Annotated in this window: 99 protein-coding genes (1 of these 99 cut by a window edge); 48 read left to right on the forward strand and 51 right to left on the reverse strand. The window is 72.5% G+C overall.

What is annotated here, in order from left to right; all coding sequences use genetic code 11:
• Positions 1–37 precede the first annotated feature (37 nt).
• The gene (locus tag ACZ63J_RS05135; RefSeq protein ID WP_465399660.1) at positions 38–1648 is read right to left on the reverse strand and encodes an amidohydrolase; all 1611 of its coding nucleotides are present in this window, start codon (positions 1646–1648) and stop codon (positions 38–40) included.
• A 3-nt stretch (positions 1649–1651) separates the two neighbouring features.
• Entirely contained in the window at positions 1652–2386 is a 735-nt protein-coding gene (locus tag ACZ63J_RS05140) for a MoaF C-terminal domain-containing protein (RefSeq protein WP_465399659.1), read from the reverse strand.
• 112 nt (positions 2387–2498) lie between these two features.
• Here ACZ63J_RS05140 and ACZ63J_RS05145 point away from each other — a divergent pair, with 112 nt between their 5' ends.
• Both ACZ63J_RS05145 and ACZ63J_RS05150 read left to right on the forward strand, forming a co-directional pair.
• Positions 2499–3197 carry an SDR family NAD(P)-dependent oxidoreductase gene (locus ACZ63J_RS05145; RefSeq protein WP_465399658.1) on the forward strand — a complete coding sequence of 233 codons (699 nt, stop codon included), beginning with the start codon at positions 2499–2501 and terminating at the stop codon, positions 3195–3197.
• 13 nt (positions 3198–3210) lie between these two features.
• Positions 3211–4002 carry an SDR family NAD(P)-dependent oxidoreductase gene (locus tag ACZ63J_RS05150; RefSeq protein ID WP_465399657.1) on the forward strand — a complete coding sequence of 264 codons (792 nt, stop codon included), beginning with the start codon at positions 3211–3213 and terminating at the stop codon, positions 4000–4002.
• Positions 4003–4004: 2 nt separating this feature from the next.
• Here ACZ63J_RS05150 and ACZ63J_RS05155 read toward each other — a convergent pair whose 3' ends face one another.
• Genes ACZ63J_RS05155 through ACZ63J_RS05185 form a run of 7 tightly spaced genes read right to left on the reverse strand, consistent with a single transcriptional unit; the run spans position 4005 to position 10585 of the window.
• On the reverse strand, positions 4005–4697 hold the full coding sequence (locus tag ACZ63J_RS05155; RefSeq protein ID WP_465399656.1) for an ABC transporter ATP-binding protein: 693 nt from the start codon (positions 4695–4697) through the stop codon (positions 4005–4007).
• Positions 4694–6391, reverse strand: a complete 1698-nt coding sequence (locus ACZ63J_RS05160; protein WP_465399655.1) for a branched-chain amino acid ABC transporter ATP-binding protein/permease — start codon at positions 6389–6391, stop codon at positions 4694–4696. The genes ACZ63J_RS05155 and ACZ63J_RS05160 overlap by 4 nt, the downstream gene beginning before the upstream one ends.
• Positions 6378–7238 carry a branched-chain amino acid ABC transporter permease gene (locus tag ACZ63J_RS05165; RefSeq protein ID WP_465340470.1) on the reverse strand — a complete coding sequence of 287 codons (861 nt, stop codon included), beginning with the start codon at positions 7236–7238 and terminating at the stop codon, positions 6378–6380. The genes ACZ63J_RS05160 and ACZ63J_RS05165 overlap by 14 nt, the downstream gene beginning before the upstream one ends.
• A gap of 10 nt (positions 7239–7248) precedes the next feature.
• Positions 7249–8418, reverse strand: a complete 1170-nt coding sequence (locus tag ACZ63J_RS05170) for an ABC transporter substrate-binding protein (RefSeq protein ID WP_465399654.1) — start codon at positions 8416–8418, stop codon at positions 7249–7251.
• On the reverse strand, positions 8415–8810 hold the full coding sequence (locus ACZ63J_RS05175; protein ID WP_465399653.1) for a nuclear transport factor 2 family protein: 396 nt from the start codon (positions 8808–8810) through the stop codon (positions 8415–8417). The genes ACZ63J_RS05170 and ACZ63J_RS05175 overlap by 4 nt, the downstream gene beginning before the upstream one ends.
• Positions 8811–8821: 11 nt before the next feature.
• Entirely contained in the window at positions 8822–9583 is a 762-nt protein-coding gene (locus tag ACZ63J_RS05180) for a MoaF C-terminal domain-containing protein (protein ID WP_465399652.1), read from the reverse strand.
• Positions 9584–9622: 39 nt separating this feature from the next.
• Positions 9623–10585: an AraC-like ligand-binding domain-containing protein gene (locus ACZ63J_RS05185; RefSeq protein WP_465399651.1), complete on the reverse strand. Its 963-nt coding sequence runs from the start codon at positions 10583–10585 to the stop codon at positions 9623–9625.
• 112 nt (positions 10586–10697) lie between these two features.
• Between ACZ63J_RS05185 and ACZ63J_RS05190 the strand changes: the two genes are divergently transcribed.
• On the forward strand, positions 10698–12917 hold the full coding sequence (locus ACZ63J_RS05190; protein ID WP_465399650.1) for an ATP-binding protein: 2220 nt from the start codon (positions 10698–10700) through the stop codon (positions 12915–12917).
• Between the two features lie 308 nt (positions 12918–13225).
• On the opposite strand, the gene ACZ63J_RS05195 is transcribed toward ACZ63J_RS05190, so the two are convergent.
• Genes ACZ63J_RS05195 through ACZ63J_RS05205 form a run of 3 tightly spaced genes read right to left on the reverse strand, consistent with a single transcriptional unit; the run spans position 13226 to position 16121 of the window.
• On the reverse strand, positions 13226–13936 hold the full coding sequence (locus tag ACZ63J_RS05195; protein ID WP_465399649.1) for a glycosyltransferase family 2 protein: 711 nt from the start codon (positions 13934–13936) through the stop codon (positions 13226–13228).
• Positions 13933–15180: a bifunctional PIG-L family deacetylase/class I SAM-dependent methyltransferase gene (locus ACZ63J_RS05200; RefSeq protein ID WP_465399648.1), complete on the reverse strand. Its 1248-nt coding sequence runs from the start codon at positions 15178–15180 to the stop codon at positions 13933–13935. The genes ACZ63J_RS05195 and ACZ63J_RS05200 overlap by 4 nt, the downstream gene beginning before the upstream one ends.
• A complete protein-coding gene (locus ACZ63J_RS05205; RefSeq protein WP_465399647.1) occupies positions 15177–16121 on the reverse strand; it encodes an acyl-CoA dehydrogenase family protein in 945 nt (314 codons plus the stop codon). Before ACZ63J_RS05205 ends, ACZ63J_RS05200 begins: the two co-directional genes overlap by 4 nt.
• A gap of 75 nt (positions 16122–16196) precedes the next feature.
• Here ACZ63J_RS05205 and ACZ63J_RS05210 point away from each other — a divergent pair, with 75 nt between their 5' ends.
• On the forward strand, positions 16197–17168 hold the full coding sequence (locus tag ACZ63J_RS05210; RefSeq protein ID WP_465399646.1) for a magnesium transporter CorA family protein: 972 nt from the start codon (positions 16197–16199) through the stop codon (positions 17166–17168).
• Here the strand turns inward: ACZ63J_RS05210 and ACZ63J_RS05215 are convergent.
• Complete coding sequence (locus ACZ63J_RS05215) at positions 17163–18317, reverse strand: NAD(P)/FAD-dependent oxidoreductase (RefSeq protein ID WP_465399645.1); 1155 nt, start codon at positions 18315–18317, stop codon at positions 17163–17165. The genes ACZ63J_RS05210 and ACZ63J_RS05215 overlap by 6 nt on opposite strands.
• Positions 18318–18659: 342 nt before the next feature.
• On the opposite strand from ACZ63J_RS05215, the gene ACZ63J_RS05220 reads away from it, so the two are divergent.
• Entirely contained in the window at positions 18660–23213 is a 4554-nt protein-coding gene (locus ACZ63J_RS05220; protein WP_465399986.1) for a HAMP domain-containing protein, read from the forward strand.
• A gap of 4 nt (positions 23214–23217) precedes the next feature.
• The gene (locus ACZ63J_RS05225) at positions 23218–25590 is read left to right on the forward strand and encodes a SpoIIE family protein phosphatase (protein ID WP_465399643.1); all 2373 of its coding nucleotides are present in this window, start codon (positions 23218–23220) and stop codon (positions 25588–25590) included.
• 10 nt (positions 25591–25600) lie between these two features.
• Here the strand turns inward: ACZ63J_RS05225 and ACZ63J_RS05230 are convergent, their stop codons facing one another.
• Genes ACZ63J_RS05230 through ACZ63J_RS05240 form a run of 3 tightly spaced genes read right to left on the reverse strand, consistent with a single transcriptional unit; the run spans position 25601 to position 28533 of the window.
• Entirely contained in the window at positions 25601–26485 is an 885-nt protein-coding gene (locus ACZ63J_RS05230) for a cobalamin-binding protein (protein ID WP_465399642.1), read from the reverse strand.
• Entirely contained in the window at positions 26485–27582 is a 1098-nt protein-coding gene (locus tag ACZ63J_RS05235; RefSeq protein WP_465399641.1) for a calcium:cation antiporter, read from the reverse strand. Before ACZ63J_RS05235 ends, ACZ63J_RS05230 begins: the two co-directional genes overlap by 1 nt.
• A gap of 51 nt (positions 27583–27633) precedes the next feature.
• A complete protein-coding gene (locus ACZ63J_RS05240; protein WP_465399640.1) occupies positions 27634–28533 on the reverse strand; it encodes a LysR family transcriptional regulator in 900 nt (299 codons plus the stop codon).
• Between the two features lie 70 nt (positions 28534–28603).
• Between ACZ63J_RS05240 and ACZ63J_RS05245 the strand changes: the two genes are divergently transcribed.
• Positions 28604–30337 carry a pyruvate dehydrogenase gene (locus ACZ63J_RS05245; RefSeq protein WP_465399639.1) on the forward strand — a complete coding sequence of 578 codons (1734 nt, stop codon included), beginning with the start codon at positions 28604–28606 and terminating at the stop codon, positions 30335–30337.
• Here ACZ63J_RS05245 and mftB read toward each other — a convergent pair.
• From mftB to ACZ63J_RS05260, 3 genes are all read right to left on the reverse strand, one after another.
• The gene (mftB, locus tag ACZ63J_RS05250; RefSeq protein WP_465399638.1) at positions 30334–30597 is read right to left on the reverse strand and encodes a mycofactocin biosynthesis chaperone MftB; all 264 of its coding nucleotides are present in this window, start codon (positions 30595–30597) and stop codon (positions 30334–30336) included. The two genes, ACZ63J_RS05245 and mftB, sit on opposite strands and share 4 nt — an antisense overlap.
• Positions 30598–30617: 20 nt before the next feature.
• The gene (locus ACZ63J_RS05255; RefSeq protein WP_465340489.1) at positions 30618–31730 is read right to left on the reverse strand and encodes an NDMA-dependent alcohol dehydrogenase; all 1113 of its coding nucleotides are present in this window, start codon (positions 31728–31730) and stop codon (positions 30618–30620) included.
• An 85-nt stretch (positions 31731–31815) separates the two neighbouring features.
• Complete coding sequence (locus ACZ63J_RS05260; protein ID WP_465340490.1) at positions 31816–33429, reverse strand: sigma-54-dependent Fis family transcriptional regulator; 1614 nt, start codon at positions 33427–33429, stop codon at positions 31816–31818.
• Positions 33430–33645: 216 nt separating this feature from the next.
• Here ACZ63J_RS05260 and mdo point away from each other — a divergent pair, with 216 nt between their 5' ends.
• From mdo to mftM, 4 genes are read left to right on the forward strand one after another with little or no spacing between them, the layout of a single operon-like run.
• Positions 33646–34938, forward strand: a complete 1293-nt coding sequence (mdo, locus tag ACZ63J_RS05265; RefSeq protein ID WP_465399637.1) for an NDMA-dependent methanol dehydrogenase — start codon at positions 33646–33648, stop codon at positions 34936–34938.
• Positions 34939–34994: 56 nt separating this feature from the next.
• Entirely contained in the window at positions 34995–36101 is a 1107-nt protein-coding gene (locus ACZ63J_RS05270; RefSeq protein WP_465408412.1) for an AAA family ATPase, read from the forward strand.
• Between the two features lie 11 nt (positions 36102–36112).
• Positions 36113–37582 carry a VWA domain-containing protein gene (locus tag ACZ63J_RS05275; RefSeq protein WP_465408414.1) on the forward strand — a complete coding sequence of 490 codons (1470 nt, stop codon included), beginning with the start codon at positions 36113–36115 and terminating at the stop codon, positions 37580–37582.
• Positions 37579–38451 (forward strand): mycofactocin oligosaccharide methyltransferase MftM, encoded by an 873-nt coding sequence (gene mftM, locus ACZ63J_RS05280; RefSeq protein WP_465408416.1) that lies wholly within the window; start codon positions 37579–37581, stop codon positions 38449–38451. Before ACZ63J_RS05275 ends, mftM begins: the two co-directional genes overlap by 4 nt.
• A gap of 1 nt (position 38452) precedes the next feature.
• Here the strand turns inward: mftM and ACZ63J_RS05285 are convergent, their stop codons facing one another.
• Genes ACZ63J_RS05285 through ACZ63J_RS05305 form a run of 5 tightly spaced genes read right to left on the reverse strand, consistent with a single transcriptional unit; the run spans position 38453 to position 43021 of the window.
• The gene (locus ACZ63J_RS05285) at positions 38453–38935 is read right to left on the reverse strand and encodes an NUDIX domain-containing protein (protein WP_465408418.1); all 483 of its coding nucleotides are present in this window, start codon (positions 38933–38935) and stop codon (positions 38453–38455) included.
• 13 nt (positions 38936–38948) lie between these two features.
• The gene (locus ACZ63J_RS05290) at positions 38949–39593 is read right to left on the reverse strand and encodes a MadR family response regulator transcription factor (protein ID WP_465408420.1); all 645 of its coding nucleotides are present in this window, start codon (positions 39591–39593) and stop codon (positions 38949–38951) included.
• Positions 39586–40839 carry a sensor histidine kinase gene (locus tag ACZ63J_RS05295; RefSeq protein WP_465340498.1) on the reverse strand — a complete coding sequence of 418 codons (1254 nt, stop codon included), beginning with the start codon at positions 40837–40839 and terminating at the stop codon, positions 39586–39588. The genes ACZ63J_RS05290 and ACZ63J_RS05295 overlap by 8 nt, the downstream gene beginning before the upstream one ends.
• Positions 40836–42110, reverse strand: coding sequence for an iron-containing alcohol dehydrogenase (locus tag ACZ63J_RS05300; RefSeq protein WP_465408422.1), 1275 nt, complete (start codon positions 42108–42110; stop codon positions 40836–40838). Before ACZ63J_RS05300 ends, ACZ63J_RS05295 begins: the two co-directional genes overlap by 4 nt.
• A 41-nt stretch (positions 42111–42151) precedes the next feature.
• Entirely contained in the window at positions 42152–43021 is an 870-nt protein-coding gene (locus ACZ63J_RS05305) for an urea carboxylase-associated family protein (RefSeq protein ID WP_465408424.1), read from the reverse strand.
• Between the two features lie 26 nt (positions 43022–43047).
• Between ACZ63J_RS05305 and ACZ63J_RS05310 the strand changes: the two genes are divergently transcribed.
• The 3 genes from ACZ63J_RS05310 to ACZ63J_RS05320 all read left to right on the forward strand — a co-directional run bounded on the left by ACZ63J_RS05310 (position 43048) and on the right by ACZ63J_RS05320 (position 44743).
• Positions 43048–43179 carry a hypothetical protein gene (locus ACZ63J_RS05310; protein ID WP_465439317.1) on the forward strand — a complete coding sequence of 44 codons (132 nt, stop codon included), beginning with the start codon at positions 43048–43050 and terminating at the stop codon, positions 43177–43179.
• Between the two features lie 5 nt (positions 43180–43184).
• Positions 43185–43991, forward strand: a complete 807-nt coding sequence (locus tag ACZ63J_RS05315) for a hypothetical protein (RefSeq protein WP_465408426.1) — start codon at positions 43185–43187, stop codon at positions 43989–43991.
• 89 nt (positions 43992–44080) lie between these two features.
• On the forward strand, positions 44081–44743 hold the full coding sequence (locus ACZ63J_RS05320; protein WP_465408428.1) for a GmrSD restriction endonuclease domain-containing protein: 663 nt from the start codon (positions 44081–44083) through the stop codon (positions 44741–44743).
• On the opposite strand, the gene ACZ63J_RS05325 is transcribed toward ACZ63J_RS05320, so the two are convergent.
• Complete coding sequence (locus tag ACZ63J_RS05325; protein ID WP_465408430.1) at positions 44740–45510, reverse strand: fructosamine kinase family protein; 771 nt, start codon at positions 45508–45510, stop codon at positions 44740–44742. The two genes, ACZ63J_RS05320 and ACZ63J_RS05325, sit on opposite strands and share 4 nt — an antisense overlap.
• On the opposite strand from ACZ63J_RS05325, the gene ACZ63J_RS05330 reads away from it, so the two are divergent.
• Positions 45509–45889 carry an MmcQ/YjbR family DNA-binding protein gene (locus ACZ63J_RS05330; RefSeq protein ID WP_465304591.1) on the forward strand — a complete coding sequence of 127 codons (381 nt, stop codon included), beginning with the start codon at positions 45509–45511 and terminating at the stop codon, positions 45887–45889. The genes ACZ63J_RS05325 and ACZ63J_RS05330 overlap by 2 nt on opposite strands.
• Here ACZ63J_RS05330 and ACZ63J_RS05335 read toward each other — a convergent pair.
• From ACZ63J_RS05335 to ACZ63J_RS05350, 4 genes are all read right to left on the reverse strand, one after another.
• Positions 45814–46677, reverse strand: a complete 864-nt coding sequence (locus ACZ63J_RS05335; RefSeq protein WP_465408432.1) for a GNAT family N-acetyltransferase — start codon at positions 46675–46677, stop codon at positions 45814–45816. The genes ACZ63J_RS05330 and ACZ63J_RS05335 overlap by 76 nt on opposite strands.
• A 40-nt stretch (positions 46678–46717) precedes the next feature.
• The gene (locus ACZ63J_RS05340) at positions 46718–48790 is read right to left on the reverse strand and encodes a putative Ig domain-containing protein (RefSeq protein ID WP_465408483.1); all 2073 of its coding nucleotides are present in this window, start codon (positions 48788–48790) and stop codon (positions 46718–46720) included.
• Between the two features lie 107 nt (positions 48791–48897).
• Positions 48898–49119 (reverse strand): hypothetical protein, encoded by a 222-nt coding sequence (locus ACZ63J_RS05345; protein ID WP_465408434.1) that lies wholly within the window; start codon positions 49117–49119, stop codon positions 48898–48900.
• A 201-nt stretch (positions 49120–49320) separates the two neighbouring features.
• A complete protein-coding gene (locus ACZ63J_RS05350) occupies positions 49321–50892 on the reverse strand; it encodes an acyl-CoA synthetase (protein WP_465408436.1) in 1572 nt (523 codons plus the stop codon).
• A gap of 67 nt (positions 50893–50959) precedes the next feature.
• Here ACZ63J_RS05350 and ACZ63J_RS05355 point away from each other — a divergent pair, with 67 nt between their 5' ends.
• Entirely contained in the window at positions 50960–51595 is a 636-nt protein-coding gene (locus tag ACZ63J_RS05355; protein ID WP_465408485.1) for a formylglycine-generating enzyme family protein, read from the forward strand.
• A 64-nt stretch (positions 51596–51659) separates the two neighbouring features.
• Here the strand turns inward: ACZ63J_RS05355 and ACZ63J_RS05360 are convergent, their stop codons facing one another.
• Both ACZ63J_RS05360 and ACZ63J_RS05365 read right to left on the reverse strand, forming a co-directional pair.
• Positions 51660–54617, reverse strand: coding sequence for an AfsR/SARP family transcriptional regulator (locus tag ACZ63J_RS05360; protein WP_465408438.1), 2958 nt, complete (start codon positions 54615–54617; stop codon positions 51660–51662).
• A gap of 155 nt (positions 54618–54772) precedes the next feature.
• On the reverse strand, positions 54773–55363 hold the full coding sequence (locus tag ACZ63J_RS05365) for a hypothetical protein (protein ID WP_465408440.1): 591 nt from the start codon (positions 55361–55363) through the stop codon (positions 54773–54775).
• A gap of 53 nt (positions 55364–55416) precedes the next feature.
• Here ACZ63J_RS05365 and ACZ63J_RS05370 point away from each other — a divergent pair, with 53 nt between their 5' ends.
• Complete coding sequence (locus ACZ63J_RS05370; protein ID WP_465304605.1) at positions 55417–55782, forward strand: DUF488 domain-containing protein; 366 nt, start codon at positions 55417–55419, stop codon at positions 55780–55782.
• Between the two features lie 2 nt (positions 55783–55784).
• On the opposite strand, the gene ACZ63J_RS05375 is transcribed toward ACZ63J_RS05370, so the two are convergent.
• Both ACZ63J_RS05375 and ACZ63J_RS05380 read right to left on the reverse strand, forming a co-directional pair.
• The gene (locus ACZ63J_RS05375; RefSeq protein WP_465439319.1) at positions 55785–58172 is read right to left on the reverse strand and encodes a glycoside hydrolase family 2 protein; all 2388 of its coding nucleotides are present in this window, start codon (positions 58170–58172) and stop codon (positions 55785–55787) included.
• A 90-nt stretch (positions 58173–58262) separates the two neighbouring features.
• Positions 58263–59300: a LacI family DNA-binding transcriptional regulator gene (locus tag ACZ63J_RS05380; protein WP_465408444.1), complete on the reverse strand. Its 1038-nt coding sequence runs from the start codon at positions 59298–59300 to the stop codon at positions 58263–58265.
• Positions 59301–59462: 162 nt separating this feature from the next.
• Here ACZ63J_RS05380 and ACZ63J_RS05385 point away from each other — a divergent pair, with 162 nt between their 5' ends.
• The 10 genes from ACZ63J_RS05385 to ACZ63J_RS05430 all read left to right on the forward strand — a co-directional run bounded on the left by ACZ63J_RS05385 (position 59463) and on the right by ACZ63J_RS05430 (position 71379).
• Positions 59463–60980, forward strand: coding sequence for a sugar ABC transporter ATP-binding protein (locus tag ACZ63J_RS05385; protein WP_465340516.1), 1518 nt, complete (start codon positions 59463–59465; stop codon positions 60978–60980).
• On the forward strand, positions 60977–62017 hold the full coding sequence (locus tag ACZ63J_RS05390) for an ABC transporter permease (RefSeq protein ID WP_465439321.1): 1041 nt from the start codon (positions 60977–60979) through the stop codon (positions 62015–62017). Before ACZ63J_RS05385 ends, ACZ63J_RS05390 begins: the two co-directional genes overlap by 4 nt.
• Positions 62010–63017, forward strand: coding sequence for an ABC transporter permease (locus tag ACZ63J_RS05395; RefSeq protein ID WP_465439323.1), 1008 nt, complete (start codon positions 62010–62012; stop codon positions 63015–63017). The genes ACZ63J_RS05390 and ACZ63J_RS05395 overlap by 8 nt, the downstream gene beginning before the upstream one ends.
• A gap of 5 nt (positions 63018–63022) precedes the next feature.
• Positions 63023–64084, forward strand: coding sequence for a rhamnose ABC transporter substrate-binding protein (gene rhaS / locus ACZ63J_RS05400; protein ID WP_465340519.1), 1062 nt, complete (start codon positions 63023–63025; stop codon positions 64082–64084).
• Positions 64084–64419, forward strand: coding sequence for an L-rhamnose mutarotase (locus tag ACZ63J_RS05405; protein ID WP_465439325.1), 336 nt, complete (start codon positions 64084–64086; stop codon positions 64417–64419). The genes rhaS and ACZ63J_RS05405 overlap by 1 nt, the downstream gene beginning before the upstream one ends.
• The gene (gene rhaI, locus ACZ63J_RS05410; protein WP_465304622.1) at positions 64416–65579 is read left to right on the forward strand and encodes an L-rhamnose isomerase; all 1164 of its coding nucleotides are present in this window, start codon (positions 64416–64418) and stop codon (positions 65577–65579) included. The genes ACZ63J_RS05405 and rhaI overlap by 4 nt, the downstream gene beginning before the upstream one ends.
• 2 nt (positions 65580–65581) lie before the next feature.
• Complete coding sequence (locus ACZ63J_RS05415) at positions 65582–67600, forward strand: bifunctional aldolase/short-chain dehydrogenase (protein WP_465439327.1); 2019 nt, start codon at positions 65582–65584, stop codon at positions 67598–67600.
• 10 nt (positions 67601–67610) lie between these two features.
• Entirely contained in the window at positions 67611–69032 is a 1422-nt protein-coding gene (locus tag ACZ63J_RS05420) for an arabinose isomerase (protein WP_465439329.1), read from the forward strand.
• 44 nt (positions 69033–69076) lie between these two features.
• Positions 69077–70438, forward strand: a complete 1362-nt coding sequence (locus tag ACZ63J_RS05425; protein ID WP_465439383.1) for a rhamnulokinase — start codon at positions 69077–69079, stop codon at positions 70436–70438.
• 179 nt (positions 70439–70617) lie between these two features.
• Entirely contained in the window at positions 70618–71379 is a 762-nt protein-coding gene (locus ACZ63J_RS05430) for an NPP1 family protein (protein ID WP_465408452.1), read from the forward strand.
• Here ACZ63J_RS05430 and ACZ63J_RS05435 read toward each other — a convergent pair.
• The 3 genes from ACZ63J_RS05435 to ACZ63J_RS05445 are packed head-to-tail and all read right to left on the reverse strand — an operon-like array spanning position 71376 to position 73454.
• The gene (locus tag ACZ63J_RS05435) at positions 71376–71984 is read right to left on the reverse strand and encodes a response regulator transcription factor (RefSeq protein ID WP_465304630.1); all 609 of its coding nucleotides are present in this window, start codon (positions 71982–71984) and stop codon (positions 71376–71378) included. The genes ACZ63J_RS05430 and ACZ63J_RS05435 overlap by 4 nt on opposite strands.
• A complete protein-coding gene (locus ACZ63J_RS05440) occupies positions 71981–73051 on the reverse strand; it encodes a sensor histidine kinase (protein WP_465408454.1) in 1071 nt (356 codons plus the stop codon). The genes ACZ63J_RS05435 and ACZ63J_RS05440 overlap by 4 nt, the downstream gene beginning before the upstream one ends.
• A gap of 10 nt (positions 73052–73061) precedes the next feature.
• Complete coding sequence (locus tag ACZ63J_RS05445) at positions 73062–73454, reverse strand: hypothetical protein (protein WP_465408456.1); 393 nt, start codon at positions 73452–73454, stop codon at positions 73062–73064.
• Positions 73455–73574: 120 nt separating this feature from the next.
• On the opposite strand from ACZ63J_RS05445, the gene ACZ63J_RS05450 reads away from it, so the two are divergent.
• From ACZ63J_RS05450 to ACZ63J_RS05460, 3 genes are all read left to right on the forward strand, one after another.
• Positions 73575–74618, forward strand: a complete 1044-nt coding sequence (locus ACZ63J_RS05450) for a LacI family DNA-binding transcriptional regulator (protein WP_465340527.1) — start codon at positions 73575–73577, stop codon at positions 74616–74618.
• Between the two features lie 16 nt (positions 74619–74634).
• Positions 74635–75123, forward strand: a complete 489-nt coding sequence (locus tag ACZ63J_RS05455) for a DinB family protein (protein WP_465408458.1) — start codon at positions 74635–74637, stop codon at positions 75121–75123.
• A gap of 155 nt (positions 75124–75278) precedes the next feature.
• Complete coding sequence (locus ACZ63J_RS05460; protein WP_465408460.1) at positions 75279–78458, forward strand: TIM-barrel domain-containing protein; 3180 nt, start codon at positions 75279–75281, stop codon at positions 78456–78458.
• Positions 78459–78521: 63 nt separating this feature from the next.
• On the opposite strand, the gene ACZ63J_RS05465 is transcribed toward ACZ63J_RS05460, so the two are convergent.
• Positions 78522–79067, reverse strand: a complete 546-nt coding sequence (locus tag ACZ63J_RS05465; protein ID WP_465439331.1) for a DUF305 domain-containing protein — start codon at positions 79065–79067, stop codon at positions 78522–78524.
• Positions 79064–79996: a DUF1996 domain-containing protein gene (locus tag ACZ63J_RS05470; protein WP_465408462.1), complete on the reverse strand. Its 933-nt coding sequence runs from the start codon at positions 79994–79996 to the stop codon at positions 79064–79066. The genes ACZ63J_RS05465 and ACZ63J_RS05470 overlap by 4 nt, the downstream gene beginning before the upstream one ends.
• A 217-nt stretch (positions 79997–80213) precedes the next feature.
• On the opposite strand from ACZ63J_RS05470, the gene ACZ63J_RS05475 reads away from it, so the two are divergent.
• Complete coding sequence (locus ACZ63J_RS05475) at positions 80214–82346, forward strand: discoidin domain-containing protein (RefSeq protein WP_465408464.1); 2133 nt, start codon at positions 80214–80216, stop codon at positions 82344–82346.
• A gap of 40 nt (positions 82347–82386) precedes the next feature.
• Here ACZ63J_RS05475 and ACZ63J_RS05480 read toward each other — a convergent pair whose 3' ends face one another.
• Complete coding sequence (locus ACZ63J_RS05480; protein WP_465408465.1) at positions 82387–82734, reverse strand: VOC family protein; 348 nt, start codon at positions 82732–82734, stop codon at positions 82387–82389.
• Between the two features lie 106 nt (positions 82735–82840).
• Here ACZ63J_RS05480 and ACZ63J_RS05485 point away from each other — a divergent pair, with 106 nt between their 5' ends.
• From ACZ63J_RS05485 to ACZ63J_RS05505, 5 genes are all read left to right on the forward strand, one after another.
• Positions 82841–83644, forward strand: a complete 804-nt coding sequence (locus ACZ63J_RS05485) for a helix-turn-helix domain-containing protein (protein WP_465408467.1) — start codon at positions 82841–82843, stop codon at positions 83642–83644.
• Positions 83645–83754: 110 nt separating this feature from the next.
• Positions 83755–84810: a hypothetical protein gene (locus ACZ63J_RS05490; protein WP_465408469.1), complete on the forward strand. Its 1056-nt coding sequence runs from the start codon at positions 83755–83757 to the stop codon at positions 84808–84810.
• 213 nt (positions 84811–85023) lie between these two features.
• Positions 85024–85458, forward strand: a complete 435-nt coding sequence (locus ACZ63J_RS05495) for an XRE family transcriptional regulator (RefSeq protein ID WP_465304654.1) — start codon at positions 85024–85026, stop codon at positions 85456–85458.
• Between the two features lie 31 nt (positions 85459–85489).
• Positions 85490–86065 carry a hypothetical protein gene (locus ACZ63J_RS05500; protein WP_465408471.1) on the forward strand — a complete coding sequence of 192 codons (576 nt, stop codon included), beginning with the start codon at positions 85490–85492 and terminating at the stop codon, positions 86063–86065.
• 9 nt (positions 86066–86074) lie between these two features.
• Positions 86075–87145, forward strand: a complete 1071-nt coding sequence (locus ACZ63J_RS05505; RefSeq protein WP_465408473.1) for a hypothetical protein — start codon at positions 86075–86077, stop codon at positions 87143–87145.
• A gap of 6 nt (positions 87146–87151) precedes the next feature.
• On the opposite strand, the gene ACZ63J_RS05510 is transcribed toward ACZ63J_RS05505, so the two are convergent.
• Both ACZ63J_RS05510 and ACZ63J_RS05515 read right to left on the reverse strand, forming a co-directional pair.
• Positions 87152–87658: a 2'-5' RNA ligase family protein gene (locus tag ACZ63J_RS05510; RefSeq protein WP_465408475.1), complete on the reverse strand. Its 507-nt coding sequence runs from the start codon at positions 87656–87658 to the stop codon at positions 87152–87154.
• A gap of 16 nt (positions 87659–87674) precedes the next feature.
• The gene (locus tag ACZ63J_RS05515) at positions 87675–88094 is read right to left on the reverse strand and encodes a hypothetical protein (RefSeq protein WP_465340538.1); all 420 of its coding nucleotides are present in this window, start codon (positions 88092–88094) and stop codon (positions 87675–87677) included.
• Between the two features lie 155 nt (positions 88095–88249).
• Here ACZ63J_RS05515 and dinB point away from each other — a divergent pair, with 155 nt between their 5' ends.
• On the forward strand, positions 88250–89440 hold the full coding sequence (gene dinB / locus ACZ63J_RS05520; RefSeq protein ID WP_465408477.1) for a DNA polymerase IV: 1191 nt from the start codon (positions 88250–88252) through the stop codon (positions 89438–89440).
• A gap of 12 nt (positions 89441–89452) precedes the next feature.
• Here the strand turns inward: dinB and ACZ63J_RS05525 are convergent, their stop codons facing one another.
• Entirely contained in the window at positions 89453–90346 is an 894-nt protein-coding gene (locus ACZ63J_RS05525; protein ID WP_465408479.1) for a class I SAM-dependent methyltransferase, read from the reverse strand.
• 218 nt (positions 90347–90564) lie between these two features.
• Here ACZ63J_RS05525 and ACZ63J_RS05530 point away from each other — a divergent pair, with 218 nt between their 5' ends.
• The 3 genes from ACZ63J_RS05530 (at position 90565) to fdhD (ending at position 94183) form a co-directional block, all read left to right on the forward strand.
• A complete protein-coding gene (locus tag ACZ63J_RS05530; protein WP_465408481.1) occupies positions 90565–90975 on the forward strand; it encodes a histone-like nucleoid-structuring protein Lsr2 in 411 nt (136 codons plus the stop codon).
• A gap of 1062 nt (positions 90976–92037) precedes the next feature.
• Positions 92038–93348 (forward strand): OFA family MFS transporter, encoded by a 1311-nt coding sequence (locus ACZ63J_RS05535; RefSeq protein WP_465406950.1) that lies wholly within the window; start codon positions 92038–92040, stop codon positions 93346–93348.
• A 1-nt stretch (position 93349) separates the two neighbouring features.
• Positions 93350–94183, forward strand: a complete 834-nt coding sequence (fdhD, locus tag ACZ63J_RS05540) for a formate dehydrogenase accessory sulfurtransferase FdhD (RefSeq protein WP_465406948.1) — start codon at positions 93350–93352, stop codon at positions 94181–94183.
• Here fdhD and ACZ63J_RS05545 read toward each other — a convergent pair.
• The 4 genes from ACZ63J_RS05545 to sucC are packed head-to-tail and all read right to left on the reverse strand — an operon-like array spanning position 94171 to position 97753.
• Positions 94171–95373: a LysR family transcriptional regulator gene (locus ACZ63J_RS05545; RefSeq protein ID WP_465406947.1), complete on the reverse strand. Its 1203-nt coding sequence runs from the start codon at positions 95371–95373 to the stop codon at positions 94171–94173. The genes fdhD and ACZ63J_RS05545 overlap by 13 nt on opposite strands.
• Positions 95373–95723: a beta-class carbonic anhydrase gene (locus tag ACZ63J_RS05550; RefSeq protein WP_465406945.1), complete on the reverse strand. Its 351-nt coding sequence runs from the start codon at positions 95721–95723 to the stop codon at positions 95373–95375. Before ACZ63J_RS05550 ends, ACZ63J_RS05545 begins: the two co-directional genes overlap by 1 nt.
• Positions 95723–96604 (reverse strand): succinate--CoA ligase subunit alpha, encoded by an 882-nt coding sequence (gene sucD / locus ACZ63J_RS05555; protein ID WP_465406943.1) that lies wholly within the window; start codon positions 96602–96604, stop codon positions 95723–95725. Before sucD ends, ACZ63J_RS05550 begins: the two co-directional genes overlap by 1 nt.
• A 3-nt stretch (positions 96605–96607) precedes the next feature.
• Entirely contained in the window at positions 96608–97753 is a 1146-nt protein-coding gene (gene sucC / locus ACZ63J_RS05560; RefSeq protein WP_465406941.1) for an ADP-forming succinate--CoA ligase subunit beta, read from the reverse strand.
• A 286-nt stretch (positions 97754–98039) separates the two neighbouring features.
• On the opposite strand from sucC, the gene ACZ63J_RS05565 reads away from it, so the two are divergent.
• The 4 genes from ACZ63J_RS05565 to ACZ63J_RS05580 all read left to right on the forward strand — a co-directional run bounded on the left by ACZ63J_RS05565 (position 98040) and on the right by ACZ63J_RS05580 (position 104629).
• Positions 98040–99776 (forward strand): thiamine pyrophosphate-binding protein, encoded by a 1737-nt coding sequence (locus tag ACZ63J_RS05565; protein WP_465406939.1) that lies wholly within the window; start codon positions 98040–98042, stop codon positions 99774–99776.
• A gap of 14 nt (positions 99777–99790) precedes the next feature.
• Complete coding sequence (gene frc, locus ACZ63J_RS05570; protein ID WP_465406937.1) at positions 99791–101020, forward strand: formyl-CoA transferase; 1230 nt, start codon at positions 99791–99793, stop codon at positions 101018–101020.
• The gene (locus ACZ63J_RS05575) at positions 101021–103147 is read left to right on the forward strand and encodes an acetate--CoA ligase family protein (protein WP_465406935.1); all 2127 of its coding nucleotides are present in this window, start codon (positions 101021–101023) and stop codon (positions 103145–103147) included.
• 102 nt (positions 103148–103249) lie between these two features.
• Positions 103250–104629: an OFA family MFS transporter gene (locus ACZ63J_RS05580; RefSeq protein WP_465406933.1), complete on the forward strand. Its 1380-nt coding sequence runs from the start codon at positions 103250–103252 to the stop codon at positions 104627–104629.
• A 31-nt stretch (positions 104630–104660) separates the two neighbouring features.
• Here the strand turns inward: ACZ63J_RS05580 and ACZ63J_RS05585 are convergent, their stop codons facing one another.
• Entirely contained in the window at positions 104661–105398 is a 738-nt protein-coding gene (locus ACZ63J_RS05585) for a GntR family transcriptional regulator (RefSeq protein ID WP_465304690.1), read from the reverse strand.
• A gap of 259 nt (positions 105399–105657) precedes the next feature.
• On the opposite strand from ACZ63J_RS05585, the gene ACZ63J_RS05590 reads away from it, so the two are divergent.
• The 4 genes from ACZ63J_RS05590 to ACZ63J_RS05605 are packed head-to-tail and all read left to right on the forward strand — an operon-like array spanning position 105658 to position 111188.
• Entirely contained in the window at positions 105658–106653 is a 996-nt protein-coding gene (locus ACZ63J_RS05590) for a 2-dehydropantoate 2-reductase (protein WP_465406931.1), read from the forward strand.
• 13 nt (positions 106654–106666) lie between these two features.
• On the forward strand, positions 106667–108586 hold the full coding sequence (locus ACZ63J_RS05595) for a molybdopterin oxidoreductase family protein (RefSeq protein ID WP_465406930.1): 1920 nt from the start codon (positions 106667–106669) through the stop codon (positions 108584–108586).
• A 2-nt stretch (positions 108587–108588) separates the two neighbouring features.
• On the forward strand, positions 108589–110334 hold the full coding sequence (locus ACZ63J_RS05600) for an NAD(P)H-dependent oxidoreductase subunit E (protein WP_465406928.1): 1746 nt from the start codon (positions 108589–108591) through the stop codon (positions 110332–110334).
• On the forward strand, positions 110331–111188 hold the full coding sequence (locus tag ACZ63J_RS05605) for a 2Fe-2S iron-sulfur cluster-binding protein (RefSeq protein WP_465406926.1): 858 nt from the start codon (positions 110331–110333) through the stop codon (positions 111186–111188). The genes ACZ63J_RS05600 and ACZ63J_RS05605 overlap by 4 nt, the downstream gene beginning before the upstream one ends.
• 1 nt (position 111189) lies before the next feature.
• Here ACZ63J_RS05605 and ACZ63J_RS05610 read toward each other — a convergent pair whose 3' ends face one another.
• The 4 genes in view from ACZ63J_RS05610 to ACZ63J_RS05625 are tightly spaced (at most 40 nt apart) and all read right to left on the reverse strand, a layout consistent with a single transcriptional unit that may run on beyond the window.
• Positions 111190–111858, reverse strand: coding sequence for a response regulator (locus ACZ63J_RS05610; protein ID WP_465340556.1), 669 nt, complete (start codon positions 111856–111858; stop codon positions 111190–111192).
• Positions 111855–113048, reverse strand: coding sequence for a sensor histidine kinase (locus tag ACZ63J_RS05615; RefSeq protein WP_465406924.1), 1194 nt, complete (start codon positions 113046–113048; stop codon positions 111855–111857). The genes ACZ63J_RS05610 and ACZ63J_RS05615 overlap by 4 nt, the downstream gene beginning before the upstream one ends.
• Before the next feature lie 40 nt (positions 113049–113088).
• Positions 113089–113874 (reverse strand): ABC transporter permease, encoded by a 786-nt coding sequence (locus ACZ63J_RS05620; protein WP_465406922.1) that lies wholly within the window; start codon positions 113872–113874, stop codon positions 113089–113091.
• Positions 113871–114561, reverse strand: partial view of an ABC transporter ATP-binding protein gene (locus ACZ63J_RS05625; protein WP_465406921.1) — the 3' portion only. It continues 227 nt past the right edge of the window; the window shows 691 of its 918 coding nt (coding positions 228–918); its start codon lies beyond the right edge, outside the window; its stop codon occupies positions 113871–113873. The genes ACZ63J_RS05620 and ACZ63J_RS05625 overlap by 4 nt, the downstream gene beginning before the upstream one ends.

A 114561-nucleotide genomic window follows, 5' to 3' on the forward strand; every position in this document is an offset into this window, starting at 1 on the left:
GCCCTACCCCGCCAACGAGGCTTCTTAGCAGCCGAGGTCAGCGAGCGAACACCCGCCGCCCCGCGAACCACGTCTCCACGACCTCCGTCGCTGCCACCTCCGCCGTCCGGAACGGATCACGGTCGAGCACCACAAGATCCGCCGAACGCCCCGGTGTCAACGACCCCGTCACGTCATCGAGGCCGCAGGCCCGCGCCCCGCCCAGGGTGAACACCTCGATCGCCTCCGCCAGGGTGATCGCCTGCTCCGGCCACAGCGCCCCCGGGCGGCGACCCTGCGGATCCTGCCTGGTCACCAGGCCCGCGATCCCCTCCCACACGTTCGGCGACTCGCTCACCGGCCAGTCCGACCCGCCCGCGACCAGCGCGCCGCTGTCCAGCAGGGCGCGGTTCGGCTGCATCCGCGACGCGCGCGGGCCGGGCAGCACCGACGCGATCGCCTCCGGGATCACTCCCGGCACCCACAGGAACGGCGAGATGTCCGCCGCCACCCCCAGCGACGCGAACCGCGGGAGGTCGTCCGGGTGCACGAACTGGCCGTGCGCCACCTGGAACCGCGTCTCGGTGTACCCCGCCGCCCGCACCTGCGCCACCGCGTCGAGGAACTGCCGCACCGAGGCGTCACCCGTGCAGTGCACCTTCGCCGAGAAGCCCGCCGACGCCGCTTTGAGCAGCCAGTCCGTCAGCTCCTCGGGCGGCATCGTGGTCGAGCCGTGGAAACACGCGCCGTGGTCGTCGTCGGGCAGGTACGGCTCGAGGAACGCCGCCGTGCGGGTCGGGGGTACGCCGTCGAGGAAGATCTTCACGAAGTCCGGCCGGTGGTGCTCGGTGCGGTAGCGGCCGGCGACCTCCAGCAGCGGCATGCCGACCGGGTCGAACCCGAAGACCGGGTCGTTGACCAGCACCGACGTCACCACCCACGCGGCCAGCTCCCCGGCCGAGTCCAGCGACTGGAGCGCGCCCAGGATGTCCGTGGACACCCCGGCGTCCTGGAACGCGGTGACGCCGTAGCCGTGCAGGATCTCGATCGCCCGCTGGGAGGCGCGCCGGTGCTGCTCCGCCGTCAGGCCGCCGGTGACGCGCTCGACCAGCACCCCCGCGGCCTCCAGCAGCAGCCCGGCCGGCGCGCCGTCGTCGCGGACGATCACGCCGCCGGGCGGGTCCGGGGTCGCCGCGGTGATCCCGGCGAGCTCCAGGGCTCGGCTGCTCACCCAGCGGTTGTGGCGGCTGTCGTCGGCCAGCGAGACCGGCCGGCCGCCCGCGGCGTCGTCCAGCGCGCGCCGGGCCGACGCGGACGACAGCGTCCCGACCAAAGTGGACGCCCATGCCCCGCCGGTCAGCCACTCGTCCGGTCCCAGCGACGCGGCGCGCGCCCGGACGGCGTCGAGGATCTCCTCGAGACCCGCCTCCGCGCCGAAGCTGAGTTCGAACAGCTCCGCGCGCCCGGCCATCGCGTGGTGGTTGTGCACGTCGACCAGTCCGGGCAGGACAACCGCCCCGCCGAGGTCGACGACCTCCGTGTTCGGGCCGCGGCCGACGTCTTCGAGCGCGGCGATCTTCCCGTCGGCGACGGCGAGCGACGACGCCCACGGCCGCGTGGCGTCCACTGTGTACACCACGGCGTTGGTCAGGATCAGGTCGGCGGCCACGGCTCAGGACCCCGCCGGGTCGAGCTCCGCCGGGTGCACGGTGGTGCTCAGCAGCCGGCCGTGCGCGCCGAAGGTGAAGTGAGTCGGACGCCCGTCGCCGTCGAGTCCGAAGAGGACACCGTGGGAACGCAGCGCCCGGGCGTCGCGGTGGTCGGCGATCGTCACCGACGCGCACGGGATGACCTTCTCCCGCCAGGTGAAGACGTGGATCCCGGGCCGCACCCGGTAGCCGGTGTTCTCGTCGGTGTCGGCCAGCCCACGCTCGGGCCCGGCCAGGCACTGCCAGGTGTACCAGTGCGGGCTGAGGTAGACGTGCTCGTAGGCGTGCTGCTCGCTGTAGACCCACAGCACCCGCCGCCCGACCAGCGCCGTGCTCGGCGCCATCACCTCCCCGCGGACCTCGACGCCGTCGATCGTCGCCGTCCGGAACTCCTGGGTGACCCGCGGGGTGCCCGTGTCGCCGATCCGGGTGGTGATCACGAGCGCGCGGCCGTCGCGCACGTCGAGGACCAGCGAAACGGCTTCGCGGGCGTCCGGAACGGGCTGGACGTAGTACAAGCCGTCGTCGACGAGGAACGCTTCGCCGCCGTTCCCGGTGAAGACGACGGCGCCGTCGTCGTCACGGAGAACGAACTCACGGCCGTCCAGGTCGGTGGTGACGGGCGCCTTGTTCGCGTCGAAGCCCGGCGCGAGGCCGTCGAGGGGGAGCCAGGTCGAGGTGTCGGAGAGAGTGCTCACCCCGGTCAGTCTCGCGCGTCGCCGCGCCGGGCGGAACCGCTCGTGCGGGGGCGGACAACAAGGCTGCACTCGACGCCAACCACCGGGACGTGCCCGCGGTGAGGATGGGCGCATGCGAACCGAACTGGCCGGGAAGGCGGTGCTGGTGACCGGTGGCGCGTCGGGAATCGGGCTGGCGTGCGTGCAGGCGTTCCGCGAGGAGGGCGCGCGGGTCGGGGTGGTCGACCGGATGCCGGGCGAGGGGGTGGCGGTCGCGGACGTCACCGACGAGCCCGCCCTGGTCGCGGCCGTCGACACCGTCGCGCGGCGGCTGGGCGGCCTCGACGTCGTCGTCGGGTGCGCCGGGATCTCCGGCCCGGTCGGCAAACCCCTCGCCGAGACGACCGCGGCGGAGGTCGCCGCGGTGCTCGCCGTCAACGTCACCGGGCAGTTCCTGCTGGTCAAACACGCGCTGCCACACCTGAAGGACGGCGGCGCGGTCGTGCTGCTCGGCAGCGACTCGGCGTTCACGGCCGCGCCGGGCATGGTGCCCTACTGCGCGTCGAAAGGCGCGGTCGTCGCCCTGACCCGGGCGCTCGCGGTCGAGGTGCCGGGCGTGCGGGTGAACTGCGTCTGCCCGTCGGTCGTGGACACGCCGATGGCGCGCGCGGACCTCGGTGACGTGCTCGACGACCCGGCGTTCCCGGTCCAGGCGGCCGCCGACGTCGCCCGGCAGGTGCTGTTCCTCGCGTCCCCGGCTTCCCGGCCGGTCAACGGCCAAGCCCTGCTCGCCGACTTCGGGATGTCGGCCCGCTCCGCGTTTCCCGCCTAGGAAAGGATCCACAGTGGACACAGTTGTCGCCGTCACCGGCGGAGGCACCGGCATCGGCGCCGCGGTCGCCCGCCGCTACGCGAGCGAGGGTGCGCGCGTGGTTGTGCTCGGACGCCGTCGCGAGCCGCTCGAGAAGGTCGCCGCGGAGACCGGCGCGCACGTCATCACCTGCGACGCGAGTGTGCGGGACGACGCCGAGCGCGCGGTGGCCGAGATCGTCGGCCGCTACGGACGGCTGGACGTCGTCGTGGCCAACGCGGGCGGTCACGGGTTCCACTCGGTCGCCGACACCGGCGACGACGAGTGGGAGCTCGCGCTGCGGTCGAACCTCTCGAGCGCGTTCGTGCTCTGCCGGGCCGCGCTGCCGTCGCTGGTCGAGACCGGCGGGCAGGTCGTGGTGGTGTCGTCGCTGGCCGGGCTGTTCGCCGGGCCGAACGTCGCCGGCTACACCGTCGCGAAGCACGCGCTGATCGGCCTGACCCGTTCGATCGCCCGCGACTTCGGCCCGCGCGGCGTCCGCGCGAACGCCGTCTGCCCGGGCTGGGTCCGCACGCCGATGGCCGACGCAGAGATGGCCGAGTTCGCCGCCGCGGCCGGTTTCGACGGTGGCCACGACGAGGGATATCGCCGGGTGACGGCCGAGGTCCCGCTGCGGCGCGCGGCCGAGCCGTCGGAGATCGCTTCGGTGGTGCGGTTCCTGGGCTCACCGGAGTCGTCGTACATCACGGGCGCGGTCCTGGTCGCCGACGGCGGCGCGCACGCGGTGGACCTCCCGACCCTGGCTTTCGAGCGCGCCGGGATGTGACGTCACCGGCCCAGGTAGGCGGCGTGGAGCGTGGCGGGGGCGTCCAGCAGGGTCCGGGCGTCCCCCGCGTACGTGACCCGGCCGGAGGAGACCACCAAGGCGTCCTGGGCCACCCCCAGCGCGGCCTGCGTGAACTGCTCCACCAGCAGGATCGCCGTGCCCTCGGCCGCGAAGCGCGTCACCACGGGGAGCAGGCGGGTGAAGACCACCGGCGCGAGGCCCAGCGACATCTCGTCGATGAGCAGGAACGCCGGCCGGGCCGCGAACGCCCGCGCCAGCACCACCATCTGCTGCTCGCCGCCCGACAGCAGCGCCGCGGGGGAGTCGCGGCGCTTGTCCAGCTCGGGGAACAGGTCCAGCACGGCCTCGAGCTGCACCGGCGTGCGCGCGGTCAGGCGGAGGTTCTCCAGCACCGTGAGCCCGGGGAACACCGCCCGGCCCTGCTCGATGTGCGCCAGCCCGAGCCGCGCCCGCGCCACCCGTGACTGCCGCGTGACGTCGACGCCGCCCACGTGGACGCGGCCGGCGGCGCACGGCACCACCCCCGACACCGCTTCGAGCAGGCTGGTCTTCCCGGCGCCGTTCGGCCCGACGAGCGCGGTGATGCGGCCGGGCTCGAGGGTGAACCCGACGTCGCGGATCACCGGGCCGGCGCCGCGCTTCACGGTCAGGCCCTCGACTCGCAACACGTTCACAGCAGCTCCGTTTCGCCCATGTACGCCTTCAGGACGGCCGGGTCGGCCAGCACGTCCGCCTGCGGCCCGCTCGCCAGGACCTCGCCGAAGTCGAGCACCGTCAGCCGGTCGCACACCGACCGGACGAGGTCGAGGTCGTGCTCGATGAGCAGCACCGACACGCCGAACCGCGCGGGGACCTGACGCAGCCGCCGCCCGAACGCCACGTGCTCCTCGTGCGGCAACCCGGCCGCCGGTTCGTCGAGCAGCAGCACCCGGGGCCGCGCCAGCAGGTGCCCGACGACCTCGACGAGCCGCCGCGCGCCGGCGTCCACTCGCGACAACGGCGTCCGCGGTGAAGGGCAGCCGAAGAACTCCAGCGCGTCGGCGACTTCGGTTTCCGGGAGCCGCCGGCGGGCGACGAACCGCACGTAGGCCCCGACGGTGAGGCCCGGCGGGACGCGGTCCTGCTGGAACGTCCGCCGCAGCCCGGCGCGGGCCCGCCGCGTGGGGGAGCCGGTCAGGGGACGGCCGTCGAGCGTCACGGTTCCGGTCGCCCTCGGCAGGAACCCGCTGATGACGTCGACCAAAGTGGACTTCCCGGCGCCGTTGGGCCCGATCACGCCCAGCACGCCGTGTTCCGGCACCGAGATGTCCACCTCGGACAGTGCCTTGACGTGTCCGAACGAGACGCTCAGGCCGCGCACCTCCAGCACCGGGCCGCCCAGCGGCAGCGGCTCGGCCTCGGCGACGTCGGTGAGCCCGAGGCCGGCCGGCCCGCGGGACCGGTGCCAGAGGTTCCGCCAGGCCGTGCCGAGGTTGCCGCGCCCGGCGAGCGCCTGGATCCCGAGCACACCGAAGATCACGAACCCCCAGTCCTGCGGCACACCCCAGCGCTTGAGCAGCTCTGGCACGGCGACCCAGAGCAGCGCGCCGAACACCGCCATGTCGATCAGGTGCGCGCCGGACATGATCGCCAGCACGTACAGCGCGAGCGACTGGATCGAGGTGAAGCTCGCCGGGAAGGCCAGGCCGACCTGGCCGGTGAGCAGCCCGCCGCTGATCCCGCCGAGCGCGGCGCTGACCGCGAACGCCGTCAGCTTCGACGTCCGGACGCCGGCGCCCACCGCGGCGGTGCCCCGTTCGGAGAAGGCGACCAGGTGCCAGCTGCTGCCCCAGCGGCCGCGGCGCAGGAAGTGCACCACGAGCCCGCATACGACGAGCACCAGCACCGCGAACAGGAAGTAGGACCGGTCGTCGGAGAACGCGTCCGGCCGTTCGACCGAGAGTCCCTCGGTGGCGCCCGGGAACTGGATCTGCACCAGCGTCAGGTCGGCCGCCGCGGCGAGCCCGAGCGTCACGACGGCGAGCGTGATGCCGCGCAGCCGCAGGGCGGGCAGCCCGACGAGCACCCCGGCCAGCGCGGCGGCCAGGCCGCCGAGGAGCAGCCACACGACGAACCCGCCCGGCACGCCCGCGACGTTGCACGCCGAGACGACGAACGCGCCGACCGCGGCGAAGGTCAGCTGGCACAGGGAGATCATCCCGGCGGTGCCGGTGACCACCCCGAGCCCGAGCAGGGCGATCGCGGCGACCACGGCGCTGACGCCGAGGTAGACGAAGTACCCCTCCAGCCCGACGCTCAGGGCGTAACCCACGCCGATGGCGACGGCCGCGACGAGCAGCGGCAGCCCGAACCGCTCAGCGAGCCGCATCCCACACCTCCTTGCGCTGCGTCCACAGCAGCAGCGCCACGATGACCAGGAACGGGAGGAAGTACCGCAGCACCGACAGCCGGTCGGACTGGGCCACGGCGCCCTGGGCCATGCCCAGCACCAGGCCGCCCGCCACGGCCAGGTCGAGCCGCCGGAACCCGCCGAGCAGCGCCGCCGCGGCCGCCGGCACCACCAGCATCGCCAGCGACGTCGGGTCGTTCGACTGCGACGGCGCGACGATCGACACGGCGAGCGTCGCGATCACCCCGGTCGCCGTCCACACGCCGACGGAGAGCGGCCGGGCGGGGATGCCCAGCAGCTCCGCCGTGGTCGGCCGTTCCGACAGCGCCCGCAGCCGGACGCCGAGTGTGGTGCGGGCCAGCACCGCGCGGCAGCCGAGCGCCACGAGCACCGCGAGCGCCACCGTGACCACGGTGACCTGGCTGACGACCACTCCGCCGAGGGTGAACGCCGGCCCGGCCAGCAGCGGGTGGAACGGCTGCGGCTTGTTCCCGAAGAGGATGAACGCCAGCGAGATCAGCAGCAGGAGCACGGCGACGGTCACCGCCGACCGTGTCCCGGTGTCGGCCTCGGCGAGCCAGGTCGAGACGATCCAGCCGAGCACCGCGCTCAGCAGGCCGCCCAGCACGATCCCGGCGAGCGTCGCCAGCCACTCGGGAAGTCCTAAGTGGACGGCGAGGAACACCGCGACGTAACAGCCGAACATCCCGGTGGCGGACTGCGCGAAGTTGACCACGCGCACCAGCCGCGACATGAGCGTCAGGCAGACCGCGAGCACCGCGTAGAGGCCGCCGGCGGCCAGCCCGGCCAAAGCGCCCTGGAGCATGAGTGTCCTCCTAGGACCGGGGGATCCGGAGCCAGTCCTGCGCCGCCAGCTCCCAGCGATTCGTCCCGGAAGCCAGCTTGATCGGCCAGCCCGCGGTGTTGTCGTGGTGGGTCGGCGCGGGCCCGAAGACGTACGGCGTCCCGACCATCGGGTCGCTGACCGGTTTCATCTCGCGCAGCGCCTTGGTGACCGACTCTCGGGTGATGTCACCCTTGATGCCGCGCACGACGTCGAGGAAGTACTTCGCCGCGAGGTATCCGCCCTGGCTGAACGACGTCAGCGGGATCTTGTTCTTCGTCATCAGTTCGCGCCAGTCCTTCGTCTGCGGGCTGCCGGCGTCGGTGAAGGGGTAGAACTCGGCCGGGACGTACACCCCGGCGCCGGCGTTCGAGATCGCCTTGGCGTAGTTCTCGCTGTAGACGCTGGTAAGCAGCAGCCACGTGACGTCGGTCCAGCCCTGCGCCTGCGCGGCCTTGAGCTGGCCGATCGAGTCGGGCTCGACCGGGTTGACGGTGATCGCCTTGCAGCCGGCCGACCGCGCCTTGACGACGTAGGAGGTGTAGTCCGAGCCGCCGTAGGGGACGGTCGAGTCGACGTACTTCAGCTTCTTGCCGGTGATCTTCGTCCACTCGTCGATCGCCGCCTGGTAGGCCGGGAGCGTGTTGCCCGCGATCTCCAGCAGCGCGCAGATGTCGGTCAGCTTCAGCACTTCCGAGCCGTAGAGCAGGGTGAGCGTCATGTCGTGGAACGGGCCGACGTTGACCGGCGCGATGTTCGGGCTGGCGAAGCAGGCCGGGTCGACGCCGATGCCCTGCACCGAAAGGATCTTCTGCTGCTCGTAGTACTTCGAGTTGATCTCGCACTCGATGAGGCTCGACGATCCGACGAGCGCGACGGCGTCGTCGCCGCCGACCACCTCGCGGGCGGCGGCCGCGGCCGCCGCCGGGTCACCCTTGTCGTCGATCGCCTTGTACTCGATCTTCCGGCCGTTGACCCCGCCGGCGGCGTTGGCCGCGTCGAACACGGCCTTCGCCGCCTGCGAGGCCTCGGGGAACGTGGCCGCGCCGCTCAGCGCGTTCACCGAACCGACGACGATCGGGCCGCCGCCGCCCGCGCCGGACCCGGCGCAGCCCGCGGCGAGCAGGGTGGCGGCCACCAGGACGGGAAGGATCTTTCTCATGAGTTCTCCCGGGCCGCGGCCACGACGGGCGCGGAGTCGACGATCTGCTCGAACGAGAGGACTTCGCCGCCGTCGAAACGCCACAAATGTGCGACGCGGGCGGTGAAGGACTTTCCGGTGCCGCGGTGGGTCCCGGTGTAGGTGCCGACGCCGACGACCGTCTCGCCGGCGTCGAGGAGCTCGGCGAGGGTGAAGCGGTAGCCGTCCCAGTCGCGCCCGATCGCTTCGAAGACGTGCTCACGGACTTCGTCGGGCCCGGTGTAGGTCCCCGCGTAAGGGAATCCGGCGGCCTCCGTCCACTGTGTCTTCGGGCCGAGCGGGGCGAGCATGCCCGGCAGGTCGCCGCGGTCGCTGGCGGCGTAGTGCGCGCGGATGACGTCCAGGTTGGACACTTGCGGCTCCTTCAGACGGGCTGGGCGTCGGGGTAGCTGACCGAGCCGAGCGGGTAGACGTGGCCCCCGGCGCGGGAGTGCTCGGACCGGCCGTCGCCGGTCAGGCCGAGGAAGACGCCGGTGGTGCGCAGGGCGTAACCGAGGTCGTGCAGCCACACGCTCGCCACGGCGATCCGGAACTCCCGGAAGCAGAAGAGGTAGAGGCCGCCGGCGAACTTCCACACGGTCGAGAGGTCCATGTCGCCGTGGCCGCGCTGCACACCTTCGAGGCACTGCCAGGCGTAGCGCTCCGACGAGACGTAGACGTGTTCGTAGAGGTGGTCGGGGCTGTAGCGGTAGAGGTTGCGCTTCCCGATGAGGTCGCGGGAAGGGCCCGGCACGTCCCCGGTGGGCGGCCCGCCGTCGGTGACCCCCGCGGAGAACCGTTGGGAGACCCGGGGAACCACGTCTTCGGCGCCGATCACGGACCGGACGGCAAGTGCGCGATGCGTCGCCGTCGAATACACGACGGTCAGCGCTTCGCCTTCGACGCTGGTGAGCGGCAGGTTCACGAAGAAGACGTCGTCGCGCACGGCGACCGCGTCGTACGGGTCCTCGACGCCGTTGTGGACAACGGTTTCCGCGTCCTTGAAGCTCAGCGCGAGAACTTCACCGTCGTCGAGGGTGATCGTGACTTCGCGACCGGAGAGGTCGGCGTTCGGCAGGCGGTAGGTGGCGATCCCGGCGGCGAACTCGTCGTAGGTGCGCCAGCCGTCGGTGGGGGCTTCGGGCATGGGCCCATCGTCGGGTCGGCCCGCCCGCCCGGCGAGCGGTCACGCGCCCGCGGACAACAACCCGTCGCGCACGGTCAACTCGCGCCGCAGCTCGCTCGGCGCGCGGCCGAACGCCGTCTTGAACACCCGGCTGAAGTGCGCGGCGTCGACGAACCCCCAGCGCGCCGCGATGGCCGCGACCGGGCGGCCCGCGTACACCGGGTCGAGCAGGTCGCGGCGGCAGTGCTCGAGCCGCCGGGTGCGGATCCAGCCGGACACGGTGGTGCCCTGCTCCTGGAACAGCCCGTGCAGGTGCCGGGTGGAGATGAAGTGCTCGGCCGCGATCCGCGCCGGGGTGAGGTCGGCGGAGTGCAGGTTCGTGTCGATGTGCGCGCGGATCCGGCGCATCAGCTCGTGGTGCGGGTCCGCCTGGGCGTGCGCGAGGTCGAGCTCGGTCGCGACGAGCGTGGAGAGCAGGTCGACGGCGCTGTGCGCGAGCCGCGCGCCCGCCGGGCCGGCCAGCTGCTCGAGGTTGCCGCCGAGCTGGGCGAGGAACGGCACGACGACGTTGCCGACCCCTTCCTTGCCGGACATCCGCACCGCCGTCAGCCGGCCGACGAGCTCGGCGGGCAGGTCGATCAGCCGCTGCGGGAACATCACCACGAGCGTGCGGAAGTCCTCTTCGAACACCAGCGAGTACGGCCGGTGCGTGTCGTAGAGGGCGACGTCGCCGGGGCGCAGCACGGCCTGGCGGTCGTCCTGCACCAGCAGCCCGGTGCCGGCGAGGATCAGGCTCAGCTTGTAGAACCGCCGTTCGCCGCGTGCGATCAGCTCGGGCGTGCGCTCGACGACGTGGGGCGCCGCGGTGACCTCGGAGACCTGCACCTCGTCGGCGCCGGCCGAGCGGATCCGGCCGCGGAACGTGTCGCCACCCGCGGTGACGCGCAGGGGGACGAACGACTGCGAAACCGCGGTGCGGAACTCGGTGAAGTCGCGGGCGATGAGGGTCGTGGGGGCGGACACGGGGTCACCTCGCAGCGTTGAGAGGGAGCAGTGTCGTATACGATAAGCGATACGATCTTCGCCGACAATGCTCCGGGCGCCCCGACGTAGGATCCCTCGCGGGGGGAGGGTGATGGACGCGTTCGGGACACGGTTGCGCCGGCTGCGGCGCGCGGCCGGGCTGACCCAGGAAGCGCTGGCCGAAAAGGCGGGGCTCAGCGCGCAGGCCGTCGGCGCGCTCGAACGCGGCGCCCGCCGGTTCCCGCACCGCGAAACGCTCGACCGGCTCGCCGACGCGCTCGACCTCACCGACGACGACAGGGCCGCCTTCACCGCCGCGGCCGCGCGGCCCGGAACCCCTGCGGGCACGGCCGTCGTCCCGCGGGAGCTGCCCGGCGGAGTGGCCGCGTTCACCGGCCGGGACGCCGAGCTCGAGCGGCTGCTCGGGTTCTTCGAGGCGCCCCGCCAAGGCGTGGTCGTCGCCATCGCGGGGATGGCCGGGATCGGCAAGACGGCGCTGGCGCTGGAAGCCGGGCACCGGCTCGCCCGGCGCTTCCCGGACGGATCACTGCACCTGGACCTGCGCGGGCACGCGGCCGACCCGCCGGAGCCGCTCGACCTGCTCGACCGGCTGATCCGGGAGCTCGGCGGGGAACCGCCGACACCGTTGTCGCTCGAAGCCGCGTCGGCGCGCTTCCGCACCCTGCTCGCCGGGAAGCGGGTGCTGCTGGTCCTCGACAACGCCCGCGACGCCGGGCACGTCGCACCGTTGCTGCCCGGGGCGGGCGGCTCGGCGGCGATCGTCACCAGCCGCGTCGCGCTGCCCGACCTGCCGCAGGCGCACCAGGTGCTGCTCGACGTGCTGCCCGAGCCGGACGCGCTGCGCCTGCTGGCGGCGGAGATCGGCGCGGACCGCGTCGCGGCCGAACCCACGGCGGCCCGGGCGGTGGCGCGGTTGTGCGGTCACCTCCCGCTGGCTCTGCACCTGGCCGGGGCGCGGCTGGCCACCCGGCCGCACTGGCCGGTCGCGCACCTCGCGCACCGGCTCGACGACGAACGCCGGCGGCTCGACGAAACGGGTGTCCGGGCCAGCTTCGGGCTGGCGTTCGGCGCGTTGGACCCGGTCGCCGCCCGCGCGTACCCGCTGCTGTCCCTGCTCGACGTCCCGGAGCTGTCGGTGGCGGTCGCGAGCCGGCTGCTCGACGCGCCGGAGCGGGAGACCGAGGAACTGCTGGAGCGGCTCACCGACTGCCACCTCCTGACCACACCCGCCCCCGGCTGGTACCGGCTGCACGACCTGCTGCGGCTGTACGCCCGCGAGCACGCGGCGCGGCTGCCCGGGCGCGAACGGGCCGCGGCGGTCACCCGGGTGGTGGAGCTGTGCGCGGCGATGGCGTGGCAGAGCATGGCGCTGGTCTCGGCGGCGTCGCACCGCCACGACTGGGCGGCGGGGCGGTGGACCGGCGCGGGTCCGACGTCGGCTTCGGCGGACGAGGTGTTCGGCTGGCTCGACCGGCACCAGGCGCACCTGGTCACGGTGGTGCGGCAGGCCGCGGCGACACCGGGAGTGCCGCCCGAGACGATCGCCGCCGTCGGGCTGGGCCTGTACGAGTACCACCGGGCGCGGGCACGCTGGCGTGACGCGATCCAGGTCGACGAAGTGGCGCTCCAGCTGGTCGACGGCGTCGACCCGGTGGCGGCCGCGACCCTGCGCAACGACCTCGGCGTCGCCGAAGCCGAGCTCGCCCACGGCGGTGAGGCGGCCGACTTCCGCCGGGCGTACGCCCACCTCCGGCGGAGCCTCGCGGACTGGGAGGCGATCGGCGACGAGCGCCAGCTCGCCGGCGCGCTCAACAACCTGTGTTTTGTGTTCGGCCTCGGCGACGACGTCGAGACGGCGATCGAGTTCGGCGAGCGGAGCCTGGCGCTGAACCGGTCACTGGGCCTGGCGCACGTCGAGACGTTGAACCTGGTCAACCTGGCGGTGTTGTACGGCCGTCAGGGTGACCGCGGCCGCGAGCTCGCGTACTCCGCCGAAGCCGTCTCGGTGGGCAAAGACACCGGAGACGTGCGAGGGATGGCGTACGGCTGGATGCGCATCGGCATCGTGCACCGGGAGGAAGGTCAGTACGCCTCCGCCGTTTCGGAGCTGAACCGGAGTGCCGCACTCTGGCGCGAGGCCGGCGTCCGGCTGTACGAGGCGATGACGCTCGCCGAGCTGGGCCGCGCTCACCTGGGCGCGGGCGCCCGCGACCGGGCGCGGGAGGTGCTCACGGAAGCGCTGGAGATGCTGGGGGAGTACGGCGGTGAGGCGCACGTGACAGCGGTCCGGGCCGAGCTGGAAGCGTTGTGACCACGGCCGTCAAGTAGGGCCGGGGCCGGTGGGTGGCGTGGCAGGTGATCGTTCCGGCGTGCGGCGCGCAGGTGAGGAGCACGGTGTCGCGGACCCGCTCGACGAAGACCAGGTGCGTCGACGGCTCGTCGGCCGCGGCGGGCGTGCCGGTGAGGACGGTCGCCGCGAGGAGCGCGGCCGGAAGCGTCATCCAGGCGGTGGTCACCGGTGCCTTCCTCGTCCGGGAGCTGCGGGCAGCCGATCTTCGCCCGGACGAGGTGGGGCGCGACAGCGACAACCTTTACGAAGGACCTCTACAACCGCCGCGCTCAGGCGACCGTGTCCTCGGCCAAGCTCCGCAGCAGCGCGGCGAGGCCGTCCGGTGCCCGGCCGTCCAGCCTCGCGCTCGTCACCACCGGCGCGCCCGACTCGTAACACCGGCGGAACCCCGCCTGGCCGAGGCGACGCCACAAGTCGTGGTCCTCCCCGGTCGCCCTCGGGCCGAAGCCGCCGACGACGTCGAAGGCGTCCGCCCGGACGCCGAGGTTCGCGCCGTAGACCGAGCCGTGGCCCTCCGTCGTGCGTGCGTGGTCCAGGAGGTGCTCGTACTGCGAAAGCGCCCGGGCCGACGAGCTGAACGGCGCGGACAGCTCGGCCGTTCCGGCGATCGCGTGGTATCCCTGCCGTGCCCGGGCCAGGTGGGCGCGCGCCCAGCCCGGCGTCACGCGGGTGTCGGCGTCCGTGCTCAGCAGCAGCGTCCGCGCGGCCGGGGCGCCCAGTGCCGAGCGCACCCGGGCGACGCCCAGATCGCGGACCTCGCCGATGGTCCGCGGCGCCGTGTTGACCACCACCTCGACCGGCCCGAGCGCCGTGCAGGCCACCGCCGCCGTCGGGTCGGCGCAGCGGTCGGCGACCACGCAGACCGTGCGGGCGATCCCCGCGGGCAGCCGCCGCAGCGCTTCGCCGATCGCCCGCAGGCACGTGCCGATCAGCTCTGCCTCGTCCCGCGCGGGGACGACCACGCCGACCGCCGAGATCACCGGCGCCTCAGCACGTGCAGCAGGAACTGCTCGTCGGTGTGCTCGACCAGCGGCTCGAGCGCCGGGTGGGCGAGCAGCCGGGCGTGCGCGTCGCGGCCGTCGCGCGGCGCCTCGGGCGCCCACGGCAGCCAGTGCACGGCGAGCAGGTGCCCGCCCGGCCGCAGCGCCGCCACCGACGCCTCGACGGTCTCTTCGAGCGCCCGATCGTCCAGGTAGTACAACAGTTCGCTGTACACGAGCAGGTCGACCGGGCCCGCCGGGATCGCGGCGGGCACCGCTCCGATGTGGACGTCCACATGGGACAGACCGGCGACGGCGGCGCGCGTGCGCTCGGCCGCGGCGGGCACCGGGTCGAACGCGACCAGGTGGCCCGCCCGGTCCGCCAGCTCCCGGGTCAGCGCCCCGACGCCGCAGGCCGGCTCGACGACCTCGGCGTAGTGCTCGTCGGGCAGGCACGCGAGCACCATCGCGCGCTTGCGCCGCTCGTACCATTTCGTGCCCACCGACCACGGATCCTCCGCGGCGGCGTACAGCGACGCGAACCGGCTCACCGGCGCCGACGTCCGCGGCGGTTCGCGGAAGAACACCTCGGCGCCGCCGGAGAAGTGGGCCAGCACCTCCTCCGGCAGGATCGGCTCCTCACCGCGCGGGCCGGGCTTGAGCTGCGAGGTGAACGTCCCGATGGCGGCGGCCTTCGTGTCCCGCTCGGCTTCCGTGAGCCGCAGCGACCGCGCACGGTCCCAGGGGATCGCCGGGTCGTCGAGACGCAGCCAGTGCCACAACCAGATCGGGTACGACCAGCACTGCGCGGGCACCGGCGCCGCCGCGAGGGCCGCCCGCGCGGCGGCCTGGTGGTCGGGGTGCGGGTCGCCCGGCCACGGCAGCAGGCACAGGTCGTGGCCGGCGGCGTGCTCACGCAGGACGGCCGTCAGCTCGTCCTCGTGCGCGGCCAGATCGGAGTCCGGGAGACCGGCCCAAACCGGCTCGACCTCGGAAAGCCCTTGCGCCCGAAGGGAATCCCGCAGCTCGCGCCGGCGCGTCCGGGCCAGCTCCCGCCGTTCCGCGGCGTCGGCGGCCGGGAACGCCGCTTCGCCGTCGGTCGCGACGACGAGCGTCACCGCGGTGCCCGCCGTGTGCAGGCGCTGCAGCAGGCCGCTCGCGCCGAGCGTCTCGTCGTCCGGGTGCGCGGCGACCACGAGGGCCCGCTCGAACGGCTCCGCCGGCCAGCCGGGCACCGTCCTCATGCCGCGCCCAGGACGTCCCGGCCGAGCGCGGCGAGGTCCCGCTCGGCGTGGTGCTGGCGGACGTACACCGGCAGATCGGCGACCCGCTGCGCGAAGCGCCGGTCCCGGCACGCCGGCGTCGGCCCGGTCACCTTGAGCGCGCGTTCCAGCACCTCGACGGCGGTGCGTTCCGCCGCGGCCCGGCAGGTGCCCGCGACCAGCGCGTCCACCTCGCCCCGCGAGGCCTGGGCGAGCACAGCTTCGGCTTCGCTGAGCGCGGTGTGCATGGCGCCGACGTGGGCCAGCTGGTGCTCGTCCGCCCCGCCGCGATCGCGCAGGTACGCGAGCACACCGTCGAAGACGCCCGCGGCGCCGCCCAGCCAGACGGCCGCCACACCGGCGCCGCCGAGGGCGAACCCCAGCCGAGTCACGTACCAGCCCGGTGGCCCGACGAGGGTGCCGGGCACACCGTCGAACACGACGTCACCGCTGTCGGAGGCGTCCATCCCGACGGCCTGCCAGGTGTCCGGGTGCCGCCGCACGCGCGGATCGGCCAGGTCCACCTCGACGAGCCGGTCGCCCGCCGCGACCAGGACGCGTTCGAGCAGGGACAACCCGGAGCAGAACCGGACCGTGCCGGTCAGCACGTCGTCTTCCAGCACCGCGCCGGTGCCGCCGGACTTCGCCGCCCAGACGCCGTAGAGCGCGCCGGGAACGGGGGAGCGGCCCGCTTCGGCGAGGATCGCGACGGCGTCGGCGTGCCCTTCGGCGAGGCGGGCCAGCGTCAGGTCGCGCCGGCCGAACGCCGCCAGCGCGGCCCAGCGCTCCGCCGTCCGCTCGCCGGGCAACGGCAGGTCGAGCGCGCCCGCGGCGTGCAGCGAACGCAGTTCGGCGCCGACGGACGCGGAGGTGCGCGGCGACGAGAGGGGTTTCGGCGGGGTGTCCGCCAGCAAGGTGCTCACAAGATCGGCGAGTACCCCCGTTCCCGCGGGTTACGCGGGCGTGTGAACGGTTTCCGGGCCGGGCATCCTCGGGACATGACACGAACCCGCGCCTACCGCGACGGCGCGCTGCTGAAGGAAGACTTCCCCGTCGAGGAGGTTTCCGACTTCCTGGCCGAACCGGACACCGCGGTGTGGGTGGACCTCTGCGCACCGTCCGAAGCGGACCTGGCCCAGCTCGCCGAGGAGCTGGGCCTGCACCGGCTGGCCGTCGAAGACGCGGTCCAGGAGCACCAGCGGCCGAAGCTCGACCGCTACGACGGGCACGCCTTCCTGACCGCCTACGCCGTCGACTTCCGGGCGGAGAGCGGGCGCGCGACGACCTACGAGCTCGCCGCGTTCGTCACGCCGCGGGCGCTGGTCACCGTGCGCAAGAACGACGGGTTCGACATCGAGGCGGTCGTGCGCCGCTGGGACGACGGGACCGACCTCGCGAAGGCGGGCGTGCCGTTCCTCCTGCACGGCTTGCTGGACTACGTCGTCGACGGGCACGCCGAGTCCGTCCAGGCCCTCGACGAACAGGTCGAAGCCCTGGAGGACCTCGTGTTCGACGAGCGCCCGGACCAGTCCGAGCTGCAGCGCCGCTCCTTCCGGCTGCGCAAGAGCCTGACCGCGCTGCGCCGGGTCGTGCTGCCGATGCGCGAGGTGGTCAGCTCGCTGATGCGGCCGGACCTGCGGCTGGCCGACGAGCTGACCCGCCCGTACTTCGAGGACGTCCACGACCACGCGCAGCAGGCCGCGGAGCAGACCGAGGCGCTGCGGGAGCTGATCGCGACGGTCCGCGAGACCCAGCTCAACCTGCAGGGCAACCGGCTGAACCTGATCATGAAGAAGGTCACCGGGTGGGCCGCGGTGATCGCGGTGCCCACCGCGGTGACCGGCTTCTACGGCCAGAACGTGCCGTACCCGGGGAACGGGGCGATGAGCGGGTTCTGGACCTCGGCGATCCTCTTGGTGGTGCTGTCGGTCGGGCTGTATGCGCTCTTCAAGAAGAAGGACTGGCTATGACGCGGGCACCGGGCCGCCGCGTCGGATGAGCTCCCGGCCGCGCTCGTGGTCGTCGTCGGCCTCGTGGGTGAGGACGCCGACCGCCGCGCCGTCGCGTTCGTACCAGATCGTGAAACCGCCACCGTCGTGCGCGACCGGGCGGGCGCGGTCGAAGCCGTCACCCCAGGCCGCGTACTTGAGCACGCGGTCGCCGATCACCGACCAGAAGCCCGGCACCTCGTCCCACGACGCGTCCTGACCGGCCGCCGTCCGGCCGGCCACCTCGCCCATCGCGAGGCCCTCACCCCAGTGCTCGACGGCCAGCGCGCGGCCGGCCGCCGGGTTGTGGGCGAAGGCGACGTCGCCGGCGGCGAGCACGCCGGGCGCGCTGGTGCGCAGGTGCTCGTCGGTGCGGATCCGGCCCTGCTCGATGGTGAGCCCGGCGGCTTCGGCCAGCCCGATCCGCGGCCGGACGCCGGTGGCGAGCACGACCAGTCCCGCGTCGAGGATCGGCACCACGTCGGTCCGGACCCGGTAGCCGTCCTCGATCGACTGGAGCTTCGTGCCGCGCAGCACGCTCACGCCCTCGGACTTGAGCCACCGCAGGAGGAATTCGCCCGCCTCGTGGCCGAGGCGCCGCTCCTGCGGGACGTCGTCCGGGCACACGACCGTCACCTGGAGCCCGAGGCGGTTCAGGCTCACCGCGGCCTCACAGCCGATGAACCCCGAACCCACGACGATTGCGCTCCGGACGCCGGCCGCGGCCTCGCGCAGTTCGCGGGAGTCGGCGGCCGACCGCAGGATCCGCACGTCCGGGTGATCGGCGCCGGGCACGTCGGGCCGTGCGGGCTCGGCGCCGGTGGCGAGCACACACGTGGTGAACGGGTGCTCGACCCCGGCGGCCGTGCGGACGTGCCCGGTTCCCAGCTCGACCACCGGGTCGCCGACGCTGACGGTGACGTCGCTCCCGGTCAGGAAGTCCTTCTCCAGCAACGAGAGCTCGTCTTCGCCGCGCAGGAACTCCTTGGACAGCGGCGGGCGTTCGTAGGGCGGGTCGGCGTCGGCGGTGAGCAGGCGGACGGCTCCCGTGCCGCCCGCTTCCCGGTAGGCACGGGCGGCGGACACGCCGGCCGGCCCACTGCCGACGACGACCAGGTTCTCGGCATCCATGCCCAGGGGTACCCGCTGGGCGCGCCGCGCACACCCGAGCCGCCGGCCTTCCACAGTGGAGTGTCCATAGTGGACGCACGACGAAGGCCGGCGGCGCGGGTGTCAGCGGACGTCGTACCGCCGTTCAGCCGAACGGGTCAATGTGGCCGGATGGCCTGGGAGGGAAGGAAAGACTCGCGAGCACCGCCTGGGAAAACGTGCTTCGGCACGGGCGCGGCTGGTTGCTCAACCGTTGCCGCTCAGCTTAGTGCAGCTGCACTATGCTGAGCCATCCGGTGTGCACACCGGGGCGGCGCCGGGGCGCCGACAACCGAAGAAACGGGTGGGGCGATGGGTGGGGCGATGGTCGACGGCGGGCGCCCGGGTGCGGGCGCTTCGGGCGTGGGCGAGGCGGGGGAGCAGGAGCTGCGCCGGCTGCTGTCCGGCCTGACCGCGGTGCGCGACGGCGACTTCGGCATCCGGCTGCCCGGCGGCGCCGACGGTCTCCTCGGGGAGATCGCCACGGTGTTCAACGGCATGGCCGACCAGCTGTCGCTGTTCACCTCCGAGGTCACCCGCGTCGCGCGCGAGGTCGGCAGCGAGGGGCAGCTCGGCGGGCAGGCGAAGGTCCCCGGCGTCTCCGGCACGTGGAAGGACCTCACCGACTCGGTCAACGCCATGGCCGGCAACCTCACCACCCAGGTCCGCGACATCGCCCAGGTCGCGACGGCGGTCGCGAAGGGCGACCTCTCGCAGAAGATCGACGTCGACGCCCGCGGCGAGATCCTGGAGCTGAAGGATACCGTCAACACGATGGTGGACCAGCTGTCGTCGTTCGCGGACGAGGTCACCCGGGTGGCGCGCGAGGTCGGCAGCGAAGGCCGCCTCGGCGGCCAGGCCCAGGTGCCCGGCGTCGGCGGCGTGTGGCGCGACCTCACCGACTCGGTGAACTTCATGGCCGGGAACCTCACCGACCAGGTCCGCAACGTCGCCCAGGTGACCACGGCGGTGGCCAAGGGCGACCTGTCACAGAAGATCACGGTCGACGCCCGGGGTGAGATCCTCGAGCTGAAGAGCACGATCAACACGATGGTGGACCAGCTGTCGTCGTTCGCGGACGAGGTCACGAGGGTGGCCCGCGAGGTCGGCACCGAGGGACGGCTCGGCGGCCAGGCCGACGTCAAGGGCGTCTCCGGCACCTGGCGCGACCTCACCGACTCGGTGAACTTCATGGCGGGCAACCTGACCGACCAGGTCCGCAACATCGCCCAGGTCGCCACCGCGGTCGCGAAGGGCGACCTGTCGCAGAAGATCAACGTGACGGCCCGCGGCGAGGTCCTGGAGCTCAAGGACACGCTGAACACGATGGTGGATCAGCTGTCCGCGTTCGCGGACGAGGTCACCCGGGTGGCGCGCGAGGTGGGCACCGAGGGCCGGCTGGGCGGCCAGGCCGACGTCAAGGGTGTCTCCGGCACCTGGAAGGACCTCACCGAGTCGGTCAACGTCATGGCCGACAACCTCACCGCGCAGGTCCGGTCGATCGCCCAGGTCACCACCGCGGTCGCGCGCGGTGACTTGTCGCAGAAGATCCGGGTCGACGCGCGCGGCGAGATCCTCGAGCTGAAGGACACCATCAACACGATGGTGGATCAGCTGTCCGCGTTCGCGGACGAGGTCACCCGGGTGGCGCGTGAGGTCGGCACCGAGGGCAACCTGGGCGGCCAGGCGACCGTCCGCGGCGTGTCCGGGACCTGGAAGAACCTCACCGACAACGTCAACGTGATGGCGTCCAACCTGACCGGCCAGGTCCGCTCGATCGCGCAGGTCGCGACGGCGGTCGCGCGCGGCGACCTTTCCGGCAAGATCACCGTCGAGGCCAAGGGTGAGGTCGCGGCGCTCGCCGACGTCATCAACACGATGGTGGACACGCTGTCCGCGTTCGCGGACGAGGTCACCCGGGTGGCGCGCGAGGTCGGCACCGAAGGCATGCTCGGCGGCCAGGCGCGCGTGCCGAACGTCGCGGGGACCTGGAAGGACCTCACCGACAACGTCAACTCGATGGCGAACAACCTCACCGGGCAGGTCCGCAACATCGCCCAGGTGACCACCGCCGTCGCCCAGGGCGACCTGACCCGCAAGATCGACGTCGACGCCCGCGGCGAGATCCTCGAGCTCAAGACCACGATCAACACGATGGTCGACCAGCTCTCCGCGTTCGCCGCGGAGGTCACGCGCGTCGCGCGCGAGGTCGGCAGCGAAGGCCGCCTCGGCGGCCAGGCCGAGGTCGAAGGTGTGTCCGGCACCTGGAAGCGGCTGACGGAGAACGTCAACGAGCTGGCCGGGAACCTCACCCGGCAGGTCCGCGCGATCGCCGAGGTCACCAGCGCCGTGGCCGAGGGCGACCTGACCCGCTCGATCACCGTCGACGCCTCCGGTGAGGTCGCCGAGCTGAAGGACAACATCAACTCGATGGTCGAGTCGCTGCGCGAAACCACGCGGGCGAACCAGGAACAGGACTGGCTCAAGTCGAACCTGGCCACGATCACCGGGCTGATGCAGGGCCGCCGCGACCTCGCCGTCGTCGCGGCCGCGGTGATGGACGAGCTCGTCCCGCTGGTCAACGCCCAGTTCGGCGCGTTCTACCTGGCCGACGACACCGCCGAGGTCCCCGAGCTGAGGCTCGTCGGCGCGTACGGCCACCCGGAATCCGGCGCTGTCGGCGACGGCCCCGCAATCCGGTTCCGGGTCGGCCAGTCACTGGTCGGGCAGGCCGCGCGCAGCCGCCGCCCGATCGCCGTCGACGACGTCCCGCCCGGCTACGCGACGATCTCCTCCGCGCTCGGCAGCACCGCGCCGGCCAGCCTGATCGTGCTGCCGATCGTCGTCGAAGACCAGGTGCTCGGGGTGCTCGAGCTGGCGTCGGTGCACGGCTTCACCGCGGTGCACCGGGCGTTCCTCGAACTGCTGATGGAGCAGATCGGCGTCAACGTCAACAGCATCGTCGCCAACGCCCGCACCGACGAGCTGCTCGGCGAGTCCCAGCGGCTCACCGCCGAGCTGCAGACCCGGTCCGAGGAGCTGCAGGCGCGCCAGGAAGAGCTCCAGTCGTCCAACGCCGAGCTGGAGGAGAAGGCGGCGCTGCTCGTCACGCAGAACCGCGACATCGAGACGAAGAACCTCGAGATCGAGCAGGCGCGCCAGGAGCTGGAGGCGCGCGCCCAGCAGCTGACGATCGCGTCGAAGTACAAGTCGGAGTTCCTGGCCAACATGAGCCACGAGCTGCGCACCCCGCTCAACAGCCTGCTCATCCTCGCCCAGCTGCTCGCGCAGAACCCGACCCGCAACCTCACCGCCAAGCAGGTCGAGTACGCGGGCATCATCCACTCGGCGGGCTCGGACCTGCTGCAGCTGATCAACGACATCCTCGACCTGTCGAAGGTCGAGGCCGGGAAGATGGACGTCACCCCGGAGCAGGTGCCGCTGCGCGGGCTGCTGGACTACGTCGAGGCGACGTTCCGGCCGATGACCTCGCAGCGCACCCTCGACTTCCGGATCACCGTGGCCCCCGGCTCGCCGTCCGAGCTGCTCACCGACGACTCGCGGCTGCGGCAGGTGCTGCGCAACCTGCTGTCCAACGCGGTCAAGTTCACCGAGGTCGGCGGGATCGAGCTGCACATCGAGCCGGTCGAGCCCGAACGGCTGCCGCGGCCGCTGCGCGCGCACGGCCCGGCCGTCGCGTTCCGGGTGATCGACACCGGCATCGGCATCGCCGAGCACCAGCTGGAGTCGATCTTCGGCGCGTTCCAGCAGGCCGACGGTACCACCAGCCGCAAGTACGGCGGCACCGGGCTCGGCCTGTCGATCAGCCGCGAGATCGCCCAGCTGCTCGGCGGGTTCATCACCGCCGAAAGCACGCCCGGCGAGGGCAGCACGTTCACGTTCTCGCTGCCGGTCGCGCGCCCGGACTTCGCCGCGCTGCCGACGGGGGAGCACCCCGGCAAGGCCGTCTCGATCGGCGACGCGGGCACCGGGCTCGCGACGTCGGCGCCGCGGGCCCACCGGCGGCTGCTGGTCGTCGAGGAGCGCCAGCACGGGCTGCTGACGCTCGTCGCCGAAAGCGCCGCCGCGGATCTGGCCGACAGCCGGGACATCGGCATCTCCCCGGCCGACGTCGAGGTCGTCACGGCGGTCGGGACGCAGGAGGCCGCGGCCGCGCTCGCCACCGACGCCTACCACTGCGTCGTGCTGGACCTGGACCTGCCGGAGCGGGCCGCGTTCGGCTTCCTCGACGCGATGCAGGGGGACGCCGCGCTGCGGCTGGTGCCGGTCCTCGCGCACAACAGCCGCCGCCTCGACGGTGAGCTGGAGCAGCTGGTGCAGTCCCGCGCGGACGTCCAGTCGCTGGAGGTGCTGTCCGGGCTGGACGAGCTGCGCGAGCGGATCGCGCTGCACCTGTCGGCCGAGGAGCCGGGCGCGGTGCTGCCGCTGGTCCGCCCGGACGAGCCCGCCGCGCCGGTGCTCGCGGCCGACGTCGACACGACGCTGGCCGGGCGCACAGTGCTGATCGTCGACGACGACCCGCGCAACGTCTACGCGCTCACCGGGATCCTGGAGCTGCACGGGATGCAGGTGCTGCACGCCGAAGACGGCCGCAAGGGCGTGGAGACGGTGGCGTCGCACCCGGGCATCGACCTGATCCTGATGGACGTGATGATGCCGGAGATGGACGGCTACACCGCGACCGCCAAGATCCGCGCGATGCCGCGGCACGCGGCGATCCCGATCGTCGCGGTGACGGCGAAGGCGATGCCGGGCGACCGCGAGAAGAGCCTCGCCTCGGGCGCCACGGACTACGTGACCAAGCCGGTCGACGCGGACGACCTGATCGCCCGCATCAAGCGGCACGTGACGGCGTGATCGGGTGACCGCCGAAGAGGAGACGCTCCCGGTGCTCGCGCCGCCTGCCGAGGTGTCCGCCAACCTCGCCCGGCTCGCCGACACCGTCGCGCGCCTGCGCGGCGAGGTCGACCACGCGCACGCCGTCGCCGACGGCCGCGCGCTGATCGAGCTCGCCAAGGGTGTGCTGATGGAACGCCTGCGGTGCACCCCCGCCGCGGCCGCGCGGCAGCTGGAGACCCTGGCCGAGCAGGCCGGGATGACCCCGCTGGAGATCGCCGCGGACGTCGTCGGCGAGGCCGCCGAAGACCGCATCAGCGAGGTGGCGCAGGAGTTCCTGGCCCGCGCGGACGGCGAGGAGTCGGTCGCGGTGCGGCTGCGCACGGCCGAAAGCGGCGTGCTCGCGGCGGGGGACACCCAGCGCGTCGCGGAGTCCATTTTGGAGCACGCGCTGCGCCCGCTCGGCGCGACGGCGGTCGCGGTGTGGCTCGCCGGGCCGGACGGGTCGCTGACCCTGGCCGGATCGGCGGGCTTCTCCGCCGAAGAGGCGGCGCGCTGGCGGTACGTCCCGCCCGGCGTGGCGACCCCCGCCCGCAGCGCGCTGACCGAGCGCGACTTCGTCTGGCTCCCCGCGCTCGGCACCGCCGGGCTGCCCTCGATCGGGCAGCACACGCTCTCCGGCGGCGGCCGCGCCGCGGTGCCCACCGGCACCGGCGGGCGGATCATCGGCGTGGTCGAGATGTGCTGGCCGGACCCGCTGCCCGCCGAACCGGGCCGGGTGCGCCGGCAGCTGGAGGCGCTGGCCGAGCTGTGCGCGCACACGCTCGACACCTGGGACGGCGTCATCGCGCCGGTGGCCGCGGACGGCTCCGGGGACTTCCTCGGCGAGCTGGTGGCCTTCGTCGACGGCCTGCACGACCCGGCCGTACTGCTCTCGCCGTGCCTCGACGGCGGCCGGCTGAGCGACTTCCGCATCCACCACGCCAACGTCCGGTTCGCCGACCCGGGCGGGCGCCCGCGCAGCCGGATCGTCGGCACCCGGCTGCTGGAGAGCTACCCGCTCGCGGCCGAGGAGAGCGGCCTGCTGGACATGATCCAGCGCGTCTACGCCACCGGCGAGCCGTTCCGCGCCGAAAGCATGGCGATCACCACCCTGGTCGACCAGGTGCCCCTCACCGTGCTCAGCGACGTCAGCGTGACCCGGTTCGCCGGCAACGTGCTGCTGATCCTGCGCATCCAGGACGACGCGGCGAAGCTCGCCGTGCTGCTGCAGCACGCCCAGCGGCTCGGGCGCATCGGTGGGTTCGAAGAGAACGTCGTGACCGGCGCGATCACCTGGAACACCGAGCTGTTCGCGCTCTACGGCCTGCCGCCGAACGCCGCGCCGCTGTCGCTGCACGAACTGGCCGGGCACGCGCACTCCGACGACGCGCCGGCCATCGGCCGGTTCCTGCGCGCGGTGCTGCACCACCAGCGCCCGTCGTCGACGGCGTTCCGGCTGCAGCGCTCGGACGGCGTCGCACGCTACATCCGCGTGGTCGCCGAACCGGTTGTCGACGGCCGTGGTGAGCTGGTCGCGGTCCGCGGCGCCTACCAGGACGTCTCGGCGCAGCACTGGACCGAGGTGGCGCTGGCCGCGACGCGCGACAGGCTGGCCGAGACCGAGCAGCAGGCGATCGAGCGCAACCGGCTCACGCTGCAGCTGCAGCACGCGATCATGCCGCCGGCGACCGGCCCGATCGACATGCCGGGCCTGCGTGCCGCGGTCCGCTACCGGCCCGCGGAGAAGGAGCACCTGGTCGGCGGCGACTGGTACGACGCGGTCGCGCTGCCGACCGGCGACGTGCTGCTGTGCGTCGGCGACGTCGCCGGGCACGGCATCGACGCGGCGACGGGGATGGTGAGCCTGCGCAACGCGCTGCGCGGCCTCGCGGCGACCGGCGCCGGGCCGGCCCAGCTGCTCACCTGGCTCAACCTGGTGGCCTACCACCTGACCGACCACGTGACGGCGACCGCGGTCGCCGCCGTCTACGACCCGGCGACCCGCAAGCTGCGCTGGGCGCGGGCCGGGCACCTGCCGCCGATCGTGCGGCACACTGCGGGCACCGCGACGACGTTGCCGCTGATCCGCGGCTCGCTGCTCGGCGCGGTCCGGGACGTGACGTACCAGGAGGAGGAGCTCCAGCTCGACGAGGGCGACATCCTGCTGATCTACACCGACGGCCTGATCGAGCGCCGCGACCGCCCGGTGCAGGAGTCGGTGTCCCGCCTGGTGACCCTGGTGGAGGGCCACGGCGGCGGGCTGGAGCACCAGCTGGACACGCTGTTGACCTACAGCACGGCGGACACCGACGACGACACCTGCGTGGTGGGTATCGAGGTCACGCGGGGCAGGTGAGCGGGTCGCTTCATCCGGTGGAGGGCAGCCGCCGGGCGTCGGCCGGATCGCCGCCGCCGAGAATCTCCGCCAGGATCTCCGCGCCGTGGACCACCCGCGGGCCCGGGCGGTTGAAGTGCGCCGGGCCGTCGAGGACCCAGACCTGCCCGGCCCGCACCGCGGGCAGGTCCGCCCAGCCGGGCAGCTCCGCGAGCTTCGGCGCCTCGGCCACCGAGCGCTCCGGCGCGAACCCGCACGGCATCAGGAGGAGCACGTCCGGCCGGGCTTCGACCACGGCGTCCCACTCGACTGGCCGGGTGTGTTCGCCGGGTTCGGCGAGCAGCGGTTCGCCGCCGGCCAACGCGATCTGCTCGGGCACCCAGTGGCCCGCCGGCCAGAGCGGGTCCAGCCACTCCAGCGCGACGACCCGCCGCCGGGGAAACCGGGGATCCAGCGCGTTCAGGCGCGTCCGGAGGGCGGCGATCTCGGCCGCGGCGCGGTCCGGCACGCCGAGCACGTCGCCGACCTGGCGGAGGCAGTCGAGCACGCCGTCGAGCGTGGCCGGTTCGAGGCTCACCACGAGCGGTCCCGAGTCGAGCGTGCGGACGGCTTCGGACACCTGCCGGTAGGACACCGCGCAGACCTCGCACAGGTCCTGCGTGAACACGACGTCGGGAGCCAGCTCGGCGAGCCGGGCGCTGTCGAGCGTGTAGAGCCCGGACCCGCGGTGGGTCGCTTCGGAGATTTCCCGGCTGGACAAGGCATCGGGGTCGAACTCGGCCCGTGTCACCACCGGGACGTGCTCGACCTCCCCCGGCGGCCAGTCGCATTCGTGGGTCCGGCCGACCAGGTCGGGCAGCCGTCCGAGCACCGCGACGAGGTCCGTCGCGGCCGGCAGGAGCGAGACGATCCGCATCAGGGGTTGACGGCCAGCACCAGGAACCCGGCCAGCAGCACCAGGTGGACACCGCCCTGCAGCCGCGTCGCCCGGCCGGGCACGACCGTCAGGACACTCACCACCACCGTCAGCGCCAGCAGCACGATCTGCGTCGGACCCAGGCCCAGCAGCAGCTCTGTCGGCAGCCAGATCGACGCCAGCGCGATCGCCGGGATCGTCAGGCCGATGCTCGCGATCGCCGAGCCGTAGGCCAGGTTCAGGCTGATCTGCATCCGGTCGCGCTGGGCCGCGCGGGTGGCCGCCAGGGTCTCCGGGAGCAGCACCAGCAGCGCGATCACCACGCCGACGAACGACTGCGGGAACCCGGCCGCGCGCACGCCCGCCTCGATCGCCGGGGACTCCACCTTCGCCAGCCCGACCACCGCGACCAGCGCCACCAGCAGCAGCGCGAGGCTGCCCAGCGCGGCCTTGTTCGTCGGCGGTTCGGCGTGGTCGTCCTCCTTGACCTCGCCGTCGGCGGCCACCGGGAGGAAGAAGTCGCGGTGGCGCATCGTCTGCGTCAGCACGAACGTCGCGTACAGCGCCAGGGACGCGACGGCGGCGAAGGTCAGCTGCGCCGGCGAGAACGCCGGGCCGGGGGTGCTGGAGGTGAACGTCGGCAGCACCAGGCTCAGCGACGCCAGGGTCGCGACCGTCGCCAGCGCCGCGCCGCTGCCTTCGGAGTTGAACAGGGTGACGCCGTAGCGGCGCGCGCCGACGAGCAGCGAGATGCCGACGATGCCGTTGGTCGTGATCATCACCGCCGCGAACACCGTGTCCCGCGCGAGCGACCCCGCCTCCGGGCCACCCGAAACCATCATCGTGACGATCAGCGCGACCTCGATGACGGTGACCGCGACGGCGAGCACCAGCGACCCGAACGGCTCGCCGACCCGGTGCGCGACGACCTCCGCGTGGTGCACCGCGGCGAGCACGGTCGCCCCCAGCGCGACCGCGACGATCGCCACGAACACCGCGCCGAGGTCGCGGCCCCAGGCGAGCGCCAGCACGAGCACGGCGAGCACCGGCGTGACGGAGGTCCAGGACGTCAGGAAGGATCTCAGCGCGGCCACCATGCCTCCACCCTGTCACACCGGCGATCACTTTGCGTGGTCGTACGGCGATTCTCACATTTCCGGCACAGTCCCTTGTGGACGGTCGAACGCGCCGAGGACGTGCCGCCGGAAGGTCTCGCTCAACGGGGGGAGAGTCCGGCCCGCCGCCCACGCGAGCCCGATGTCGCGCGCGGCGTCCACATCGGTCAGCTCGAGGTGCGGCGCCGGGACCACGCCGGTGTGCGGCAGCGGCAGCAGGGAGACGCCGAGCCCGGCGGTGACGAGGCCGCGCAAGGTCTCGACCTCGTCACCCTCGAACCCGATGCGCGGCGTGAACCCGGCTTCGGCGCACAGGCGCTCGGTGGTTTCGCGCAGCGCGTAACCCGGGCGCAGGAGGATGAACGTCTCGTCCGCGAGCTCGGTGAGCCGGACGCAGTCGCGCCGGGCCAGCCGGTGCTGCGGCGGCACCGCGAGCCGCAGCGGCTCGACGAGCAGGCGTGTCCAGCGCAGCTGCGGGTGCCCGGGGTCGTCACTGGTGAGCACCAGGTCCGCGGTGCCGTCCAGCAGCTCGGCCTCGAGGCCGGCTTCACCGTGCTGGCGCAGCTCGAACCGGGCGCCGGGGTAGTCGCGCAGGAAGCCCCGCAGGATCTCGGGCACGAGCCAGGTGCCGAAGGTGTGCAGGAAGGCCAGCGGCACCACGCCGGTGCCCGGCGCGACGATCTCGCCGACCTCGCGCAGCCCCTGGTCGAGCTGGTCGAGCACCAGGTCGACGTGCCGCTTGAACGCGTGCCCGGCCGGGGTCAGCCGCAGCACGCGCCCGGACCGGCGGAACAGCTCGGCGCCGGTGTCGTGCTCCAGCCGGCGCAGGGCGCGGGAGAGCGCGGGCTGGGTGAGGTGCCCCCGCGCCGCCGTCTCCGTGACGGTCGCGCCCGCGGCGACCTCGCGGAACAGCCGGAGCGTCTGGACGTCCATGTCCCCAGTGTATGGATTTTCATCCCATCAGGCATTGGACGCATCGATCGGGACGGGCCACGCTGGAGGTATGGCAACCGTGGCAGAACAGCTGGTCAGGACCCTGCGGGACGCGGGTGTCGAGCGCATCTACGGCATCGTCGGCGACAGCCTCAACCCGATCGTCGACGCGGTCCGCCGCACCGACGGCATCGAGTGGGTGCACGTCCGCCACGAAGAGACCGCCGCCTTCGCCGCGGCCGCCGAAGCGCAGGTCACCGGCAAGCTCGCCGTCTGCGCGGGCAGCTGCGGGCCCGGCAACCTGCACCTGATCAACGGCCTGTTCGACGCGCACCGCTCCGGCGCGCCGGTGCTCGCGATCGCGTCGCACATCCCGTCGAACGAGATCGGCACCGGCTTCTTCCAGGAGACCCACCCGGACCGGCTCTTCGCCGAGTGCAGCCATTTCAGCGAGGTCGTGGCGGACCCGGCGCAGCTACCGCGGCTGCTGCGGATCGCCACCCAGGCCGCCGTCGGCAAGGGCGGTGTCGCCGTGCTGACCATCCCCGGCGACCTCGCCGACCGCAAGGCGACCGGTCCGCTGACCGAGCGCCTGCCGCTCGTGACGCCGTCACCCGCGGTCCCGTCGGCGGAGACGGTCGCCGAGCTGGCCCAGCTGCTGAACAACGGCGAGAAGGTCATGCTGTTCGCCGGCGCGGGCGTGCGGGGCGCGCACGCCGAGGTGATGGCGCTGGCCGAGAAGCTCGCGGCGCCGGTTGGGCACTCGCTCGGCGGCAAGGAGTGGATCCAGTACGACAACCCGTTCGACGTCGGCATGAGCGGCCTGCTCGGCTACGGCGCCTGCTACGACGCGATGCACGAAGCCGACCGGATCGTGTTGCTGGGCACCGACTTCCCGTACGACAAGTTCCTCCCGCAGGCACGCACGATCCAGATCGACCACGACGCGTCGCGCCTCGGCCGCCGGACCCCGCTGGACCTGGCCGTGCACGGCGACGTGAAGGAGACGCTGCGGGCCCTCCTGCCGCTGCTGCGCCCGCGCACCGACCGGACCTACCTCGGCCGGATGCTGCGCGAGCACGTGCGGAAGCTGGAGAAGGTCGTCGGCGCGTACACGACGAAGATCGAGAACCGCCGGCCGGTCCACCCCGAGTACGTCGCTTCGGTGCTCGACGAGGTCGCCGCCGACGACACCGTGTTCACCGTGGACACCGGCATGGGCAACGTCTGGGCCGCGCGCTACCTGACCCCGAACGGCCGCCGGCGTGTGCTCGGCTCGTTCCGGCACGGCAGCATGGCGAACGCGCTGCCGCACGCGATCGGCGCGCAGCTCGCCCAGCCGGGCCGCCAGGTCGTGTCGCTTTCCGGCGACGGCGGGCTCGCGATGCTGATGGGCGACCTGCTGACGCTGCCCGCCTACGACGTGCCGGTGAAGGTCGTGGTGTTCAACAACGCGACGCTGGGCATGGTGAAGCTGGAGATGCTCGTCGACGGCCTCCCGGACTTCGGCACCGACCACCCGCCGGTGAACTTCGCGGCGATCGCGGCGGCGTGCGGGATCTTCGCCGAACGCGTCGAGGACCCGGCCGACGTCCGCGGCGCGCTGGAGAAGGCCTTCGCGCACAACGGCCCGGCGGTGGTCGAGGTGGTGACCGACCCGAACGCGCTGTCGATCCCGCCGCGGATCACCGGCGAGATGGTCCGCGGCTTCGCGTTGGGCGCCACGAAGACCGTGCTCAACGGCGGTGTCGGCAAGATGGTCGACCTGGCGCGCACCAACCTGCGCAACGCGCCGCGGCCCTAGGGGTCGGCGACGATGACCCCGGTGTCGGCCAGGGTTTCCAGCGCGGCGAGGATCCGCGCCCGGCGGGTGCCGCCCAGCTCCGCGGCGTCGAGGGCGTCGCGGAGCGAGGCGTGCATCGCCAGCGCGCGGACGAACCGCACCAGCTCCGGGCACGTCAGATAGGACAGTTCGCGGTTGCCCGTGTGGTAGGCGAGCGCCCCGAACGGCTCGGGGCGCAACGCCACCAGCGGGTTCAGCCGGTACGCGGTGTCGAGGTCCATTGTGGACTTCGGCGCACCGGCTATGCGGAGTGGACGATGACGCCGCGGATGTTCTTGCCGTCGCGCAGGTCCTGGTAACCTTCGTTGACCTGGTCGAGGGTGTACTTGCGGGTCACCAGCTCGTCCAGCTTGAGCTTCCCGGCGTCGTAGAGCCGCAGCAGCCGGACGATGTCGTACTGCGGGTTCGCCGAGCCGAACAGCGTGCCCTTGATCGTCTTCTCGAACAGCGTCATCACGCCGCCGGAGACGTGCACGGTGAGCTTCTCGGGGTTGGCGAGCCCGGTGATGACCACGGTGCCGCCCTTGCCGACCACGTCGAACGCCTGGCTGACGACGTCCTCTTCGACGGTGCCGACCGTGATGAGCGCCTGGTCGGCCAGCTGGCCCCAGGTCAGCTCGTTGACCTTCTCGGCGGCTTCGGCGGCGGTGGCGAACGCGTGGGTGGCGCCGAACTTGAGCGCGGCCTCCCGCTTGAACTCGACGGGGTCGACCGCGACGACGTACTTCGCCCCGGCGTGCGCGGCGCCCTGCACGGCGTTGATGCCGATGCCGCCGATCCCGTAGACGACGGTGGTGTCCCCGGCCCGGACGCCGCCGGCGTAGTTGGCGGTGGCCCACCCGGTCGGGACGCCGCAGCCGACGAGCACGGCGGTCTCCAGCGGCAGCCAGTCGTCGACCTTCACGACCGAGTGCTGCGAGATGGTGGCGCGCTCGGAGAACGTGCCGAGCATGCACATGGCGCCGAAGTCCTGGCCGCCGCCATGGAAGCGGAAGGTGCCGTCGGGCAGGTGGCCTTCGAGGATGGTGGCGCCCATGTCGCAGAGGTTCTGACGGCCGGTGGAGCAGTAGCGGCAGGTGCCGCAGTTGGGGATGAAGCTGCAGACGACGTGGTCACCGGGCTGCACCTTGGTGACACCCGGGCCGACGTCCTCGATGATCCCGGCGCCTTCGTGGCCGCCGATGATCGGGAAGCGCGGCACGAGGTCGTTGTCGATCAGGTGCAGGTCCGAGTGGCACAACCCGGCGGCGGTGTACTTGATGAGCACCTCGCCCGGGCCGGGCCCGTCCAGGTCCAGCTCCATGATCTCGAACGGCTTACCGGCATCGAACAGTACGGCGGCCTTGGTCTTCACGGCGTCTCCTCCACGTGGGGCGGTGGTGCCCTCGATTGTGTTGACCCGGCGGGCCGGTGAAGTGTCCGAATCCCGGACACCCCGGTCAGCGGACCCGCAGCGCGCGCATCCGGTTGTAGAGCGTCGACCGGCTGATGCCCAGCTGTTTCGCCGCCCGCACCTTGTTGCCGTCGCACGCTCGCAGCGTCCGGACGATCACGTCGTACTCCGCCTGCTCCCAGCCGCTCAGGGCCGCTCCCGGCGCCGTCTCCAGGCCGCCCGGGGCGAGGTCGGCCGCCGTCAGGTCGCCTGCCGACCGGCGGTCCGCCGCGCCCGCCAGTACTCCCGCCAGCTCGCGGAGGTTGCCCGGCCAGTGCTGGGACGCCAGCAGCTCCAGCGCGCCCGGGGTCAGGCGCAGCGAGCCGCCGAGACCGCGCAGCAGCTCCCGGGCGATCGACGGGATCTCGGCGCGGCGCTCCCGCAGCGGGGGCAGCTCGATGCGGCGGTGGACCCGGGCGGCGAGCGTCGCCTGCTCGCCGTGCAGCTCCGACGGCGGGCCGCTGACCAGGGCGAACCACGCCGAGGTTGTGTCCAGGACGCGGGCCAGGCGGACCGCGGCCAGCGGGGGCAGCAACTGGATCCCGTCGACCACCAGCAGCTCCGGCCCGCCGGCGGCCGCCTCCACGCGGGCGCACCACTCCGCTTCGCCCGAGACGACGTCGGAGACGTCGAACACCTGCACCGGCGCGTCACCGGCGACGACCCGGGCCGCGGTGCTGCGGCCGGCGCCGGGCTCGCCGGAGATCAGCACCCGCCGCCGGGCGCGGCCCGCGCCACGGAGCCGCTCGTCGATCTGCGCCGGGAACAGGCCGGGCGCACCCGGCGGACGGGACACGACCGGGCTCGCCGGGCGCACCGGCGCCAGCTCGAACAGCAGCCCGGCGTTCGCCGACACCGCCTCGACCCGCACCTCCACCGGCGTGCCCGACGTCAGCCGGAGCCGGCGCAGCCCGCGCTGGGTGCGGCCCAGCTCCTGCAGCAGCCGGTGGTCGGCGGTGTCGACCAGCTCGGTCGCCGCGGTGTTGGCCAGCACGACGTCGTGGCCGAGCGCCAGCACCGCGCACGCCCGGTGCTGCACGGACTGGAACGCGGCGAGCAGCTGCTGCTCGGCCAGTTTCGCACCGTCGAGCAGCCGCCGTTCGATGTCGGCGACCGCGCGCCGCAGGAACGGCCCGAGCAGCGGGTTGGCGTCGCCGGCCGGGCCGGTGATGTCGAGGACGCCGGCGAGCCGGCGGGTCGCCGGGTGCACCACCGGGTGGCCGTAACAGGTGAACTGCTTCATCGCTTCGAGGAAGTGCTCGTCGCCGTCGACCGCCACCCCGCGGCGGGTCTCGAACGGCGTCGCGAGCGCGTTCGTGCCGGTGCGCTCCTCGAGGAACTGGCAGCCGGGCACGGCGCTGATGTCCTCCAGCGCCAGCTCCACCGACCGCTCGCTGAACCGCCGCGCCACGATCCGGCACTCGGCGTCGGCGAGGATGACGCAGAACCGCGTGTCCGCCAGCTGGCGCGCCAGCTCGTCGAGCACCGGTGACGCCGCGCGCAGCAGGCGGCTGCGGCTGTCGACGTCGGCGAAGTCCAGGCGCTCGACGGACGACGCCGGGGAGAGCCCGGACAGCTCCGCCCGTCGCCACGACTGCGCGATCTCGGTCCGCAGGTCCACTCGCACTCCTCGTCGAGCCGTTCGGTGTCCCCGGACTTCCATCATCACACGGGACGCAAGCGTGGTGGACCCGTCCGATCGGGCAGGTGCCCGCCCGCTCCGGCCGGACGGTTCTCCGGCGCCGCCCGGACGGTTTCCGGGGTGAGCTGTTTCGCAGGCGCCGCACCGCAAATAGCGTCGGCCGCACGCCAAGCCCGTTCGTGAAAGGGATGCCCCATGCAGGTCGACGAACTGATCAAGCCGTTCCCGCTCAAGGAGTTCCACCCGATGCCGCGGGCGCTGCTGGGCCCGGGCGCGCACGAGATGATCGGCCCGGAGGCCCTGAAGATGGGCATGAAGCGGCCGCTGGTCATGACGTCGGGCCTGCGCGGCACGGACATCGTGCACAAGCTCTTCGAGTCGCTGAAGTACCACGGCCTCGACCCGGTGCTCTACGACCAGGTCGAGTCCAACCCCAAGGACTACAACGTGATGGACTCCGTCGCGCTGTACCAGGAGAACAACTGCGACGGCTTCGTCTCCATCGGCGGCGGCTCCTCGCACGACGCCTGCAAGGGCGCGCGGATCTCGGTTGCCCACGACGGCCGCAACATCAACGAGTTCGAAGGGTTCAACAAGAGCGAGAACCCGAAGAACCCGCCGCACATCGCCGTCTCCACGACGGCCGGCACCGGCTCCGAGACGTCGTGGGCCTACGTCATCACCGACACCACGACCGACCCGGACAACCCGCACAAGTACGTCGCGTTCGACGACGCGTCGGTCGTCACCCTCGCGGTGGACGACCCGGTGCTCTACTACGACTGCCCGTCGCACTTCACCGCGCAGTGCGGCTTCGACGTGCTCGCCCACGCGTCCGAGCCCTACGTCTCCCGGCTGAACTTCACGCCTTCGCTGGGCAACGCGTTGTACTCGGCCGAGCTCGTCGGGCAGCACCTGCGGGCCGCGACTTGGCACGGCGACAACCTCGAAGCCCGCGAAGGGATGATGTACGCGCAGTACACCGCCGGGCAGGCGTTCAACTCCGGCGGCCTCGGGGTCATCCACTCGGTTTCGCACGCCGTAAGCGCCTTCTACGACACCCACCATGGCCTCAACAACGCCATCGCGCTGCCGCGGGTGTGGGCATGGAACCTGCCGGTCGCCTACAAGCGCTACGCAAAGCTCGCCGGCGCACTCGGCGTCGACACGACCGGTATGACCGACGTCAAGGCCGCGGACGCCGCCGTCGCGGCCGCGATCCGGCTGCTGCGCGACGTCGGCATCCCGGAGAAGTTCACCGACGTCACCCAGGACACCCACCCGAAGAACCGCCTGGGCACCGGCCCGTCGAAGTACTACGAGCAGGCGAACGTGATCAAGGGGGACGCCGAAGACGTCGACCGCGTGTCGAACCACATCCTCGGCGACTCCTGCACCCCCGGGAACCCGAAGGAGACGACCTTCGAAACCGTCCGCCCGGTGGTCGACCACTGCTTCAACGGCGACCTGGACGACTTCCTCTCCTGAACCCCCGGCCCGGGGGTGTCCCGGCACCCGCGGGCCCCGCCTGCGAAGGGGCACCCGTGACGAGTTTCGCTTCGGTCGACGACGTCGCCGCGCGGCTGGCCGAGGTCGGCTACCTCGCCGACCGGCGGCTGGCCACCACCGTGTTCCTGCAGGCCGAGCTGGGCAAGCCGGTGCTGCTCGAAGGACCCGCCGGCGTCGGCAAGACCGAGCTGGCGAAGTCCCTGGCGGCCGCGACCGGACGGCGGCTGCTGCGCCTGCAGTGTTACGAGGGCCAGGACGAGACGAAGGCGCTCTACGACTGGGACTACGGCAAGCAGATGCTCTACACGCAGCTGCTGCGGGAGAAGATCGGCGCGATCGTCGAGGACGCGGCCGACCTGCGTGAGGCCGTCGACCGGATCAGCGCGCAGGACAGCGTCTTCTTCTCCGAGCGGTTCCTCGCCGCCCGGCCGCTGCTCGAAGCCGTGCGGTCGCCGGAGCCGGTGGTGCTGCTCGTCGACGAGGTCGACCGGGCCGACGAAGCGCTGGAAGCCGTGCTGCTGGAGATGCTCGCCGAGCAGCAGGTGTCGGTGCCCGAGCTGGGGACGTTCGTCGCCGAGCACCCGCCGTACGTCGTGCTCACGTCCAACAACACGCGTGACCTCTCGGCCGCGCTGAAACGCCGTTGCCTGCACCTGTTCCTCGACTACCCGTCGGCGGCGCGGGAGCTGGACATCATCCGCAGCAAGAAGACCGGGCTGCCGGACGCGCTGGCCGAGCACCTCGTCGACGTCGTCCGCGGGCTGCGAGCCCTCGGCCTGCGCAAGCCGCCGAGCATCTCCGAGACGATCGACTGGGCCCGCACGCTCACCGTGCTCGGCGCCACCGAACTGGAGCCGGGCCTGCTCGAAGACACCATCTCCGTGGTCGCGAAGTACGACAAGGACGTCGAACGCGCGACCGCGGCCCTGCCACAGCTCCTGGCCGGCGAAGAGGTGGCGGCGGAGAACGAAGGCGCCGCGCTGCGGGGCGACCGCGACCGGCCCGGCCGGCACGGGCCCGGCTACTACGGCGAGAAGCAGCAACCCGCGCCCGGCGACGAGCAGGGCCGGGTGCGGCAGGTCAGCACCAGCCAGGGGGCGCGGTCGTTCACCGCCAACCTCGGCCGGCACCGGCGGGCCTGATGGAGGCGACCGTGCACCGCTTCGCGCGGCTGCTGCGGGCGAGCGGCGTCCGGGTGTCGGTGTCCGAGACGCTCGACGCGCTCGCCGGCGCCGCCGCGCCCGGGATCCTCGCCAACCGCGGCCTCTTCCGCGAGGTGCTGCGCGCGGCGCTGGTGAAGGACCACCGCGACGACGACCGGTTCGACGAGCTCTTCGACGCCTTCTTCGCGCTGGTCCGGTTCCCCGGTGAGCAGTCCCGGCGCCGGGCGCGGGACCTCGACGAGTTCACGATCGCCGACGAGCTGGGCCAGCGGCCGCCGCGCGCGGACATGGAGAGCCCGGACGCCGAGGTCGGCGACCTGTTCGACCGCTCGAAGCTGGTCGAGCGGTACAGCCCGCACCCCGAGCTGAACCCGATCGTCCTGGACAGCGAGACCACCGACGAAGTGGTGTTCTCACAACAGGAAGTCGGCTCGCTGGAGGACTCGAACTCCGTCCGGCTCGACGTCGACCGCACGCACGGCGCCGACCCGGGCACGCTCAGCGCCGCGCCGGGCACCCGGCTGGACACCGAGCTGAGCCTCTCCGAGCAGGACGCGCTGCTCGGCTGGCTCGACGACACCGCCGACCCGGGCGGCGACGAGGAGGACGCGGCGGCGATGCGGGTGCGGCTCGCGGGCGTGCTCAACGGGCTGCCGGAAGCGTTGAAGCGGCACCTCGAGTACCTGATGTCGCTGCAGCACACGGTGGAAGGCCGCCGCGTCGCGCCGGTGGGGGAGCTGGGCGGCCGCGAACAGGACCAGCTGGAAGCCGCGGTGCGGCGCCTGGTGCAGAGCCTGCGCGGCGCCCCGACGCACCGCAAGCGCGAGGCGGCGCGCGGGCGGGTCGACTCGGCGCGGACGATGCGGCGGAACATGCGCTACGACGGCGTCCCGTTCCGGCCGGTGACGGTCGCGAAGGCGGAGGACAAGCCGCAGCTGGTCGTGCTCGCCGACGTCAGCCTGTCGGTGCGCGCGACCGCGCGGTTCACGCTGCACCTGGTGCACCGGCTGCAGGGGATGTTCGGCCAGGTGCGGACTTTCGCGTTCGTCGCGGGGCTGGCCGAGATCACCGGGTTGTTCGGGCGTTACCACGTCGAGGAGGCGCTGGGCCTGGTGTTCGGTGGTGACGTCCTGGACATCGACGCGAACTCCGACTACGGCCGGGTGTTCGGGACGTTCCTGTCCGAATTCGGGTCCGCCGTGACGCGCCGCACGACCGTGCTGGTGCTCGGCGACGGACGTGGCAACGGCGCCGACCCGAACCTGCCCGCGTTCGAAGAGCTGACCCGCCGGGCCCGAGAGACGATCTGGCTGACGCAGGAGCCGCGCTACTCGTGGGGGCTCGGGCCGTGCGACCTGCCGGCGTACGCGGAGTTCTGCGACCGCATCCGTGTGGTCCGCGACCTGTCCGGTTTGGACAGTGCGGCGGCGGACCTGGCCACGGCGAGGACCGGCCGGTGACGGCGGTCCTGGACCCGCTCGCGCCGGGCCACCGCGGCTGGTGGGAGTGCGGCGAGGTGCTGGTGTGCCACGAGGACGGCGTCGCGGTGCCGAACGCCTTGACCGCCCGGCTGGCGCCTTCGCACGTGACTGCGCATTTCCGGGTGTTTTCGCTGGGGCGGCGGACGCTGGTGTCGCACCGCTACCGGGGTGACGAGCTGGACGACGATCTCGCCGGTCACCTCGCTTCCGAGCTGGACTTCCTCGCGGGGCACTTCGAGGAGCTGTTCACGGGCGTGGTCCGCACGACGGTGCACGACCCGCTGCTGGCGTGGACGGTGTTTTACGCCAACACTTTGGCGGCGCTGCGGCGTCCAGGTCCCGCGGGCACGATCGCGTCGTTCGCTCCGGTGCATTCGCGGGCGTTGGAGCTGGTGCGGGGCCGGTCGGTGCTGGATCTGGGGTCCTGCTTCGGGTTTTTGCCGCTGCAGATGGTTTCGCGCGGGTTGCGGCCGATCGCGTCGGACCTCTCGCCGGGGACCATGGGGCTGCTGTCCCGGGTGTCCTCGTGGTTCGGAACACCGGTCCCGGTCCTGGCCTGCGACGCGGCGGCGGTGCCGCTGGCCTCCCGGAGCGTCGACACGGTAACGGCGATCCATCTGCTGGAGCACGTCCCGGTTGAGCACGGAACGGCGGCGCTGCGGGAGATGCTGCGCGTGGCCCGGCGCCGGGTGGTGGTGGCGGTCCCGTTCGAGGAGACGCCGAACCCGGCGTTCGGGCACGTGCGGTGTTTCGAATTCGCGGCGCTGCGCGAGTGGGGGAGGGTGTCGGGGGTGCCGTTCACGGTGTTCGAGCACCACGGCGGCTGGCTGGTCCTCGACGTGGAGTGAGCTAGTGGACCGGGTGGCCGTCTTCGCAAAGGAGCAGTTCGCCGGACCGCGCGGCAGCCACCGCGGCGGCCACCCGGCGGGCGAGGACCGGTTCGAGGCCGGGTTCGGCTTCGGCGAGCGGCAGCAGGGTCGCGGCGACGATCTCCGGGTCGGTGAAGGTCAGACGCGCGACGTCGTCCTCGGTCACCAGGCCGCCGTCGAAGATGAAGTTGATGCCCTCCGGCAGCTTCGCCGCCGGCTGGTGGTCGATGACCAGCAGCCGACCGGGTGCCCGGTCGAGCCCCAGCTCTTCGCGCAGTTCGCGGCGGGCGGTGCGCCACGGCGGTTCCCCGGCCTCTCCGGCGTCGCCCGGGATCTCCCAGAACGGCTTGTAGGACGGCCGGACGAACACCACGCGATCGGCTTCGTCGCGGAAGAGCACACCCGCGGCCGTGCGCTTGCGGTCCAGCGAGCGGGCGTACTCGTCGAAGCGGAGCAGTTCCACCCGCCGACCGTACCTAGATCAAAGCCCGCTTCGAAGCCGCGTACACCGCTTCCGCCCGGCTCCCCGCCTCCAGCTTCCGCATGATGTTCCCGACGTGGAACTTCGCCGTCGTCGGCGAAATGAACAGCTCCGCCCCGATCGCCTGGTTCGACAACCCCTGCGCCAGCAGCTTGAGCACCGTCAGCTCCCGGTCCGTCAACCGCTGCGCGTCCGGCTGGGTGCGGCCCGACAGCGTCCGGACCACCGACGTCACACTCCGCGAGTCGAACGCGCTTTCGCCGCGTGACACCGCCTTGATCGCGTCGGCCAGCGCCGTCGTGTCGACGTCCTTGACCACGTATCCCCGCGCGCCCGCCTGGACCGCCTCCATCACCAGGTGGTCCTCGAGGAACGTCGTCAGCACCAGGACGGCCAGCGCCGGGTACGCCGCCGTCAGCGAGCGGCACAGTGCCAGGCCCTCCGAGTCGGACGACGTCGAGAGCTTCAGGTCCAGCAGCACCACCGCGGGCCGGTGGGCGGCCACCACCGCCTGGGCCTCCGCCGCCGTCGACGCCTCGCCGACGATGCGGAACAACGGATCCCGCTCCAGGACCGAACGCAAACCCTGGCGCAGGATCGCGTGGTCGTCGACCAGGACGATCGTGATCGGGTCAGTCAAGGGGCACCCCCACCACGATCTTGACGCCGCCGATCCGGGAGCGGCGCACCGAGAACGTGCCGCCGAGCTCGCGGGCGCGGGCGTCCATGTTGGCCAGGCCGCGGTGGGCGCCGTCGAGGTCGTGGCCGCCGGCGACGCGCAGCACGCGGCGCAGCACCTCGGGCTCGCCGCAGCCGTCGTCGGACACCGCCAGCACCACCTCGTCGAGGCGGTAGCTCAGCCGGATCAGCGCGCGCCGGGCGTGGCCGTGCACTGCGCTGTTGAACAGGGCCTCGCCGCAGATGCGGAACAGCGAGTGCTCGGCCTCGGCGGGCAGTTCGACCGGCTTGCCGCCGATCCGCAGCTCCACCGCCAGCTCCGTCGGCAGATGCACGGTGGTCAGCTGCTCCAGCAGCTCGGGCAGGCCGGCGTGCGAGCGCTCGCGGTCGTGGCTGAGCGCGTGGATCACCGAGCGCAGCTGGTCGACCGCGCCACGGGTGAGGTCCTTGGCCACGGCCAGCCGGTCTGCCGACTCGCCGCTCGCCTCGGCCCGGCACAGCTCGACCTGCATCCCCGCCGAGAGCACGGACTGCGTGACGCTGTCGTGCAGCTCCCGCGCGATCCGGTGCCGCTCCGAGTCGATCACCTCGCGCTGGCGCGCGGCCAGCAGCTCCTGCTGGGCCCGCTCGCTGCGGCGGTGCAGAGACGAGTTGTGCAGCGCCACCACGCTCTGGCTGGCCAGGATCCGCAGCACGGCCTCGTCGGTCGTGTCGATCTTGCGCCCGCGCGGCGCCCACAGCAGCAGCCCGCCGACGACCTCGCACGCCAGCGTCACCGGCACCCGCAGGTGCCGGCCGGGCTGGTCGTCGGCGGTGTCGAAGCCGAGCTGCCCGGCGAGCGTGCGGGTCAGGCAGCTGCGCACGTAGCCCGGCATCGGGTCCACAGTGGACAGCTGACGGCCGCCGGGCCCGATGATCGTGCACCGCGGCTCGGCTTCCGGCAGCACCGAGTCGGCGACGGCGAACAGCGCGTACTCCGCGTCGACGTGCTCCGCGGCGGTGCGCACGGTCGCGCGCAGGAGGTCGTCCTGCTGCTCCACCGTGCGCACGAGCGTCCGGGAAATCCGGTCCAGGGCGTGGATCACGCCTTCGAGGCGCTCGATCGACGTCACGTACGCCGGGTAGAACGAGCGCTTGCTCGACCGGACCCCGGTCAGCTCGGCCAGGTAGCCGGGCCGGTCGTGGTCGTCGAGCGGCGCGCGGGTCACAGGGCGGCCCGGAACAGCGCTTCGATCTCCGCGGCGTCGGCGGTGCGCGGGTTGGTGGCCAGGCACGCGTCGTGCAGCGTGTTGCGCGCCAGCACCGGCAGGTGTGCCGCGGTGACGCCGAGCTCGCCCAGCCCCTTCGGCACGCCGACGTCATCCGCGAGCGCCCGCACCTGCTCGGCGACGGCGAGCCCGGCGTCCTCCGGCGGCGTGTCGGCCGTCGCGAGCCCGAGGGCCCGCGCGATCGGCACGTACCGGTCCGGGTGCGCGCGGGCGTTGAACCGGACGACGTGGGGGAGCAGCACCCCGTTGATCACGCCGTGCGGCAGGTCGAGCAGCCCGCCGACCTGGTGGCTCATCGCGTGCGCCGCGCCGAGGATCGCGTTGGTGAACGCCAGCCCCGCCTCCAGGCTCGCCTGCGCCATCAGCAACCGCGGCGACCGCTCGGCCGGGCGGTCGATGCTGCGCACCAGGTTGCCGTTGACCAGCGCGATCGAGTTGAGCGCGTGGTGGTCGGTGAGCGGGTTGTGCGCCTTGGACACGAACGCCTCGATGCCGTGGGTCAGCGCGTCGAGCCCGGTCGCCGCGGCCAGCCAGTCCGGCATCGTGGTGAGCAGCCGCGGGTCGGTCACCGAGACGTCCGGCACCAGGGTGCGGCCGATGATGGTGATCTTGGTGTTGTGCGTGGTGTCGGTGACGATGCAGAACTGCGAGACGTCGGCGCCGGTGCCCGCGGTCGACGGGATCATCACCATCGGCGGGATCGGCTGGCCGCTGCGGTCGACGCCCTCGAAGTCGAGGATGTCCCCGCCGTTGGCGGCCAGGAGCGCGACGCCTTTGCCCGCGTCGATCACCGACCCGCCGCCGAGACCCATGATGACGTCGCAGCCGGCTTCGACGTACCGCTCGTGCCCGGCGGTGATCTCGTGGTCCTTGGGGTTCGGTGTCGGGTCGGCCCACACCGTCGGGGCCAGGCCCTCGGCGCGCAGGTGCGCGAGCAGCTCGTCCACCCACGGCGTCGCGAGCAGTCCGGCGTCGGTGACGACCAGCGGCCGCCGGGCGCCCAGCCGCGCGGCGACGTGCCCGGCCTCGGAGAGCGCGCCCTCGCCGAACATGATCTCGGGCGCGTGGAACTTGGCGATGGTGAGACCTTCGGGCCCGGCCGGCGCGGCCGCGGCGCCGTACAGGCCGGCCGGCTGGGTGAGCACCGTGGCCGGCCAGGCGCCGCCGTCGTCGGCCACCCGGGAGGGCGAGGGCCGGCGAGTGAGGACCACGGGCACTCCCGATGCTGCGTCGGCGTTGACTTCCGGCCAGGCTACCCCGGCGCTCCGCCGGTCCGACCCGTCCGATCGGGTAGGTCGGCCCACTCCGGCAGCCGGACGCCGTGCAGGCCGCGGTAGGCCGCGCGCGGCGGTGACGACCAGCCTTCCAGCAGGTCAGCGCGGGGTTTGAGGACCTCGACGCCGATCGGGTGGCAGACGTCGATCGGGTCGCGGGCGTCCGGTCCCCAGAGCGGGACGGACAGGTCGCCGCCCGGGCAGGTGGACAGGGCGCACACCAGGTCGACTTCGGCGAAGAACTCGAAATGGTCGCCGGGGCGGGCCGGGCAGGCCTTCATGAAGTACCGGTCTTCGTCGTTGAGACCGGTGCACTGGAAGACGTTCAGGACGTCGTGCACGTCGAACTCGGTGAGCCCGAACGGCGCGACGGCGCGGACGAGGTTCGAGTGGCAGTGGAAGTCGAAGTCCTCGCCGGTGAGCAGCCGGTTGACGTACGGGTCGCAGCGGGTGCCGAGCAGGTCGTGGACCCGGCCGCCGTCACCGTCCCGGCCGTGGTTTTCGAGCGTGTCGGCGGTGATCGTGGCCAGCGGGCGCAGGAACGGCAGCGTCGACCAGAGCCGGTCGAACGTGCTGACGTGGGCGCGTTGCAGCTGGCGGGTGCGCGCCGCCCAGAACCGTTCGCGCGGGTCGTCGGCGTTCCACAGGTTGAGGTCGCCGACCTGCGGGCCCTCGACGGTCAGGAGCCGGCAGAGGTGCCCGCGCGGGACCCGCCACGCGCGCCCGGAGCGGATCGGCACTTCGAAGGCGTCGATGAGCTCGCGGCCCTCGGCGGTGGCGAGCCGCCGGTAGAAGGGCCGGTCGACGTCGAGCGCGGCGCCGCGGTAGGCGGCCGGAGGTGATGCCATCGGCGGTCTCCCTGATCGGTGGGCGGGTGCCGGTCCAGGATGCCCCGGGGGCGCGGCTACGCACCGTGGTGTTCGACCACTCGTTCGGCTGCTGGGGCGCCGGGCGGTCCGCTCCTACCGTCGAGGGAGTGCTCGCCGTCTCGTCGTGGGAGGTGTGACCGGCGTGCTCGTGGCACTCCAGCGTTCCGGTGAAGACCAGGACCTGCCCGCCGCCGGGAACCATCTCGTGCGGCTGCTCCGGTCGTGGGGCCCCGGCCCCGACCACCTGACGGGACTCGCGTTGGCCGGCATCAGCCTGCCCAGCCGGCGCGGCCCGCTGTTCGTCGACGCGCTCGTGTTCACGCGCTACGGCGTGGTGGTGATCGCGGCGCACGAGGCCGGCCCGGCGCCGTGGCCCGGCCCGGGCGAGCGAGCCGGCGCCGGTGTCGCGGCGGCGAAGGGCGCGCTCGCCGGCCACGACGGCGGCCGGTTCGTGACGGGCCTGGTCGCGGTGGTGACCGGCTCGCCCGTGCAGGCGGACTGGCAGCTGCCCGGCGCGGTGCCCGGGGTGGCGGTCGTGCTCGCCGACCCGCGCGGGCTGCGGCGGATCATCGGCCAGCACAACCGCTGGCGGACCGTCTGGTCGGCCGACGACGTGCTCGACGCGTGTTACGCCCTCTCCCTGGCCCACCTCGCGCCGCCGCGGGCGGTGCTGCTGGCCGACGGGTTCCCCGCGCGGCTCCCGGCGGCGTCACCCTTGCCGGAGCTGCCCGCGGTGATCGAGGTGCCGCCGGATCCGCCGCCACCACCTCCGGCGCCGGCTCCCGAAGAGCCCGGCCCCCGGCTGTCGCGCGGGCCGGGGATCGCCGTGTTCCCGCGGCAGCGGCCCATCCGGCAGGTTCCGTGGGGCCTGGTGGTGGTGCTGCTGTTCCTCGTGACGGTGGGCGTGGTGGCCGCGGTGTTCGTCGCGGACGTCTTCCACGGCTCGTGACTCGATCAGTTCGCGCCAACTAGGCCATCTGCACCGTTTCCCCGGCGCGTCTCCTGGGCATCTCCCGGTAGACGTGAAAGGGGTTCACCATGCCGCGCGCGCTGTCCGTCGTCCTGCTGGCCGTGCTCACCGGGGCCACCCTGGCCGGCTGCAAGCTCACCGACGACCTGGCCGCCGGGTCCGGCGCGCAGCCCACCGGGACGGCCGCCGCCCCGCCGATCTCCCCGGCCCAGGCGAAGACCGAGCTGGCCGCGCTCCAGGTCGCCGTCCGCGGCACGATGGACGGCTACAGCCGCGAGAAGTTCCCGCACTGGGACAAGGTCGAGGGCGCCTGCGACACGCGCGAACAGGTGCTCAAGCGCGACGGCAAGAACGTGACCACGAACGCCGACTGCGCGCCGAAGTCCGGCACCTGGGTGAGCCCGTACGACGGCGAGACCTGGCAGAAGGCGTCCGATGTGGACATCGACCACATGGTGCCGCTCGGGCAGGCCTGGGTCAGTGGCGCCAAGTCGTGGCCGCAGGAACGTCGTGAGCAGTTCGCGAACGACCTGGTCCGCCCGCAGCTGCACGCGGTGACGGACAACCTCAACGAGCAGAAGAGCGACAAGGCCCCGGACCAGTGGAAGCCGCCGCTGGTGTCGTACTGGTGCACCTATGCGGTCGACTGGATCGACGTGAAGCGCAACTACGGGCTGACGATCACGGTCCCGGAGAAGACGGCGCTGGAGACCATGCTGGGGCACTGCTAACCCAGCGACCGCGCCGCGGCCAGCGCCTGACCGGCATAGGACTGTCCGAACAGGACGGTATGCACCAGCAGTGGGAACAGCTGGTGCAGGCCGATCCGGTCCCGCCAGCCCTCGGCGAGCGGTGCGGTCTCGTCGTACGCCGCCACGATCCGGTCCAGGTGCGGGCAGCCGAACAGGCGCAGCATCGCCAGGTCCGTCTCGCGGTGCCCGCCGTGGGCCGCCGGGTCGATGAGCCACGCCTCGGTGCCGTCCCACAGGACGTTGCCGTTCCACAGGTCGCCGTGCAGCCGGGCGGGCGGCTCGGGCGGGCCCGCGACGGCCTTGATCCGCTCGCAGGCGCGCTCGAACGGCGCGGCTTCGAGCGTCCCCTCGTCGACGGCCAGACGCACGTACGGCAGCACCCGATGCGTGGCGTACCACGAAGGCCAGTCCTCACCCGGGACGTTCGCCATCGGCGCCAGGCCGATCCACGCGTCGGCCGGGCCGCCCGGGGGAGCGGCGCCGAACGCCGACGCGCCGGCCGCGTGCAGGCGCGCCAGCCCGCACCCGAACCGGTCCGCGGCCGCCGCGTCCGGACGACCGGCCGGGATCCGGTCGAGGACGAGCCGGTCGTCGTCCTCGCTGTGCACCTGGGGCACCGGCACGGTCCCCGCCTCGGCCAGCCAGCGCAGGCCCGCCGCCTCGGCCGCCGTCGCCCGTGGTCCGGTGCCGCGCTTGACCACGACGGCCCGGCCGTCGGCCAGCACGGTCTCGGTCACCTCACCCATGACCCGCACGGTACCGGCGCGCTACCGTGAACCGGTGCAGGACTTCGAACGGGTGCTCGGCGCGCTGGCGGACGTCGACCGGTCCGAGGCGCGCGACTACTCGTCGTTCAGCGTGCGCGGCAAGCGGTTCGGGTACTACTGGCCGCGGACGCGGACCCTCGGCCTCAAGCAGACGATCTCCGAACAGCTCGCCCTGGTCTCCGAACGCCCCGACGTCTTCGAGGTGCAGTTCACCGCGGGCGGCTTCGGCTGGGTCGTGGTCTACCTCGACGGCGTCGAGCCGGACGAGGTCGCCGAGCTGATCTACGAGGCCTGGCGGCTCTCGGCCCCGGAAGAGCTGGTCGCCGCGGTGCCCTTCACCAGGATCGCCCGCGCGTAGAGCAGGTCGAACCCCTGCCGCTGGACGTTCTGCTGCGACTTGGACCCCGGCTGGGTCGTGACGACGGCGATGTCGCACCCGGCCGCCGTGGCCGCGGTGAGCCGGGCCCGCAGCAGCGCGCTCTGCACCCCGCGACGGCGGTGCGCGGGCGCGGTGGCCGCGCCGGTGAACTGGGCGATCCCGTCGGTGACGCGGAAACTCGCGCCTCCGGCGAACTCGCCGTCCCGCTCCGCGACGTAGCGCCGCACCCCGGACATGTCGCGCAGGGCCCGGATCAGCGTCTCCCGCGGGAAGTCCTCGTGCGCGGGCAGCCCTTCGGTGTCGGCGACCGCGGTGGCGTCGGCGACCATCACCAGCCACGCCTCCAGCTCGTCGTCGCGGATCAGCCGGACGTCGCCGGGCTCGCCGGTGTCGCCGAGCCGCCGCCCGAGCACGTTCTCGAACGACTCCAGCCGGTAGCCGCGCTCGGTGAAGAACGCGCCGGTCCCGGCGGCGGCCAGCGGGCTCAGCTCGACCTGCACCGGCGCGTTCAGCTCGGCGAACGAGGCTTCGATCCCGGCCAGTTCGGTCTCCGACGGCGGTCCGTCGAAGCCGAGCCCGATGACCTTGTTGAACGGCGAGTCCGCCTCGGCGAAGCTGGCGACCCCGCCGGCGAACGGCCGCGCGAACCCCAGGGAGTCCCCGCGCCGCACCCGCGCGGCGTCGCTGCTTTCGGCCGTGAGCCGCGCCTCGGCCCGGTCGATCCGCGCCGCCAGCGCCGTGTCGCAGAAGAGCCGTTCCCCGTCCATGCGCCCACAGTGCCGGACGCACGGACGGGGAACCAACCGATTATCCCTCGACGCGGTGGGTGGCCCAGAACGACGTCAGGTCGGTCGACCCGGCCGCCGCCTGCGCCGCGGCCTTGAACTCGGCCGTCGTCGAGACGCCGTACCAGTGCGACTGCGCGTACGACTTCAGCAGGTTCGCCATCGCCGTGTCGCCGAGCAGCCGCCGCAGGTCGTGCAGCGTGCACTTGCCGTAGTTGTAGACCACCGTCGAGTACCGGGACGAATGCGCGTCCCAGTACGCCATCGAGTTGGTCAGCTTCTCCGCGCTCGACTGCCAGGTGATGCCGCAGCCGCTGCCGGTGACCCCGCGGTAGAGGTCGGTGGCGTAGTCGGTGAAGCTCTCGTCCAGCCACGGCGAGTTGTACTCGTCGTCGCCGACGATCCCGTAGAACCACTGGTGCGCCAGCTCGTGCGGCAGCGCGGTGGTGGACACGAGGTCGAGCACGAAGCCCGGGTACTCCATGCCGCCGAACCAGAAGTTGTTGTCCAGCACCACGTCCACCTCGCCGTACGGGTAGTCGCCGAAGCGGCCCGAGTGGACGTCGATCGAGTCGGCGGCCAGGCTCAGCATCTGGTTGGCGCTGCTGGTGGAGATCCCGCTGACCGAGTAGACGTTCACCCGCACGCCCTTGCCGGACGTCGTGGTGATCTTTGCGAACGGCCCGGCGGCCCAGGCGAAGTCACGCACCTTCGCCGCGGTCGCGTGGGTGGTGGTCGTGCTGCCGCTGGTCGTCTCGGTCGACGTGCCGGTGGCCGGGGTCAGCAGCGACGTCGGGTGCACCAGCGTGACGTCGAAGTCGCTGATCACGGTGTAGAACGACTCGCCGTTGTTGGTGTAGGGGTCGAGGTGCCAGCCCGCGCCGTCGCGGACGGCGAGCACCGGCAGCGCGTTGCCGATCATGTTGTACGCGCCGTCGTGGCCGAACCGGTCCGCGCCGCTGGGCACGACGATGCTCAGGTCGAACCCGATGGTCGCCGACTGGCCCTGCGCCAGCGGGCTCGGGAGCGTGATCTTCATGGCCGTGCAGTTCACGCTCAGCGCGGACGCGGTGCCGCCGGTGACGTTGGTGACCGTGATCGGCGTCGACGGGCAGCTGCCGTGGTAGTTGTCCCACAGCCGCAGGTAGACCTCGGGCAGCGCGCTCGCGGCCCCGTTGGTGAAGCTGACGGACTGGTGCCCGGTCCACGTCGTGCCCGCGGTGTTCGAGGTCAGGTTGACGGTGTACGCGGGGTTGATCGGGGTGCGTGTCGAGTCGGCGGGCGCCGCGGTGATCGTCCAGGCGAAGGTGGCGCTGCCGCTGTTGCCGGCCGGGTCCTTCGCCGTCACGGTCACCGAGGAGCTCCCGGCGGTGGTCGGCGTGCCGGTGATCTTGCCCGTGCTCGCGCCGATCGCCAGCCCGGCGGGCAGGCCGGTCGCGCTGTAGGTGAGCGCGTCGTTCTGCGGGTCGGTGGCCTGGACCTGCAGCGACACGGCCTGACCGACGGCGCTCGACTGGGCGCCCGGCGAGGTGACGACCGGCGACTGCGGGTTGCTCGTCCCGGTCGTGGTCAGGGAGAAGTCGTCGAGGAGGAAGTTGGTCGCCAGGCTCGAGTCCTCGGTGCCGGTGATCTTCAGCGTCACGGTCTGGCCGAGGTAGCGCGACACGTCGACGGTGCGCTGGACGTACCCGGTGTTCTTGTCGAGGTTCGAGTAGCTCGCGAGGGTGTCGGTGCCCGCCTGCACCACGAGCTTGTCGTAGGCGGTGCCGGTCGTCGTCTCCTGGGTGTCGATGTGCGACCACCAGGACAGCGTCGCCGAGGCGCAGCCGGCGGGCAGCGTCAGCGGCTGGGACAGGGTGTCGGTGTGCGTGCGGCCGGTGCCGTCCAGCCAGGCGTCCATCGTCCCGCCGTGCGCGGGTTCCGCCGCGGTGGCGGCGGAGATCACGCCGGCGGTCTGGGTCCACGGCGTGGTGCCGCTCTCGAACCCGCCGTTGCCGACGACCTGGTCACCGCAGGCCGCGGCGGCGTGGGCCGGCGCGGCGACGACAACCGTGCCCAGCAGGCCCGCGGCCACACCGAGCGCAGCAGAAAGCACCCTCGATCTCATGGGGGGCGTCCTTTCCCGGCCCCGTCCGTCGGGGCCAGGGGAAAGCGTGCGCTGCCGCCGGGGCGGCAACAACCCGCCATGAGTCGGGTTCCGCGTCAGGCCTGCTGGAGCACGTTCAGCAGGATGAAGAGCAGGACGAGGGCCCCGGCGACGGCGACGAGCGCGGAGACGGCGGACCGGATCATCTCCCCGAACCCCTTGGCGGTGCGGGCCCGGTAGGCGGAGTAGTTGGAGCGGGCTTCGCGGGCGCTGTGGACACGGCTGCCGACGAACAGCCCGGCGCCCAAGGCGAGCAGGACGGCGACGAAAACGGACACGGGTGGATCCTTCCGGGGTTCGGGAACGAGGAACGGCCTCATTACTAGACCCGACGGACGCCGCGCGCCATGGCTTCTCGGCAACTCGTTTCCGGGCCGGTCGGCCCTGGTGGGACGGACGTCCCGCGTTCCTCGGAAAATGGTGGTGGGGAGCCGACGGTATCCGCGGTCTTCCCTGGCGCGCAAGGAGTTTTCGGTGGCTCAGCGCTCGGCCGCGAGTCCTTTGTGTCGTTCCCGCAATTCGCGCTTGACGATCTTCCCGCTCGGATTCTTGGGAAGACGATCCGCGAACACCACGTACTTGGGACATTTGTAACCGGCGAGGTGTGACTTGGCGTGGTCGACCACTTGCGTTTCGGTGAGAACAACGCCGTCACGCGGGACGACGACCGCGGTCACCGCTTCGATCCAGTGTGGATGGCCGATGCCGAACACGGCGACTTCCGCGACACCGTCCAGCAGGTAGAGCGCTTCTTCGACCTCACGGCTGGCGACGTTCTCCCCGCCGGTCTTGATCATGTCCTTCTTGCGGTCCACGACGGACAGGTAGCCGGCCTCGTCGAGCACGCCGAGGTCGCCGGAGTGGAACCAGCCGGCGCGGAACGCGGCGGCGGTCTTGTCCTCGTCGCGGTAGTAGCCCAGGGTGGCGTGCGGGCTGCGATGGACGATCTCGCCGACCACGCCCGGCGCGACCGGCCGGTCCAGCTCGTCGACGATCCGGGTCTCGACGTTGAGTGACGCCCGCCCGGCCGAACCGGCGCGCTCGAGCTGTTCGTGCGGGCGCAGGATCGTCGCCAGCGGCGCCATCTCCGTCTGGCCGTAGAAGTTCCACAGCTCGACGTCGGGCAGGCGGCGGCGCAGCTCGCGCAGCACCTCGACCGGCATCGCGGACGCGCCGTAGTAACCCTTTCGCAGACTGGACAGGTCGGTGCGGTCGAAGTTTTCGTGGCGCAGCAAGGAGATCCACACCGTCGGCGGGGCGAACAGCTTCGTCGCCCGCTCCCGCTCGACGGCGGCGAGCACGGCGGCCGGGTCCGGGCCGGGCAGGATCACGCTGGTCGCGCCGAGGTAGACGTCGACGGAGAAGAAGCAGTCGAGCTGCGCGCAGTGGTACAGCGGCAGCGAGTGGACCTCGACGTCGTCGGCGCTCATGCCGCCGTCGATCACACACGAGACGTACTGCGCGATCAGCGACCGGCTCGACAGCAGCACGCCCTTCGGCCGCGACTCGGTGCCGGAGGTGTACATGATCCGCAGCGGGTCGTCGTCGGCGACGAAGACGTCCGGCGCGGTCGTGTCCCCTTCGGACAGCCAGGTTTCGACGTCTTCCCACGTGCCGCCGCCGCTCCTGGTGATGCGGCCGCGGACGACGTCGCCGAGGCCGGCCAGATCGAGCGCCGTGGCGGCGGTCGGTTCGAGCGCGTCCTCGGCGACGAACGCCTTGACCTCGGCGTGCCGGAGGATGTAGGCGATCTCGTCGGGGCCGAGCATGAAGTTGACCGGCACGAGCAGCACCCCGAGCTTCGCGGTGGCGAAGGCGAGCACGCCGAACTGGCGGCAGTTGTGGCTCAGCAGCGCCAGCCGGTCGCCCTTGCGCAGGCCGCGGGCGGCGAGCGCGTGGGCACAGCGGTTGGCGGCGGCTTCGAACTCCGCGAAGGTGAGGTTTTCGCCGCCGTCGACAACGGCGAGCTTGTCCGGCAGCCGCAACGCGGTGCGGCGGAGGAGGTCACCCAGCGCGTGCTGCCGGGCGCGGTCGACGAGCGGCTGATCCATGCCCGCAGTCTCGGCCGGGGCGCCGGAACTCGCAAGCGTGGGCGCGGGCCGTCGGCTAGGTTCGGTGATCGTGACGAGCTGGGTCGAGGTGCCCGCGGGGGAGATCGTCCTGCGCGACGAGGGGACGCGGACCGAGTGGCCGGTCGCGGTCGCCGCGTTCCGCCTGGCCGCGTTCCCGGTGCTGGTGCCCGGCACGCGGATGCCGGTGACGGAGACGTCCTGGCTCGGCGCGGTCGAGCTCTGCAACCGGTTCTCGGCCGAGGCGGGTCTGACGCCGTGCTACCGGCTCGGGTCCGACCCGGACGGTCTCGACGTCGAGTGCGACTGGACGGCGGACGGCTACCGGCTGCCGTCGGAGGCCGAGTGGGAGCACGCGTGCCGCGCCGGGACGGCCGGGGTGCGCTACGGCGAGCTGGACGCGATCGCCTGGCACCGCGGCAACTCGGGCGGTGAGCTGCACGCGGTGGGGGAGAAGGAGCCGAACGCCTGGGGCTTGCACGACATGATCGGCAACGTCTGGGAATGGTGCTGGGACCGCTACGACCCGGCGGTGTACGGCCCGTACCGGGTGTTCCGCGGCGGCGGCTGGTTCGACCCGCCACGCGGCTGCCGGGCGTCGTGCCGGCGCAAGAGCCATCCGACGTTCCGGGTGGAGGACCTCGGCTTCCGCCTGGCGCGCTCGGGGAGCGGGGTCAGTCGGTGAGTTTCGCCGGCGGCGCGGCGGCTGGGGTTTCCGGCTGACGTGCTCGGGGCGCTCCGGGACCGGGTCAGCCGCTGAGCTTCGCCAGCAGGGCCGCAGCCCGGGCTTCCAGCGGCCGGTACCCGGCCTGGGCAGCCAGCTTCGCCGCCGCCTCGCCGTGCGTCCGGGCCAGGTCGGCGTCCCCTTCCGCCAGCGCGGCCTCCGCCAACCCCGTCAACGCCGCCGCCTCGCACCAGGTGAAGCTGGTCTCCCGGGCGATGTCGAGCGCCGTCGTGAGGTGCTCGGTCGCCGGGGTGCCCAAGTGGAGGCAGACCTCGCCGAACGCCGTGCGGGCCGAGGCCTCCGTGCCGCGGTCGCCGATGCGGCGGGTCAGCTCCACCGCTTCCGCCGCGTCGGCGAGGGCGCGCGTGCCGTCGCCGGCGCGGGCCTCCAGGACCGCGCGGCCGGACAGCGCCGCCGCTTCGCCGTACTGATAACCCAGCTCCCGGTTGGCCGTCAGCGCGCGCTCGTAGAACTCGGCGGCGACGGGACTGCCCAAATCACGGTGGACGTGCCCGAGGTCGACCAGCAGCACGGCCACGCTGAACGTCGCGCCGTCGTGTTCGGCGATCTCCAGCGCGCGGCCGAAGTGGCGTAGCGCCTCGTCGTGGTCGCCGACCTGGTTGCACGCGAACCCGAGGTTGGCCAGCGCCATCGTGACCCCCGGGATGGCGAGCTCTTCGCACAGCCGCAACGACTCCGCGCCGCACACGATCGCCTCGTGCGGGTCGCCGAGCCGCTGGTGGACCGCGCTCAGGTTGTTGAGCACCGCCGCGCGCCCGGCCGGCCAGTCCGCCGCCAGCCCGTCGTCCAGGACCGTCGTCAGGTGCGTGCGAGCCTCGGCGTAGCGGCCGCTGTTGACCCCGGCGAGCGCGATCGACAGCCGCATCGCGGCCTGCGCCTGCCGCGCCCCGGCGGCCTGCGCGGCGGTGAGCGCGGTGGTCGCCGTCTCGATCCACTCCGTGTGGTGGCCGCGGTGGTGGAAGAACGCCCGGAGCGCGTCGGCCAGGTGCCAGGCGTGCTCGCGCGGGCCGTGCGCCGCCGCGTGCTCGACCGCGGCGGCGAGGTTCGGCCACTCGGTGTCGAGCCAGGCGAGCGCGTCCTCGGTGCCCTCGAACGGGTTCGGCGCCTCGGGCCGCGGGAGCCGCAGGAAGTGCGGGATCAACCGGCGCCCGGCCGCGTCCGCCGTCGTGAGGTAGTGGTCGAACAGCCTGCGCAACGCCGCGTCGCGGTCCTCGGCCGGGTCGTCCGCCTCGACGCGCCCGGCCGCGTAGCTGCGCAGCAGGTCGTGGAAGCGGTAGCGCCCGGGCAGGTGCCGTTCGACGAGGTTGGCCGCGGACAGGGCCTTGAGCTGCTGCCCGGCCCGGACCTCGGTGACGTCGGCGAGCTCCGCGGCCACCGGCGGGGTGAACGTCTGGCCCGGCACCAGCGCGAGCCGCCGGAACAGCAGGCGGTGCTCGACGGGCAGCGCCCGGTACGACACCGAGAACGCCGTGGTCACCGCGCTTTCCTCGGCGCCGTCGACGCTGAGCCCGGCCAACGGGTCGCCGCCGGCGAGCTCACGGGCCAGCTCCGCGATGCCGGACACCTCGCCCGCGCCGAGGTTCGCTGCGGCCAGCCGCAGCGCGAGCGGGAGGTGCCCGCACAGCCGGGCGAGCTCGGCCGCCGCGGCCGGCTCGGCGGCCACCGCGGCCGGCCCGAGCACGGTCTCCAGCAGCTGCCGGGAGTCCTCGGCGGGCAGCACGGCCAGCGCCACCGCGCGGGCCCCGGTGCGGGCGATGAGGTCGCCGAGCCGCTGGCGGCTGGTGACCAGCACGGTGCCCGACGGCGGCAGCAGCGGCGTCACCTGGGCGCTGTCCCGGGCGTTGTCGAGCAGCACCAGGACCTTCCGGTCGGCCAGGAGCGAGCGCCACAGCGCCGTCCGCCCCTCCGGGTCCGGCGGGATCGCGCGCGGGTCGGCGCCCAGCGCCCGCAGCAGCTGCGCGGCGGCGACGGCGGGGGTCAGCGGCTCGTGGTCGGCGTCGAACCCGCGCAGGTCGAGGTAGAGCTGGCCGTCGGGGAAGCGGTCGCGGACGCGGTGCGCCCACCGCACGGCGAGGGCGGTCTTGCCGACCCCGGCGGTGCCGGTCAGCACCCGGATGTCCGGGCCGGCGCCGGCCTGCTCGTCGAGCCGCGCCAGTTCGGCGGCGCGGCCGGTGAAGCCGCCGACGTCGTGCGGGAGCTGGGCGGGCCGCACCGGCTCCGGGGCGCCATCTAGGGCCGGGTCGGCGGCGAGGATCGCGGCTTCGAGTCGGCTCAGCTCCGGCGCCGGGTCGAGGCCGAGCTCTTCGGCGAGCCGGCCGCGCAGCTCGCGGTAGGCGGCGAGGGCGGCGTCGGTGCGGCCTTCGCGGTGCAGGGCGAGCATCAGCTGCCCGACCGGGCGCTGCCGCAGCGGGTGCGCGGCGACCAGCGTGGTCAGCTCGGCGAGCACCGCACGGCCCCGGCCGAGCCGCAGCTGCGCGTCGATCCGGTCTTCCAGCGCGCTCCACCGGGCTTCGCGCAGCCCGGCCAGCAACCGGTCGGCGACGTCGGGTGACGCGGCGCCGGCCAGCGCGTCACCCCGCCAGAGCGCGAGCGCCTCGTCGAGCAGCGCGACGGCCGTCTCGTCGCCGGCCGTGCGGGCCCGCTGGACGATGGCGGTGAACCGGTGGGCGTCGACGTCGCCGGGGTCGGCGCGCAGGACGTACCCGGGGCCTTCGGTGGCCAGTTCGGGGCCGTCCGCGGCCCGGAACACCGCGCGCAGCCGGGAGACCAGCGCCTGGACGGTGTTGCGCGCGCTCGCCGGGGGAGCCGTGGGCCAGAGCAGGTCGACGAGCCGCTCGAGCGACACCGGGCGGCCGGCTTCGAGGAGCAGGACGGCGAGCACCAGCCGCTGCTTGCGGGACCCGAGGTCGACCGGGGCGCCGTCCGCCGTCGCCTCGACGGCGCCGAGGACGCGGAACTCCACCCGGTCACCTCTCCCTCGTCGGCGTGCAAGCGTACTGCAAGCCCGGTCCGCGATCCTCGGCGTGCTGGAGGACACCACCCCGAGATGTCCCAGGCTGGGGGTAGGGCCACCTCGGCGACCACGCCCCCGGTCGCCGTGGTGGCCCTTTGCCGTGCTCAGCGCGCGGCCGGGTCGATCTGGACGGGGTAGCCGGCCCGCAGGACGGCCAGCGTCGAGGGCGGGGTCAGCACGGGGGCAGTTCCTGCGCCGGGCAGCTTCCGCCGGGTGCCGTACCCCGCGGTCGTCCACTCCGTGAGGTGCCCGTCCATCACGAGCTCCGGGTGCTCGCCACGCCGGACGAACGCGCCGTCCGGCAGGTCGGCCCAGCGCACCTCGTGCAGCCGGCGGCGGTGGGTGCCGGGGTACAGGCGCTCGCTGTGCAGCCGCCGGTTCATGGCGGTGGCCGACGGCCGGCCCGGCCACGCGTCGCGGTAGGCGTTGTACGCGGGACGGCGGCACTCGCCGCAGGGCCGGTGCCCGGCGGCGAACGAGACGGCCTCGTCGTGGAAGTACAGGTGCGTGTAGCGGTTGGGCAGCCACTGCTCGCGCCACCGGCCGCGGAACTCGAGCGCGCAGGTGATCCACAGGTCGCCGGCGTGGAAGCGGACGATCTCGTGGCCCTCGTGCAGCACCCCGCGGTTGCCGGTCCACGCGCCCCGCAGCGGGATGTCGACGACGTCGCCGGCCGGCGTCACGCGGTTGCGCACGAGGGTGTCCTCTCCGGGTGGCGCGGCGCGCGGGCGCATCGCAGAATGCGCGCATGCAGCCGACGCTCGTCCGGGTGGCGCGCCTGGCCGACCCGGCCGGGCCCGCCGACGGCGTCCGCGTGCTCGTCGAGCGGGTCTGGCCGCGCGGCACCGCCCGGACGGCGGTGGTCCTCGACGGCTGGTACCGGACCTTGGCCCCGTCCGACGCCCTGCGCACCTGGTACGGCCACGACCCGGACCGGTTCGCGGAGTTCGCCGAGCGCTACCGGGCCGAGCTGCGGGAACCGGACCGGGTGGCGGCGCTGGAGCGGCTGCGGGAGCTGGCGGGCGACGGGCCCGTGACGTTGCTGACGGCGAGCGGGTCGCCCCCGATCAGCCAGGCGGCGGTGCTCGCCGGGGTGCTCGGCGGCGAGGGCTGACCTCACGATCTCGCACCGTCCGGCGCGCTGGTGGTCACCTTCGCCGTGGCGACGCCCAGCGTGGTGTGCTCGGCGACGACGGTCACCGTCCCCGGTGACCCCGCCACCGGCCGCAGCCAGACGGCCGCCGCGCCGCCGGTCGCGCCGAAGTCCAGCACCGGATCCCCGACCAGCTCGCCCGGCCCGCTCACGCTCACCGTCACCGATCCGGTCGTCCCCGCCCGCAGGGTGCCGAACCGGTCCAGCGCCGCGATCACGACGCGTGTGGCGTCACTGCCGTCCGCGCGCAGCTCCTTGTCGTCCGCGACGCAGCTGAGCACGTCCCGGCTCCGGTCGCCGCTGAAGCGCCGCGAGACGACCAGCCGGTCGCCGACGTAACCCTCGACGCGCAGCTGCGGACGGCCACCGCGCGGCACCACCAGGTCGACGGCGAACGGCGGATAGCGCAGGTGCGGGAAGTCCGCGCGGCGGCTGCGGGCCGCGCCCACCGGACGGTCGTCCAGGAACAGCAGCAGGCGGTCGCAGTTCGACCAGATCGTCGCGCCCGGCCCGGGACCACCCGGCTGGGCCGTGAAGTCCCAGGCGAAGCCGGGCTCGACGACCGCCCGGACCCGCGGGTCGCCCTGCGACGCGTAGAACGCCGCCGCCGGCTTCGGGATCCGGAAGAAGTCCGCCACCCCGGCGAACTTGGACCCGCCGACCGACCGCTGCCAGCCCGACGGGTAGTCGAACGCGCACCACGCGAGCAGCCCGCAGTACCGGTCGTCGGCGGCGGCCAGGTCGTGGGCCTTGGCGTGCAGCTCCGCCTGCTGGTGCTGGGTCGCCGCCGGGTCGGTCCGGCGGTAGGAGCGGGACCCGGCGATCGTGCCGATCGTCTCGGTCACCAGGTAGGGCACCCCCGGCCGCGGCGCGCGCAGCTGGAACGGCGCCCCGCGGCGCGCGGTGTAGTCGTTGTAGGCCAGGACCTCGACGTCGGCGCCGGCGAACCGCGCGCCCGTGCTGCTGGCCAGCGCGCCGCTCGTCGGCCGCGACGGGTCGAGCTGCCGCGCGAGCCGCCCGGTCCGCCCGTACATCGCGGTGGTGCCGTTGGCCTCGTTCACGCGGGTGCCCCAGACGATGACGCTCGGGTGGTTGCGGTCGCGGGTGATCATGCCCGAGACGTCGCGGAAGTTCTGCTGCTGCCAGGCGGCGTCGCCGATCCGGCCCCAGCCGGGGATCTCCTCCCAGACGAGCAGGCCCAGCTCGTCGCAGGCGTCGAGGAACGCGCTCGACTGCGGGTAGTGCGAGCAGCGGACCATGGTGCAGTTCAGCTCGCGCCGCAGGATCTCGGCGTCGCGGCGCTGGACGCGGTCCGGCAGCGCGCCGCCGGCGAACGGGTACCACTGATGGCGGTTGAGCCCGAACAGCTTGAGCCGCCGACCGTTGAGGAAGAAGCCGTCCGGGGTGAACTTCGCCTCGCGGAACCCGATCCGCACGACCCGCTGGTCGAGCGACCGCGGCCCGGACCGGACATCGACCACGACGTCGCACAGCGCCGGGTCGTCGACGTCCCACAGCCGGACGGCGTCGAGGCCGTGGACGTCGAACTCGACGGTGGTGACGCCGATCGGCATCGGCGCGACGTCGGCCCAGCCCTGGGCCAGCTCCCGGCCCGCCTGCCGCACCGACGCCGTGACCCGCACGGGCTCGGTGCGCGCGACGGTCGTGTCGAGCTCGCACTTGAGGTGGAGCGAACGGGCGGGGGAGAGGGCGTCGACCGGGCGCGCGAAGACGTCGGACAGGCGGGTGCGGGGCACGGTTCCGATCGAGGCCGGGCGGTAGATCCCGGCCGGCTGGTAGAAGTCGATGACCGACGGGCCCACGGCGCTGGGCAGGTTCGGCGGGACGTCGAGCTGCCAGCGTCCGTCGACGACCACGGCGAGGACGTTGTCCCCCGCCGTCACCTGCGGCAGCTCGACCTCGAACGGGAGGTAGCCGCCCTCGTGGGTGGCGACGAGCGTGCCGTTGAGGTGCACCGCCGCGGTGGTCATGACCCCTTCGAAGCGGGCCCGGACCCGCTCGGCCGTCATCGCCGGGGTCACCGTGAAGTGCTTGCGGTAGATCCACCGGTCCTGCCACGACGACGGCTGCCAGCCGGTCCAGGAAAGCGGCGTCACGCAGTGCGGCAGCTGGACCGGGCTGAGGTCGGTTTCGTCGAACCCGAGGTCGGCGCAGCCGTCGGCGTACCGCCCGAACAGCCAGAAATCACCTAGCCGCACGGCATCCGGATCGGGCTCGGCGAGCCCGGCCGACCCGGCGGCGGTCGAGCCGACCACGGCCGCGCCGAGCAGCGCGGCCCCGCTCGCGGCGAGGAACCCGCGCCGCGACAGCCGCGGTTCCGAGTCGGCCATCAACGACCTCCGTGCTCCGGCGAGCGCCCGTTCGTCCCACCCTTGCATCGCTTGTGGCCGGTAAGACGTCACAGCCGATCGGCGGGTTGCTCAGCGGAGGGTCGAGGTGCGCACCACCAGCTCCGGCGTGAAGACGACCTGCCGGTGCTCGTGCCCGGTTTCGGTGGTTTCGGCCAGCAGCAGCTCCGCCGCCGTGCGGCCGAGGCGGCGGCGGGGCTGGCGGACCGAGGTCAGGGGGACCGCGGCCGCCGCGGCGAACTCGATGTCGTCGTAGCCCACGATCGCCAGGTCCTCCGGGACGCGCATGCGCAGGTTCGCGCACGTCTGGAGCAGGCCGAGGGCGACCAGGTCGTTGGCGCAGAACGCCGCGGTCGGGCGGATCGAGGCGGGCAGCCCGGCCAGGCGCTCGCCGGCGCCCCGGCCGTCGGCCACCGTCAGCGCCGTCGTCGTGAGGTCGACGAGGTGGTCGGGACCGAGCCCGGCCGCGCGGAGCGCGCGCAACGCGCCGAGCCGCCGGTCGCGGACCTGGCCGACCGTCGTGTGGTTGCCGATGAACGCGATCCGCTCGTGGCCCTGTTCGACCAGGTGCCGCACGGCGATCTCGCCGCCGTAGACGTCGTCGACGGCGACCGAGCAGTGGGAAGTGCCTTCGGGAGTGCGGTCGACGACCACCACCGGCGTGCCGCGGCGGGCGATCTCGCGCAGCAGTGGCGCGTCCGGGTCGACCGGGGTGATGAGGATGCCCTGCACCCGCTGCTGTTCGAGCCGGTCGAGGTAGGCCTCCTCGCGGGACGGCTGGTGCGCGCTGTTGCAGAGGAACAGCGAGAGGTCACCCTCGTCGGCCGCGTCCTCCATGCCGGCCGCGACGTCGGTGAAGAACGGGTTGCTGCCGTCGAGCATCACGTAGGCCAGCACCCGGCTGCGCCCGGCGCGCAGCTGCCGCGCGGACTCGTTGCGCACGAACCGGAGCTCCGCCATCGCGGCCTCGACCTTCGCGCGGGTGGCCGGGCTGACGCGGTCCGGGCGGTTGAGCACGTTGGACACCGTGCCGAGGGAGACCCCGGCGGCCGCGGCGACGTCCTTCATACCCGCCGCTCTCGGCTCGGCGCCGGACTCCTGGACCGTCATCGGGACCCCCTTCGGCCAGCACTGTTGAAACGTAACATCGCCACGCACGGCGAGCCTTCGAAGCCGTTTGGCCACTGTTCGGCCGATGCATTGACTTGCTCTTCAACCGCATAGTAGCGTCACCGCGCCAGGTTTGTGAAACCTTTCAGTCCGGAGGTCGCGATGACGCGGCAGGACCCGGGCCGGGCCCCTCTGCTGGAGGTGCGCGGCGTGACGAAGTCGTTCGGCGCGGTCGCGGCCGTTGCCGGGGTGAGCTTCGGGCTGCACGCCGGAGAGGCCCACGCGCTCGTCGGCGAAAACGGCGCCGGCAAGTCCACGATCGTGAAGATGCTCGCCGGGGTGCACAAGCCCGACGACGGCACGCTGCTGCTGGCCGGGCGGCCGGTCGAGTTCGGCTCCCCGGCCGACGCGAAGGCCGCCGGCATCGCGGTCATCTACCAGGAACCCACCCTGTTCCCGGACCTTTCGGTCGCCGAGAACATCGTGATGGGCCGCCACCCACGCAAGAGCCTCGGCCGCATCGACCGGACGGCGATCCGCGCCGAGGCCGACCGGCTCTTCACCCGGCTCGGCGTCCGGATCGACCCGGCCCGCCCGGCACGCGGGCTGTCGATCGCCGACCAGCAGATCGTCGAGATCGCCAAGGCGCTCAGCGCCGACGCCCGCGTGCTGGTGATGGACGAGCCGACCGCCGCGCTCAGCCGCGTCGAGGTCGAGCGGCTCTTCACCGTCGCGAGGACGCTGCGCGAGGAAGGCGCGGCGATCATGTTCATCTCGCACCGGTTCGAAGAGATCACCGAGCTCTGCCAGCGCGTGACGATCATGCGCGACGGCAAGCACGTCTCGACGGACCTGCTCGACGACGTCACGGTCGACGAGATGGTCAAGCGCATGGTCGGGCGCGACCTGGACGCGCTGTTCCCCAAGCAGGACGTCGAACCCGGCGCGGTGGTCCTCGAAGTCGAAGGCCTGGCCCGGGAAGGCGTCTTCCGCGACATCTCCTTCTCGGTGCGGGCCGGGGAGATCGTCGCGTTCGCCGGTCTCGTCGGGTCGGGACGCTCGGAGGTCGTCCAGGCCGTCTTCGGGGTCGACGAGCGCGACGCGGGTGTCGTGCGGGTCAGCGGGAAGAAGCTGAAGCCGCACTCGTCCCGCGCGGCGATGTCCGCCGGCATGGCGCTCGTCCCCGAAGACCGGCGCCAGCAGGGGCTGATCATGGACCTCTCGATCGAGCGGAACGTGACGCTGCCGCGCTCCGGCGCGCTGGCGAAGCTCGGGTTCCTGGGCGGCGGGAGCGAACGGCAGGAAGCCGCGCACTGGACCGAACGGCTGCGCACCAAGTACCGCCGCCTCACCGACCCGGTCGGCACGCTCTCGGGCGGCAACCAGCAGAAGGTCGTGCTGGCCAAGTGGCTGGCGATGGCGCCGAAGGTGCTGATCGTGGACGAGCCGACCCGCGGCATCGACGTCGGCACGAAGGCCGAGGTGCACCGGCTGATGTCGGCGCTGGCGGCCGAAGGCGTCGCGATCGTCATGGTCTCCTCGGAGCTGCCCGAGGTGCTCGGCATGGCCGACCGCGTCCTGGTGATGCGCGAGGGCCGGATCGTCGCCGAGCTCCCGCGCGCCGAGGCCACCGAAGACACCGTCATGTTCGCCGCGATGGGGCAGGGAGCCGCCGCATGACCGTGACCAGGGAAGCCCCGCCCGCCGGGGCCGCGACCGTCCACTCGCGACGGTCGTGGACCGCGAACGTCTTCAAGGCCCGCGAGTCCGGCATCGTGCTGGCGCTCATCGTCCTCGTCGTGTTCACCGCGACGCAGAACTCCCGGTTCCTGTCCGGGCAGAGCATCCGCGACATCCTGCTCGGCACGGCGATCCTCGCGGTGCTGGCCGTCGGGCAGGCGGTTGTGATCATCACCCGCAACATCGACCTGTCGGTCGGGTCCGTGCTCGGCCTTTCGGCGTTCGCCGTGGGCTCGCTGATGCGCGACAACCCCGGTCTCCCGGTGGTCGTCGCGCTGCTCGCCGGGCTGGTCGTCGGCGCGGTCTGCGGGCTGCTCAACGGCGTGCTCGTCCGGTTCGGCCAGGTGCCCGCGCTGGTCGTCACGCTCGGCACGCTCTACGCCTACCGCGGGGTCAGCTTCTTCTGGGCCGGCGGCCAGCAGATCAACGCCGACAAGCTGCCGGCGTCCTTCCTGGCCTTCGGCACGGCGTCGCTCCTCGGCGTCCCGTGGCTGGTGCTGATCGCGCTGGTCGTGCTGGTGATCGCCGGGATCGTGCTGCGCAGCTACCGCGCCGGCCGCGAGCTGTACGCGATGGGCTCCAGCCCGCAGGCGGCGAAGCTGGCGGGCATCAAGGTCGGCCGCAACACCAGCGCGGCGTTCCTCGTCAGCGGTGCGCTCGCCGGTCTGGCCGGCGTCCTGTTCGCGGCCCGCTTCGGCACCGTGGACGCGGCCGCCGGCACCGGCTACGAGCTGAACGTCGTCGCCGCGGCCGTGGTCGGCGGGGTCGCGGTGTTCGGCGGCAGCGGCTCGGTCTGGGGCGCGGGCCTCGGCGCGCTGCTGCTGACGGTCATCGGCAGCGCCCTGGCCGTGCTCGACATCAACCAGTTCTGGCAGCAGGCGATCGTCGGCGCGCTGATCCTGCTGGCCATCGGCGCCGACCGGCTGGTCGCCGTCCGGGTCGCCAAGGCACTGAAGAAGAGGGATTCCCATGTCTGACCCCGGGAACCGGCTCGGCCGGCTGCTCAGCTGGGACGCCGCCGTCGTCCTGGTGACGGTGCTCGTGCTGATCATCGCCTCCGGCGCCGTCGACAACTTCGGCACCAGCCGCAACTTCACCTTCCTGCTGCTCGACCTGCTGCCGATCGCGCTGATCGCGCTGCCGATGACGTTCATCATCGTCACCGGCGAGATCGACCTCTCGGTGGCGAGCACGCTCGGGCTGACGTCCGCGGTGATGGGGTCGCTGTGGGACGCGGGCCTGTCGATCGAGACAATCATCCCGCTGTGCGTCGTGCTGGGTGCGGTCCTCGGCGCCGTCAACGGCTTCTTCGTCACGGTGCTGAAACTGCCCGCTCTCGCCGTCACGATCGGCACGCTCGCGCTGTACCGCGGCCTGGCGTTCGTCGTGCTCGGCGACGGCGCGGTCGCCGACTTCCCGCGGGCCTACACGAGCTGGGTCACCGGCACGATCGGCGACGGCCCGATCCCGAACGTCCTGGTCCCGCTGGTCGTCGTCGCGCTCGTCTTCGGGGTCGTGCTGCACGCGACGCCGGTCGGCCGCAGCGTCTTCGCGGCCGGCGCCGGGGAGCAGGCCGCGCGGTTCGCCGGGATCCGCACCGGACGGCTGAAGTTCTGGCTCTACGTCGTGAGCGGCGCGGTCGCCGGGGTCGCCGGGGTGCTGTGGACACTGCGCTACTCCAGTGCCCGTGCCGACAACGGCTTCGGCCTCGAACTGGCCGTCGTGGCCGCCGTGCTCCTCGGCGGCGTGTCCATCTTCGGCGGCAAGGGCACGCTGCCCGGCGTGCTCGCCGGGGTGGTCCTGTTGGCGTCCCTGCAGAACGCGCTGCGCCTGCAGGACGTGTCGAACGAAGCCCTCAACATCGTGACCGGCGTGCTGCTGATCGTGTCGGTCCTGCTGCCCAACATCGTCTCCTCGGCCCGGACGGCTTTGCGCCGCCGGAGCCGGGCGACTGCTCCGGTATCCCCAGAAAGGTGACGAAGATGTCCCGACGGTTCCTCACCGGCGCAGTGTCGGCCGGGCTGGTGCTCGTGCTGGCCGCCTGCGGCGGCACGACCAAGAACGACAGTGCCGGCTCCGGCGCCCAGCAGTCCACCGCGGCGGCGAACCCGAACGCCGCGGCCAAGGAGGGCGTCAAGATGGCGTTCCTGCCCAAGCAGCTCAACAACCCCTACAGCGACATCGAGGTCAGCGGCGGCAAGGCGGCGCTGGGCGAGCTGAAGGGCGAGTACAAGCTCGTCGGGCCGAACGACGCCAGCGCGTCCTCGCAGGTCAGCTACATCAACACGCTGATCCAGCAGCAGCAGGACGTGATCGGCATCGCCGCGAACGACCCGAACGCTGTCTGCCCGTCGCTCAACCAGGCCCGCAGCGCCGGCATCAAGGTCGTCGCCTTCGACTCCGACGCCGCCAAGGACTGCCGCGACGTCTTCATCAACCAGGCCACCACCCAGGGCATCGGCGAGGCGCTGGCCAAGCAGGCCAAGGACCTCTCCGGCGGCTCCGGCGAGATCGCGGTCCTGTCCGCGACGCCGAACGCCACCAACCAGAACGCCTGGATCGACGTGCTCAAGAAGGAGCTGGCCAAGCCGGAGTACGCGAGCCTGAAGCTGGACAAGGTCGCCTACGGCAACGACGACGACCAGAAGTCGTTCCAGGAGGCCCAGGGCCTGCTGCAGTCGTTCCCGAACCTCAAGGTGATCGTCTCGCCGACCACCGTGGGCATCGCGGCCGCCGCGCGCTACGTCAGCTCGTCGAGCTACAAGGGCAAGGTCGCGGTGACCGGGCTCGGCACGCCGAACCAGATGCGCGCGTTCGTCAAGGACGGCACCGTGAAGCAGTTCGCGCTGTGGAACCCGGCCGACATCGGCTACCTCGCCGCCTACGCGGGTGTCGCGCTGTCGTCGGGCCAGATCACCGGCAAGGAAGGCGAGAAGTTCAAGGCCGGCAAGCTCGGTGACTACACCATCGGCGCGAGCGGTGAGATCGTCCTCGGCCCGCCGACGACGTTCGACGCGAACAACATCGACAAGTTCAACTTCTGATGCCACGGTACTGCTTCTGCCTCCGGGTGAAGCCCGGCCGGCGTGCCGAGTACGCCGAGCGGCACCGGGCGGTGTGGCCCGAGATGCGCCAAGCCCTGCACGACTCCGGCTGGCGCAACTATTCGCTGTTCCTGCGCGACGACGGCCTGCTGGTCGGCTACGTCGAGGCCGACGACCTCGCCGTCGCGCAGGCGGCGATGGACCGCACCGAGGTCAACCGCCGCTGGCAAGCGGAGATGGCGGAGTTCTTCACCGGCCTCGACGGCGGCCGGCCGGACGAAGGGGTCCGGCTGCTCGACGAGGTCTTCCACCTCGACGTCCGGGAAGGACAGTGATCCCTGTGGATGTCAAAGCGGCGCTGCGCGCCCAGCGCATCGAAACACCGTCGTGGGCGTACGCGAACTCGGGTACGCGCTTCAAGGTGTTCCCGCAGCCCGGGGTGCCCCGCACCCCCGAAGAGAAGATCGCCGACGCGGCCACGGTGCACCGCTTCACCGGGGTCGCGCCGAGCGTCGCGCTTCACATCCCGTGGGACCGCGTCGACGACTACGGCGCGCTGACCGCGTACGCGCGTGACCAGGGGGTGGAGATCGGCGCGATCAACACCAACGTGTTCCAGGACGAGGACTACAAGCTCGGCTCGGTGACCAACCCGGACGCCGGGATCCGGCGCAAGGCCACCGACCACCTGCTGGAAGCCATCTCCATCATGGACGCGACGGGCTCGCGCGACCTCAAGCTGTGGTTCTCCGACGGGATCAACTACCCGGGCCAGGACGACATCCGAGACCGGCAGGACCGGCTGGCCGCGGCGCTGCGCGAGACGTACGACCGGCTCGGGCCGGACCAGCGGATGCTGCTGGAGTACAAGCTCTTCGAACCCGCCTTCTACGCCACCGACGTCCCGGACTGGGGCACCTCGTACGCCCACTGCATCGAGCTGGGGGAGCGGGCGACGGTCTGCATCGACACCGGCCACCACGCGCCGGGGACGAACATCGAGTTCATCGTGGCGTTCCTGCTGCGCGCGGGGAAGCTCGGCGCGTTCGACTTCAACTCGCGCTTCTACGCCGACGACGACCTGATGGTCGGTGCGGCGGACCCGTTCCAGCTGTTCCGGATCATGTACGAGATCGTCCGCGGCGAGGCCCTCGACCCGGCGTACGGGATCGCGTTCATGCTCGACCAGTGCCACAACATCGAGGCCAAGATCCCGGCGATCATCCGGTCGGTGATGAACGTCCAGGAAGCCACCGCCAAGGCGCTGCTGGTGGACCGCCCCGCGTTGCGCGTGGCCCAGCAGGCCGGTGACGTGCTCGCCGCGAACGCCGTGCTGATGGACGCCTACAACACCGACGTCCGGCCGCTGCTGGCCGAGCTGCGCACCGACGCCGGGCTCGACCCGGACCCGGTCGCGGCCTACCACCGCAGCGGGTACCAGGAAAAGATCGTGGCCGAGCGGGCCGGCGGCACGCAGGCCGGATGGGGAGCATGAGGATGACCGTGCCCGAGGAGCTCGTCGCGCGCAGCAACGCGCTCGGCGCCGACCCGCGGAACACGAACTACGCCGGCGGCAACACCTCGGCCAAGGGCACCGCCCTCGACCCGGTCACCGGCACCCCGGCGGAGCTGCTGTGGGTCAAGGGGTCCGGCGGTGACCTCGGCACGCTGACCGAGGCCGGGCTGGCGGTGCTGCGGCTGGACCGGCTGCGCGCGCTCGTCGACGTCTACCCGGGTGTCGAGCGCGAGGACGAGATGGTCGCCGCGTTCGACTACTGCCTGCACGGCCGTGGTGGCGCGGCGCCCTCGATCGACACCGCGATGCACGGCCTGGTCGAGGCCCCGCACGTCGACCACCTGCACCCGGACTCCGGCATCGCACTGGCCACCGCGGCCGACGGCGCCGCGCTGACCAAGGAGTGCTTCGGCGACCGCGTCGCGTGGGTGGACTGGCGGCGCCCGGGGTTCCAGCTCGGCCTGGACATCGCCGCCGTCAAGCAAGCCAACCCGCAGGCGATCGGGGTCATTCTCGGCGGGCACGGCATCACGGCGTGGGGCGCTACTTCCGAGGAGTGCCAGCGGAACTCCCTCGACATCATCCGGACCGCCGAGGAGTTCCTGGCGGCCCGCGGGTCCGCCGAGCCGTTCGGTCCGGTCGTCCCGGGCTTCGAAGCCCTCGCCTCGGAGGAACGGCACGCGCGTGCGGCAGCCTTGGCGCCGGTGATCCGCGGGCTCGCCTCGACCGACCAGCGGCAGGTCGGGCACTACACCGACAGCGACGTCGTCCTCGAGTTCCTGGCGCGGGAGAAGCTCACGCCGCTCGCCGCGCTCGGGACGTCGTGCCCGGACCACTTCCTGCGCACCAAGGTGCGGCCGCTGGTCGTGGACCTGCCCAGCTCGGCGCCTCTCGAGGACGTTGTCACGCGGCTGAAGGAGCTGCACGCCGAGTACCGCGACGAATACCGGTCCTACTACGACCGGCACGCCACGCCGGACTCGCCCGCGATGCGGGGCGCCGACCCGGCGATCGTGCTGGTGCCGGGGGTCGGGATGTTCTCGTTCGGGAAGGACAAGCAGACCGCGCGGGTGGCGGGCGAGTTCTACGTCAACGCGATCAACGTCATGCGCGGCGCGGAGTCCGTCTCGACCTACGCGCCCATTCCCGAGTCCGAAAAGTTCCGGATCGAGTACTGGGCGCTCGAAGAAGCCAAGCTGCAGCGGATGCCGAAGCCCAAGCCCCTGGCCGGGCGGATCGCGCTGGTGACCGGGGCCGGGTCGGGCATCGGGAAGGCCATTGCCCGGCGGCTCGCCGCCGAGGGCGCGTGCGTGACGATCGCCGACCTGAACGCCGACGCAGCATCCGAAGTGGCCGCCGAGATCGGCGGGATCGCGGTCACCGCCGACGTCACCGACGCGGCCGCGGTGCAGGCCGCGGTCGACGCCACCGTGCTGGCGTTCGGCGGCATCGACCTGGTGGTCAACAACGCCGGGCTCTCCATCTCGAAGCCGCTGCTGGAGACCACCGAACGGGACTGGGACCTCCAGCACGACGTGATGGCCAAGGGCTCGTTCCTGGTCGCGCGGGCGGCGGCGAAGGTGATGGTCGACCAGGACATCGGCGGCGACATCGTCTACATCTCGTCGAAGAACGCGGTGTTCGCGGGCCCGAACAACGTCGCCTACGGTGCCGCGAAAGCCGACCAGGCCCACCAGGTCCGGCTGCTGGCGGCCGAGCTGGGCGGCCACGGCATCCGCGTCAACGGCGTCAACCCCGACGGTGTCGTCCAGGGCTCCGGCATCTTCGCCGGCGGCTGGGGCGCGCAACGCGCCGCGGTGTACGGCGTCGAGGAGGCGAAGCTCGGCGAGTTCTACGCCCAGCGCACCATCCTCAAGCGCGAGGTGCTGCCCGAGCACGTCGCGGCCGCCGTGTTCGCCCTCACCGGCGGCGACCTGACCCACACCACCGGCCTGCACGTCCCCGTGGACGCCGGGGTGGCCGCCGCGTTCCTGCGCTGAAGGAGGCTCGATGACCCTCGACCGCATCACGCCGCGCAAGACCCGTGTCGGGCTCGTCGCGGGCGGGCTCGGCGCGTACTGGCCGCAGTTCCCGTCGCTGTTGCCTCAGCTGCAGGAGTCGGCCCGGCGCGTTGCTTCCCGGCTGTCCGGAATGGACTGTGAGGTCGTCGACGTCGGGTTCGTCTCGGATGCTTCCGAAGGCGCGGCCGCCGCCGAGAAGCTGCGGGTCGCCGGCTGCGACCTGATCATCGGCTTCCTCACGACGTACCTGACCTCCAGCATGCTCGCGCCGGTCGCGCAGCGCTCGGGCGCGCCGGTGCTGCTGCTCAACCTGCAGCCGACCGAGGTGATGGACCACGAGTCGTTCGACACCGGCGCGTGGCTGGCCTACTGCGGGGCCTGCCCGCTGCCGGAGATGGCCAACACGTTCCGCCGGCTCGGCGTCGAGTTCCGTTCGGTGTCCGGGTACCTCGAGGACGAACGCGCGTGGACCCGCATCGCGCGGTGGATCAAGGCGGCGGGGGTCCGGGCGGCGCTGCGGCACGGCCGGCACGGCCTGCTCGGGCACCTCTACCCGGGCATGATGGACGTCTCCACCGACCCGACCCTCGTGTCGGCGCAGCTCGGCGGGCACGTCGAGGTCCTGGAGGTCGACGACCTGCGGGTGCGCGTCGAGCAGGTCTCGGACGCGGAGACCAAGGACCGCATGGACCTCGCGCGCGAAGTGTTCACTGTGGACGAGTCCGTCGTGGACGAAGACTTCGCCTGGGGCGCCCGGGTTTCCGTCGCGCTCGACCGGCTCGTCGAGGACTTCTCACTCGACTCCCTGGCCTACTACCACCGCGGCCTCGACGGCGAGACGCACGAACGGGTCGGCGCCGGGTTCATCCTCGGCGCGTCCCTGCTCACCGCGCGCGGCATCCCCGCGGTCGGCGAGTACGAGCTGCGGACGTCGCTGGCGATGCTGGTCATGGACCGGCTCGGCGCGGGCGGTTCGTTCACCGAGCTGCAGGCGCTGAACTTCCGCGACAACGTCGTCGAGATGGGGCACGACGGCCCGGCGCACCTCGGCATCAGCGCGCGCAAGCCGCTGCTGCGCGGCCTCGGCGTCTACCACGGCAAGCGCGGCTGGGGCGTGTCGGTGGAGTTCGACGTCAAGCCCGGGCCGGTGACGCTGTGCGGGCTCGGGCAGGGGCGCGACGGCACGTTCTCGCTCGTCGTGTCGGAAGGCACGGTGGTGCCCGGGCCGCTGCTGCGGATCGGCAACACGACCTCGCGCGTCGACTTCGGCGGTGACCCGGGGGAGTGGACCGACGCCTGGTCGGCCAGCGGCATCGCGCACCACTGGGCCCTGGGTACCGGCCACCGCGTCGCCGAGCTGACGGCGGTGGCGGACCTGCTCGGCCTGGAGCTGACCGTGGTGCGGGCGTGACGCGGGTCGCGGCCGTCGACCTCGGCGCGTCCAGCGGGCGCGTGATGGCCGGGACCGTCGGTCGTTCGACGCTGCGCCTCGAGGAGGTCCGGCGCTTCCCCAACGGCGGCGTCCGCGCGGGCCCGGTGCTGTACTGGGACGTCCTGGGCCTGTACCGGGAGACCCTCGCGGGGATCCGCGACGCCGGCCCGCTGGACGGCGTCGGCATCGACTCGTGGGCCGTCGACTACGGGCTCCTCGACGCGTCCGGCGCCTTGCTCGGCAACCCGGTGCACCACCGCGACTCCCGCACCGACGGGGTGCCGGAGAAGGTGGCCGCGTCGGTGTCCGCGCGTGAGCTCTACGACGTCACCGGGCTGCAGCAGCTGCCCTTCAACACGCTCTACCAGCTGGTGTCCGAACCGGACCGGCTGGCCGCGGCCCGCACGATGCTGCTGGTCCCGGACCTGCTGAACTACTGGCTGACCGGCGAGATCGGCGCCGAGCGCACCAACGCGTCCACCACCCAGCTCTACGACGTCCGCGCGCGGACGTGGGCCACCGGCCTGGCAACGCGGGTCGGCATCCCGCCGCGGCTGTTGCCGCCGCTGCGCGACCCCGGCACGGTGGTCGGCCCGGCGCGGGAGCTGTCCGGGGTGCCGGTGATCGCGGTCGGCTCGCACGACACGGCGTCGGCGGTGGTCGCGGTCCCGGCCGAGCCGGGCACGAACTTCGCGTACATCTCGTGCGGCACCTGGTCCCTGGCGGGTCTTGAGCTGCCGGAGCCCGAGCTGGGTGACGCGGCGCTGGCCGCGAACTTCACCAACGAAGGCGGCGTCGACGGCACGATTCGCTTCCTGCGCAACGTGATGGGCCTGTGGGTGCTGTCGGAGACGCTGCGCACGTGGTCGCGGTCGGACCTGCCGGACCTGCTCACCGCGGCGGCCGAGGCCCCGGCGCTGGCGGCCGTCGTCGACATCGACGCCCCGGAGTTCCTGCCACCCGGCGACATGCCTTCGCGCATCGCGGCGGCCTGCCGCGCGACCGGCCAGCGCCCGCCGTCGGCCCCGGCCGAGGTGGTCCGGTGCATCGTCGACAGCCTGGCCCTGGCCCACCGCCGCACCCTCCGCACGGCGGCTTCGGTCACGGGCCGCCGGATCGACGTGGTCCACATCGTCGGCGGCGGTGCTCGCAACGAACTGCTGTGCCAGTTGACGGCCGACGCGTGCGGCGTGCCGGTCCTGGCGGGCCCGGTCGAGGCGGCCGCGCTGGGGAACGTCCTGGTGCAGGCCCGGGCGCTGGGGGAGGACCTGCCGGACCTGGCGGCGATGCGGGCCCTGGTCCGCGAGACCCAGGAGGTCCGCCGTTACGAGCCTTCGGCCGGCGGCGACTGGGACGCGGCGGAAGCCCGGCTCTTCCAGCCGTGAATTAACGCGCGGCTTGTCCGGGTTGCCGCTCACCGGACAGGATTGCGCGTTCGTCCCCTTCCGGCTGTCCTCGCCGGGCACACTCGCCGGAGCACGGTTGCGGGCCACGGCGGCTCGTGGCGAGCTGGACACGGACCTCCTGTCGGAAACTTTCCGACCGTGATCGAGGGAGTACCGTCATGGCGCACCGTTCCCGCACCTTGGCCGCCGCTGCCGCAGGCGCGCTGGCCCTCTCACTCGCTTTCCCGGCGACGGCGTTCGCCGACCCGCCCGGCGCCCTGCCCGCCAGCGCGAGCGACTTCGAGAAGACCTTCCAGCCCGCCTTCGACTACGACAAGGACGGCTGTTACCCGACCCCGGCGATCGGCCCGGACGGCACCATTGCGCCCGGGCTGTCGCTCGGCGGTGACACCAACGGCCACTGCCGCGACTCCTGGGACCTCGACAACACCAACTCCTACTCGCGCCAGAAGTGCAACAACGGCTGGTGCGCGGTGATGTACACGCTCTACTTCGAGAAGGACCAGGCCTCGCTCGGCCCGGGCAGCGCCGGCCACCGCCACGACTGGGAGCACGTCGTCGTGTGGGTCAAGGACAACCAGGTCGAGTACGTCGCGACGTCGCAGCACGGCGGTTTCGCGGTGCACGACCGCGCGAGCCTGCTGTTCGAGGGCACGCACGCCAAGGTCGTCTACCACAAGGACGGCGGCTCGACGCACTGCTTCCGCTCGGCCAACGGCAACGACGACCCGCCCGAGAACCACAAGGGCGCCTGGCAGTACCCGACCCTCGTCGGCTGGGACGGCTACCCGTCCGGGATCCGGGACAAGCTCGTCGGCGCCAACTTCGGCAGCGCCACCTTCGGCATCAAGGACGACCAGTTCACCGGCAACCTCGGCAAGGCGAAGCCGGGTGGCATCCCGTTCGACGAGAACGCCTAGAGCCAGCCCCGCTCGTCCGCGAGCCGGACCGCTTCGACGCGGTTGCGGGCGCCGGTCTTGGTGATCGCCGCGGAAACGTAGTTCCGGACCGTGCCTTCGGACAGGTACAACCGGGACGCGATCTCGGCGATCGTCGCGCCGGTGCGGGCGGTGATGAGCACGTCGCGTTCGCGGGCGGTCAGCGGCGACTCGCCCGCGGCCAGCGTCGCGACCGCGAGCGCCGGGTCCACCACCCGCTCGCCGGTCCGCACCCGGCGGATCGCGTCGGCGAGGACGTCCGCCGGCGCGTCCTTCACGACGAACCCGGCCGCGCCGGCCTCGATCGCCCGGCGGAGGTACCCGGCGCGGCCGAACGTCGTGAGCATGACAACGCGGCAGTCCGGCACCTGCGCGGCGAGCACCGCCGCGGCCGCGAGCCCGTCCAGGCCCGGCATCTCGATGTCCAGCAACGCGACGTCGGGACGGTGTTCCCGCGCCGCGGCCACGACTTCGTCGCCGCGGCCGACCGAGGCGACCACCTCGAAGTCGTCCTCGAGCGCGAGCAGCGCGCACAGCGCCTGGCGGACCAGCTCCTGGTCGTCGGCGAGCAGCAGGCGGATGGTCACAGCGCCACCCGCAGCCGCCAGCCGCGCGGCGTCACCGGCCCGGCTTCGACGCTTCCGCCGGCGGCCTCGACGCGCTCCCGGAGCCCCGCGAGCCCCGAACCCTCGCCGGGCGGCCCGCCCACGCCGTCGTCCACGACTTCCACAGTGGACGCCGAGAGCGTCACCGCGCACCGGCCGGCGCGCGCGTGCCGGGCGACGTTGGTCAGGCCCTCCCGCACCACCCAGCCGAACAGCTCCTGCCGGTCCGGCCCGACGACGTCGGTGGCGGTCGGCAGGTCGGCGGTGACCCCGCACGCGCGCAGCAGCTCGCGGCCGCGGGCGAGCTCACCGGCGAGCGTGACGTCGCGGTAGCCCGACACCGCCGCGCGGACGTCGGTCAGCGCCTGGCGGGCCAGGGTTTCGACGGCGGTCATCTCTTCGCCCGCCCGGGTGCCGTCGGTGGCCAGCAGCCGCCTCGCCAAGGTGCTCTTGACCGTGATCGCCGTCAGCGAGTGGCCGAGCAGGTCGTGCAGGTCGCGGGCGATCCGCGCGCGTTCGGCCTCGGACGCCAGCCGCGCGACCTCGGCGCGGGCCTCGACGAGCGCGGCGTTGGCCCGGACCGCCTCGGCGACCACATGGACGACGAGCACGGTGAACACGAGCGCGACCGCCTGCGTCCAGCCCGGGACGTCCCACATCACCCACGGGACGACGAGCGCCGCGAGCGCGGAGACGGCGACCAGCGCGAGGGCGCCGCGGGGGAGCCGCGGCGCCGCCAGGGAAACGACGACGATGAGGAGGAAGAACGCGGTGTCGTGGGCGAAGGGGAGAGCGGCGGCGAACAGGAGGGTGCTCATCCCGAGCAGTGCCCAGAACTGCGGCACCGCCCGCTTCGCCGCCGCCGTCGCCGCGAGGACGTAGCAGCCGGCGAACCCCGCGACGATCACGCAGCCCGCGACTGCGCTGTGGCCGGTCGAGTGCTGCAGCACGCCGGGCACCGTCACCGCCGGGTAGACGAGCATGCCCGCGTCCAGCAGCATCACGCGCCAGCCGCGCACCCAGCGCTGCACGTCCGCCGTCCTGGTCACGACCGCGACGCTACCGCGCCCGCGGGCGCGGCCGGTTGACGAGCACCGTCACGCCGAGCAGCAGCAGCCCGCACACCGCCTGCTCGACCCGCAGCCACACCGGGAACAGGCCCGGCAGGGCGACGATGACGACGATCGCCACGAGCATCACCGCGGAGACGATCCGCAGCCGCAGCAGCCCCTTGCGCGAGCCGCGGGCCGCGCTGCGGGCGAAGGCGAACGTCAGGAGCGAGCTGGCGACGACGATCGTGGCGCGCACCCAGACCGCGTCGGTCACCATCGCCGGGTGGTTCCGGAACAGGACGATCACGAGGAGGGTGAGCACGGAGAGCGTGGCGTAACCGCCGGTCAGGAGCAGGACGGGCCGGAAGCCGGCCGTGGTGGTTCGCGTTGTGGTGGTCATACCGGAATGTTCGCCGCCGCGGGGCCCGGCGGGGCAGTGCCGTCCGCCAGCGGCCGGCCATGACATTTGTCATCGGCCCGGCGCTGGGAGAGCGCTCTCACAGCGTGCTACAAAGGACGGGTGACGACGCAGCCGCCCTCGGCGCCGCCGACCTTGGAGGACGTCGCTCGGGTCGCCGGCGTCTCGCGGGCCACGGTGTCCCGCGTGGTCAACAGCGTGCGCAACGTCGACCCGAAGCTGCGGGAGACCGTCGAGCGCGCGATCGCCGACACCGGGTACGTACCCAACCGGGCCGCCCGCTCCCTCGTCACCCGGCGCACCGGCGGCATCGCGCTGGTGGTGTCCGAGCCGGAGCGGCACGTCGAGGCGTTCACCGGCGGGGTGTTCGGCGACCCGTTCTTCGGCCGGGTCGTCGAAGGCGTGGTCGCGCACCTGCGGCCGCTGGGCCTGCACCCGCTGCTGATGCTGGTCGACAGCGACGAAGAACGCGCGAAGCTGGTGCCGAAGCTGCGGCAGGAGCAGATCAGCGGCGTGCTGCTGATCTCGCTGCACCCGGCGGAGGACCCGCTGCCCCGCATGCTGACCGACGCGGGTGTCCCGACGGCCCTGTTCGCGCGCCCGGCCCGCCCGGCGCCGGTGTGCTACGTCGACGTCGCGCACCAGGACGGCGCCCGGATCGCGGCGGAGCGGCTCGTCGCGCGCGGCTGCCACCGGGTCGCCACGATCGCGGGCCCGGCCGGCACCCCGGCGGGCCAGGACCGGCTGGCGGGCTTCCGGGACGCGATGGCCCGCCACGGCCACGCGTACGTCGCGGTGGCCGAAGGCGACTTCACCGAGCACGGCGGCGAACGCGCGATGGAACGGCTGCTGGCCGAGGAACCCGCGCTGGACGGGCTGTTCGTGGCCAACGACCTGATGGCGTACGGCGCGCTGACGGTGCTGCGCGACGCGGGCCGCCGCATCCCGGACGACGTGGCGGTGATCGGGTTCGACGACAGCCGGGTCGCGCTGAGCTGCCGGCCCCGCTTGACCACCGTCCGCCAGCCGGTCGAAGCGATGGGCGCGGCGATGGCCCGGATGGTGCTGGACCGCATGGCCGACCCGGCGCTGCGGGCGGAGTCGGTGATCTTCGACCCGGAGCTGGTGGTCCGGGACTCGGCCTGAGCGCTACCTTTCCGGCATGCCCGAAACCCAGCGGCAGTCCGTGCCCCGCGACGACGACGGCGAGCTCGACACCGCGACCGCGTTCCTGACCTTCGCCCGCCAGTGCGTCCTCAAGAAGACCGACGGCCTCACCGAAGAGCACCTGCGCCGCGTCCTCGTCGGCTCGGGCACCACCCTGCTCGGCCTGGTCCACCACCTGACCTTCGCCGAGCTGGTCTGGTTCCGCCACCACGTCGCGGGCGGCGCCGACCCCGGGGACGTGGACATGACGGTCCCGGACGGCGTCACGGCCGAGGAGGTCCTCGCCGGCTACCGCGCGGCCATCGAGGAAAGCGACGCGGTGATCCGGGCCGCGGGGGACCCGGACCGGCCGATCGCGGTGGCGATCGAAGGCAAGGTCCACACGCTGCGCTGGGTGCTCGCGCACATGACCAGCGAGACCGCCCGCCACGCGGGGCACGCCGACATCCTGCGCGAGCAGATCGACGGCGTCACCGGGCGCTGACCTGTCCGGACAGTTCGGCCCTTTGGTCTGGACATCCGGCGTCCCGCTGTGGTCGGATCGGGACCGGGTTTTTTCCAACGTTGTAAATTGTCGGTCCCCCTTCCCGGAACGGAGTTCCGCCTGTGCGGACGAGACCAGCGAAAACCCTTCACCTGGTGTGCGCGCTCGCCGTCGCCGCGGGTGCCGTCGCGGCCGTCGGTGTCGCGACGCCGGCCGCCGCCGGACCCGCGCGCCAGACCGTCGCTGCCGGGAACGCCCGGTTCCAGATCCTTTCCCCGACGGTCATCCGCACGGAGTACGCCGGTGACGGCCGCTTCACCGACGCGGCCACGTTCAACGCCGTCGGCCGGGACGCGTTCACGCCGACGCCGTTCACCTCGACGACGTCCGGCGGGATCCTGACCATCCGCACCGGCGCGACCACGCTGACCTACCGGCTGGGCTCCGGGCCGTTCGACTCCGGCAACCTCCGCGTGCGCACGGCCACCGGCGCGACGCCGGTGCTCGCCGCGCCGTGGCGGCACCTGACCTGCGCGGTCGGCGCGCTGTGCGAGGGCGAGGACCTGGCGGCCGACGGCCTCGGCGTCGCCACCGACCACCGCGGCTACACCGGCGAAGGGTTCCTCGCCGGGTTCGAGAACACCGGCACGGCGGCGACGGCCGACGTCGTCGCGGCCACCGCCGGGACCTACGCCGTGACCGCCCGCTACGCCAACGGCCAGGGCGGCGACGGCCAGCACGTCACCCGCACCCTGAGCGTCTCCGTCGACGGCGGCGCGCCGCAGAAGCTCACCCTGCCCGCGACGGCCGACTGGGACAGCTGGGCGATCGCCTCGGTGCCGGTCACGCTCGGCGCGGGCCGCCACAGCGTCCGACTCACGCGGGCCGCGACCGACTCCGGGAACGTCAACGTCGACGCGCTCGCGGTGCTCACCCCCGGCACGCCCTTCCCGCCCGCGTCGGCCCGCGCGTTCACCGGCTGCGCTGTGGACGTGAGCTGTGAGGCGGAATCCGCGCTGCGGACCGGCTCGGCGGTGGTCGCGACCGATCACGCCGGGTACGCCGGACGCGGGTTCGTCGCCGAGCTCAACCGCGACGCCGCCCTGACGCACCGCGTCGTCGACGTTCCCGCGGCCGGCACTTACCAGCTGCACGTCCGCTACGCCAACGGCACCGGCGGGGACGGCCGGCACGAGACGAGGACCGCGACGGCCGCGGCCAACGGGGTCACCCGCACGCTGACCCTGCCGGTCACCGAGAACTGGGACTCGTGGGGGAGCGCGTCGGTCCCGGTGGACCTGAAGGCCGGCACGAACGACGTCGTGCTCGGCTGCCCGGACGACACGAGCTGCCACGTCAACGTGGACACGATCGCCGTCACCGCGGCCGGTGCTGCGGCGCCGCAGCCGCACCTCACGCTCGGCGGGTACCGGCGCGGCCTCGACGGGGTCAACGGCGACAACGGGAACCCGTCGCTGACCGAAGGGCTGCTGCACTCCGACGGCTGGTACCTGCTCGACGACACGACGTCCGCGCTGTACAACACGCGGACCCGCGCGGTGACGCAGCGGCCGTCGCACGGCGGGAACCCCTACCAGGACGGCTACGTCTTCGCCTTCGGGCACGACTACAAGGCCGGGCTGCGTGACCTCGCGACGCTGACCGGGCCGCCGCAGCTGCTGCCGCGCTGGGCCTACGGCGTCTGGTACTCCGAGTACATCGACCGCACGGCGGCCGACTACCGCGACACGATCCTGCCGCGCTTCCGCAGCGAAGGCGTGCCGCTGGACGTCCTGGTCACCGACACGGACTTCAAGGCGCCGGACACGTGGAACGGCTGGCAGTTCGACACCACGAAGTTCCCGGACCCGGCGGCGTTCTTCGCCTGGTCGAAGGCGCAGGGGCTGCACAACAACCTCAACATCCACCCGAGCATCATGGGTTCGGACCCGCAGTTCGCCCGCGCCCAGGCGACGGCGAAGGGCAAGCTCGTCAAGTCCGGCTGCGGCACGGACTGCTACGTCTTCGACTGGGGCGACCCGGACCAGCTCAAGGCCTACCTCGACCTGCACGCCGGGATGATGAAGCAGGGCAACGACTTCTGGTGGCTCGACTGGTGCTGCGACGCGTCGAAGTCGAGCCTGGCCGGCGTCACCCCCGACGCGTGGATCAACCAGCAGTACGCCGACCTGGCCGCGCCGGCGACCGGGCGCGGGTTCGTCATCTCGCGGGCCTACGGGTCACTGCAGGCCGGCGGGTACGGCGGCCCGGTGGGGCTCTCGACCGGGCCGTGGGCGGACAAGCGCAGCACGCTGCACTTCACCGGCGACACGTCCTCGACGTGGGGCACGCTGCGGATGGAGGTCGGCGCGACGCCGGGTGAGTCGGCCGCGACCGGCATGTCGGCGATCAGCCACGACATCGGTGGCCACAACGACACGACCGGGCTGCGCGGCAGCGAGACCTACACCTCGGGCGGGCAGCAGCACCAGACGGCCAAGCTGCCCGACGACCTGTACGCGCGGTGGGTGCAGCTCGGCACGTTCCAGCCGATCGACCGGCTGCACAGCAACCACAGCGACCGGCTGCCGTGGCAGTACACCGGCGCGGCGAAGGACTCGGCGACGAAGTTCCTGAACCTGCGCGAGAACCTGGTGCCCTACACCTACACGCTGGCCCAGGAGGCGGCGACGACCGGCGTTCCCGTCGTGCGGCCGACCTACCTGGAGTACCCGGACGAGCCGGCCGCCTACACCGCGGCCCAGAGCGAGTACTTCTACGGGCCGGACATGCTGGTGGCGCCGGTGACCTCGCCCGGCGCGTCGGCGAGCACGTCCGTGTGGTTCCCGCCGGGGCAGTGGACGGACTACTTCACCGGCAGGACCTACGCGGGCGGCACGACGCAGCAGGTGACGGCGGACCTCGGCACGATGCCGGTGTTCCTGCGCGCCGGCGGCATCACCGCGACCCGCACGGCGGACGTCACCAACGACGTCCAGAACCCGCTGAACCGGGTGACGGTGACGGTGGCGACCGGCGGTTCCGGGTCGTTCTCGCTGTACGAGGACGACGGCACCTCGGCCAAGCACAGCTCGACGACGCCGATCCGGTACAGCGAGCGGGGCGGGGCGCACACGGTGACGGTGGCCCAGGGGCGTTCCCAGGCCGGGCCGCGCGAGTGGACGGTGAAGTTCCTCGGGGTGTCCGCGGCGCCGTCACGGGTGAAGGTCGGCGGGGCGTGGGCGCCGCCGTCGCGCTGGAAGTTCGACGCGGCGACGCACACGCTGACGGTGACCGCCCCGGCGACCCGAGGACCGGTGGTGGTGGCGTACTGAGCTTCCGGCGGGCGGAGCCGGAAATGCCGTCGGGGCCGTTTCGGAGGCGGCCCCGACGGTCCCTCACCGCGTTCGGGCCAGCACCTGCTCCTGGCGGGACCCTTCGGCGCCGACCTCCTTGGCCAGTTCCCGGGTCCGGGTGTCCCCGCCCGAGGTCTGCTCGCCCCGGGCCAGCACCACCAGCTGCGCGGCGTGCGCCCGCAGCAGCGCGACGAGCCGCTGGTCGAACTCCGTGCCCCGGTCCGTGCGCAACGCGACCAGGTCGGCCGGGGTCACCATCCCCGGCATCCGGTGTCCACTGTGGACGTCGGTCGCCGGGAGCCCGGCCCGGTCGCGGGCCGCGCGCAGCCGTCCCAGCAGCTTCTCCTGGGGCGCCACGACCGAACCGGCCGCGTCCCGGACCACGGCGCTCGACGCGTGGTCCGGGGCGAGCCGGGCGGCCGTCACGGCGTTCTCCGTCATCGGCACCACCAGCTGCAGCCAGGCGATGTCGGTCGGGTTGAACCCCGGCGCGGAGACCGGGGCGGCGGCGGGCGCGGCGGGGCCGGTGGTGGCGCACCCGCCCATGGTCAGCGCCACCACCACCGCCCCCAGGGCCCGCCGGATCACGGCCGGCCGGGCAGCCGGTAGTTCGGGCCCAGCACGGTCCCGCGATCGGGTTTGTACAGGTCGAACCCGCGCGGGTCGCACTGCAGCCCGCCGTTGATGCAGTGCGTGACCAGCGCGGCGAGGGTCGGCGGGTCCCACGCGTTGAAGAAGTCGTAGTGCCACGAATACCCGCGCCCGCTGGCCAGGTGGACACCGGACATGTCCCCGCTGACCGGGAACGCGATCTTGAACTCGAGCATCGGCACGGCCACCGGGTGGTCGGCCGGGCACGTCAGCGTCGCCCGGTCCGGGTACGCCATGTGGCTCTTGTGGTCGGCCGAGTCCAGGTGGACGCCGTCCCAGCAGCTCGGCGCCTGGTAGCGGATGTTGAGCTGGCTGCCGGGGACGCACTGCACCGGGACGTCCCAGTTGTGGAAGCTGTCCCCGCACTCCCAGCCCTCGATGGCGCCGGGCGCGTGCTGGAACTCGTCCTGGGTCGCCGTCACGCTGCCGGCGACGTACCGCAGGCCGGGCGGGAACGGCACGACCTTCGTGTAGTCGAGGATGCCGGACTTGTAGTAGACGACCTGCGCGAAGTTCGGCAGCACCACCTGGTTCCCGTTGTAGACGGTCGGGAACCAGTACGCCGACAGGTCGTCCGGCGCGAGGCACGTCGTGTTGCCGACGCCGGAGTTCTGCAGCGACTGCAGCGTCGTGGCCGCGTTGGTGGTCTTGTTGCCGATGAACGTGTGGTCGTGCGACGCGCCGGGCAGCCCGGGGAAGACGATCGGGTCGTCCGGCTGGTGGTGGCTGGGGGAGCAGTTGACCTGGAACTCGTGGTGCGTGACCAGGTCGTCGGCTCCGGCGGGCGACCAGGTGGCCGCGGTCAGGAAGGCGCCTGCCAGCACGGTGGCGGTGGTGCAGGCGAGGAGCGCGGCTTTCGATACCAAGGGTCCTCCACGGTGAGGGTGCCTGGGGAATGGGAGAGCGCTCTCCAAGAGCATGCGCACCGAGCCGCCGCCGTGTCAAGGATCAACCACATCCCGGCGATGACAGCGACTGTCCGATTCCCGGCGGGACCTTGACAACGCGGGCGGCCGTGCCGAACCATCGGTCGCGCCGGAGAGCGCTCTCCAACCTCCGTCCCTTGTCGTACGGGAGATCACCGTGGACCGACCGTCGCTCGTCCGTGCCGTCCCGGCGCTGGTGGCCCTGCTCCTGCTGGGTCTGCTCGCCGGCCCGTCCCCGGCGCACGCCGCGACCGTGCTTTCCCAAGGCAGACCCGCGACCGCGTCGAGCAGCGAAGGCGCGGGCACACCGGCGGCCGCGGCGGTCGACGGCAACGCCGGCACCCGCTGGGCGAGCGCCTGGAGCGACCCGCAGTGGCTGCAGGTCGACCTCGGCGCGCCCGCCGACATCAGCCAGGTCACCCTGAACTGGGAGGCCGCCTACGCGACTGCATACGAAATCCAGGTTTCGGACAACGCCGCCACTTGGCAGACTGTATACAGCACGACCACCGCAACCGGCGGCGTCCAGACCCTCGCCGTCACGGGTCATGGCCGGTACGTGCGCTTCTACGGCACCCACCGCGTCGGCGGCTACGGCTATTCGCTGTGGGAGTTCCAGGTCAGCGGCACCCCGGGCACTCCGACGCAGGACGGCCCCGGCGTCACGCGGGTGACCGGCGGCCAGGGGAACTGGCAGCTGACGGTCGACGGGACACCCTGGACCGTCAAGGGCCTCACCTGGGGACCGCCGGTGAGCGAAGCGGCCACGCGAATGCCCGAACTGCATTCGATCGGCGTCAACACCGTGCGCACCTGGGGCACCGACGCGTCCAGCCAGCCGCTCTTCGACGCCGCGGCGGCCAACGGCATCAAGGTGGTCGCCGGCTTCTGGCTGCAGCCCGGCGGCGGTCCCGGCAGCGGCGGCTGCGTCGACTACACCACCGACACGAACTACAAGAACACGATGCTGGCCGAGATCCAGAAGTGGGTGAGCACCTACAAGGCGAACCCCGGCGTGCTCATGTGGAACGTCGGCAACGAGTCGATCCTCGGCATGCAGAACTGCTACTCCGGCACGCTGCTGGAGCAGAACCGGATCGCCTACACGCGGTTCGTCGACCAGGCGGCGCAGGCCATCCACGCGATCGACACGAACCACCCGGTCACCTCGACCGACGCCTGGACCGGCGCCTGGCCGTACTACAAGGCGTACGCGCCGAGCCTCGACCTGTACTCGGTGAACTCCTACGCCCAGGTGTGCCAGGTGAAGCAGGACTGGCTCAACGGCGGTTACACGAAGCCGTACATCATCACCGAGACCGGCCCGGCCGGTGAGTGGGAAGTCCCGAACGACGGCAACGGAGTGCCCGCCGAGCCGACCGACCAGCAGAAGCGCGACGGGTACGTCAACGCCTGGAACTGCGTGCTGGCCCACCCCGGCGTGGCGCTCGGCGCGACGCTCTTCCACTACGGCACCGAAGGCGACTTCGGCGGCGTCTGGTTCAACATCACCACGGGCAACGAGAAGCGGCTCGCCTGGTACGCCGTCCGCCGGATCTACAGTGGACAGACCGGCGGCAACACCCCGCCGGTGATCTCCTCGATGAACCTCAGCCGCAGCGCCGACGTCCCGGCCGGCTCGACGTTCACCCTGACCGCGGCGGTGTCCGATCCGGACGGTGACCCGATCACCTACACGATGGGCTACAACAGCAAGTACATCAACAACGCCGGCGGCCTGATCCCCGCGCAGTTCACCGGGAACGGCACGTTCACCGTCACCGCGCCGCAGCAGCTGGGCGTCTGGAAGATCTACCTCTACGCCCGGGACGGCCACGGCAACGTCGGCATCGAGACGCGCTCGCTGCGGGTCGTCGCGCCGCCGGTGCCGGGCACGAACCTGGCCCGCGGCGCCGCGACCGCGGCGTCGACCTACCAGGCCGACGGCCCGGGCGCGCCCTACCCGCCGCAGGCCGCGACCGACGGCAACCTGGCCACGCGCTGGGCGAGCGCGTGGAGCGACCCGCAGTGGCTGCAGGTCGACCTCGGCAGCAGGCAGGCCTTCAACCACGTGCAGCTGGTCTGGGAGTCGGCGTTCGGCAAGGCGTACGAGATCCAGGTCAGCGACGACGCGGCGAACTGGCGGTCCGTCTACGGCACGACGTCCGGTGACGGCGGCGCCGACGACCTCGCGATCTCGGCCACGGCGCGGTATGTCCGGGTGAACGCGACACAGCGGGGCACGGCGTACGGGTACTCGCTGTACGAATTCGGCGTCTACCGAAGCTGACCGGAGTGGTGGCCCCTCGTGCGGAAGGGCCACCACCGGGTCAGCCCGGGATGAGGCAGAAGAGGTGCCCTTCCGGATCGGCGAGCACCACCCAGTCCTCGCCACCGGGCTGGAACTCGGGCCTGGTCGCGCCGAGCGCCTCGAACTCCTCGACGGCGCCGCGGAGGTCACCGACCTTGAAGTCGAGGTGCGCGTGCTTGGCAGCGTCCGGCCAGCCCGGGCCGCGGTAACCGGCGACACGCTGGAAACCGAGCCCGACCGGGCCGCCGAGCTGGACGGTGTCGTCGTCCTGGTAGGTGACCTCCCAGCCGAGCGCCTTCGCGTAGAAGGCGGCGAGGGCCGTGGGGTCGGCACAGTCGAGGACGATCGTGGTGAGTTCTGCGGGCATGGGGTGACTCCTTTCGTCGTGCGGCAGCCTGCCCGCGGCGCCGAGCCGGGTCTTGAAGATCCTTGCGGGCCGGAAACTGTCGTACCCCGGGCGTAGCGTCCGGTTCGTGCTGGACGCCGTCGAAGTCGTGGCCCGACCCGGGTACACCGTCAGCGTGGTGCGCTGCGCCGACGACCACCGGGGCTGGTCGCCGCCCGAGGTGGCGGACGGCCGCCGGCTGGTGCTCGTGCGCCGCGGCCGGTTCCGGCGCCGCGCGCGCGGGATCGTCGCGGACGCCGACCCGACGCTGGCGTACCTGGCCACTCCCGGCGACGAAGAGTCCTTCGCGCACCCGGCGGGCGGCGACGTCTGCACGTCGGTGACGTTCGGCGCGCGGCTGTGGGAGCGCCTCGCGGCCGACCGGCCGGTCCGCCCGGCGGTGTACGTCGACGGCGCGTTGGAGCTGGCCCACCGCCGCGCGGTCGCCGCGGTCCCGGACCCGGACTATGCGTTGGCGGAACAGCTTCTGGTCTTGGTGGGCGGCGCGATCGAGCGCGCAGGGGCCAGTCCGGTGCCGGCGGGTGCGTTGGTGGCGAAGGCCCGCGAAGCGATCTTGACCGGCCACCCGGCGGCGGCCGGGCTGTTCCCGCTGGCGGAGCTGCTCGGGGTGTCGCCGTACCGGCTGAGCCGGGCGTTCCCGCGCGAGGTGGGGGTGTCGCTCACGCATTATCGCAACCGGGTCCGCGTCAGCCGGGCTCTCGAGCGCCTGGAGGCGGGGGAGCGGCGGCTGGCGGTCCTGGCGGCGGACCTGGGCTTCGCCGACCAGGCCCATCTGACACGGACGGTTCGCGAGCACGCCGGAGCGACCCCTGCGGTGCTACGGCGGTTGCTCGCCGGGGGAGGAGGCCGCGCGATCCCGGCGGTGGAGTGAGTTGTGTGGTCGCGCTTGCGCACAGTCCCCGCCCGGCTACGCGAAAACCCTTGAGCAGACGGCTTTTCTGCCGTACCCGACCCGGTCCCGGGCGAACTACGGTCCCCGGTGTGCCGGAGACCCGCGTCCTCCCGTTGTCCCGCGCGCGGCGATGGACCTGGGTCCTCGTCGCGGTCGCGCTCGCCTTTGCCGCCTTGGACGGCTACGGCGTCACCGTCGCGCCGGAGCGGCCGTTCTTCTGGATCGGCCTCGCCCTCGACCTCCTCGTCGCCGTCGTCGCCTGGCTGCTGGGCCGGGCCTGGCCGCCCGAAGCGCGGTTCGGGCCGGACGCGATCGCCTTCGAGCAGTCCGTCCTCCCGTACGCCGACATCACCGAGATCCGGCGCGGCGCGGTGTCGGCCAAGCCGTTCTGGCTCGCCTTCTGGCTGCCGACCTCGCTGCTGGGCGGCTTGGTCGTCGCGCTCCGGCCGGCCGGCGACTTCGACCGTGAGGTCGTCGAGCTCGGCACCGTCCACGGCCGGATGCGGACCCGCTGGCGCGACTTCCGGGCCGCGGACGCCTTTGTCACCGCCGTCGGCGAGAACCGGCCAGACCTCGAAATCGGCCACGGCGTTGTTTCTCAGACCTTCGCCCGCGACTACTCGCCCCGGCTCGGCGTCGGCGGTGGGTTCCTCGCGTTCGGGCTCGGGATCTGGCTGTTCTTCGGCGGCTGGTTCGGGCTGCAGCTGCTGGACCAGTCGCTCTACCGCGGCCCGTTCCCGCCGGAAGCCACGTCGGCCACGATCCGTGACCTGACCACCCACCTCGAGGGCTTCGCGCCGCTGCCGGACGTCGCCCGCGACTTCACCGAATGGCCGTGCGACCGCACCAACGACCTGATCCTCGGCCCCGACCCGGCCGCCGCCGATCTGCACCTGAAGCTGGAAAGCCGGACGCTGCCGGAAGCCCAGGCCGGCGCGGTCGAGGACCGGCTGCGGCGGGCGGCCGGGATGGACGAGGGTCAGTACCTCCAGCGCTACGGCCCGGACGAGCTCGACTTCGAAGTGGACATCCCCGAAGACGACGATCTCTACGTCGAGTTCTCCACCGGCTGCGTCACCAGCGACGCGGTGCCCGGCCTGCGCGACGACCTCACCAAACTGGCCGCGGGCATGGGAGTGCGCTGAGCCGGAGGGGCGCGGCGGGCACGGGGCTAGGCGCGTGGCCACCCCCAGCGACCACGTGAGTCACCCCGCGGCCGCCTGCGCCACCCCGGGTCCTCTGTCCTGTTTGCGAAACACCGGACGGGAGTATCGTAGTCTTTCCGGGACAGGGTGTGTCAAGTTTTCAGGACAGTTAGACTGGGGAGTGTCACGTTTCATGGTTGAAGGTGGTGTGTGGTGAGCGACGAGCGCAGTTTCGCCGACCGGCTGGCGCACTTGATCGCGACCGTGCACCCGCCGGACCGCAAGCCCTACTCCTACCGGGAGATCGCGCACGGCGTCGCCGAACAGACGGGCGTGACGATGTCGGCGACCCACGTCCAGCAGCTCGCCGTCGGCGCGCGCAAGGACCCCAAGCGCTCCCACATCCAGGCGCTCGCCCAGTTCTTCGGCGTGCCGGTCACGTACTTCTTCGACGACGACGTCGCGGGGCAGGTCGACCAGCAGGTCGAGGACGTCGTGGCCTGGCGTGACGACGAAGCGCGCAACCTCGCCCAGCGGGCCATGCAGCTCTCGCCGCGCGACCGCGAAACCGTGACGGCGCTGCTCGACCAGCTGGCCACCTACGACGGCACGCGGCGCCGCGAAGGCCGGCGTCGGAAGCCCGAGTGAGCCTGGCCGGTCGGCTACCATGATCCCGTCGGTGAGCGCGCCCCGGTGCACCCGGCTGGCGCCCGAGCGGGGAGGCCCCATCAACGAGCGCGGTCTGACGGACGTGCGTGCGGCCGCACGCGAGCGGGTGCGGACCGTGCTCGCCGCCGTCCCGCTGCCGCGGCCGTGGTCGATGAACGCCTGGGTCGACGGCCTCGAAGCGTGGCGCGGGCGCGAGATCGACCTCGTGCCGGTCGAGTACCGGCCCGGCCGGCCCTCCGGCGCGTGGCAGGCCCGCCCGGACTACGACCTGATCGCCTACACCGAGCACACGTCGGCGCTGCACCAGGACCACATCATCGCCCACGAGCTCGCCCACCTGCTGTGCGCGCACACCGGCACCTGCCTGATGTCGGAGTCGGAGGCCGCCGAGCTCGCCCCGGACCTGGCCCCGCAGGCGCTCTCGCACCTGCTCACCCGCGTCACGAGCGGCACCGACGAGTACGAGGCCGAGCTGATCGCCGTCCTGCTGATGAGCGCGGTGACGAGCGGACCGCCCGCGGTCGCGCCCGGCGCGTCCGGCCGGGCGGCGGACCAGGCCCGGCGGCTCGCGGCGCTGCTGGGATAGTCACCTCCCGTGATCGACATTCTGTTCCTCGGGGTCGGGGTCTTCGCGCTCGCGATCGGCGTCTGGCGGGCGGTCCGCGCGCGGCGCACCGGCGCGGGCGCCGGCCTGGCCATCTCGCTCCTCGCGCTCGGGGCGGCGTTCTGCTTCCTGTCCAACCGCGCGCAGCTGGTGGAAAGCGAGATCTACCCGAGCCTCGGGCGGCTGCTGTCGAACCTCGCGACGATGGTCGCCGCGTACGGCATCGGCCTGACGGTCGCGGAGATCAGCGGCACCCGCGAGCGCGGCCGGCGCACCCGGCTCGTCGCCCTCGGCGTGGCGCTGGCGGTGCTCGTCGTGACGTTCTTCAGCGCGTCCGACCTGCCGCGCGGCATCGGCGTGTTCGACGAGCTGTACCGCACGCACCCGACCCTGGTGGTCTACGTCTTCGCCTACACCGTCTACCTGGGGTTCGCCGTCCTCGACATCGGGGTGGTGGCCGCGGTGACGGTCCGCGCGAGCGGCGGCGCGCTGCGCGCCGGGCTGGCGTTGCTGCTGCTGGCGTCGGCGTTCGCGGTCGCCTACCTGGCCGGGAAGGTCGTCGCGACGATCCAGGCCCTGCAGGCCGACCATCCGGTGAAAGCGTTGTGCCGCGGGCCGTTCTCGACCCTGCCGTGCACGCTCGACGTCGGGTTCCCGGCGGTTTCCGTGCTGCTGATCGTGCTGGGCCTGACGATCCCGTCGATCCCCGGCCTGGCGGCGGGCCGCCGTGACGCGCGGACCCTCCGGCTGCTGCGGCCGCTGCGGACGCACCTGACCCGGCGGTTCCCGGAGATCGTGCGGATCGACCCGGGCGGGCCGTCCCGCCGCGAACGGCTGCTGACGGCGATGAGCGAGACGAACGACGGGCTGATCCTCGCCGGCGTGACCCCGGAGCTGTCCGCGCCGGCCGCGGCCCGGCTGGTGCGCGACCTCCCGGACGAGCCGGGCGAGGAAGAGCCGCCCGCCGCCGGGACGGAACCGTTCGCCGCGGACGTCGCACGGCTGCGGGCGATCGCGCGTGCGTACCGGAAGCTGGACGGCGCGCCGGCCATGGCCCGCTGAGCTCCGTCAGCCGCCGAACGGCACTTCCAGCCGCGGTTCCCAGCCGTTTTCGGTGAGCGCCACCAGGTGCAGCGCCTCGGCCCGGGCTTCGAGCGGCAGCAGTGGCCGCACTTCGGCGGTGACCCGCTCGAGGTCGCCGTCACCCATGGCCACCGTCAGGTGCGCGTCCGGGCGCGGCCCGAACCGGCCGCCGTAGGGCAGGACTTCGGGCCACCGCGCGCACACGCCGTCGGTGATCGGCTGGAGGGCGGGGGTGGCGATCGCCGCGAACCGGGGTGTTGTCACGAAGTCGGTGAGCCGCACGTCGGTGCAAGGGAGTTCCGCTGCGACCGCGCGGACGGCGGTGAACACGTCTTCGGTCAGCGCGGCGTCCGGCAGGAACGGGTAGAGCGCGGTCACGTGCGCGGGCACCCCGGGGCGGACCAGGGCGGGGTCGACCCGGCGGGCCGCGGCCAGCACGGGTTCGGCGGCGGGCAGCAGGATCAGCAGTGCGGTGGTTCCGGGTTCGGGCACCCCCGCATCATGGCAGTCAGGCGACAGCGCTCTCCGGGAACCGGCTCGAGCGCGCCAGGGCCAGGCTGCGCCGGCACAGCTCGACGAGCTCCCGGTTGGCGCGGCTGAGCGGGCTGCGGCCGCAGAGTCCGCAGTGGATGGTCACGTCGCCGGTCAGCTCGTCCACCGCGACCAGCGCCTGGTGGTCGCAGCGGCGGCACCAGCGGTAGCCGATCGCCGGGTTGGTGTGCACCGGGGACGACACGCAGTCGTGCAGCCAGCGGTGGTGCGTGCGGCAGGTGACGCGGTCGGTCGGGTCGAGGACACCGGCGTCTTCCGCCCGGTCTTCGCGGGCCAGCGTCGCGGCCAGCAGCGGCTGGCGCGCCGCGGCGGGGCGGTCCGCCGGGCTGGGGCCGGCCCACGCGTGGTGGTCGCCGCAGTGGCACTTGTCGGTCATTTCGCCCCCAGGGTCGGGTGGTTCGATGGCTTCGAGTGTGGGCGCGGTCACGCGGAGGTGACAACCGGGAAAACGCTCAGTTTCGGCCAGCGGCACGCCGGCCGCGGCGGACGGATGAGCGGACTTCGGCCGGGGTTTATGCGAACATATGTTCTATGACCGACGAGGGGCCCATCCTGCACGCCGACCTCGACTCGTTCTACGCGTCGGTCGAGCAGCGCGACGATCCGGCGCTCAAAGGACGGCCCGTCATCGTCGGCGGCGGGGTCGTCCTGGCCGCGAGTTACGAGGCCAAGGCCTACGGCGTGCGCACCGCGATGGGCGGCGCGCAGGCCCGCCGGCTGTGCCCGCACGCGGTGGTCGTGCCTCCGCGGATGTCGGCGTACCTGGCCGCGAGCCGGGCGGTGTTCGAGGTCTTCCACGACACCACGCCGTGGGTGGAAGGCCTTTCCATCGACGAGGCGTTCCTCGACGTCGGAGGGTTGACCAGGATCGGCGGACGGCCGAGCCGCATCGCCGAACGGCTGCGCGCCGCCGTCGCCGAGCGGGCCGGGCTGCCGATCACCGTCGGGGTGGCCCGGACCAAGTTCCTCGCCAAGGTCGCCAGCCGGGTGGCCAAACCGGACGGCCTGCTGGTCGTCCCGCACGACGGGGAGCTGGCGTTCCTGCACCCGCTGCCGGTCTCGGCCCTGTGGGGCGTCGGCAAGGTGACGACGGAAAAGCTGCACGCGCGGGGGATCCGGACGGTCGGCGAGCTGGCGACGTCCGAACAGGTCGACCTGATCGGCATGCTCGGCCGGGCGTCGGGTGGGCACCTGCACGACCTGGCGCACAACCGCGACCCGCGTCGTGTGGAGACGGGTCGGCGGCGCCGGTCGATCGGCTCCCAGCGGGCCCTCGGGCGCGGCCGGCGGACCCCGGCCGAGCTCGACGTCGTCCTGGTGGCGCTGATCGACCGGATCGCCCGCCGGCTGCGTGCCGCGCACCGCGTCTGCCGGACGGTGACGCTCCGCCTGCGGTTTGCCGACTTCACCCGCGCCACGCGCTCGCAGACGCTGCCCGAGGCGACCGCCGGCACCGGGGTGCTGCTCACCGCGGCGCGCGAACTGCTCGTCGCGGCGCTGCCGCTGATCGCCGACCGCGGGATCACGTTGCTGGGAGCGTCGTTTTCGAACCTGGCCGACGACGACCCGTTCCAGCTGTCGCTGCCGTTCGAGCGGCAGCGGGCGACCGAGCTCGACACCGCGCTGGACGCGGTGCGGGACCGCTTCGGGAAGACCGCGGTCACCCGGGCGGTGCTGCTCGGCCGTCCGGACGACTTCGAAGTGCCGATGCTGCCCGATTGACGGCGAACGCGGTCAGCGTCCGCCGATTCCGGGCCGTGCGGGAATGCGCGCGTGGGCCAGCGCGGAAAGCGCGGCGGGCCGCAGCGCGTCGGTGCGGTTCCACAGTGCCGGGTCGACGCTGCCGCGCTGTCCGGTCAGTTCGACGACTTCGAATCCGGCGTCGCCCAGGAGTGCGGCCATGGCGGTGGGGGAGAGGAAGGTGCGCCACGGCTCGCCCTGTTCGGCCGCCATCGGCGCGACGGCTTCGGCGTAGGCGTTTCCGGCCGCGTCGCGCAGTTCCGGGGGCAGCAGGTGGTCGGTCACGATTTCCGATCCCGGTGCGAAACCGCCGAGATCCGTCAATGTGGCGAGAATCGCCTTCCGCGTCAGGTACATGGTGACACCGAGCCAGCTGACGAACACGGGGCGGAACGGGTCTAGTCCACTCTGGACGAGCCGTTCCCGGAGCGAATCGGCTTCGAAGTCGACCGGGACGAAGGTGACCGACGCCGGCTCGGCGATCCCGGCGGCGGCGAGCAGTTCCCGTTTGACGGCCTGGGTCGCCGGGTGGTCGACCTCGAACACGCGGAATCGTCCCCGCGGGTCCCGATAGGCGAACGAATCGAGCCCGGCTCCCAGAATCACATACTGGTCTATACCGGAATTGGCGGCCGCGAGCCGCTCTTCGGTGAACCGGCTCCGGCACGTCGCCTGGGCGCGGGCGCCGGCGAGGACGGGATGGGTGCCGTGAAGCCGGTGATATGCCAGGAGTTCCTCGGCGTGGTGCCCGAGCAGACGGGCGGCGAGGGTGTCGGAGAAGAGGGCCGGCGGCGCGTCGACCAGCAAATGTGCCGCTCGCGCGGCGGCGGCGGTGAAGGCGGTGCGGCTGGCACGGGGAGCAATACCGGGAAAGTCGGCGGTCGTCATGCCGTCACGGTACCGATTTGATTTCAAGCATATCACAAAAACAAATATTCGACAAGATCGCGCGCATTTCGGCTCGGTTGCGGTCACCCTGGACCCGGGCGACCCGCTCGCCCGGGCGGCCATTGTGGACGCTTCACGGGTGTCGCGCGTGCCGGACGTGATTCGACAGGTTAGGGTCTGTCCGACCGTGTTCTGGAGAAGATGAGGAACGACCAACCATGGCGCAACGGGTGCACGTCGAGATGGTGGACGATCTCGACGGAAGTGACGCTTCGCAGACCGTCCCCTTCAGCCTCGACGGGGTGCAGTACGAGATCGACCTGTCCGAAGACAACGCTTCCGCGCTGCGCGACGAGCTGGCCCGCTACGTCGGCGCCGCGCGCCGCATCGGTGGTCGCAAGGTCCGCCTCGCCACCGGGCAGTCGCTGTCCGGCACGTCGAGCTCGAGCACCGACCGCGAGCGCAACCGCCAGATCCGCGAATGGGCGCAGGCCAACGGCTACGAGGTCGCCGAGCGAGGCCGCCTCTCCAGCGAGATCATCGCGGGCTTCGAAGCGGACCAGGCGGCAGCGGCCGAGCCGGCCGAGGTCAAGCCGGCGCGCAAGCGCGCAACCCGCAAGAAGTCCTGACCCAGAACCGTTGCCGCGCAAGAGAGGCCGGCCCGGCGCGACCGGATTCCCGGTCCGCCCGGCCGGATCCCGCCGCCCGGGGGACGGCCGTTGCGATGGATGGCCCTTGGCGCGGTTCCTGCTGTCGGGCTAAGACTCGCGGCTGCCGGGGGGTCGGGCGGCTTCGGGTGGTTCGCGCACTTGGGGGAGTGGCGCGCGGTTTCCGCGCGCTCGGCTTGTGGTGATCCGTGGCGGACGGCCGGTGTCGCGGCGGCGGGTGGGTTCCTCGTGCGAAGTAATACCGCGGCTCGCGGTGATTCGCGCCGGGCTACCGGCGCGCGGCTGGGCTGCCTTCGCGAGAGCCGAGTCGAGGCGGGCGACGCTGTCGCCGCCGTGGTGGGTTGTTTCGCGCGTGAGGTGATTCCGCGCGCCCGCCCTGAACTTTGCCGCGCCCCGGCGCCGCTGTGGCGAGTGGTTTCGCGCGTCAAGTGATACCGCGCGGCTCGCCGTGATCCGCGCTGGACCACCGGTGCGGAGCGGAGTTTCGTCGTCTGCGAATCTCTGCGATCCCCGCCTCCGGGCGAGCGGCTTCCGTGATCGCCCTTCGAAGCGTTCGAAACCAACGGCCGGTGATCCCCGCCGAGCCCGGAGAATCTCACCGGATGTCGCGGCTGCGCGTCAAGATCCGCCTTTCCCGTCCTCACTGACCCGGCGACGATCTTTCGTCGACTCTCCGGCGTCGACCGTCGCGGGGCGTGACCGTTTTTGCTGGTGCGTCCCCTGTGGCCACAACCGTCTCCGCCGTACGGTCCGCAACCGGACATTTGCCGGGTGGCAAAAGCTTGTCGGAGGGTGGCTCCGATGGCCAGACTGTCAGGTGCTCCGCGCGGCCGGTACCGCGCCGGAGCACCGGCCCGGTGGCCGCCTCCTCCCTCGATGGCCACCGGGCCGCCTTCCTCCTCCGAAGCGAGCCGCCAGCGCGGCCGTTCGGGCATTTCTGTAGACAATCGACCGCGACGAGCGCACACTCAGACTACTCCATACTGCATACAATCTTCAGTACGGTCTGAGGAGGCGGTCGTCATGACCGAGGTCCGCGAGCTCCGGGACGTCTACGGACGGCACTACCGCGTCGGGGAGTCCGACCGGGAGCTGCTCGGCCGGCCGCGGACCTGGATCACCTGGCTGGCCGCGGCGGCCATGCTCGCCGCCGGGGTGCAGCAGTACGGCTTCGGCGCGATCGTCCCGGCACTGAGCAAGGCGCACGGCTGGACGTTCGGCGGCATCACCGCGTCCCTCGCCGTCTGGGCGATCTGCCAGGCGGGAACCGCTTTCCCCGCGGCGTGGCTGCGCGAACGCGGCCTGCTCCCGGCGCCCGCCGCGATGGCCGCCGGGGCTCTGCTGTGCGCCGCGGGCCTGGTGACGCTCGGCCACGCGAACAGCCTGTTCGTCGTGTTCCTCGGGTACTCCGTGCTCGGCGGCCTCGGCACCGGCCTGGTCTACGCGACGTGCGTCGGCGCGGTGCTCGCGTGGTTTCCCGACCGCGCCGGCCCCCGCGCGGGCATCGTGAGCGGCGCTTTCGCCTACGGCAGCGTGCCTTTCGTCGTCCTCGCCGCCGCGCTGCCGGCCGCGCGTCCGGTGCTGCTGGACGTCACCGCCGCCGTGGTGCTCGTCGTGATCGCAGGGTGCGCCGCGCTCCTGCGGTACCCGCCGCGGCACTGGTGGCCGGAGACGCCCGAGCCGCGCGCCTGGGCCCTGGACCGCGCGCACAACCGGCGACCCGCGGTCCGGCACTACCGGCCGGCGGAGCTGTTCCGCTGCGGGACGACCCTCGCGCTGTACCTCGTGGTCGTGCTCGCCGCCGCGGTGCTGCTGTTCGACCTCGCCTACCTCGCGACGTTCGTCGCCGAGCGCAGCGGGCCCGGGCTCGCCGCGGCCGCGCTGGCGTTGCTCGCGGCGGCCACCGGCAGCGGCCGGGTGCTCATCGGCCGGCTCGCGGACCGGCTCGGCCGGCACCGCATCCTGCGGTTCGCCCTGCTCGCGGGCGGGATCGCGCAGTTCGTGCTCTTCTACTCCGGCGAGCACCGCCACGCCGTCGGGCTGCTCCTCGGCGTCGCCCTCGCCGGGCTCGGCAACGGCTGCTGCTACACACTCCTGGTCGGCCTGGTGCGCGAGTACTTCGGCGAAGAGTCGGCCGCGCAGAACTTCGGGATACTGTATTCCGCCAAGGCCGTCGGCGCGGTGGTCGGGATCGGGCTCGCCGCGGTCGTCGTCACGTCGCACGGGTTCCTCGGCGCGTTCGCCGCGGCCGGCGTGCTGAGCCTGGCCGGCGCGGTGCTGTCCGGGCGGCTGACCCAGCCGGGCCGGCCCAAGTCGCTGCTGCCGGCGGCCTGACATGGGGCGCATGACGAGCCGGCGCCGGGTGGTGCGCGTCCACGATGGCGCGCATACCGCGCGTCCGGACACGCTGACGGTCGAGGAACCGCTCGAGATCCGGGTCGCCGGGAAAGCGCTCTCGATCACGATGCGCACCCCGGGCGACGACTTCGACCTGGCCGCCGGTTTCCTCGTCGGCGAAGGCGTGGTGCGCGCGGCGACGGACATCCATTCGATCCGCTACTGCGCCGGGACCACCGCGGACGGCGGCAACACCTACAACGTGCTCGACGTCGTGCTCGCGGCCGGTGTCGCGCCGCCAGACGCGTCGGTGGAGCGCAACTTCTACACGACCTCCTCCTGCGGCCTGTGCGGCAAGGCGAGCCTGGACGCCGTGCGCACGACGGTCACCTGGCCGGTCGACGCGGACCCGTTCGTGACCGACCCGGCGACGCTGTCCGGGCTGCCGGACGAGCTCCGCGCGGCCCAACGGGTCTTCGACCGCACGGGCGGCCTCCACGCGGCGGGCCTGTTCGATGCCGACGGGAAGCTGCTGTGCCTGCGCGAGGACGTCGGCCGGCACAACGCGGTGGACAAGGTGGTCGGCTGGGCGACCTGCGACGGCAAGCTCCCGCTCTCGGGGACGGCGCTGATGGTCAGCGGGCGGGCGTCGTTCGAGCTGGTGCAGAAGGCAGTGATGGCCGGGATTCCTTTGCTGGCAGCGGTTTCCGCGCCGTCGTCGCTGGCGGTGGACCTGGCCGCCGAGCTCGGGCTGACGCTGGTGGGCTTCCTGCGCGGCACATCGATGAATGTATACAGCCGACCGGACCGCCTGGGTCTTCACCCGAGCTGAGCGACGACGGCGGCCACAGCGGGGGAGAGGCCGGCCCGATGCAGGGCGGCGAGCTGCCACAACGGCGGCTGCGCGAACCGCCGCACGGTGAGATCCGGAAACCGAGCGGCGGCGGAAGCGGGGAGCACACAGGCGGCAAGCCCAGCCCGCACCAGCCCGGCGGCGACGGCGGGATCGTCGACTTCGAGCGCGACCCGCCGGTCGGGAAACGCGCGGTCGACGGCTTCGCGGATCGCCCAGCCCGGCGGGAAGTCCACAAGGGACAGCCCGGACAGATCCGCGGGGGCGGACCGCGATCCGCCAGGGGCGGTGGCGAGGACAAGTTCTTCGCGGGAGAGCGGGGTGGTGGCAAGGTCGGGGGCGGTGCCGTTGGCGAGGGGGATGGCAGGCTCGCGGTTTGCCCGGTCGGGTCTGGCCTCGGACTCGGGAGTTGCTGCTGTGGCGTTCCCGGATCTCGTGGTGCCGTTGGCGAGGAGTGCGGCAGGCTCACGGTTTGCCCGGCCGGATGTGGCCTCGGATTCAAGAGTTGCCGCTGCGTCGGTCCCGAACCTTGTGGTGCCGTTGGCGAGGGGGATGGCAGGCGCCCGGCCGGGTGTGGCCTCGGACTCGGAAACCGCCGCTGCGGCGGGCGCGGACTCCAAGCTGGCGGCTTCCGCGGCAAACCCGCGGCTCGCGGTGCGGCCCGGCGCGAGAGCAGGCCCAGCCGCAGAGGCGCCGAGGCGAGCGCCATCGACGGGTCCAGCCTCGGCCACCACGCCATCCACCGCCGTCAACACCACGTCCACTGTGGACTCCGCCAACCCCCGCCGCCCCTCCTCGTAACCCACCTGCCGAACCTCCACCATCAGCCCCGGATGCGCGTTCCGCACCGCCACCAACAGCCGCGCCCAATCCACGAGCAACCCCGGGCACACCCCCACCCGCACCGTCCCACCCACCGGCGACACCGCCGCCCGGGCCCGATCCGCTGCCTCCAGGGCCGCCCGCGCGGCGGGCACGAAAGCCTCGCCGGCGGGCGTCAGGACCACCCGATGCGTCGTTCGATGGAACAACGCCGTGCCCAGATCGCGCTCCAGGGCCCGGACCACTGTGGATACTGTCGACTGGACCGTCCGCAACCGGTGGGCGGCCGCCGTGAAGCCACCCTCCTCGGCTACCGCCACCACCACCGCCAGCTGCCTCAGGTCCATCACGGCACCTCGGCCGGCTCGCCGGTCCGCTCGGACAGCACGAACCCCCGCACCGCCTCCGTGTGCGGCAGGAACGGCGACGCCCGCAGCCGGGCGATGCACTGGCGGACGTCCTGGGCCGGGTCCGTGAACGTCTCCGCCGCCCAGCCGGGCCGGATTCCCGTCGACGACTCCAGCCGCCGGGCGAACTCCGTGTCGGTGAACTTGCGCATGCCGCAGTCGTCGTGGTGGGTCAGCACGATCTCGCGTGTGCCCAGCAGGTGCTGGCTCACCGACAGCGACCGGATCACGTGCGCGTCACCCGCCTTCAACCCCAGCACCGCCGGCTTCAGCCGCGGGACCGCGGACATCAGCCGAGCACCTCGCGCACCAGCGCCGCCGTCTCGCTCGGGGTCCCGCCGACGCGGATGCCGGCCGTCTCCAGCGCCGCCTTCTTCGCCGACGCCGTGCCCGACGAGCCGGAGACGATCGCGCCCGCGTGGCCCATCGTCCTGCCCTCCGGCGCGGTGAACCCGGCGACGTACCCGACGACCGGCTTCGACACGTTGGCCCGCACGAACTCCGCCGCCCGCTCCTCGGCGTCGCCGCCGATCTCGCCGATCAGCACGATCAGGTCCGTCTCCGGGTCCTTTTCGAACGCCTCCACCGCGTCGATGTGCGTCGTCCCGATGATCGGGTCGCCGCCGATCCCGACACACGTCGAGAACCCGATGTCCCGCAGCTCGTGCATGAGCTGGTAGGTCAGCGTGCCGGACTTCGACACCAGCCCGACCCGCCCCGGCCCGGTGATGTCGGCGGGGATGATCCCGGCGTTGGACCGGCCCGGCGAGATGACGCCCGGGCAGTTCGGCCCGATGATCCGGGTGCGCCCGCCGGCGGCGACGGCGTGCGCCCACAGCCGCGCGGTGTCGTGCACCGGCACGCCTTCGGTGATCACCACGGCGAGCCCGATGCCCGCGTCGACCGCTTCGATCACGGCGTCGGCGACGAACGGCGGCGGCACGAACAGCACGCAGACGTCGGCGCCGGCCGCCGTGATCGACTCCGCGACGCTGCCGAACACCGGCAGTTCCGCAGCGCCGATCTCGACCCGCTGCCCGGCTTTGCGCGGGTTGACCCCGCCGACGACGTTCGTCCCGGCGTCGAGCATCCGCCGCGTGTGCTTGGCGCCCTCGGAGCCGGTCATGCCGGAGACGACGATCCGGCTGGTCTCGTCCAGGAAGATGGCCACGGCTCAGACCTCCGCGATCGCGAGCTTCGCCGCCTCGCGGGCGGCGTCGTCCATGGTGGCCACCACGGTGACCAGGGGGTGGGCGGCGTCGGCGAGGATCCGCCTGCCTTCGGTGACGTTGTTGCCGTCGAGCCGGACGACCAGGGGCTTGCCGGCGCGGGAACCCAGGAAGTCCAGCGCCCGCACGATCCCGGTCGCGACGGCGTCGCACGCGGTGATGCCGCCGAACACGTTGACGAACACACTGCGCACCTGCGGGTCGCCGAGGATCACCGTGAGCCCGGCGACCATCACCTCGGCCGAGGCGCCGCCGCCGATGTCGAGGAAGTTCGCCGGCCCGCGCGCGCCGGCTTCCGCGGCGGCCGCCGCGACGACGTCCAAAGTGGACATGACGAGGCCGGCGCCGTTGCCGATCACGCCGATGTCGCCGTCGAGCTTGACGTAGTTGAGGCCCTTCGCCCGCGCCTCCCGTTCGAGGGGGTGGCCCTCCTGGGTGTCGTCGAACGTCGAAACGCGGCGGAAGGAAGCGTTGTCGTCCAGGGTGATCTTCCCGTCGAGCGCGACGATCCCGGTCGACGTGCTCGCCAGCGGGTTCACCTCGACCAGCGTGCAGTCCTCGGCGACGAACACCGCCCACAGCTTTTCCACGACACCGGCGACCTCGGCCCGGACGTCGGCGGGGAAGGCTGCAGCCACGACCGCCGCGTCGACCCCGGCGAGCGAGTCGACCGGCACCCGGCGCAGCGCCTCGGGCTGGGTGGCCGCGACCTCCTCGATGTCCATGCCGCCTTTGACCGACGCCATCGCGAGAAAGGTGCGCCCGGCGCGGTCGAGCAGGAAGGAGACGTAGTACTCCGCGGCGATTTCGCTGGCTTCGGTCACCAGCACCCGGTGCACGGTGTGGCCCTTGATGTCCATGCCGAGGATGTCGTCGGCGGCCTGCTCGGCGTCGTCGGCTGTATGCACTACGCGGACACCGCCGGCCTTGCCGCGCCCGCCCGTCTTCACCTGGGCCTTCACCACGACCGGGTCGCCGAGGGAAGCGGCCGCGGCCCGGGCCGCGGCGGGATCCGCGGCGACCCGGCCGCGGGGGACCGGCACGCCGTGCTTTTCGAAGAGGTCACGGGCTTCGTGTTCGAAGAGATCCATGCGGGAGCGTCCTTTCCGCGGCGGGGCAGGGCAAGGAGATCCGCCGTGTCCGGGCACGCGGTGGTGGTCCGCGGGGGCCGGATCGAAGCCCGGGAAAAACCCTGCGGATGGCCCTGGACACGGGCTGCTTGAAGAGTGACTATATGCCTACCCCATACGGTATGCAATCTACAGTCTGCCGCTGAGAGGCCGCTGACCTCGGCGGACGGGGGAGCGGCACCGAGCGGACCGGGAACCGGAGCGCCGGATCGGACAGATCCGGTGGCGGACCAAGAGGAGTTGAGCAATGGCGCTGACAACGACCGGCACGACCGCGGGGGAGAGTGCCCGAGCGACGAACGGCGCCGAGCCCGCGCCGGCCGAGATCTCCGGCGGGCACCTCGTGGCCAAGGCCCTCAAGGCCGAGGGCGTCGACACGATCTTCACCCTGTGCGGCGGGCACATCATCGACATCTACGACGGCTGCGTCGACGAAGGCATCCAGGTCATCGACGTCCGCCACGAGCAGGTCGCGGCCCACGCGGCCGACGGGTACGCGCGGATCACCGGCAAGCCCGGCTGCGCGGTCGTCACCGCCGGTCCCGGCACGACCGACGCCGTCACCGGCGTCGCGAACGCCCTGCGCGCGGAGAGCCCGATGCTGCTCATCGGCGGCCAGGGCGCGCTGACCCAGCACAAGATGGGGTCCCTGCAGGACCTCCCGCACGTGGACATGATGGCGCCGATCACCAAGTTCGCCGCCACCGTTCCGCACACCGCGCGCGTGGCCGACCTCGTCTCGATGGCCTTCCGCGAGGCCTACGCCGGCGCGCCCGGACCGTCGTTCCTGGAGATCCCGCGTGACGTCCTCGACGCGCGCGTGCCGCTCGAGAACGCGCGGATCCCCGAAGCCGGACGGTATCGGGCGTCCACCCGCAATTCCGGCGACCCCGCCGACGTCGAGAAGCTCGCGGACCTGCTGGTGCACGCGAAGAAACCGGCGATCCTGCTGGGCAGCCAGGTCTGGACGACGCGCGCCACCGAGCCGGCCGTCGACCTGGTGCGCACGCTGAACGTCCCGGCGTACATGAACGGCGCCGGCCGCGGCACGCTGCCGCCGGGCGACCCGCACCACTTCCAGCTCTCGCGCCGCTACGCCTTCGACAACGCCGACGTGATCATCATCGTCGGCACCCCGTTCGACTTCCGGATGGGCTACGGCAAGCGGCTGTCGAAGGACGCCACCGTCGTGCAGATCGACCTCGACTACCGCACGGTCGGCAAGAACCGCGACGTCGACCTCGGCATCGTCGGCGACGCGGGCCAGGTGCTGGCCGCGGTGGCCGAGGCGGCGTCCGGACGCGCCGACAACGGCGCCGTCGGCCGCAAGGCCTGGCTCGAAGAGCTGCAGGCCGTCGAGGAGAAGGCGAAGCAGAAGCGGCTGCCGCTGCAGCACTCCGACGCGAGCCCGATCCACCCGTACCGGCTCGTCCACGAGATCAACGAGTTCCTCACCGAGGACTCCATCTACATCGGCGACGGCGGTGACATCGTCACCTTCTCCGGCCAGGTGGTGCAGCCCAAGTCGCCCGGCCACTGGATGGACCCCGGTCCACTCGGGACACTCGGTGTCGGGATCCCCTTCGTCATGGCGGCGAAGCACGCGCGCCCGGACAAGGAGGTCGTCGCGCTCTTCGGCGACGGCGCCTTCAGCCTCACCGGCTGGGACTTCGAGACGCTCGTGCGGTTCGACTTGCCGTTCGTCGGGATCGTCGGCAACAACTCGTCGATGAACCAGATCCGCTACGGCCAGGCCGCGAAGTACGGCCTGCCGCGCGAGCGCGTCGGCAACACCCTCGGCGACGTCCGCTACGACGAGTTCGCGCGGATGCTCGGCGGGTACGGCGAAGAGGTCCGCGACCCGGCCGACATCGCGCCGGCGCTGCAGCGGGCCCGGGAGTCGGGCAAGCCGTCGCTGATCAACGTCTGGGTCGACCCCGACGTGTACGCCCCCGGAACCATGAACCAGACCATGTACAAGTGAGCGGAGGCCAACGCATGGGCAAGGCATTGGAGGGCGTCCGCGTCCTCGACATGACACACGTGCAGTCCGGACCGTCGTCGACGCAGCTGCTCGCCTGGCTCGGCGCGGACGTGATCAAGCTCGAAACCCCCGGGCGGGGCGACATCACCCGCGGGCAGCTGCGTGATCTGCCCGGAGTGGACAGTCTCTACTTCACGATGCTCAACGCCAACAAGCGCAGCATCACGCTCAACATGAAGAGCGACGAGGGCAAGGAAGTCTTCGAACGGCTCGTGTCCGGTGTGGACGTTCTCGTGGAGAACTTCGGCCCGGGGGTCGTCGACCGGTGGGGCTACCCGTGGGAGAAGCTGGCCGCGCTCAACCCGCGGCTGGTCTATGCCTCCATCAAGGGGTTCGGCCCCGGGCGCTACGCCGACTTCAAAGCCTACGAGGTGATCGCGCAGGCGATGGGCGGCGCGATGAGCACCACCGGCTTCGAGGACGGCCCGCCGACCGCGACCGGCGCGCAGATCGGCGACTCCGGCACCGGCATCCACCTGGTGGCCGCCATCCTCGCCGCGCTGTTCCAGCGGACCTCCACCGGCCGCGGGCAGCGGGTCCAGGTCGCCATGCAGGACGCCGTGCTCAACCTCTGCCGCGTGAAGCTGCGCGACCAGCAGCGCCTGACGCACGGCCCGCTCGGCGAGTACCCGAACGACCAGTTCGGCGACGAGGTCCCGCGCTCGGGCAACGCCTCCGGTGGCGGCCAGCCCGGCTGGGCGGTCAAGTGCGCGCCCGGCGGGCCGAACGACTACATCTACGTGATCGTCCAGCCACCCGGCTGGGCCCCGCTCGCCCGGCTGATCGGCAAGGACGAGCTGGCCGAGGACCCGGCCTGGGCCACACCGGAGGTCCGGCTGTCCAAACTGGACAAGATGTTCGCCCTCGTCGAGGAGTGGACCGAGAAGCACACCAAGTGGGAGGTGATGGAGAAGCTGAACGCCTGCAACATCCCCTGCGGCCCGATCCTGTCCACGAAGGAGCTGATCGAGGACGAGACCCTCGAAGAGCTCGGCTCGGTCGTGGAGGTCGCGCACCCCGAGCGTGGCAGCTTCAAGACCGTCGGCTGCCCGCTCAAGCTGTCGGACTCGCCGGTCGACATCGAACGCTCGCCGCTGCTCGGCGAGCACAACGACGAGGTGCTGGCCGAGCTCGGCTACAGCGAGACCGAGCTCGAGAAGTTCCGCGCGGCGGGGGTGATTTGAGTGGCGGATCGCGCGGCGGTCGAGAAGATCCTCGACCAGGCGGCCGCCGAGGGGCGGTCCTCGCTGACTGCGCCCGAGGGGCGTGCGGTCTGCGAGGCATACGGTATCCCGACCCCGGCCGAACGGCTGGCCACGACGGCGGCCGAAGCCGTCACCCAGGCCGAGGAGATCGGCCTGCCGGTGGTGCTCAAGATCGTCTCACCGGACATCCTGCACAAGACCGAGGCCGGCGGAGTGCTGGTCGGCCTGAAGGACGCCGAAGCGGTGAAGGCGGGCTTCGAGAAGATCCTCGACAACGCGAAGGCGTACAACGCCGGCGCGCGGATCGTCGGTGTCCAGGTGCAGCAGATGCTCACCGAGGGCCAGGAGGTGATCATCGGCTCGGTCACCGACCCGACGTTCGGCAAGATCGTCGCCTTCGGCCTCGGCGGGGTCCTGGTCGAGGTGCTCAAGGACGTCACGTTCCGGCTCGCGCCGACGAGCATCGAGGAAGCGCTGTCGATGATCGACGGTATCCAAGCGGCGGAAATACTGCGGGGTGTCCGCGGAGCGGATCCTGTAGACCGTGCCGCGCTCGCCGCCGTGATCACCGGGCTCGGGCAGCTGGTGGCGGACTTCCCGCAGCTGTCCGAAGTCGACCTCAACCCGGTGCTCGCGACCCCGCGCGGGGCGACCGCGGTCGACGTCCGGATCCTGGTCGACCCGGAGGCGGCGAAGGAGCCGGTCCGGTTCACCCAGGAGGAGATCCTCGCCTCGATGAACCGGATCATGAAACCGGCGTCGATCGCGGTGATCGGCGCGTCGGCCGAGGCCGGCAAGATCGGCAACTCGGTGATGAAGAACCTGGTCGACGGCGGTTACGCGGGGGAGATCCACCCGATCAACCCCAAGGCCACCGAGATCCTCGACCGCAAGGCCTACGCCAGCATCACCGACGTCCCCGGTGACGTCGACGTCGCGGTGTTCGCCATCCCGGCGAAGTTCGTCCCCGCCGCCCTGGAGGAGGTCGGCCAGAAGGGCGCGGCCGGCGCGATCCTCATCCCGTCCGGCTTCGGCGAGACCGGGAACATCGAGCTGCAGGACGAGGTCGTCGCGATCGCGCGCAAGCACGGCGTCCGCATCCTCGGGCCCAACATCTACGGCTACTACTACACACCCGAGAACCTGTCGGCGACGTTCTGCACCCCGTACGACGTCAAAGGCGGTGTCGCGCTGTCGTCGCAGAGCGGCGGGATCGGGATGGCGATCCTCGGCTTCAGCCGCTCGGCGAAGATGGGCGTGTCCTCGATCGTCGGCGTAGGCAACAAGGCCGACATCGACGAGGACGACCTGCTCACCTTCTTCGAGCAGGACGACAACACCCAGCTCGTCGCGATGCACCTCGAGGACCTCAAGGACGGCCGTTCGTTCGCGGAGACGGCGAAGCGGGTCTCGAAGCGCAAGCCGGTCGTGGTGCTCAAGGCCGGCCGGACGTCCCAGGGCGCGAAGGCGGCGAGCTCGCACACCGGCGCGCTGGCCGGCGACGACAAGGTCTACGACGACATCCTCCGCCAGAGCGGCGTGATCCGGGCCCCCGGGCTGAACGACATGCTCGAGTACGCCCGCGGCATCCCGCTGCTGCCCACACCGAAGGGCGAGAACGTCGTCATCATCACCGGCGCCGGCGGCTCGGGGGTGCTGCTCTCGGACGCCTGCGTCGACAACGGGCTCGACCTCATGGTGATCCCGCCGGACCTCGACGCGGCGTTCCGGAAGTTCATCCCGCCGTTCGGCGCGGCCGGCAACCCGGTCGACATCACCGGCGGCGAGCCGCCTTCGACCTACCGCAACACGATCGCGCTGGGTCTCGAGGACGACCGCGTGCACGCCCTGATCCTGGGCTACTGGCACACCATCGTCACCCCGCCGATGGTGTTCGCGGAGCTCGTCTCCGACGTCGTCGCGGAGTACCGGGCGAAAGGCATCCACAAGCCCGTCGTCGCGTCGCTCTCCGGTGACGTCGAAGTCGAGGAAGCGAGCGGCTACCTCTACGACCACGGCGTCGTGGCCTATCCGTACACGACCGAAAAGCCCGTTGCCGTGCTCGGCGCGAAGTACCGCTGGGCGCGGGCCGCGGGACTGCTCTGAACACCCTCCACAGGGGCTGGCCGACCGACTGGGAAAGGACGAAGATCCACCGCACGACGGCAACAGAGGGACACGAGTCAACGGTGACGAAAGAGAACTCTTATGACCGCAGCGACCTATCAGGAGATCGTTGACGAGAACGGACGGGTTTACCGAGTAGGTGAGAGTCCCCAGGACATCATGGGGCGCTCGCGAAGCTGGATGGTGTGGCTGCCCTGGATCGCCATGATGGCGGTCAGTGTCTTCGAATACGGCTGGGGCGCCGTCGAAGGCACCTTGGAAGAGAAGTACGGCTGGTCGTTGTCGGACGCGTTCTGGCTGGCCAGCATCTGGGCGGTCTTCCAGGCCGGGGTGGCGTTCCCGGCCGGACGGCTGCGCGAGAAGAACATCATGTCGGCGAAGACGGCCATGCTGGCCGGCGCGGTGTGCAGTGCCATCGGCTACTTCGCCATCTCGCACAGCGGCAACCTGGCGGTGGCGTTCGTCGGGTACTCGGTGCTCGGCGGCACCGGCGCCGGGCTGGTCTACGCCACCTGCATCAACATGGTCGGGAAGTGGTACCCCGAGAAGCGCGGGGCGAGGACGGGGTTCGTCAACGGCGGGTTCGCCTACGGCGCCGTCCCGTTCATCTACGTCTTCGCGGCTTTCCTGACCCCGACGAACTATTCGGTGATCCTCGACGTCATCGCGGTGTACATGCTGCTCGTCGTCGGGGTCTGCGGGTTCCTGTTCAAGGACCCGCCGAAGAGCTGGTGGCCGGCCGAGGTCGACCCGAAGAACTGGGCGGCCGGCCGGCGGTCCGCGACCGGCGGGCTGGCCAAGAACCCGCCGGCGGTGAAGCAGTTCTCCCCGATGGAGGCGATCCGGACCGGCATGCTCCCGCTGATGTGGGTGTGCCTGGTGATCATCGGCGGGGTTTCGCTGTTCGGCATCAACTTCCAGGTGCCGTTCGCGAAGGAGAGCGGGTTCGGGGCGTTCGTCGCGGCGTCCTCGGCCGGGGTGCTCTCGATCGTCAACGGCACGGGCCGCGCCGTGGTCGGCTGGGTCTCGGACCGGATCGGCCGCCGGCAGACGCTCACCGTCGTCCTGGTGATCGCCGGGGGTGCGCAGTTCGGCGTGATGTACGCCGGGAACACGCACAACCTGTTCCTGTTCATGGTGTTCGCGTTCCTGACCGGGTTCGGCGGCGGCGCGTTCTACCCGCTGTTCGCGGCGCTCGTGCCGGACTACTTCGGCGAGAACAACAACGCGTCGAACTACGGGCTGGTCTACAGCGCGAAACTGGTCGGTGGTGTCGGCGGTGGCGGGCTCGCCGCCGGGGTCATCAGCGCGTGGGGCTACACGGGCGCGTACATCCTCGCCGGGTGCATCGCGCTGCTTTCGGCGGTGCTGACGCTCTTCCTGCGCCAGCCCGGCGGGCCACGCCACCAGCTCGCCGAAACCGAGCTGGTGGCGCGACCTTCCGCCGCGACCGGCGGCTAATCCGGTAACCCGCTCCCCGGTCCTGCAGCCATCAGGACCGGGGAGCCTCCGGACGTTCGTGGTAGGCCTGGCGGGTGCGCTCGGTGTGCTTGGCCATGATCTGCTCCGCGCTGTCGGCGTCGCCGTCGGAGATCGCGTGGATCAGCTCGTCGTGCTCGTTCCACGCGTCCCGCCCGCGGGGGCGGGCGATCGGCGTGTAGTACCAGCGGACCCGGCGGTCGACCAGGCCGATCAGCTCCGCGAGCACGGCGTTGCCCGACAGGCCCGTGATGAACGCGTGGAGGGCGGCGTTGGCCGCGACCAGGCCTTCGGTGTCGTCGTCGCGCAGGGCGTTGACCCCGGCCTGCTGCAGTTCCCACAGGCGCCGGACGTCGGCCGGTGTGGCGCGGCCGGCGGCGAGCTTCGCGGAATGCGTCTCCAGCACACTGCGGACGCTCAGCAGCTGGTCGGCCTCCTCGTCGGTGGGCAGGTGCACAAAGGCGCCCTGGGCGGGCCGGAGGTCGACCCAGCCTTCGCTCTGCAGCCGCTGCAGGGCCTCGCGGACGGGCTGCCGGCTGACGCCGAGGTATTCGGCGAGGTCGGCCTCGACCAGGTGCTGCCCGGGTTCGAGGGTGCGGTTGATGATCAGCTCGGCGAGGGCTTCGTAGACGACCTGCCGCAGCGGCGCGGGCCGCTCGACGCGCTTGGCGGCGGTCGAGCTGAGCGAGCCCTTGGCCGTGCGGCGGCCGCTGGGGCCGCGGTCTTGGAGCGGGGAAGCGGGCTGGCTCACGGGACACCTCGAAGGGGAGAGGAACGCGATGATCTGCCATCAGGATACAGGTTTTGGTATGCAAAATCCCGGAATCTCACCCTCGACCGGGTGTTTCGCCCGATGTGGATCACGCCCGTGACCCATTGTGTCCGGTTTGTCGGCCTCGGCTGCGCCGCCTGAGTGGCTCGGCCCGCTCGAACGAGGAAATCTCTGGTCGCAATAGTGAATCCAGGATACTGTATGCAATTACGTGCTGGACCGAAGTGGGAGGCACATCATGAAGGTGGCTGTTCTCGGGGCCGGGGCGATCGGCGCCTACGTCGGGGCCGCGCTGCACCGCGGCGGGACCGAGGTGCACCTGATCGCCCGGAAGGCCCACCTGGCCGCGATGCGCGAGCACGGCGTCCGCGTGCTCAGCCCGCGCGGTGACTTCACCGCGCATCCGCACGTCACGGACGACCCGGGTGAAGTCGGCGAAGCCGACTTCGTCTTCCTCGGCCTGAAAGCCAACTCCTACGCCTCGTGCGGGCCCCTGCTCGCGCCGCTGCTCGGCCCGGACACCGCGGTCGTGGCCGCGCAGAACGGCATCCCGTGGTGGTACTTCCACGGCCTGAAGGGACATCCGCTCGAAGGGCGCCGGGTCGAGACCGTCGACCCGGGCGGCTCGGTGACCGCCGTGCTCGAGCTCCGGCGCGCGATCGGCTGCGTCGTCTACTGCTCCACCGTGATCGAAGAGCCGGGCGTGATCCGGCACCTGGAGGGCACCCGGTTCTCCCTCGGCGAGCCGGACGGCGAGATCTCGGCGCGCTGCAAGGTGCTCAGCGCCGCGATGATCGCCGGCGGGCTCAAGGCGCCGGTCGAACCGCGGCTGCGCGACGACATCTGGATCAAGCTGATGGGCAACGTCGCGTTCAACCCGCTCTCGGCGCTGACCCGGGCGACCATGGCGCAGATGTGCGAGCACGACGACACCCGCGCGCTCGTCGCCACGATGATGACCGAGACCCAGGCCATCGCCCGCGCGGCCGGCAGCGACCCGGGTGTCTCGGTCGAGAAGCGGATCGACGGCGCCTGGCGCGTCGGCCACCACAAGACGTCCATGCTGCAGGACCTCGAAGCGGGCAAGCCCCTCGAGATCGACGCGATCATCGGCGCGGTGGTCGAGCTCGCCCGGCTGACCGGCGTGCCGGCGCCGGCGCTGAGCCACGTGCACGCCGCCATCGGCCTGCTCGACCACACCAGCAGCACGCCCGTCCCCGTCGGGTCGCACTGAACCGGAGGTACCCGTGAAGCGCAGGAAGACCGAGCCGTCCGTCCGGCTCACCCAGCCGCTGGTGCGCGACTCCGGCGTGCTGCGGCCCGCCACCTGGGACGAAGCCCTCGACCGGGCCGCCGCCGGGATCCGCCGCACCCTCGAAGCCAAGGGGCCGGAGGCGTTCGGGATGTTCTCGTGCGCCCGCGCGACCAACGAGATGAACTTCGTCGCCCAGAAGTTCACCCGCGCGGTGATCGGCACGAACAACGTCGACTCGTGCAACCGCACCTGCCACGCCCCGAGCGTCGCCGGGCTGGCGCGGGTGTTCGACAGCGGCGGCGGCACGTCGTCCTACCAGGAGATCGAGAACGCCGACGTCATCGTGATCTGGGGCGGCAACCCGCGGGAGGCGCACCCGATCTTCTTCCACCACGTGCTCAAGGCGGTCCACAAGGGAGCGAAGCTCTTCGTCGTCGACCCGCGGCAGACCAGCACGGCGCGCTGGGCGCACCGGCAGCTGCAGCTCGAGGTCGGCACGGACATCCCGCTGGCGCATGCCATCGCCCGCGAGATCATCCACTCCGGACTGGCGAACACGACGTTCATCGAGCGTGCCACCGAGGGGTTCGCCGAGTTCGCCGCGTCGGTCGAGCCGTGGACGCTCGAGGTCGCCGAGAAGACCACCGGCGTCCCCGCCGAGCTGATCCGCGAACTGGCCCACACCTATGCCCGCGCCGACCGCGGGCAGCTGTCGTGGACCCTCGGCATCACCGAGCACCACAACGGCACCGACAACGTGCTTTCGCTGATCAACCTCGCGCTGCTCGCCGGGCAGGTCGGCCGCTACGGCGCCGGGCTGAACCCGCTGCGCGGGCAGAACAACGTCCAGGGCGGCGGCGACATGGGCGCCATCCCGGACCGGATGCCGGGCTTCCAGGACGTCCTCGACGCCGACGTCCGGGCCAAGTTCGACACCGCGTGGGGCTCGTCGATCCCGCCGCACAAGGGGCTCAACCTCACCCAGATGCTCGACGCGATGGAACGCGGCGACCTGACGTGCGTGTACATCATCGGGGAGAACCCGGTGCAGTCCGAAGCGGACTGCGAGCACACGATCAAGCGGCTGTCCAACGTGGACCACCTGGTGGTGCAGGACATCTTCCTCACCAAGACCGCGCAGCTGGCCGACGTCGTGCTGCCCGCCTCGGCCGCCTGGTGCGAGAGCGACGGCACGTTCACCAACTCCGAACGCCGGGTGCAGCGCGTCCGCAAGGCCCTCGAACCGCCGGAAGGCGCCCGCGACGACATCGAGCTGCTCTCGGAACTGGCCCGCCGGCTCGGCCACGACTGGCACTACACCGGTGGCCAGGAGGTCTGGGACGAGCTGCGCTCGCTGTCGCCGATGCACGCCGGGATGTCCTACGCACGCCTGGAAGAGCTCGGCGGCATCCAGTGGCCGTGTTACACCGAGGACACCCTCGAACCGACGTTCCTGCACGGCCGCCTCTGGGCCGACGACCCGGCCGAGCGCGGCCGCCCGGCGCCGTTCACGGTCATCGAGCACAGCCCGCCGGTCGACCTGCTCACCGAGGAGTTCCCGATCCGGCTCACCACCGGACGGCGGCTGGACTCCTACAACACCGGCGTCCAGTCCGCCGGGTTTCCGTCGCCGCTGCGCCAGGGCGAGACCCTCGACCTGTGCCCGGAGGACGCCCGATCGCTGGGCGTCGAACCCGACGAGCTGGTCCGGATCTCCTCGCGGCGCGGCGAGATCGTCGCGCCGGTGCGGCTCGACACCGGGCTCAAGCCGGGGCTGGCGTTCATGACCTTCCACTTCCCGGACGAGATCGACGTCAACGTCATCACCATCGAGGCGACCTGCCCGATCGCCGGGACTGCCGAGTACAAGGCGGCGGCGATCCGCGTCGAGAAGCTGCCCGCGGGAGTCTGACGATGGATCTCAAACTGCTCGACGCCGTCGCCACCCGCGAGGAGCGCGAGGCCGTCGCCGGGTTCGCCGGCGGCGGGCGGGACCAGCTGCTGCCCGCCCTGCACGCGGTCAACGACCGCGTCGGCTGGATCAGCCAGGGCGCGCTCAACCTCATCTGCGAGGCACTGCACGTGCCGCCCGCCGACGCGTACGGCGTGGCGAGCTTCTACTCGCTGTTCGCGCTGGAGGAGCGGCCGGAGAGGGTGGTGCACGTGTGCACCGACCTGGCCTGCCGGCTCAAGGGCGCGGACACGGTGTGCGACGTCCTCACCGAGCACGTCGGCGCCGCGGGAAAGGCGCGCGCCGGGGTCACGTGGCTGCCCAGCCCGTGCCTCGGCGTCTGCGAACGAGCCCCCGCGGCGCTGACGTTCCAGGCCGGCGATCCGGCCACGACGGAGCTGCTCGCCCCGGCGACCGGTGCGTCGGCCGTGCTGGCCGCCCAGCGACAACCGTCCGTTTCGGACGGCGCCGCCCCGGTTCTCCTCCAGAAGGAGGGACTGCGGCTGTTGCGCCGCGTCGGCGTGGTCGATCCGTCCAGTTTGGACGGCTACCGGGCGGCCGGCGGTTACGCGGCGCTGCGCAACGCCCTGCGCATGGGTGAGGCCGCGGTCATCCGCGAGGTCACCGACTCCGGCCTCCTCGGCCGAGGTGGCGCGGCGTTTCCGACCGGGCGCAAGTGGGCGGCCACGGCCGCGCAGCCCGCCGGGCCGCACTACCTGGTGTGCAACGCCGACGAGAGCGAGCCCGGCACGTTCAAGGACCGGGTGCTGCTCGAAGGCGACCCGTTCGCGCTGGTCGAGGCGATGACGATCGCCGCGTTCGCCATCGGGGCTCGTCGTGGCTTCGTCTACCTGCGCGGCGAGTACCCCCGGGCGCTGCGCCTGCTGCGCAACGCGATCGACGTCGCCCGCGAGCGCGGCTTCCTCGGCGACGGCATCATGGGCCACGAGGGGTTCTCGTTCGACATCGAGATCCGCCGTGGCGCGGGCGCGTACATCTGCGGCGAGGAGACCGCGATCTTCAACTCCATCGAGGGCTTCCGCGGGGAACCCCGCACCAAGCCGCCGTTCCCGGTAGAAAAAGGACTGTTCGGCAAACCGACCGTGGTGAACAACGTCGAGACGCTGGTCAACGTGCCGCTGATCCTCACCGAAGGCGCTGCCGCGTACCGGGCGGTCGGCACCGAAGCCTCGGCCGGGCCGAAGCTGTTCTGCCTGTCCGGGAACGTCGAAAGACCCGGTGTCTACGAGGTCCCGTTCGGGACGACATTGCGTTCGCTGCTCGAGCTGGCCGGGGGAGTGCCCGACGGCCGCTCGCTCCGCGCGATCCTGCTCGGCGGCGCGGCCGGCGGGTTCGTCCGGCCCGACGAGCTGGACCTGCCGCTCACGATGGAAGACGCGCGGGCGGCGAAGACCACCCTCGGTTCGGGGGTCGTCCTGGTGCTCGACGACCTGGCCGACCTCGGCGGGTTCCTGCTGCGGATCGCGTCGTTCTTCCGCGACGAGTCGTGCGGGCAGTGTGTCCCGTGCCGGATCGGCACCGTGCGGCAGGAGGAGGCGGTCCGGCGGGTGCTGGCGGCCGGGTCGGACGAGCGGCCGCTGCTGCGGGAGGTGGGCCAGGTGATGCGGGACTCGTCGATCTGCGGCCTCGGCCAGACCGCCTGGAACGCCATCGAATCCGCCATCGACCGGCTGGGAGCCCTCCAATGACCATTGTGGACATCGGAATCCCGCGTCGCCTGGTCGAGTTCACAGTGGACGGCGAGACCGTGCGCGTGCCGGAAGGCTCGACGATCCTCGACGCGTGCACGGCGGCGGGCAAGGACATCCCGACGCTGTGTTACGGCGACACCCTGGAACCGGCGAACGCGTGCCGCGTCTGCATGGTGGAGGTCGAAGGCTCGCGGACGCTCGTGCCGTCGTGCTCACGCAAGGCCGAGCCGGGCATGGTCGTCCACACGGACTCCGAGCGGACGCGCACGAGCCGCAAGGTCGTCCTGGAGCTCCTCGGCTCCGCCACGGACCTCTCGACGACCCCCGGCGTCGCCGAGTGGATGGCCGAGACCGGCGCCGACCCCGGCCGGTTCGGCCCGGACGCGGCCACGGTCGCGCAACCGGCTCTGGTGGACAATGAGCTGTACGTCCGCGACTACGAGAAGTGCATCCTCTGTTACAAGTGCGTCGACGCGTGCGGCGAGCAGTGGCAGAACTCGTTCGCCATCAGCGTCGCCGGCCGCGGGTTCGACGCGCGCATCTCGACGGAGTTCTCGAACCCGCTGCCCGAGAGCGCCTGCGTGTACTGCGGCAACTGCGTCGAGGTCTGCCCGACCGGGGCGCTGAGCTTCAAGCGCGAGTACGACAAGCGCGAGGACGGCACCTGGGACGAAGACCGCCAGACGCGCACGACCACGGTCTGCACCTTCTGCGGGGTCGGCTGCAACCTGACCCTGCACGTCCAGGACAACGAGATCGTGAAGGTGACTTCACCGCACGAAAGCTCGGTGACGCACGGGAACCTGTGCATCAAGGGCCGCTTCGGCTGGCAGCACGTGCAGAACAGGTAGCTCAGCGCGGCCGGACCAGGCCGGTCTCGTACGCGAGGACCACGGCCTGGACCCGGTCGCGCAGGCCGAGCTTGGTGAGAATGCGCCCGACGTGGGTCTTCACCGTCGCCTCCGACAGCACCAGCACCCCGGCGATCTCGGCGTTGGACAGCCCGGCGGCCACCTTCTCGAGCACTTCGAGCTCGCGATCGGTGAGCCGGTCGAGGCCGCGGGCGGTGGGCGGCCCGCCGTCCGGCGCCGGGTCGGGCAGGCGGTCGGCGACGGTGTCCAGCAGCCGCCGGGTGACCGTCGGGGCGACCACGGCGTCCCCGCGGGCCACCGCGCGGATCGCCGTGAGCAGGTCGTCGGGCGGCACGTTCTTCAGCAGGAACCCGCTGGCGCCGGCCTTCAGCCCGGGGAAGGCGTACTCGTCGACGTCGAACGTGGTCAGGATGAGGACCCGCGAGCGCGGTGAGTCCCGCACGATCTCGCGGGTCGCGGTGATCCCGTCCACCCCAGGCATCCGGACGTCCATCAGCACGACGTCGGGGTCGAGCTCCGCCGTGCGGGTGACCGCCGCGGCGCCGTCGGCGGCCTCGCCGACCACCGTCAGGTCCGGCTGGGACTCCAGTACGAGCCGGAAACCGAGGCGCAGCAACGGTTCGTCGTCGACGAGCAGGATGGTGATCACGAGCCGCTCCCGAACCGGCCCAGCACCCGCCAGCCGCCGCCGGGCCGCGGCCCGGCTTCGACGTCGCCGCCGGAGACGCTCGCGCGTTCGCGCATCCCGCTGAGCCCGTGCCCGCCGTCGCCGGCCGGGACCGTCGACGGCTGCCCGTCGTCGAGCACTTCGAGGGTCACGACCGGCTCGTCGTAGGTGAGGTGGATCTTCGCCGCCGTCGGGGTGACGGCGTGTTTGAGGACGTTGGTGAGCGCTTCCTGGGCCACGCGGTAGACGGCCAGCTCGACCGTCGGCGGCAGCGGGAACCGGCGTCCGGTGACCGTCCACGTCGCGGGCAGCCCGGTCGCGCGGACCTGGTTGACCAGTTCGTCGAGGGCCGCGATGCCGGGCTGCGGCGCCCGCGGGCTGTCTTCACCGGTGCGCAGCACGGTGAGCAGGCGGTGCATTTCGTCCAGCGCCTGCCTTCCCGTCGCCGAGACGTGCTTCGCGGCCGCCTCCGCCTGGGCGCCGTCGGTGCGGGCGGCGAACGCGGCGCCGTCGGCGAGCGCGATCATGACCGAGAGGTTGTGCGCGATGATGTCGTGCATCTCGCGGGCGATGCGCGCCCGCTCGCGCGCGGCCGCGATCTGGCTCTCCTGGTCGCGTTCCCGCTCGGCCCGCACCGCCCGGTCGTGCAGCGCCGCCAGGTACGTCCGCCGGATCCGGACGTTCACCCCGAGCGCGAACGCCGCGGTCACGATCGCGGTGGTGAACACCAGCCCGGCGACGACCATCGGCCACCCGGTGCTCCCGCTGAGCCCGCCCGCGGTGAGCGCGACGACCGTCGCCACCGCCGCCGGGACGCGGTGCCGGTCGCGGTGCGCGGCGACGGTGTACCCGGCGACCAGCACCGCGACCAGCGTCGGCGGGAACTGCGGCCCGGCCAGGTCCTGGGCGACCCCGGTCGCGGTCGTGACACCCAGGACGGTCAGCGGGAACCGCCGCCGGAGGGCCAGCGCCCCGAGGAGCAGCACCACCACGGCGACGAGCCACGGTCCGCGCGGCTGGGCGCCCTCGGCGCCGACCACCAGCGCGAGGAAGAGGAGGGCGAAGGCGAGCAGCAGGTCGGCGGGCGCCGGGTGCTGGCGCGCCCACGCGCGCAGCGGCTCGATGCCCGGCCAAGCGGAGCGGAACCCGGGGTCGATCGGTGCGTCGGTCACCCCGCCATCATCTCCTCCGCCCGCCGGGACGGCACCGGTTTCAGGCATCCCGCCGCTTGAGCACGAACGCGGCCGCGGTGAGCGCGACGACGACGTATCCGCAGAACCACGCGAAGCCGGTCCACGGCGGCAGGCTGAGCGCCGAGGGCCGGACGGTGATCAGCGCCTGCCCGGCGTTGCTCGGCAGGTACGGCACGACGTGCGGGACCCAGCTCTCCGGGAGCACCCCGGCGAGGCTCGGCACGATCATGACGAGCGCGACCAGCGCCGCGATGGCCCCGGCGGTGTGCCGGACCAGCCAGCCGAGCGCGACCCCGAACAGCCCGATTCCGGTCACGTAGAGCCCGACGCCGAAGACCGCCCGGAACACCCCGGGCTCGGCCAGGCTCGTCTCGATGTCCTGTGACGCAAGGAAAGCCTGCCCGCCGAGGAAGGCGGCGAAGGCGGCCACCTCGCCCGCCACGAACGCCACGGCCGCGAGCACGGCCGCCTTCGCGGCGAGCACGGGCGTGCGCGTGGGCACCGCGGAGAACGTCGAGCGGATCTGGCCGGAGGTGTACTCCCCGGACACGACGAGCACGCCCAGCACCCCGAACGCGAGCTGGACCAGGACGTACCCCTGGATGCTCAGCGCGGTCGGCTCGAGCCGCGCCCGGGTCTGCTCGCTCAGCTGTGGCCAGCGGTCTGCGTTGAGGGCGCAGGTGAGCCAGCCGAGCGCGACCATGGTCACGAGGGCCGTCATCACCGTGATCGGGGTTGACGGCAGGGACCGGAACTTGACCCATTCCGAGCGCGTGACGCGCCCGAGCGTGACACCGGTGGTCATGCGATCTGCCCTTCGGGAGTGCGGTACTCGACGGCGTCTGCGGTCAGCTCCATGTAGGCCTCTTCGAGCGAGGCCTGGACCGGTGCGAGCTCCTCCAGCGGAATGCCGTGGCGGCAGGCGAGCAGGCCGACCTCGGCGCCGGTGACGCCGTGCACCTCGAGCAGCCCGGGGGCGGCGCTGGTGACGTCGATCCCGGGCCCGGCCAGCAGTTCCCGCAGCTCGGCGGCCTGCGGAGTGCGGACGCGGACGACCTTCGCCGAAGCGCGGTCGACGAACTCCCGCACCGACGTCTGGGCGATGACCCGGCCGCGGCCGATCACCACGAGGTGGTCGGCGGTCAACGCCATCTCGCTCATCAGGTGCGAGGACACGAACACCGTGCGCCCCTCGGCGGCGAGCCGGCGCAGCAGGGTGCGGATCCACAGGATGCCCTGCGGGTCCAGGCCGTTCACGGGTTCGTCGAGCACCAGCGTCGCCGGGTCGCCGAGCAGCGCCGCGGCCACGCCGAGCCGTTGTCCCATGCCGAGGGAGAACCCGCCCGCGCGCTGGTGCGCGACGCCGGTCAGGCCGACCAGCTCGAGCACCTCCTCGACGCGCCGGCGGGGAATCCCGTTGGTGAGCGCCAAAGCGAGCAGGTGGTGGAACGCCGACCGTCCCGGGTGGACGGCCTTCGCCTCCAGCAGCGCG

The organism is Amycolatopsis sp. NPDC104863, assembly GCF_055582965.1.

Coding starts and splice junctions, on each gene's coding strand:
- ACZ63J_RS05240 (WP_465399640.1), bottom strand. CDS start 28,533: ATGGACGTCCAGACGCTCCGGCTGTTCCGCGAGGTCGCCGCGGGCGCG.
- mdo (WP_465399637.1), top strand. CDS start 33,646: ATGCAGGTCGACGAACTGATCAAGCCGTTCCCGCTCAAGGAGTTCCAC.
- ACZ63J_RS05215 (WP_465399645.1), bottom strand. CDS start 18,317: ATGGATGCCGAGAACCTGGTCGTCGTCGGCAGTGGGCCGGCCGGCGTG.
- ACZ63J_RS05380 (WP_465408444.1), bottom strand. CDS start 59,300: ATGACGGTCCAGGAGTCCGGCGCCGAGCCGAGAGCGGCGGGTATGAAG.
- ACZ63J_RS05390 (WP_465439321.1), top strand. CDS start 60,977: ATGACCGTGACCAGGGAAGCCCCGCCCGCCGGGGCCGCGACCGTCCAC.
- ACZ63J_RS05600 (WP_465406928.1), top strand. CDS start 108,589: ATGGATCTCAAACTGCTCGACGCCGTCGCCACCCGCGAGGAGCGCGAG.
- ACZ63J_RS05545 (WP_465406947.1), bottom strand. CDS start 95,373: ATGGACCTGAGGCAGCTGGCGGTGGTGGTGGCGGTAGCCGAGGAGGGT.
- ACZ63J_RS05525 (WP_465408479.1), bottom strand. CDS start 90,346: ATGACGACCGCCGACTTTCCCGGTATTGCTCCCCGTGCCAGCCGCACC.
- ACZ63J_RS05370 (WP_465304605.1), top strand. CDS start 55,417: ATGCAGCCGACGCTCGTCCGGGTGGCGCGCCTGGCCGACCCGGCCGGG.
- ACZ63J_RS05325 (WP_465408430.1), bottom strand. CDS start 45,510: ATGGGTGAGGTGACCGAGACCGTGCTGGCCGACGGCCGGGCCGTCGTG.
- ACZ63J_RS05455 (WP_465408458.1), top strand. CDS start 74,635: ATGCCCGAAACCCAGCGGCAGTCCGTGCCCCGCGACGACGACGGCGAG.
- ACZ63J_RS05330 (WP_465304591.1), top strand. CDS start 45,509: ATGACCCGCACGGTACCGGCGCGCTACCGTGAACCGGTGCAGGACTTC.
- ACZ63J_RS05230 (WP_465399642.1), bottom strand. CDS start 26,485: ATGCGGATCGTCTCGCTCCTGCCGGCCGCGACGGACCTCGTCGCGGTG.
- ACZ63J_RS05305 (WP_465408424.1), bottom strand. CDS start 43,021: ATGGCATCACCTCCGGCCGCCTACCGCGGCGCCGCGCTCGACGTCGAC.
- ACZ63J_RS05385 (WP_465340516.1), top strand. CDS start 59,463: ATGACGCGGCAGGACCCGGGCCGGGCCCCTCTGCTGGAGGTGCGCGGC.
- ACZ63J_RS05445 (WP_465408456.1), bottom strand. CDS start 73,454: ATGACCACCACAACGCGAACCACCACGGCCGGCTTCCGGCCCGTCCTG.
- ACZ63J_RS05170 (WP_465399654.1), bottom strand. CDS start 8,418: ATGAGAAAGATCCTTCCCGTCCTGGTGGCCGCCACCCTGCTCGCCGCG.
- ACZ63J_RS05335 (WP_465408432.1), bottom strand. CDS start 46,677: ATGGACGGGGAACGGCTCTTCTGCGACACGGCGCTGGCGGCGCGGATC.
- frc (WP_465406937.1), top strand. CDS start 99,791: ATGGGCAAGGCATTGGAGGGCGTCCGCGTCCTCGACATGACACACGTG.
- mftB (WP_465399638.1), bottom strand. CDS start 30,597: ATGGACCTCGACACCGCGTACCGGCTGAACCCGCTGGTGGCGTTGCGC.
- ACZ63J_RS05405 (WP_465439325.1), top strand. CDS start 64,084: ATGCCACGGTACTGCTTCTGCCTCCGGGTGAAGCCCGGCCGGCGTGCC.
- ACZ63J_RS05565 (WP_465406939.1), top strand. CDS start 98,040: ATGGCGCTGACAACGACCGGCACGACCGCGGGGGAGAGTGCCCGAGCG.
- ACZ63J_RS05210 (WP_465399646.1), top strand. CDS start 16,197: ATGACACGAACCCGCGCCTACCGCGACGGCGCGCTGCTGAAGGAAGAC.
- ACZ63J_RS05425 (WP_465439383.1), top strand. CDS start 69,077: ATGGCCGGGACCGTCGGTCGTTCGACGCTGCGCCTCGAGGAGGTCCGG.
- ACZ63J_RS05430 (WP_465408452.1), top strand. CDS start 70,618: ATGGCGCACCGTTCCCGCACCTTGGCCGCCGCTGCCGCAGGCGCGCTG.
- ACZ63J_RS05620 (WP_465406922.1), bottom strand. CDS start 113,874: ATGACCACCGGTGTCACGCTCGGGCGCGTCACGCGCTCGGAATGGGTC.
- ACZ63J_RS05235 (WP_465399641.1), bottom strand. CDS start 27,582: ATGGTGGCCGCGCTGAGATCCTTCCTGACGTCCTGGACCTCCGTCACG.
- ACZ63J_RS05420 (WP_465439329.1), top strand. CDS start 67,611: ATGACCCTCGACCGCATCACGCCGCGCAAGACCCGTGTCGGGCTCGTC.
- ACZ63J_RS05190 (WP_465399650.1), top strand. CDS start 10,698: ATGGACGCGTTCGGGACACGGTTGCGCCGGCTGCGGCGCGCGGCCGGG.
- ACZ63J_RS05415 (WP_465439327.1), top strand. CDS start 65,582: ATGACCGTGCCCGAGGAGCTCGTCGCGCGCAGCAACGCGCTCGGCGCC.
- rhaS (WP_465340519.1), top strand. CDS start 63,023: ATGTCCCGACGGTTCCTCACCGGCGCAGTGTCGGCCGGGCTGGTGCTC.
- ACZ63J_RS05530 (WP_465408481.1), top strand. CDS start 90,565: ATGGCGCAACGGGTGCACGTCGAGATGGTGGACGATCTCGACGGAAGT.
- ACZ63J_RS05180 (WP_465399652.1), bottom strand. CDS start 9,583: ATGCCCGAAGCCCCCACCGACGGCTGGCGCACCTACGACGAGTTCGCC.
- ACZ63J_RS05515 (WP_465340538.1), bottom strand. CDS start 88,094: ATGACCGACAAGTGCCACTGCGGCGACCACCACGCGTGGGCCGGCCCC.
- ACZ63J_RS05535 (WP_465406950.1), top strand. CDS start 92,038: ATGACCGAGGTCCGCGAGCTCCGGGACGTCTACGGACGGCACTACCGC.
- ACZ63J_RS05165 (WP_465340470.1), bottom strand. CDS start 7,238: ATGCTCCAGGGCGCTTTGGCCGGGCTGGCCGCCGGCGGCCTCTACGCG.
- ACZ63J_RS05550 (WP_465406945.1), bottom strand. CDS start 95,723: ATGTCCGCGGTCCCGCGGCTGAAGCCGGCGGTGCTGGGGTTGAAGGCG.
- ACZ63J_RS05200 (WP_465399648.1), bottom strand. CDS start 15,180: ATGAGGACGGTGCCCGGCTGGCCGGCGGAGCCGTTCGAGCGGGCCCTC.
- fdhD (WP_465406948.1), top strand. CDS start 93,350: ATGGGGCGCATGACGAGCCGGCGCCGGGTGGTGCGCGTCCACGATGGC.
- ACZ63J_RS05145 (WP_465399658.1), top strand. CDS start 2,499: ATGCGAACCGAACTGGCCGGGAAGGCGGTGCTGGTGACCGGTGGCGCG.
- ACZ63J_RS05580 (WP_465406933.1), top strand. CDS start 103,250: ATGACCGCAGCGACCTATCAGGAGATCGTTGACGAGAACGGACGGGTT.
- sucC (WP_465406941.1), bottom strand. CDS start 97,753: ATGGATCTCTTCGAACACGAAGCCCGTGACCTCTTCGAAAAGCACGGC.
- ACZ63J_RS05480 (WP_465408465.1), bottom strand. CDS start 82,734: ATGCCCGCAGAACTCACCACGATCGTCCTCGACTGTGCCGACCCCACG.
- ACZ63J_RS05220 (WP_465399986.1), top strand. CDS start 18,660: ATGGTCGACGGCGGGCGCCCGGGTGCGGGCGCTTCGGGCGTGGGCGAG.
- ACZ63J_RS05245 (WP_465399639.1), top strand. CDS start 28,604: ATGGCAACCGTGGCAGAACAGCTGGTCAGGACCCTGCGGGACGCGGGT.
- ACZ63J_RS05395 (WP_465439323.1), top strand. CDS start 62,010: ATGTCTGACCCCGGGAACCGGCTCGGCCGGCTGCTCAGCTGGGACGCC.
- ACZ63J_RS05350 (WP_465408436.1), bottom strand. CDS start 50,892: ATGGATCAGCCGCTCGTCGACCGCGCCCGGCAGCACGCGCTGGGTGAC.
- ACZ63J_RS05605 (WP_465406926.1), top strand. CDS start 110,331: ATGACCATTGTGGACATCGGAATCCCGCGTCGCCTGGTCGAGTTCACA.
- ACZ63J_RS05375 (WP_465439319.1), bottom strand. CDS start 58,172: ATGGCCGACTCGGAACCGCGGCTGTCGCGGCGCGGGTTCCTCGCCGCG.
- ACZ63J_RS05590 (WP_465406931.1), top strand. CDS start 105,658: ATGAAGGTGGCTGTTCTCGGGGCCGGGGCGATCGGCGCCTACGTCGGG.
- ACZ63J_RS05160 (WP_465399655.1), bottom strand. CDS start 6,391: ATGCGGCTCGCTGAGCGGTTCGGGCTGCCGCTGCTCGTCGCGGCCGTC.
- ACZ63J_RS05320 (WP_465408428.1), top strand. CDS start 44,081: ATGCCGCGCGCGCTGTCCGTCGTCCTGCTGGCCGTGCTCACCGGGGCC.
- dinB (WP_465408477.1), top strand. CDS start 88,250: ATGACCGACGAGGGGCCCATCCTGCACGCCGACCTCGACTCGTTCTAC.